General features: G+C 59.1%; 107 protein-coding genes, 3 tRNA genes, 3 pseudogenes and 1 riboswitch (1 of these 114 only partly in view). Of the genes and pseudogenes, 78 read left to right on the plus strand and 35 right to left on the minus strand.

The features are described 5' to 3' along the window. Positions 1-19: 19 nt before the first annotated feature. The 11 genes from O3S81_RS06590 to trmB all read left to right on the plus strand — a co-directional run bounded on the left by O3S81_RS06590 (position 20) and on the right by trmB (position 10,821). The gene (locus O3S81_RS06590; protein ID WP_269341705.1) at positions 20-514 is read left to right on the plus strand and encodes a GNAT family N-acetyltransferase; all 495 of its coding nucleotides are present in this window, start codon (positions 20-22) and stop codon (positions 512-514) included. Between the two features lie 64 nt (positions 515-578). Then, positions 579-1,007, plus strand: coding sequence for a Fur family transcriptional regulator (locus tag O3S81_RS06595; RefSeq protein WP_269341706.1), 429 nt, complete (start codon positions 579-581; stop codon positions 1,005-1,007). A gap of 30 nt (positions 1,008-1,037) precedes the next feature. Beyond that, positions 1,038-1,832, plus strand: coding sequence for a lysophospholipid acyltransferase family protein (locus O3S81_RS06600; RefSeq protein WP_269341707.1), 795 nt, complete (start codon positions 1,038-1,040; stop codon positions 1,830-1,832). Positions 1,833-1,982: 150 nt separating this feature from the next. Then, positions 1,983-3,386, plus strand: coding sequence for a tRNA (N6-isopentenyl adenosine(37)-C2)-methylthiotransferase MiaB (gene miaB / locus O3S81_RS06605; protein WP_269341709.1), 1,404 nt, complete (start codon positions 1,983-1,985; stop codon positions 3,384-3,386). 40 nt (positions 3,387-3,426) lie between these two features. Beyond that, positions 3,427-4,482 carry a PhoH family protein gene (locus O3S81_RS06610; RefSeq protein WP_269341711.1) on the plus strand — a complete coding sequence of 352 codons (1,056 nt, stop codon included), beginning with the start codon at positions 3,427-3,429 and terminating at the stop codon, positions 4,480-4,482. Between the two features lie 10 nt (positions 4,483-4,492). Then, positions 4,493-4,999 (plus strand): rRNA maturation RNase YbeY, encoded by a 507-nt coding sequence (gene ybeY, locus O3S81_RS06615; protein WP_269341712.1) that lies wholly within the window; start codon positions 4,493-4,495, stop codon positions 4,997-4,999. Between the two features lie 15 nt (positions 5,000-5,014). Next, a complete protein-coding gene (locus O3S81_RS06620) occupies positions 5,015-6,163 on the plus strand; it encodes a hemolysin family protein (RefSeq protein ID WP_269341714.1) in 1,149 nt (382 codons plus the stop codon). Between the two features lie 193 nt (positions 6,164-6,356). Then, on the plus strand, positions 6,357-7,946 hold the full coding sequence (gene lnt, locus O3S81_RS06625) for an apolipoprotein N-acyltransferase (protein ID WP_269341716.1): 1,590 nt from the start codon (positions 6,357-6,359) through the stop codon (positions 7,944-7,946). Between the two features lie 133 nt (positions 7,947-8,079). Further along, positions 8,080-8,499 (plus strand): helix-turn-helix domain-containing protein, encoded by a 420-nt coding sequence (locus O3S81_RS06630; RefSeq protein ID WP_269341718.1) that lies wholly within the window; start codon positions 8,080-8,082, stop codon positions 8,497-8,499. A 189-nt stretch (positions 8,500-8,688) separates the two neighbouring features. Then, a complete protein-coding gene (gene metK / locus O3S81_RS06635) occupies positions 8,689-9,951 on the plus strand; it encodes a methionine adenosyltransferase (RefSeq protein ID WP_269341720.1) in 1,263 nt (420 codons plus the stop codon). Between the two features lie 171 nt (positions 9,952-10,122). Then, the gene (gene trmB, locus O3S81_RS06640; protein ID WP_269341722.1) at positions 10,123-10,821 is read left to right on the plus strand and encodes a tRNA (guanosine(46)-N7)-methyltransferase TrmB; all 699 of its coding nucleotides are present in this window, start codon (positions 10,123-10,125) and stop codon (positions 10,819-10,821) included. Between the two features lie 63 nt (positions 10,822-10,884). On the opposite strand, the gene O3S81_RS06645 is transcribed toward trmB, so the two are convergent. Further along, positions 10,885-11,784: a ribokinase gene (locus tag O3S81_RS06645; RefSeq protein ID WP_269341723.1), complete on the minus strand. Its 900-nt coding sequence runs from the start codon at positions 11,782-11,784 to the stop codon at positions 10,885-10,887. A gap of 54 nt (positions 11,785-11,838) precedes the next feature. After that, entirely contained in the window at positions 11,839-13,032 is a 1,194-nt protein-coding gene (locus O3S81_RS06650) for a DNA recombination protein RmuC (RefSeq protein ID WP_269341725.1), read from the minus strand. Between the two features lie 148 nt (positions 13,033-13,180). On the opposite strand from O3S81_RS06650, the gene def reads away from it, so the two are divergent. From def to truA, 3 genes are read left to right on the plus strand one after another with little or no spacing between them, the layout of a single operon-like run. Then, complete coding sequence (gene def / locus O3S81_RS06655; RefSeq protein ID WP_269341727.1) at positions 13,181-13,693, plus strand: peptide deformylase; 513 nt, start codon at positions 13,181-13,183, stop codon at positions 13,691-13,693. A gap of 45 nt (positions 13,694-13,738) precedes the next feature. Further along, a complete protein-coding gene (gene fmt, locus O3S81_RS06660; protein WP_269341729.1) occupies positions 13,739-14,674 on the plus strand; it encodes a methionyl-tRNA formyltransferase in 936 nt (311 codons plus the stop codon). After that, positions 14,674-15,474, plus strand: coding sequence for a tRNA pseudouridine(38-40) synthase TruA (gene truA, locus O3S81_RS06665; RefSeq protein ID WP_269341731.1), 801 nt, complete (start codon positions 14,674-14,676; stop codon positions 15,472-15,474). The genes fmt and truA overlap by 1 nt, the downstream gene beginning before the upstream one ends. 15 nt (positions 15,475-15,489) lie before the next feature. Here truA and O3S81_RS06670 read toward each other — a convergent pair whose 3' ends face one another. The 3 genes from O3S81_RS06670 to dapD are packed head-to-tail and all read right to left on the minus strand — an operon-like array spanning position 15,490 to position 18,135. Next, on the minus strand, positions 15,490-16,086 hold the full coding sequence (locus O3S81_RS06670) for a hypothetical protein (protein ID WP_269341733.1): 597 nt from the start codon (positions 16,084-16,086) through the stop codon (positions 15,490-15,492). Next, positions 16,070-17,266 carry a succinyl-diaminopimelate desuccinylase gene (dapE, locus tag O3S81_RS06675; protein ID WP_269341735.1) on the minus strand — a complete coding sequence of 399 codons (1,197 nt, stop codon included), beginning with the start codon at positions 17,264-17,266 and terminating at the stop codon, positions 16,070-16,072. Before dapE ends, O3S81_RS06670 begins: the two co-directional genes overlap by 17 nt. Before the next feature lie 14 nt (positions 17,267-17,280). Then, positions 17,281-18,135 carry a 2,3,4,5-tetrahydropyridine-2,6-dicarboxylate N-succinyltransferase gene (dapD, locus tag O3S81_RS06680; protein WP_269341737.1) on the minus strand — a complete coding sequence of 285 codons (855 nt, stop codon included), beginning with the start codon at positions 18,133-18,135 and terminating at the stop codon, positions 17,281-17,283. Between the two features lie 137 nt (positions 18,136-18,272). On the opposite strand from dapD, the gene O3S81_RS06685 reads away from it, so the two are divergent. Both O3S81_RS06685 and O3S81_RS06690 read left to right on the plus strand, forming a co-directional pair. Further along, entirely contained in the window at positions 18,273-19,139 is an 867-nt protein-coding gene (locus tag O3S81_RS06685) for an LOG family protein (protein WP_442864881.1), read from the plus strand. Positions 19,140-19,306: 167 nt separating this feature from the next. After that, on the plus strand, positions 19,307-21,634 hold the full coding sequence (locus O3S81_RS06690; protein ID WP_269341739.1) for a methyl-accepting chemotaxis protein: 2,328 nt from the start codon (positions 19,307-19,309) through the stop codon (positions 21,632-21,634). Between the two features lie 69 nt (positions 21,635-21,703). Here the strand turns inward: O3S81_RS06690 and O3S81_RS06695 are convergent, their stop codons facing one another. Next, positions 21,704-22,648: a nucleoside hydrolase gene (locus tag O3S81_RS06695; RefSeq protein ID WP_269341741.1), complete on the minus strand. Its 945-nt coding sequence runs from the start codon at positions 22,646-22,648 to the stop codon at positions 21,704-21,706. Positions 22,649-22,855: 207 nt separating this feature from the next. Here O3S81_RS06695 and O3S81_RS06700 point away from each other — a divergent pair, with 207 nt between their 5' ends. Next, positions 22,856-23,281, plus strand: a complete 426-nt coding sequence (locus O3S81_RS06700; protein WP_060722839.1) for an Hsp20 family protein — start codon at positions 22,856-22,858, stop codon at positions 23,279-23,281. A 56-nt stretch (positions 23,282-23,337) separates the two neighbouring features. Then, positions 23,338-23,595, plus strand: a complete 258-nt coding sequence (locus tag O3S81_RS06705; RefSeq protein ID WP_269341744.1) for a DUF1150 family protein — start codon at positions 23,338-23,340, stop codon at positions 23,593-23,595. A 48-nt stretch (positions 23,596-23,643) separates the two neighbouring features. Here the strand turns inward: O3S81_RS06705 and O3S81_RS06710 are convergent, their stop codons facing one another. Next, a complete protein-coding gene (locus tag O3S81_RS06710; protein ID WP_269341745.1) occupies positions 23,644-24,240 on the minus strand; it encodes an EF-hand domain-containing protein in 597 nt (198 codons plus the stop codon). Positions 24,241-24,340: 100 nt separating this feature from the next. After that, positions 24,341-25,054 (minus strand): pyrimidine 5'-nucleotidase, encoded by a 714-nt coding sequence (locus O3S81_RS06715; RefSeq protein WP_269341746.1) that lies wholly within the window; start codon positions 25,052-25,054, stop codon positions 24,341-24,343. 105 nt (positions 25,055-25,159) lie between these two features. Here O3S81_RS06715 and O3S81_RS06720 point away from each other — a divergent pair, with 105 nt between their 5' ends. After that, complete coding sequence (locus O3S81_RS06720) at positions 25,160-26,077, plus strand: DMT family transporter (protein WP_269341747.1); 918 nt, start codon at positions 25,160-25,162, stop codon at positions 26,075-26,077. 45 nt (positions 26,078-26,122) lie between these two features. Here the strand turns inward: O3S81_RS06720 and argB are convergent, their stop codons facing one another. Then, positions 26,123-27,007 (minus strand): acetylglutamate kinase, encoded by an 885-nt coding sequence (gene argB, locus O3S81_RS06725; RefSeq protein ID WP_269341749.1) that lies wholly within the window; start codon positions 27,005-27,007, stop codon positions 26,123-26,125. Between the two features lie 268 nt (positions 27,008-27,275). Here argB and O3S81_RS06730 point away from each other — a divergent pair, with 268 nt between their 5' ends. Then, entirely contained in the window at positions 27,276-27,653 is a 378-nt protein-coding gene (locus O3S81_RS06730; RefSeq protein ID WP_269341751.1) for a hypothetical protein, read from the plus strand. Between the two features lie 66 nt (positions 27,654-27,719). On the opposite strand, the gene yihA is transcribed toward O3S81_RS06730, so the two are convergent. The 4 genes from yihA to rpmH are packed head-to-tail and all read right to left on the minus strand — an operon-like array spanning position 27,720 to position 30,724. Beyond that, the gene (gene yihA / locus O3S81_RS06735) at positions 27,720-28,373 is read right to left on the minus strand and encodes a ribosome biogenesis GTP-binding protein YihA/YsxC (RefSeq protein ID WP_269341753.1); all 654 of its coding nucleotides are present in this window, start codon (positions 28,371-28,373) and stop codon (positions 27,720-27,722) included. Further along, positions 28,370-30,166: a membrane protein insertase YidC gene (yidC, locus tag O3S81_RS06740; RefSeq protein ID WP_269341755.1), complete on the minus strand. Its 1,797-nt coding sequence runs from the start codon at positions 30,164-30,166 to the stop codon at positions 28,370-28,372. Before yidC ends, yihA begins: the two co-directional genes overlap by 4 nt. After that, positions 30,166-30,549: a ribonuclease P protein component gene (gene rnpA / locus O3S81_RS06745; RefSeq protein ID WP_269342419.1), complete on the minus strand. Its 384-nt coding sequence runs from the start codon at positions 30,547-30,549 to the stop codon at positions 30,166-30,168. Before rnpA ends, yidC begins: the two co-directional genes overlap by 1 nt. Before the next feature lie 37 nt (positions 30,550-30,586). Next, positions 30,587-30,724, minus strand: coding sequence for a 50S ribosomal protein L34 (rpmH, locus tag O3S81_RS06750; RefSeq protein WP_003493611.1), 138 nt, complete (start codon positions 30,722-30,724; stop codon positions 30,587-30,589). 352 nt (positions 30,725-31,076) lie between these two features. Between rpmH and O3S81_RS06755 the strand changes: the two genes are divergently transcribed. From O3S81_RS06755 to O3S81_RS06835, 17 genes are all read left to right on the plus strand, one after another. Then, positions 31,077-33,131: a methyl-accepting chemotaxis protein gene (locus O3S81_RS06755; RefSeq protein ID WP_269341758.1), complete on the plus strand. Its 2,055-nt coding sequence runs from the start codon at positions 31,077-31,079 to the stop codon at positions 33,129-33,131. Positions 33,132-33,385: 254 nt separating this feature from the next. Then, positions 33,386-34,804 carry a sensor histidine kinase gene (locus O3S81_RS06760; protein WP_269341759.1) on the plus strand — a complete coding sequence of 473 codons (1,419 nt, stop codon included), beginning with the start codon at positions 33,386-33,388 and terminating at the stop codon, positions 34,802-34,804. A 217-nt stretch (positions 34,805-35,021) separates the two neighbouring features. After that, positions 35,022-35,098 (plus strand) — tRNA-Arg (locus O3S81_RS06765). 184 nt (positions 35,099-35,282) lie between these two features. Beyond that, entirely contained in the window at positions 35,283-36,095 is an 813-nt protein-coding gene (locus O3S81_RS06770) for a class I SAM-dependent methyltransferase (RefSeq protein ID WP_269341760.1), read from the plus strand. A 229-nt stretch (positions 36,096-36,324) separates the two neighbouring features. Continuing rightward, positions 36,325-37,470, plus strand: coding sequence for an ABC transporter ATP-binding protein (locus O3S81_RS06775; protein WP_269341761.1), 1,146 nt, complete (start codon positions 36,325-36,327; stop codon positions 37,468-37,470). Then, positions 37,467-38,393, plus strand: coding sequence for a carbohydrate ABC transporter permease (locus tag O3S81_RS06780; RefSeq protein ID WP_269341762.1), 927 nt, complete (start codon positions 37,467-37,469; stop codon positions 38,391-38,393). The genes O3S81_RS06775 and O3S81_RS06780 overlap by 4 nt, the downstream gene beginning before the upstream one ends. Next, the gene (locus O3S81_RS06785; protein ID WP_269341763.1) at positions 38,393-39,214 is read left to right on the plus strand and encodes a carbohydrate ABC transporter permease; all 822 of its coding nucleotides are present in this window, start codon (positions 38,393-38,395) and stop codon (positions 39,212-39,214) included. Before O3S81_RS06780 ends, O3S81_RS06785 begins: the two co-directional genes overlap by 1 nt. A 43-nt stretch (positions 39,215-39,257) precedes the next feature. Next, the gene (locus tag O3S81_RS06790; RefSeq protein ID WP_269341764.1) at positions 39,258-40,550 is read left to right on the plus strand and encodes an ABC transporter substrate-binding protein; all 1,293 of its coding nucleotides are present in this window, start codon (positions 39,258-39,260) and stop codon (positions 40,548-40,550) included. Between the two features lie 65 nt (positions 40,551-40,615). Continuing rightward, the gene (locus O3S81_RS06795) at positions 40,616-41,416 is read left to right on the plus strand and encodes a phosphodiesterase (RefSeq protein WP_269341766.1); all 801 of its coding nucleotides are present in this window, start codon (positions 40,616-40,618) and stop codon (positions 41,414-41,416) included. 303 nt (positions 41,417-41,719) lie between these two features. After that, complete coding sequence (locus tag O3S81_RS06800; RefSeq protein WP_269341768.1) at positions 41,720-43,216, plus strand: acetyl-CoA hydrolase/transferase family protein; 1,497 nt, start codon at positions 41,720-41,722, stop codon at positions 43,214-43,216. A gap of 186 nt (positions 43,217-43,402) precedes the next feature. Further along, on the plus strand, positions 43,403-44,725 hold the full coding sequence (locus tag O3S81_RS06805) for an alpha/beta hydrolase (protein ID WP_269341769.1): 1,323 nt from the start codon (positions 43,403-43,405) through the stop codon (positions 44,723-44,725). Between the two features lie 108 nt (positions 44,726-44,833). Continuing rightward, positions 44,834-45,871, plus strand: a complete 1,038-nt coding sequence (locus tag O3S81_RS06810) for a 4-hydroxyproline epimerase (protein ID WP_269341770.1) — start codon at positions 44,834-44,836, stop codon at positions 45,869-45,871. Between the two features lie 113 nt (positions 45,872-45,984). Beyond that, positions 45,985-47,022, plus strand: coding sequence for a dihydroorotase (gene pyrC, locus O3S81_RS06815; protein WP_269341771.1), 1,038 nt, complete (start codon positions 45,985-45,987; stop codon positions 47,020-47,022). A gap of 166 nt (positions 47,023-47,188) precedes the next feature. Continuing rightward, entirely contained in the window at positions 47,189-47,887 is a 699-nt protein-coding gene (locus tag O3S81_RS06820; RefSeq protein WP_269341773.1) for an orotate phosphoribosyltransferase, read from the plus strand. Positions 47,888-47,987: 100 nt separating this feature from the next. After that, entirely contained in the window at positions 47,988-48,914 is a 927-nt protein-coding gene (locus O3S81_RS06825) for a carbohydrate kinase family protein (RefSeq protein ID WP_269341775.1), read from the plus strand. A 124-nt stretch (positions 48,915-49,038) separates the two neighbouring features. Continuing rightward, positions 49,039-50,004, plus strand: coding sequence for an acetylxylan esterase (locus tag O3S81_RS06830; protein ID WP_269341777.1), 966 nt, complete (start codon positions 49,039-49,041; stop codon positions 50,002-50,004). Then, a complete protein-coding gene (locus O3S81_RS06835) occupies positions 50,001-50,729 on the plus strand; it encodes an esterase family protein (RefSeq protein WP_269341779.1) in 729 nt (242 codons plus the stop codon). The genes O3S81_RS06830 and O3S81_RS06835 overlap by 4 nt, the downstream gene beginning before the upstream one ends. Positions 50,730-50,743: 14 nt before the next feature. Here the strand turns inward: O3S81_RS06835 and O3S81_RS06840 are convergent, their stop codons facing one another. The 3 genes from O3S81_RS06840 to O3S81_RS06850 form a co-directional block, all read right to left on the minus strand. Then, on the minus strand, positions 50,744-51,613 hold the full coding sequence (locus O3S81_RS06840; RefSeq protein ID WP_269341781.1) for an ornithine carbamoyltransferase: 870 nt from the start codon (positions 51,611-51,613) through the stop codon (positions 50,744-50,746). Between the two features lie 89 nt (positions 51,614-51,702). Further along, positions 51,703-53,328 (minus strand): glucose-6-phosphate isomerase, encoded by a 1,626-nt coding sequence (gene pgi, locus O3S81_RS06845; RefSeq protein WP_269341783.1) that lies wholly within the window; start codon positions 53,326-53,328, stop codon positions 51,703-51,705. A gap of 130 nt (positions 53,329-53,458) precedes the next feature. Then, positions 53,459-55,171, minus strand: coding sequence for a long-chain fatty acid--CoA ligase (locus tag O3S81_RS06850; RefSeq protein WP_269341784.1), 1,713 nt, complete (start codon positions 55,169-55,171; stop codon positions 53,459-53,461). Between the two features lie 356 nt (positions 55,172-55,527). Between O3S81_RS06850 and O3S81_RS06855 the strand changes: the two genes are divergently transcribed. The 6 genes from O3S81_RS06855 to O3S81_RS06880 all read left to right on the plus strand — a co-directional run bounded on the left by O3S81_RS06855 (position 55,528) and on the right by O3S81_RS06880 (position 63,376). Then, positions 55,528-56,577, plus strand: a complete 1,050-nt coding sequence (locus tag O3S81_RS06855; protein WP_269341786.1) for an ABC transporter ATP-binding protein — start codon at positions 55,528-55,530, stop codon at positions 56,575-56,577. Positions 56,578-56,730: 153 nt separating this feature from the next. Next, the gene (locus O3S81_RS06860; RefSeq protein ID WP_269341788.1) at positions 56,731-57,747 is read left to right on the plus strand and encodes an extracellular solute-binding protein; all 1,017 of its coding nucleotides are present in this window, start codon (positions 56,731-56,733) and stop codon (positions 57,745-57,747) included. 72 nt (positions 57,748-57,819) lie between these two features. Next, on the plus strand, positions 57,820-59,496 hold the full coding sequence (locus O3S81_RS06865; RefSeq protein ID WP_269341790.1) for an ABC transporter permease: 1,677 nt from the start codon (positions 57,820-57,822) through the stop codon (positions 59,494-59,496). 179 nt (positions 59,497-59,675) lie between these two features. Continuing rightward, on the plus strand, positions 59,676-61,865 hold the full coding sequence (locus O3S81_RS06870) for a TonB-dependent siderophore receptor (protein WP_269341792.1): 2,190 nt from the start codon (positions 59,676-59,678) through the stop codon (positions 61,863-61,865). Positions 61,866-61,974: 109 nt separating this feature from the next. After that, entirely contained in the window at positions 61,975-62,856 is an 882-nt protein-coding gene (locus O3S81_RS06875) for a helix-turn-helix transcriptional regulator (protein ID WP_269341794.1), read from the plus strand. Positions 62,857-62,983: 127 nt separating this feature from the next. Then, positions 62,984-63,376, plus strand: coding sequence for a PRC-barrel domain-containing protein (locus O3S81_RS06880; RefSeq protein WP_269341796.1), 393 nt, complete (start codon positions 62,984-62,986; stop codon positions 63,374-63,376). Positions 63,377-63,467: 91 nt separating this feature from the next. On the opposite strand, the gene O3S81_RS06885 is transcribed toward O3S81_RS06880, so the two are convergent. From O3S81_RS06885 to O3S81_RS06895, 3 genes are all read right to left on the minus strand, one after another. After that, positions 63,468-63,710, minus strand: a complete 243-nt coding sequence (locus O3S81_RS06885; RefSeq protein WP_269341798.1) for a DUF982 domain-containing protein — start codon at positions 63,708-63,710, stop codon at positions 63,468-63,470. A gap of 316 nt (positions 63,711-64,026) precedes the next feature. After that, positions 64,027-64,185, minus strand: a complete 159-nt coding sequence (locus tag O3S81_RS06890) for a YqaE/Pmp3 family membrane protein (protein ID WP_020811433.1) — start codon at positions 64,183-64,185, stop codon at positions 64,027-64,029. A gap of 60 nt (positions 64,186-64,245) precedes the next feature. Further along, complete coding sequence (locus O3S81_RS06895; RefSeq protein ID WP_269341799.1) at positions 64,246-64,551, minus strand: hypothetical protein; 306 nt, start codon at positions 64,549-64,551, stop codon at positions 64,246-64,248. Positions 64,552-64,641: 90 nt separating this feature from the next. Between O3S81_RS06895 and O3S81_RS06900 the strand changes: the two genes are divergently transcribed. Next, positions 64,642-64,851: a helix-turn-helix domain-containing protein gene (locus tag O3S81_RS06900; RefSeq protein WP_269341801.1), complete on the plus strand. Its 210-nt coding sequence runs from the start codon at positions 64,642-64,644 to the stop codon at positions 64,849-64,851. 89 nt (positions 64,852-64,940) lie between these two features. Here the strand turns inward: O3S81_RS06900 and O3S81_RS26565 are convergent. The 3 genes and pseudogenes from O3S81_RS26565 to O3S81_RS06910 form a co-directional block, all read right to left on the minus strand. After that, positions 64,941-65,030 (minus strand): annotated as a pseudogene (locus O3S81_RS26565) (type II toxin-antitoxin system HicB family antitoxin); the annotation flags it as partial. Positions 65,031-65,084: 54 nt separating this feature from the next. After that, positions 65,085-65,160: transfer RNA gene (locus tag O3S81_RS06905), tRNA-Thr, on the minus strand. Positions 65,161-65,296: 136 nt separating this feature from the next. Next, the gene (locus O3S81_RS06910; protein WP_269341803.1) at positions 65,297-66,259 is read right to left on the minus strand and encodes an NAD(P)H-dependent flavin oxidoreductase; all 963 of its coding nucleotides are present in this window, start codon (positions 66,257-66,259) and stop codon (positions 65,297-65,299) included. A gap of 254 nt (positions 66,260-66,513) precedes the next feature. Between O3S81_RS06910 and O3S81_RS06915 the strand changes: the two genes are divergently transcribed. Beyond that, complete coding sequence (locus O3S81_RS06915; protein ID WP_269341805.1) at positions 66,514-67,662, plus strand: hypothetical protein; 1,149 nt, start codon at positions 66,514-66,516, stop codon at positions 67,660-67,662. Between the two features lie 48 nt (positions 67,663-67,710). On the opposite strand, the gene ppk2 is transcribed toward O3S81_RS06915, so the two are convergent. Beyond that, the gene (ppk2, locus tag O3S81_RS06920) at positions 67,711-68,592 is read right to left on the minus strand and encodes a polyphosphate kinase 2 (protein ID WP_269341807.1); all 882 of its coding nucleotides are present in this window, start codon (positions 68,590-68,592) and stop codon (positions 67,711-67,713) included. A gap of 232 nt (positions 68,593-68,824) precedes the next feature. Here ppk2 and phoR point away from each other — a divergent pair, with 232 nt between their 5' ends. The 7 genes from phoR to phoB all read left to right on the plus strand — a co-directional run bounded on the left by phoR (position 68,825) and on the right by phoB (position 76,769). After that, positions 68,825-70,096 (plus strand): phosphate regulon sensor histidine kinase PhoR, encoded by a 1,272-nt coding sequence (phoR, locus tag O3S81_RS06925; protein WP_269341809.1) that lies wholly within the window; start codon positions 68,825-68,827, stop codon positions 70,094-70,096. A 195-nt stretch (positions 70,097-70,291) separates the two neighbouring features. Further along, the gene (locus O3S81_RS06930) at positions 70,292-71,326 is read left to right on the plus strand and encodes a substrate-binding domain-containing protein (protein WP_269341811.1); all 1,035 of its coding nucleotides are present in this window, start codon (positions 70,292-70,294) and stop codon (positions 71,324-71,326) included. Positions 71,327-71,599: 273 nt separating this feature from the next. Next, positions 71,600-73,084, plus strand: coding sequence for a phosphate ABC transporter permease subunit PstC (gene pstC / locus O3S81_RS06935; RefSeq protein ID WP_269341813.1), 1,485 nt, complete (start codon positions 71,600-71,602; stop codon positions 73,082-73,084). Further along, a complete protein-coding gene (gene pstA / locus O3S81_RS06940; RefSeq protein ID WP_269341815.1) occupies positions 73,081-74,403 on the plus strand; it encodes a phosphate ABC transporter permease PstA in 1,323 nt (440 codons plus the stop codon). The genes pstC and pstA overlap by 4 nt, the downstream gene beginning before the upstream one ends. A 14-nt stretch (positions 74,404-74,417) precedes the next feature. Beyond that, on the plus strand, positions 74,418-75,233 hold the full coding sequence (gene pstB, locus O3S81_RS06945) for a phosphate ABC transporter ATP-binding protein PstB (protein ID WP_269341816.1): 816 nt from the start codon (positions 74,418-74,420) through the stop codon (positions 75,231-75,233). A gap of 96 nt (positions 75,234-75,329) precedes the next feature. Then, on the plus strand, positions 75,330-76,055 hold the full coding sequence (phoU, locus tag O3S81_RS06950; protein WP_077985368.1) for a phosphate signaling complex protein PhoU: 726 nt from the start codon (positions 75,330-75,332) through the stop codon (positions 76,053-76,055). 30 nt (positions 76,056-76,085) lie between these two features. Beyond that, entirely contained in the window at positions 76,086-76,769 is a 684-nt protein-coding gene (gene phoB / locus O3S81_RS06955) for a phosphate regulon transcriptional regulator PhoB (RefSeq protein ID WP_003493692.1), read from the plus strand. Positions 76,770-77,333: 564 nt separating this feature from the next. Here phoB and O3S81_RS06960 read toward each other — a convergent pair. Next, positions 77,334-77,867, minus strand: coding sequence for a GcrA family cell cycle regulator (locus tag O3S81_RS06960; protein ID WP_269341819.1), 534 nt, complete (start codon positions 77,865-77,867; stop codon positions 77,334-77,336). 431 nt (positions 77,868-78,298) lie between these two features. Between O3S81_RS06960 and O3S81_RS06965 the strand changes: the two genes are divergently transcribed. From O3S81_RS06965 to O3S81_RS06975, 3 genes are all read left to right on the plus strand, one after another. Further along, positions 78,299-79,498 (plus strand): aspartate aminotransferase family protein, encoded by a 1,200-nt coding sequence (locus tag O3S81_RS06965; protein WP_269341820.1) that lies wholly within the window; start codon positions 78,299-78,301, stop codon positions 79,496-79,498. Positions 79,499-79,555: 57 nt separating this feature from the next. Beyond that, positions 79,556-80,473, plus strand: a complete 918-nt coding sequence (gene argF, locus O3S81_RS06970; protein WP_269341822.1) for an ornithine carbamoyltransferase — start codon at positions 79,556-79,558, stop codon at positions 80,471-80,473. Positions 80,474-80,712: 239 nt separating this feature from the next. Further along, positions 80,713-81,702: an Hsp33 family molecular chaperone gene (locus O3S81_RS06975; RefSeq protein WP_269341825.1), complete on the plus strand. Its 990-nt coding sequence runs from the start codon at positions 80,713-80,715 to the stop codon at positions 81,700-81,702. 72 nt (positions 81,703-81,774) lie between these two features. Here O3S81_RS06975 and apaG read toward each other — a convergent pair whose 3' ends face one another. Further along, positions 81,775-82,167, minus strand: coding sequence for a Co2+/Mg2+ efflux protein ApaG (apaG, locus tag O3S81_RS06980; RefSeq protein ID WP_010970890.1), 393 nt, complete (start codon positions 82,165-82,167; stop codon positions 81,775-81,777). A 233-nt stretch (positions 82,168-82,400) separates the two neighbouring features. Beyond that, positions 82,401-83,585, minus strand: a complete 1,185-nt coding sequence (locus O3S81_RS06985) for an O-succinylhomoserine sulfhydrylase (RefSeq protein WP_269341828.1) — start codon at positions 83,583-83,585, stop codon at positions 82,401-82,403. Positions 83,586-83,628: 43 nt separating this feature from the next. Continuing rightward, positions 83,629-83,707: riboswitch (SAM riboswitch) on the minus strand. Positions 83,708-83,780: 73 nt separating this feature from the next. Between O3S81_RS06985 and O3S81_RS06990 the strand changes: the two genes are divergently transcribed. From O3S81_RS06990 to O3S81_RS07040, 13 genes and pseudogenes are all read left to right on the plus strand, one after another. Then, positions 83,781-84,881 (plus strand): 2'-deoxycytidine 5'-triphosphate deaminase, encoded by a 1,101-nt coding sequence (locus tag O3S81_RS06990; RefSeq protein ID WP_269341830.1) that lies wholly within the window; start codon positions 83,781-83,783, stop codon positions 84,879-84,881. Positions 84,882-84,934: 53 nt separating this feature from the next. Continuing rightward, a tRNA-Gly gene (locus O3S81_RS06995) sits at positions 84,935-85,008 on the plus strand. Between the two features lie 163 nt (positions 85,009-85,171). Beyond that, on the plus strand, positions 85,172-85,324 hold the full coding sequence (locus O3S81_RS07000) for a hypothetical protein (protein WP_269341831.1): 153 nt from the start codon (positions 85,172-85,174) through the stop codon (positions 85,322-85,324). Further along, positions 85,306-85,377, plus strand: a pseudogene (locus O3S81_RS07005) (hypothetical protein); the annotation flags it as partial. The gene O3S81_RS07000 and the pseudogene O3S81_RS07005, both read left to right, overlap by 19 nt. 373 nt (positions 85,378-85,750) lie before the next feature. Further along, positions 85,751-86,497, plus strand: coding sequence for a POTRA domain-containing protein (locus tag O3S81_RS07010; protein ID WP_269341833.1), 747 nt, complete (start codon positions 85,751-85,753; stop codon positions 86,495-86,497). After that, positions 86,476-88,521, plus strand: a complete 2,046-nt coding sequence (locus O3S81_RS07015) for a hemagglutinin repeat-containing protein (RefSeq protein ID WP_269342420.1) — start codon at positions 86,476-86,478, stop codon at positions 88,519-88,521. Before O3S81_RS07010 ends, O3S81_RS07015 begins: the two co-directional genes overlap by 22 nt. Before the next feature lie 376 nt (positions 88,522-88,897). Next, positions 88,898-89,251 carry a hypothetical protein gene (locus O3S81_RS07020; RefSeq protein ID WP_269341834.1) on the plus strand — a complete coding sequence of 118 codons (354 nt, stop codon included), beginning with the start codon at positions 88,898-88,900 and terminating at the stop codon, positions 89,249-89,251. Between the two features lie 126 nt (positions 89,252-89,377). Then, positions 89,378-89,512, plus strand: coding sequence for an HNH/ENDO VII family nuclease (locus tag O3S81_RS26605; RefSeq protein WP_442864883.1), 135 nt, complete (start codon positions 89,378-89,380; stop codon positions 89,510-89,512). Between the two features lie 3 nt (positions 89,513-89,515). Beyond that, positions 89,516-89,947 carry an SMI1/KNR4 family protein gene (locus O3S81_RS07025; RefSeq protein ID WP_269341836.1) on the plus strand — a complete coding sequence of 144 codons (432 nt, stop codon included), beginning with the start codon at positions 89,516-89,518 and terminating at the stop codon, positions 89,945-89,947. A gap of 93 nt (positions 89,948-90,040) precedes the next feature. Next, positions 90,041-90,358, plus strand: a pseudogene (locus O3S81_RS26610) (colicin E5-related ribonuclease). 12 nt (positions 90,359-90,370) lie between these two features. Beyond that, positions 90,371-90,619, plus strand: a complete 249-nt coding sequence (locus O3S81_RS07030) for a hypothetical protein (protein ID WP_269341839.1) — start codon at positions 90,371-90,373, stop codon at positions 90,617-90,619. Between the two features lie 48 nt (positions 90,620-90,667). Beyond that, positions 90,668-90,907 (plus strand): hypothetical protein, encoded by a 240-nt coding sequence (locus O3S81_RS07035; RefSeq protein WP_269341841.1) that lies wholly within the window; start codon positions 90,668-90,670, stop codon positions 90,905-90,907. A 184-nt stretch (positions 90,908-91,091) separates the two neighbouring features. Further along, complete coding sequence (locus O3S81_RS07040) at positions 91,092-91,430, plus strand: hypothetical protein (protein WP_269341843.1); 339 nt, start codon at positions 91,092-91,094, stop codon at positions 91,428-91,430. 371 nt (positions 91,431-91,801) lie between these two features. On the opposite strand, the gene O3S81_RS07045 is transcribed toward O3S81_RS07040, so the two are convergent. Then, positions 91,802-96,676: a beta strand repeat-containing protein gene (locus O3S81_RS07045; protein WP_269341845.1), complete on the minus strand. Its 4,875-nt coding sequence runs from the start codon at positions 96,674-96,676 to the stop codon at positions 91,802-91,804. 338 nt (positions 96,677-97,014) lie between these two features. Here O3S81_RS07045 and aqpZ point away from each other — a divergent pair, with 338 nt between their 5' ends. Together aqpZ and O3S81_RS07055 are read left to right on the plus strand one after the other, a co-directional pair. After that, positions 97,015-97,740 carry an aquaporin Z gene (gene aqpZ, locus O3S81_RS07050; RefSeq protein WP_269341847.1) on the plus strand — a complete coding sequence of 242 codons (726 nt, stop codon included), beginning with the start codon at positions 97,015-97,017 and terminating at the stop codon, positions 97,738-97,740. A 52-nt stretch (positions 97,741-97,792) separates the two neighbouring features. Then, positions 97,793-98,086: a hypothetical protein gene (locus tag O3S81_RS07055; protein ID WP_269341849.1), complete on the plus strand. Its 294-nt coding sequence runs from the start codon at positions 97,793-97,795 to the stop codon at positions 98,084-98,086. Positions 98,087-98,299: 213 nt separating this feature from the next. On the opposite strand, the gene O3S81_RS07060 is transcribed toward O3S81_RS07055, so the two are convergent. Continuing rightward, entirely contained in the window at positions 98,300-100,237 is a 1,938-nt protein-coding gene (locus O3S81_RS07060) for a glycosyltransferase family 2 protein (protein WP_269341850.1), read from the minus strand. A 170-nt stretch (positions 100,238-100,407) separates the two neighbouring features. Between O3S81_RS07060 and O3S81_RS07065 the strand changes: the two genes are divergently transcribed. Further along, a complete protein-coding gene (locus O3S81_RS07065; RefSeq protein WP_269341851.1) occupies positions 100,408-101,169 on the plus strand; it encodes a transporter substrate-binding domain-containing protein in 762 nt (253 codons plus the stop codon). A gap of 39 nt (positions 101,170-101,208) precedes the next feature. Here O3S81_RS07065 and uppX read toward each other — a convergent pair whose 3' ends face one another. After that, positions 101,209-102,501: a Wzx-type polysaccharide biosynthesis protein UppX gene (uppX, locus tag O3S81_RS07070; protein WP_269341853.1), complete on the minus strand. Its 1,293-nt coding sequence runs from the start codon at positions 102,499-102,501 to the stop codon at positions 101,209-101,211. A 285-nt stretch (positions 102,502-102,786) separates the two neighbouring features. Between uppX and uppY the strand changes: the two genes are divergently transcribed. After that, positions 102,787-104,082 (plus strand): Wzy-type polysaccharide biosynthesis protein UppY, encoded by a 1,296-nt coding sequence (uppY, locus tag O3S81_RS07075; protein ID WP_269341855.1) that lies wholly within the window; start codon positions 102,787-102,789, stop codon positions 104,080-104,082. A gap of 26 nt (positions 104,083-104,108) precedes the next feature. Beyond that, complete coding sequence (locus tag O3S81_RS07080) at positions 104,109-104,861, plus strand: polysaccharide deacetylase family protein (protein ID WP_269341857.1); 753 nt, start codon at positions 104,109-104,111, stop codon at positions 104,859-104,861. 52 nt (positions 104,862-104,913) lie between these two features. On the opposite strand, the gene O3S81_RS07085 is transcribed toward O3S81_RS07080, so the two are convergent. Together O3S81_RS07085 and O3S81_RS07090 are read right to left on the minus strand one after the other, a co-directional pair. Beyond that, positions 104,914-105,564: a S24 family peptidase gene (locus O3S81_RS07085; RefSeq protein ID WP_269341858.1), complete on the minus strand. Its 651-nt coding sequence runs from the start codon at positions 105,562-105,564 to the stop codon at positions 104,914-104,916. A 112-nt stretch (positions 105,565-105,676) separates the two neighbouring features. Then, positions 105,677-106,327: a response regulator gene (locus tag O3S81_RS07090; protein WP_269341859.1), complete on the minus strand. Its 651-nt coding sequence runs from the start codon at positions 106,325-106,327 to the stop codon at positions 105,677-105,679. Between the two features lie 251 nt (positions 106,328-106,578). Here O3S81_RS07090 and O3S81_RS07095 point away from each other — a divergent pair, with 251 nt between their 5' ends. Then, positions 106,579-106,932, plus strand: a complete 354-nt coding sequence (locus O3S81_RS07095) for a DUF952 domain-containing protein (protein WP_269341860.1) — start codon at positions 106,579-106,581, stop codon at positions 106,930-106,932. Beyond that, the gene (locus tag O3S81_RS07100; RefSeq protein WP_269341861.1) at positions 106,932-108,023 is read left to right on the plus strand and encodes a quinone-dependent dihydroorotate dehydrogenase; all 1,092 of its coding nucleotides are present in this window, start codon (positions 106,932-106,934) and stop codon (positions 108,021-108,023) included. Before O3S81_RS07095 ends, O3S81_RS07100 begins: the two co-directional genes overlap by 1 nt. Positions 108,024-108,127: 104 nt before the next feature. Here O3S81_RS07100 and O3S81_RS07105 read toward each other — a convergent pair whose 3' ends face one another. Continuing rightward, the gene (locus O3S81_RS07105) at positions 108,128-108,625 is read right to left on the minus strand and encodes a CAP domain-containing protein (protein ID WP_269341864.1); all 498 of its coding nucleotides are present in this window, start codon (positions 108,623-108,625) and stop codon (positions 108,128-108,130) included. Between the two features lies 1 nt (position 108,626). Then, the gene (locus O3S81_RS07110) at positions 108,627-108,893 is read right to left on the minus strand and encodes a DUF6460 domain-containing protein (RefSeq protein ID WP_269341865.1); all 267 of its coding nucleotides are present in this window, start codon (positions 108,891-108,893) and stop codon (positions 108,627-108,629) included. 169 nt (positions 108,894-109,062) lie between these two features. Between O3S81_RS07110 and O3S81_RS07115 the strand changes: the two genes are divergently transcribed. The 3 genes from O3S81_RS07115 to O3S81_RS07125 all read left to right on the plus strand — a co-directional run bounded on the left by O3S81_RS07115 (position 109,063) and on the right by O3S81_RS07125 (position 111,462). After that, on the plus strand, positions 109,063-110,004 hold the full coding sequence (locus tag O3S81_RS07115) for a class I SAM-dependent DNA methyltransferase (RefSeq protein ID WP_269341867.1): 942 nt from the start codon (positions 109,063-109,065) through the stop codon (positions 110,002-110,004). Positions 110,005-110,139: 135 nt separating this feature from the next. Further along, positions 110,140-110,751 carry a YitT family protein gene (locus tag O3S81_RS07120; RefSeq protein ID WP_269342421.1) on the plus strand — a complete coding sequence of 204 codons (612 nt, stop codon included), beginning with the start codon at positions 110,140-110,142 and terminating at the stop codon, positions 110,749-110,751. A gap of 69 nt (positions 110,752-110,820) precedes the next feature. After that, a complete protein-coding gene (locus O3S81_RS07125; RefSeq protein ID WP_269341869.1) occupies positions 110,821-111,462 on the plus strand; it encodes a YitT family protein in 642 nt (213 codons plus the stop codon). Positions 111,463-111,488: 26 nt separating this feature from the next. Here O3S81_RS07125 and O3S81_RS07130 read toward each other — a convergent pair whose 3' ends face one another. Then, positions 111,489-111,950 (minus strand): carboxymuconolactone decarboxylase family protein, encoded by a 462-nt coding sequence (locus O3S81_RS07130; RefSeq protein ID WP_269341872.1) that lies wholly within the window; start codon positions 111,948-111,950, stop codon positions 111,489-111,491. A 96-nt stretch (positions 111,951-112,046) separates the two neighbouring features. Then, positions 112,047-112,367: the 3' portion of an RrF2 family transcriptional regulator gene (locus O3S81_RS07135; protein ID WP_269341873.1), read on the minus strand. Its footprint extends 183 nt past the window's final position; 321 of the gene's 504 nt are visible here — the last part of the coding sequence; its start codon lies off the right edge, out of view — the gene reads right to left on this strand; the stop codon is at positions 112,047-112,049.

A 112,367-nucleotide genomic window follows, 5' to 3' on the forward strand; every position in this document is an offset into this window, starting at 1 on the left:
GCGATACCCGATACCTGCGATGTTTGACGATTACCTGAGCTGGAAACCCTATTTCGAGATCGTTCCGATGCAGCATGAAGATTGCGCCGCGGTGGCGGACTTGCATGCCTTGCGCTTTCCACGCCCGTGGAATGACGGGGAGTTTTCGGGCCTGCTCACTCAAGGGGCGGTTTTTGGTGCCGTCGCCCGCCAGACCAACGCATTTTTCAGCAAGCCGCTCGGCGGTTTCGTGCTGGCGCGGGAAGTGGCCGGCGAAGCGGAAATCCTCACCGTTGCCGTGGCCGACAAATTCTCACGCGCCGGTCTCGGCTGGCGCCTGATGCAGTCGGCCATTCGCGAGGCGATGATGCGCGGCGCCGAAACCATGTTCCTCGAGGTGGACAATAACAACGCCTCTGCGCTGGGACTTTACAGGAAGCTCGGCTTCAAGACGGTTGCGGAGCGCAAGGCCTATTACACCGCCAAGGATGGAACCAAGTCGACGGCGCTTGTCATGCGCCGCGATCTTCGCTAGTTCCCTGCGATAGGCATTTTTTCGGCGAAAGCCGCAAACCGGAATTCTCAAAAGGCCAGAAGACGTGACAGACCTTTCGAAAACGCTGGAGGAGCTTTGTGCCGAGCGCGGCATGCGGATGACCGACCAACGCCGTGTCATCGCCCGCGTCCTTCAGGAATCAGCCGATCATCCCGATGTCGAGGAGCTTTATCGCCGTTCCTCCGTCGTGGATCCGCGCATCTCGATTTCCACCGTCTACAGGACGGTGAAGCTGTTCGAGGACGCCGGTATCATCGAACGGCACGATTTTCGCGATGGCCGCTCGCGGTATGAGACCGTGCCCGAGGAACATCACGATCACCTGATCGATCTGAAGAACGGCGTGGTCATCGAGTTCCATTCGGCCGAGATCGAGGCGCTTCAGGAAAAGATCGCCCGCGAACATGGCTTCAAGCTCGTGGATCACCGGCTGGAACTTTACGGCGTGCCGTTGAAACCCGACGAGCGCTGAGACACCGGTGAACAAGCGGGTGTTTCTCCCATGATGTGGCTCCGGACAGCCTATATTGCGATCGTTCTTCTGATCGTGACGCTCATATTGCTGCCGCTGCAACTCCTGGGTCTCGCCTTCGACTGGCGGCTGCGCCGCCGCATTCCGCGCATCTGGCATCGTATCGCCTGTCACGTTCTCGGCATCCGCGTGCATGTGCATGGGGATGTGGAGCGGGCAAAACCGCTGATGCTGGCGGTCAACCACGCCTCGTGGAAAGATATCCTCGTTTTGGGCAGCATTGCCGACGTGGTGTTCATCGCCAAGACCGAGGTGCGCGACTGGCCGGTTTTCGGCTGGCTCGCCCGGCTGCAGAAAAGCATCTTCGTTCAGCGCGAACAGAAGCGCAGCACGGGCGCGCAGGTAAGCGAAATCGCCAGCCGCATGGCCGACGGCGAGATCGTCGTCCTTTTCCCGGAAGGCACCACTTCGGACGGCAACCGCATGCTGGCCGTCAAATCCTCCCTGTTCGGTGCCGCCTCCACCGCCGCTGAGCAGGTTCCGGGCAAGCTGGTTTACGTGCAGCCGGTCGCCGTCGCCTATACGCGGGTGCAGGGCATGGCGATGGGGCGTTACCACCGGATCATTGCCGCTTGGCCGGGCAGCATCACGCTGGTGCCGCATCTGCTGGGCGTCATCAAGGCGGGCGCCATCGACGTCGACGTCACGTTTGGCGAAAGCGTTCCGTTTCACAGCGCCGATAACCGCAAACGCCTCGCGACCGATATTGCCGCTGCCATACGCTCGATGCTGGCCTTCAGCCTGCGCGGCGGCTGGCGGAAATAGAGCATCGGACCGAAAAGTGTGCGCGGTTTTCGGGAAATCCGATGCGTAAGCTAAACTCAAGAGCAACGGAATTACTCCGTTGCTCTGGCATCCTCGCTTTTCCGGCATTTTTCTGTTTAATCTGGCGGTGAAAAACACTAGATAGCCGCCATGACCCAGGAAACGCTTGGCCTCGACGCCCCACCCGTGATCGCCCGTGAGGGCGCAAACAGCCGCAAGGTTTTTATCAAGACCTACGGCTGTCAGATGAACGTTTACGATTCCGTCCGCATGAGCGATGCGCTGGCGAAGGATGGTTACGTTCAGACTGAGGACATGGGCGAGGCGGATCTGGTTCTCTTGAACACCTGTCACATCCGCGAAAAGGCAGCGGAGAAGGTTTATTCCGCGCTCGGCCGCCTGCGTGACATGAAAAAGTCGCGCGAAGAGCAGGGCCGTGAATTCATGATCGGCGTTGCCGGCTGTGTGGCGCAGGCGGAAGGCGAGGAAATCCTGCGCCGTGCTCCTGCCGTCGATGTCGTCATCGGCCCGCAGACCTATCACCGCCTGCCGGATGCGCTGAAGCGCGTGCGCGGCGGTGAGCGCGTCATCGAGACCGAATATGCGGTCGAGGACAAGTTCGAGCACCTGCCGGTCGCGGAGAAATCCACATTGCGGACACGCGGCGTCACCGCGTTCCTGACGGTGCAGGAGGGCTGCGACAAGTTCTGCACCTTCTGTGTCGTGCCCTATACGCGCGGTTCTGAAGTGTCGCGCCCCGTGCGCCAGATCGTCGATGAAGCGATGAAATTGGTGGATGCCGGCGTGCGCGAGATCACGCTGCTTGGCCAGAACGTCAATGCCTGGCAGGGCGAAGGCCCGAAGGGCGAAAAATGGGGCCTTGCCGAACTGCTTTATCGGCTTGCCGAAATTCCGGGTCTCGCCCGGCTTCGCTACACCACCAGCCACCCGCGTGACATGGATGATCGCCTGATCGGCGCCCATCGTGATCTGCGCATCCTGATGCCCTATCTGCACCTGCCGGTGCAGTCCGGCTCGGATCGTATTCTGAAAGCGATGAACCGTCGCCATACGGGTGAGGAATATATCCAGCTCATTGAAAAAATCCGCAGCGCCCGCCCTGATATTGCCATGTCGGGGGATTTTATTGTCGGCTTCCCCGGTGAGACAGATCGCGATTTCGAAGATACGATGGCGATGGTCGAGACGGTGAAATACGCGCAGGCCTTTTCCTTCAAATATTCCACCCGCCCCGGCACGCCGGGCGCCGACCTGACCGATCAGGTGGAGGAAGATGTAAAGGCCGAGCGATTGGAACGATTGCAGGCCCTGTTGCTGCGGCAGCAGAAGGAATTTGCGGAATCACTGGTCGGAAAAACCATGGATGTGTTGCTGGAAAAGCCCGGCCGCATGCCTGAGCAGTTGATAGGTCGCTCTCCATGGCTGCAATCCGTGAATCTTGATGCAAAGACGTTGAAAATCGGTGACATTGTTAATGTACGAATCACCGCAACGGGTCCAAACAGCTTGTTTGCCGAGGTGGCAGGGAGTTAGAGTGAGGAGCCGACACTGATTGGGACAGGAGCCTGACCGCTTGAACGCACACGAATTGGTATCAAATTCATCGCGCCAGCCACGCCAAGCCGCGACCGACGCCAATCACTTCGTCCTCACGTTCGAGAATAACAGGATAGCGGGAGAGCTATTCGGTCAGTTCGATCAGAACCTGAAGCTCCTGGAGCAGCGCCTCAATATCGACGCCCGCCCGCGTGGCAACTCCGTCGCCATCACCGGCGATGTCGTCGCCACCAATCAGGCCCGCCGTGCGCTGGATTTCCTCTACGAACGTCTGCTCAAGGGCGGAACCGCCGAGGTCTCTGACGTGGAAGGTGCGATCCGCATGGCGGTGGCCGCTGACGACCAACTGACCTTGCCGACGATGGAGCGCAAGGCGAAGATTTCCATGGCGCAGATTTCCACCCGCAAGAAGACCATCGCTGCCCGCACGCCGACGCAGGATGTCTACATGCGGGCGCTGGAGCAGTCCGAACTGGTTTTTGGCGTCGGTCCCGCCGGCACCGGCAAGACCTATCTGGCTGTGGCCCATGCCGCACAGCTTCTGGAACGCGGCGCGGTCGACCGCATCATCCTCTCACGCCCCGCCGTCGAAGCGGGCGAGCGTCTGGGCTTCCTGCCCGGCGACATGAAGGAAAAGGTCGATCCTTATCTCCGTCCGCTCTACGACGCGCTGTATGACATGATGCCGGGCGACAAGGTGGAGCGCGCCATTCAGGCGGGTGTCATCGAAATCGCGCCGCTGGCCTTCATGCGTGGTCGTACCCTTGCCAACGCTGCCGTCATTCTGGACGAAGCCCAGAACACCACGACCATGCAGATGAAGATGTTCCTGACCCGTCTTGGTGAGAACGGCCGCATGATCGTGACCGGTGACCCGAGCCAGGTGGATTTGCCGCGCGGCGTGAAATCCGGTCTGGTCGAGGCCCTGCAAATCCTCACCGATGTCGAGGGCGTGTCCGTCGTGCGCTTCAAGGATGTCGATGTCGTCCGTCACCCGATGGTGGCGCGCATCGTCCGGGCTTACGAATCCCACACTGCCGTGCCGGATGAAAGCCTCGTGAAGGGCGACTGACGTAAAGACAATGACAGTTCTGGATATTCAAATCAGCGTCGAGGCTGAAGGCTGGTCCTCGGATGAGGACTTGGCTGCCTTTGCCACCAAGGCGCTCGATGCGGCGGTCGATTTTCTGAAGCGGGAAGAGGAGCAACCCTTTCCGAAAATGCCGGTCGAGCTGTCGCTGGTCTTTACCGACGATGAAAATATCCGGGAAATCAATGCCGAATGGCGCGACAAGGACAAGGCGACCAATGTCTTGTCTTTCCCCGCTTTTCCGCTGGAACCGGGCGGAATGCCCGGCCCGATGCTGGGCGATATCGTCATCGCCCGCGAGACGGTTGAACGCGAGGCCCTTGAACTTGAGAAGAGTTTCGAGGATCATCTGACCCATCTTCTCGTTCATGGGTTCCTGCATTTGTTTGGTTATGACCACATGGACGAGGAAGAAGCGGAAGAAATGGAGTCGCTTGAGACTCGCATTTTGGCGGTGCTTGGCCTATCTGATCCCTACGCGGGTCAGGAACCGCTTTAAATATTGTCTGGAGCCATGAACGAACATTCTGCACGACCTGCCAATGAGGGCAGAGAAAACGGCGAGCAGTCCTCCTCGGAGGAGGGCAGTAGTCACTTACGTCAGGACTACAATGCCAAGCCGAGATCGACCATCTGGTCGCGCATCGCACGGTTGCTGAAACCATCCCAGGGTGAGCGCCTGCGTGAGGATTTGACCGATGCGCTGATGGACGACACCGAAATCGGTGCGGCCTTTTCGCCTGAAGAACGGGCGATGCTCAATAATATCCTCCGTTTCCGTGAGATCCGGGTCGAAGACATCATGATCCCCCGTGTGGACATTGACGGTCTCGACCAGAACATGACGATCGGCGATGCGCTGATCCTGTTCGAGGAAACCGGACGTTCCCGCATGCCGGTCTATGACGAGACGCTGGATGACCCAAAGGGTATGATCCACATTCGCGATCTGCTGGCCTATGTCGCCAAGCAGGCCCGCAACAAGCGCCGGGCCGGATCGCGCAGCGTCGCTTATGGTGAGGTAAAGGCGCCGCGTTCGCCACGGCCGAATTTTGACCTCGCGCGGGTCGATCTCGAACAGACGGTTGCCGATGCCGGTCTCGTGCGCAAGATTCTTTTTGCGCCGCCCTCGATGCTCGCTTCCGATCTGTTGAAGACGATGCAGGCGCAGAGAACGCAGCTGGCCCTCGTCATCGACGAATATGGCGGTACGGACGGCCTCGTCAGCCACGAGGATATCGTCGAGATGGTCGTGGGTGATATTGATGACGAGCACGACAAGGATGAGGCGATGTTTTCGCGCCTCTCCGCCGATGTGCTTGTTGCTGATGCTCGCGCGGAACTTATAGAACTTGCCGAGGCGATCGGCCCGGAGTTCGACGTGCGCGAACATCTGGAAGAAATCGACACGCTCGGCGGGCTCATCTTTTTCGCGCTCGGCCGCATTCCGGCCAAGGGCGAAGTGGTTCGGGCCGTGCCCGGTTTCGAGTTCCAGATTCTCGATGCGGATAGTCGGCGGATCAAGGGCGTGCGTATCGTCCGTGATCGTGGTTCGCAGGGGCAGGACGACCGGGCTCCGGGTGAAGCCAACGGCGTTATCGCGCTGCCCGCGCCGGATGTTCGCCTGATCACGCACCAGCAGAACGCCGATCAGGAAGGGTGACGGGAAGCCCCGTCACCTCACCTGGCGGCATCAATCCAGCAGGCCGCAGCCGCCAAAAGGCCGCAGGAGGCTTCCGCCGCCATCCCTCCTGTGGACTGCGAATCTTTTTTCCTTTACGTCGGGTTGAGGGGAAATTCCGTGGCGCGGCCTTGCCGGCAGCGGGCTTTTCCGGACGCGCGTAAACGGAGATGGCATGGAGCGTCTTGCAGGCAGGGTAATGCTGGCCGGCGGCATGAGCCGAGCAGTGATGGCGATTGCTGCAGGTGCGGTCGGGGCGCTCGCCCTGCCTCCATTCGGCTTTTTTGCGGCGCTTTTTTTCTCTTTCACGTTGCTCGTCTGGCTCGTGGACGGCTGCACCGGCAAGCCGGGCGGAGGTCTCTTCAGCCGTATCCTGCCGGCTTTCGGCATCGGCTGGTGTTTCGGGCTCGGTTATTTCGTGGCCGGCCTGTGGTGGCTGGGCAATGCTTTGTTGCTGGAAGCGGATGAATTTGCCTGGGCGCTGCCGCTTGCCATCCTCGGTCTGCCTGCGCTTCTGGCGCTGTTTTACGGTTTTGCCGTCGCCGCGGCCAATATCCTCTGGTCGGATGGTATCGGCCGCATCGCAGCGCTTGCCGCCGCCTTCGGCCTTTCGGAGTGGCTGCGCAGTTTCCTCGCGACCGGTTTTCCCTGGAACGCCATCGGTTACGGCATCATGCCCATCCCGATCATGATGCAGTCGGCGCATCTGCTCGGGCTTTTCAGCATTACGACGCTTGCGGTTTTCATCTTCGCTTCACCGGCGCTGATCGGCACGAAAAAGGGTATGGGACCGGGGCTGGTGCTGGCGGGCCTGCTGCTGGCGGCCCATTTCGGTTATGGTTTTTACCGCTTGCAGACACCGGCGGAGACGCCTGCGGACGCCCTGACCGTCCGTATCGTGCAGCCCTCCATCGATCAGTCGCGCAAGATGCTGAATACCGACAGGGCCGAGATTTTTGCAGAGCATCTGCGGTTGTCGGCCTTGCCGCCGGGCGAAGGGAAAAAACGCCCCGACATCATCGTCTGGCCGGAAACCTCCGTGCCGTTCATCCTGACGCAAAACCCGGACGCGCTCGCGGAAATCGCCAGAACACTCGAAGATGGCCAGGTGCTGTTCACCGGCGCCGTCAGGATGGAAGATCAGGGGGCGGGCCGGCCGCCGCGTTACTACAATTCGGTCTATGCGATCGACAGCCAGGGAGAGATCATCGGTGCGACCGACAAGGTGCATCTGACCCCCTTTGGCGAATATGTTCCCTTTGAAGGCATTCTGCGGGAATTCGGCATCGACAATGTCATTGCCCTGCCGGGCGGTTTTTCCGCCGCCTCATCACGCACGCCGCTCACGCTTCCTTCGGGCAAGACCTTCTATCCCCTGATCTGTTACGAGATCATTTTCCCGGGTGAGATGACGCCGGGTCTCCAGGGGGCGGCGGCAATCCTCAATGTGACGAATGACGGCTGGTTTGGTGACACGCCCGGTCCCTATCAGCATTTTCTGCAGGCGAGGGTGCGCGCCGTTGAGACGGGTGTGCCGGTGATTCGCGGTGCCAATACCGGAATTTCCGCCGTCATCGACCCCTATGGCCGCATTATTGCCGGGCTGGACTACGGTCGGGTGGGGATTGTTGACGCCACTTTGAGTGGTGGGTCTAATGACGCATTTACTTACGACACACATCGGACGTATTTCTGGTTGATTTTTTCAATCTGGATGATTGTTGCGGTATTTCCCGCCTTGAGTTTCGCTCGGCGCCAGAATTGACCGGGACCCCCTGTAATTGCATAGTGAATACGTCAGTCGTAAAACAAGTTTAGACGCTGTCGAATTGCCGACTCATTTCTTCGAATAGTAATGAAGCGAGATATCAACCCTTTCCGAGTGTCAGGACCGCATGATGACCGAGAATAAGAAAAAGCCTAACCCCATCGACATTCATGTCGGAAGCCGAATTCGCCTTCGTAGAACCATGCTCGGAATGAGCCAGGAGAAGCTGGGTGAAAGTCTCGGAATTACCTTTCAGCAAATCCAGAAATATGAAAAAGGCACGAACCGTGTCGGCGCCAGTCGCCTCCAGAATATTTCCGCGATCCTCAATGTGCCCGTTTCCTTTTTCTTCGAAGATGCGCCCGGTGATCAAGCCGGCGGCGCGCCGGGCATGGCCGAAGCTTCGAGCTCCAACTACGTGGTCGATTTTCTGTCCTCGGCCGAAGGTTTGCAGCTGAACCGGGCTTTCGTGAAGATCGCCGACCCGAAGGTTCGCCGCCGTCTCGTCGATCTCGTCAAGGCGCTTGCCGCTGAAGGCGACGCCGAGTAAGCGCAGCCCGCGTGGCGCAAAAATTTCCGGCACGGGATGCCGGGCACTCAACGGTCCGCAAGGACCGTTTTTTTGTGCCCAATTGGAAAGGAATTCTCACATAAAGATATATTTATGTGGTTGTGTCCTTGTTTTTCGCGGCCGAAATGACTAACAAACTCCAAGACCGTTCTTTGAGGGGAATCCCGCATGCGTGCCAATTACCTGTTCACCAGCGAGTCCGTGGCCGAGGGTCATCCGGACAAGGTTTGTGATCGTATTTCTGATGAAATCGTGGATCTTATTTACCGTGAAGCGGCCAAGACGGGCGTTGACCCGTGGACCGTGCGCATCGCATGCGAAACGCTTGCGACGACCAACCGCGTGGTTATCGCCGGTGAGGTTCGGGTTCCCGATACGCTTCTGAAGAGGGACAAGGACGGCAAGGTCCTCAAGGACGGTGCCGGCCACCCGGTCATCAATCCTTCCAAGTTCAAGTCCGCCGCCCGCAAGGCGATCCGCGACATCGGTTACGAGCAGGATGGTTTCCACTGGAAGACCGCCAAGATCGACGTTCTCCTGCATCCGCAGTCCGCGGACATCGCGCAGGGCGTGGACAGCGCTTCCGACAAGCAGGGCGACGAGGGTGCCGGCGACCAGGGCATCATGTTCGGTTACGCCTGCAAGGAAACGCCGGACCTCATGCCGGCGCCGATTTATTATTCCCACCGCATCCTGCAGCTTCTCGCCACCGCCCGTAAGAGCGGTGAAGGCGAAGCAGCGAAACTCGGCCCCGATGCGAAGAGCCAGGTGACCGTTCGTTACGTCGACGGCAAGGCTTCTGAAGCCGTGTCCATCGTCCTGTCCACGCAGCACCTTGATGCAAGCTGGGATTCGAAGAAGGTTCGCGCCGTTGTCGAACCCTATATCCGCGAAGCTCTGGGTGACTTGAAGATCGCTGACGATTGCCAGTGGTATATCAACCCGACGGGCAAGTTCGTCATCGGCGGTCCCGATGGTGATGCTGGTCTGACCGGCCGCAAGATCATCGTCGACACCTATGGTGGTGCCGCTCCCCATGGTGGTGGCGCATTCTCCGGCAAGGACACGACCAAGGTCGACCGTTCCGCAGCCTATGCCGCCCGCTACCTCGCCAAGAACGTCGTGGCTGCCGGCCTCGCCGAGCGCTGCACGATCCAGATCTCCTACGCGATCGGTATCGCACAGCCGCTGTCGATCTATGTCGATCTGCACGGCACGGGCAAGGTCAGCGAAGATCAGGTTGAAGCCGCGATCCGCAAGGTCATGGACCTGTCTCCGTCGGGCATTCGCCGCCATCTCGATCTCAACAAGCCGATCTACGCCAAGACGTCTTCCTACGGCCATTTCGGCCGCAAGGCTGGCCGTGACGGCTCCTTCTCCTGGGAGAAGCTCGATCTGGTGAAGCCGCTCAAGGAAGCTTTGAGCGCCTGAAGCATTTCCAGTAAAACTGCGTAGCGGTTTTACGTCCGGAAAATGCGGGGATTCTTTCTAAGCCTTGTCATTCGACGGCGATTGAGAGATACCGTCTGCACCTTTTGTAACCCGCACAGTGCCTCATGTGGCGCTGTGCGGGTTAAGTCTATTTGTTCTTGAGAGTATGAGATGACGGAAGAACGGCGTTCGCGCGCAACGGAAGCGTTTTTTGGCAGACGCAAGGGCAAGCCCCTGCGCAATCAGCAGGTCGATACGATCGAAAACCTGCTGCCTTTGCTGAAAATCGATCTGGAAAGCGCCCCGCCGCAAAATCTCGTCGCTCTCTTTCCGGCGGATGTGCGATCGATCCGTCTGGAGATCGGTTTCGGCGGCGGCGAGCATCTCGCCCACCGGGCGGTCGAAAATCCCGAGACGGGTTTCATCGGCGTCGAGCCCTTCGTCAATTCCATGGCCAAGTTGCTTGCCACCGTGCGCGAACGCGAGCTGATGAATATTCGCCTTTACGACGATGATGCCACACAGCTGCTCGACTGGCTGCCCGAGGGATCGATCGATCATATCGATCTGCTTTATCCCGATCCGTGGCCGAAGAAAAAGCACTGGAAGCGCCGTTTCGTTTCCGACGTCAATCTCGCCCGTTTCCATCGTGTGTTGAAGCCCGGCGGCAAATTCTGCTTTGCGTCGGATATCGATACATACGTCAACTGGACACTACAGCATTGCGCCCGGCATGGCGGTTTTGAATGGACGGCGACGAGCGCTGACGACTGGCGCACGCCCTATGCCAATTGGCCAGGCACGCGTTACGAGAACAAGGCGAAAAGAGAAGGCCGCAGCTCGGCCTATCTCACCTTCATCCGTCGCTAAAGCATTTCCAACAAAAGTGCACAGCGGTTTTACGTCCGGAAAATGCGCTAACGGCCCGATCCCTCAGAGTGCCGCATCCACTTCCGCTGCGAGCGGAATGGAAGGCTGCGCGCCGGCGCGCGTGCAGGCGAGTGAACCTGCAACGGCGGCACGCTTCAGTGCCTTTTCAAAATCCATTCCCTGATCGAGGCTGGCGGCGAGATATCCGCAGAAGGTATCGCCCGCACCGACCGTGTCCACCGGCTCGATCTTGAGGCCGGAAGCCCTATAGACCTTGCCATTGCGAATGGCGATCACGCCATCTGCACCCAGTGTGACGATCAAAGTCTGGCCGGTCCTCTCGTGAAGGGCCTTGAGTTCGCTTTCCCGCTCGGTGCTGGAAAGTCCGTTCTTGCCGATCAGCAGTTCGAACTCGGTTTCGTTGGCAATGACGATATCGGCGAGGCCGGCAAGCCGAGGGCCGTCTGCGGTCAGCGGTGCGGTGTTGATGACGGTGGTGATGCGCTTTGCCTTTGCAGTCGTCAGTGCCGCTTCGATGGCGGGCGCCGGTATCTCGAACTGCAACATCAGAATATCGCCCGCAGCCATCTCGGATATGGTCTTTGCAGCGTCGGATGCGGAGACTTCGCCGTTGGCGGCGGGAATGACCGAGATCATGTTCTCTCCGCCTTCACCAATCAGGATCACGGCCGTGCCCGTCGGGCCGGGTGCTGTCTTGACGAGAGAAAGATCGGTGCCGGCATCGCGCAGCAAGGTCAACGCCGGTGCGGCAAAGGTGTCATCGCCCGCGGCGCCCGCCATCTTCACCGTAGCGCCTGCACGCCGTGCGGCCAGTGCCTGATTGGCTCCCTTGCCGCCCGCGGCCGTGGAGAAGGTCTCGCCGGTCACGGTTTCACCGGGCTTGGGCAGGCGTTTGGCGGTCGCGACGAGGTCCATGTTGATGGAGCCGAAAACAGTAATCATGGGGCGCTGGGTCCATATGAAATTTGAGCAAGGCGGCGACTTTGCCCGAGACGATCACTCGTCGTCAACTACCCGCAATTTGGCAGCACCGGCCCGGTTTTCCGCAAAGCGACGGGCCTGCTCGATTTCGCCGTGCGAAGCTTCCTTTTCCGTCGGTGAAAAATCGAGACCCTCGATTTTCTGGCCGCGTGCCAGCACCTTGTCGGAGGAGATCAGCATCATGTCGACGTCCTTCTGAGCCAGCCCGAAATGGGCCTGCAGCTTGCGCGTCCGGTCATCCAGTCGCCGCACATCGTCCATGAGCAGCGCCACTTCGCCCTGGATGAGATGCGCTTGCTCGCGCATGCGCTGGTCTTTCAAAACAGACTGGATGACCTGCACAGACAGCATCAGCAGCGAGGGCGATACGATGACGACGCGGGCGCGGTGGGCGCGCTGCACCAGATATTCGAAATGCTGGTGAATGTCGGCGAAGATCGATTCGGACGGCACGAAGATGAAGGCTGTATCCTGCGTCTCGCCGCGAATGAGGTATTTCTCGGCCACGTCGCGAATATGTACCTCCATATCGCGGCGGAACTGCTGCACGGCGGCGCGTTTGGTCTCGGGTGTCTCATCCGCCTTGATCGCGTTCCAGGCCTCCAGCGGAAACTTGGCATCGATGACGAGTGGCGGGGCATTGTTCGGCATCTTGATGGTGCAGTCCGGCCGGTAACCGTTGGAAAGCGTCGGCTGAAGCTGGAAGGCCCCGGCAGGAAGCGCATCGGCGATCAGCGTTTCCATGCGCGCCTGTCCGAAGGCACCGCGCGTCTGTTTGTTGGAGAGGATCGCCTGAAGCCCGACGACGTCTTTCGCGAGATCCTGAATATTGCCCTGCGCGGCATCGATGACAGCCAGACGCTCCTGCAGGCGGCTCAGGTTCTCATGGGTTGACCGGGTCTGCTCCGTCAGCGTTTCGCCAAGGCGCTGCGACATGCCGTCAAGGCGCTGGTTCAGCGTCTGGCTCATCTCTGTCTGGCGCGTGCCAAGCGTTTCCGCCATGGCCGCGATCCGGCCATGCAATTCGGACTGCGTTTTCAGGAGATCGGAGATTTCGCCATCGGCTCCCGCTTTTTTGGCACGGTTTGTCGTAACCAGCCATGTGATGACCAGGCCGAAAACCAGAGCCGCAAGCAGCGCGCCGAAGCTGATATCGACGGAGCCGGCCCGTAGTGCGGGATTGAGGAGAACGGAGAAATCTATGCTCATGATTAAATCTAGCAGGTTTCTTGTGATTCGGAAGATCAAAACAAGAACATTCCTGCGGCGGAAATGAGTCGGGCAGGGCGGGTGCCGCAGGCGGTTTCACCTTCGTGTTTTTTATTTCCTCGGCGCGAGAGATACGTTATGGGAAGCCATGACCATCAAACCGCTTATCATTTTGCCCGATCCCGTGCTGCGCCAGCAATCCAAGCCCATCGAACAGGTGGATGCCGAGGTGCTGCGCCTTGCCGACGACATGCTGGAAACCATGTATGATGCGCCGGGTATCGGCCTCGCCGCCATTCAGATCGGCGTGCCGCGCCGCATGCTGGTGATCGACGTTGCGCGTGAGGGCGAGGAAAAGACCCCGATCGTCTTCATCAATCCGGAAATCCTCAAGGTGTCGGACGATATCTCGACCTATGAGGAAGGCTGCCTCTCCATCCCTGACTATTATGCCGAGGTGGAGCGTCCCGCGTCGCTCACGGTGCAATATGTCGGCCGTGACGGCAAGCAGCAGACGGTCGAGGCGGATGGTCTGCTCGCGACCTGCCTGCAGCATGAGATCGACCACCTGAACGGCGTTCTCTTCATCGACCATATTTCGCGGTTGAAGCGCGACATGGTCATCAAGAAATTCACGAAAGCGGCCCGCGCAAAGATCTGATCCGTCCTCTTTGGGTCGGAATGGACGACAGGGCAGGGGGCGACGATGGCTCTTCGCATCATTTTTATGGGCACGCCGGATTTTTCCGTTCCCACATTGCGTGCATTGGTGGAAGCGGGCCACGAAATCGTTGCCGTCTACACCCAGCCGCCGCGTCCCGGCGGCCGCCGTGGTCTTGATCTGCAGAAGTCCCCGGTCCATCAGGCGGCCGAATTGCTGGGCCTGCCGGTGCTGACGCCGGTGAATTTCAAGGCTGAGGAAGATCGTCAGCAATTCCGGGATTTCAACGCCGATGTGGCGGTCGTCGTGGCTTACGGGCTCCTGTTGCCCGAGGCGATCCTCTCCGGCACGCGTCTTGGCTGCTACAATGGTCATGCTTCCCTGCTGCCGCGCTGGCGCGGCGCTGCCCCCATCCAGCGGGCGATCATGGCAGGTGATGCCGAAACCGGCATGATGGTCATGAAAATGGAAAAGGGGCTGGATACCGGCCCTGTCGCGTTGACCGCGAAGATCGCGATCGGCGACAACATGACGGCCGGTGAATTGCATGACAGCCTGATGCTGGCGGGTGCGCGGCTGATGCGGCAGGCGATGGACAAGCTTGAGGCCGGCGACCTGCCCCTCGTCGTGCAGGCGGAAGAGGGTGTGCTTTACGCCGCGAAGATCGACAAGGGCGAAACCCGCATCGATTTCTCGAGACCGGCGCTGGACGTGCACAATCACATTCGCGGCCTTTCGCCGTTTCCTGGCGCATGGCTGGAAATGGAAATCGGCGGCAGGGCGGAGCGCGTGAAGGTTCTTGCCTCCGAACTGGCAAGCGGCATGGGCGAAGCCGGTGCTGCGCTGGATGACGCCCTCACCATTGCCTGCGGCAGCGGGGCCGTGCGCCTCATCCGCTTGCAGAAGGCGGGTGGAAAACCCATGTCGGCGGCCGATTTCGTGCGCGGCACGCCGGTTCCGCCCACAACGAGGCTCGGCTGATGCCACGCTTCCGCATGACCATCGAATATGACGGCACGCCCTATTACGGCTGGCAGAGACAGGAAAACGGCCCTTCCGTTCAGGGCGCGCTGGAGGCTGCCGTCCGGTCGCTGACCGGGGAAAGCGTTTCCATTCGTGGCGCGGGCCGTACCGATTCCGGTGTGCATGCGGTTGGGCAGGTCATCCACGTCGATCTTTCCCGCGATTGGGAACCCTACAAACTCCGCAATGCCGTGAATGCACATCTGGCCATGGCGGGTGAGGCCGTGGCTGTTCTCGATGCTGCCGCCGTGAGCGAGGATTTCGACGCACGTTTTTCGGCGCTGCGCCGCCATTATCTCTACCGCATCATTTGCCGCAAATCCCGGCTGGCGCTGGAGCACAAGCGGGCATGGTGGGTATCGAAGGACATGGACCACGAGCGTATGCATGAAGCTGCGCAGATGCTTGTCGGCCGGCATGATTTCACCACCTTCCGCTCTGTCCATTGTCAGGCGAACAGCCCGGTCCGCACGCTCGACCGGCTGGATGTGACGCGCAACGGCGACCTCATCGAGATTCGTGCGACGGCGCAGAGTTTCCTGCACAATCAGATACGCTCTTTCGCCGGCACGTTGAAACTGGCGGGCGAAGGCACGATGACCCCGGACGATGTGCGCGCCGCACTGGAGGCGCGGGATCGCAAGGCCTGTGGCCCCGTGGCGCCGCCGGACGGTCTTTATTTCATGCAGGTCGATTATCCCGACGTCATTCCGCCGCGTCGCCGTGCCGAAGCCGAAATGACGGAAGACGAGGACTGATCTCCGCGCCGTCTGTCAGGCGGGGTAAACGCCGAGAAAACGCTGCAATGCTTCCGATAGCAGGATGGCAGGCACCAGAAGTGTCATGACGATCGCCGAGACCAGCAGCGACTGGTCGCGGATGAAGAACCGCACGATCCGCGAAAAGGCGAAGACCAGCGACAAAAGCAGTGCCAGCCAGAGAATGGCGACCAGCCCCTGCAACGGCGGCAGGAAGAATGCGATCAGGATCAGGACCGCATTGGCGTAGGAAAAGGGCAACGACAGCCAGTTCATGGTGGTGACGAGCGGCGCGAATTTTTCCCTTGCTCCGAAGGCGTAGAGCAACATGCCGATCAAAAGCAGCGGCACGATCCAGCAGATGGCCTCGACCATGGCAAGGCGGAAGAAGAAGATGAATCCGGTTCCCGTTCCGGGCGGATAGCCGGCGAGAAAGGCGGCGCGCAGCCAAAGCCAGGAAACCAGCATGGCCGGCAGGCACCACAGAGCGGAATAGAAGGATCGCGCCATGCCGCGCTCGGTCAGGTCAAGATAACGTGCGCCATTATGGTCGCCGAGCAGCAGAAGCCACAGGCCGGCCAGATAAAGCCTTACTTCACTTGCCGTCGGCATGGGCGAACCAGCGTTCGATAAAGGTCTCGTAAATGCGCGTCAGCGTCTCGAGATCGGCAACGGCCACGCGTTCGTCGACCATATGCATGGTCTGCCCGACCAGGCCGAACTCCACCACCGGGCAATAATCCTTGATGAAGCGTGCATCCGAGGTGCCGCCGGTGGTAGAAAGCTTCGGCTCCTTGCCGGTCACGGCTTCAACCGCGCCGGAGAGCGACGAGATGAGCGCGTTGTTGCGGGTCAGGAATACATGGCTCGGGCGGTCCGCCCAGACGAGTTCATATTTCACCGGTGCCCGGTCCGGGCGAAGCTCACCTTCAGCCGCAGCGGCATCAAGGCGGCGGATGATTTCCGCCCGCAGGCTTTCTGCCGTCCAGGTGTCGTTGAAACGAATGTTGAAGGCCGCGGTCGCCCGCGCCGGAATGACATTGGTCGCGGCATTGCCGGTGTCGACGGTCGTTACTTCCAGATTGGATGGCTGGAAATCATCCGTGCCGTGATCGAATGCCGGATGCATCAGCGCATGGGTGAGCTGCAACAACCCGCGAACGGGGTTGTCGGCGAGATGCGGATAAGCGGCATGGCCCTGGACACCATGAACGGTGATGCGGCCCGAGAGCGAGCCCCGGCGGCCGATCTTGATCATGTCGCCCAGCTGGTCGGGATTGGTCGGCTCGCCCACCACGCAGGCGTCCCACGTCTCTCCCTTTGCAGCAGCCCATTCCAGAAGCTTGGAGGTGCCGTTGATCGACGGGCCTTCCTCATCGCCGGTGATCAGGAAGGAGACGGAGCCCTGCGGTTTGCCATGTTTTTCGATATGGCGGGCAATGGCGGCCACGAAACAGGCAATCCCGCCCTTCATGTCCACCGCGCCGCGGCCATACATCTCGCCACCGGCGATGTCAGCCGCAAAGGGCGGATGGCTCCATGCGGCCTCGTCGCCCACGGGAACGACATCCGTATGGCCCGCAAACATCAGATGCGGACCTTCGGTGCCGAGCCGGGCATAGAGGTTTTCCACGTCAGGCGTTCCCGCCTCTGTCGCCATCACACGCTCTACCGCAAAGCCGAGCGGCGAAAGCAGGGTATCAAGCAGGGAAAGCGCGCCGCCTTCCGCAGGCGTCACCGAAGGGCAACGGATGAGGGCGGCGAGATTGGCAACGGGATCGGTCGTGGTCATGGCAGTCGCTTTTATCAGTCGCGCAGAAGCTCGTTGATGCCGGTCTTGGAGCGGGTCTTTTCATCGACGCGCTTGACGATCACGGCGCAATAGAGGCTCGGACCCGGTTCGCCGTTCGGGAAAGGCTTGCCCGGCATGGTGCCGGCAACGACGACGGAATAGGGCGGCACTTCGCCATAGGTGATCTCGCCGGTGGCGCGATCGACGATCTTGGTCGACTTGCCGATGAAGACGCCCATGCCGAGAACCGCACCTTCACGCACGATGCAGCCTTCCACGACTTCCGAACGGGCGCCGATGAAGCAATTATCCTCGATGATGGTTGGGCCGGCCTGCAGCGGCTCCAGAACGCCGCCGATGCCAACGCCGCCGGAAAGGTGCACATTCTTGCCGATCTGCGCGCAGGAGCCGACGGTTGCCCAGGTATCAACCATCGTGCCTTCATCGACATAGGCGCCGAGATTGACGAAGGAGGGCATCAGCACGACGTTCTTGGCGACATAGGCGGAACGGCGCACAACGGCATTCGGCACGGCGCGGAAGCCGGCGGCGCGGAACTGGTTTTCACCCCAGTTCTCGAACTTCGACGGCACCTTGTCCCACCAGGTGGATTCGCCCGGTCCGCCGGTAACGATCTCCATATCGTTCAGGCGGAAGGACAGAAGCACGGCCTTTTTCAGCCACTGGTTCACCTTCCAGCTTCCGTCCGCCTGCTTTTCGGCCACGCGTGCCTTGCCGCTATCGAGAAGTTGAAGAGATGTGTCCACGGCGTCGCGAACCTCGCCCTTCGTCGATACGTTCACACCGTCACGGTTGTCAAAGGCGGTTTCGATGATGGTTTCGAGGGAAGAGAGATCCGTAAGGCTCATGGAAAATTCCTTAAAGTCGCGTGTGGTCTTGGTCACGGAAGGTCCCGCGCCGCTGGAAGGCTTTGGCCATTTGATCTAAGGGAGTGTTGGAAAGGCGTCAATGTGATTTGGGTGATTTGGCGCGTCAGACGAAAGGCATGGAAATGACACGACTGAAAAACGGCAAGTTGCGGCGCAAGGACGGAGTATGGGACCCGTTGAAGCGCAGTGCTGTGGACAAGCAGCAGGCCGAGGTCGTGCCGAAAACGCCGCAGTCGGCTTCCCCGTCCTACCGGCTGGCCTATGTGGACATGGATTTCCTCTGCCGTGAGGAATTGCGCCCCGTCAGGCTGCAGCTCGAGCTTCTGAAGACGGAAATGGCGCTCACCGAACGCGGCATCAAATCCACTGTCGTCATGTTCGGCGGCGCCCGCATTCCCGAACCCGGCGGCGAGGCCTGGGCGGCGCGCAACGAAACGCAGAAGCGCAATCTGGAGCAATCCTCCGTCTATTATGACGAGGCGCGCAAGTTCGCCCGGCTCTGCACGGATTATGCCGCAAAATCCGCCCACCTCGAATATGTCGTTGTCACCGGCGGCGGTCCCGGCGTCATGGAAGCGGGCAATCGCGGTGCGGCCGATGTCGGTGGCCCTTCGATCGGCCTCAACATCGTCCTGCCGCATGAGCAGGCGCCGAACGCCTATGTCACGCCGGAGCTGAGCTTCAACTTCCACTATTTCGCCATCCGCAAGATGCATTTCCTGATGCGGGCGAAGGCCGTTGTGATTTTCCCCGGCGGTTTCGGTACGCTGGACGAACTGTTCGAGGCGCTAACCCTGATCCAGACGAAGCGCATGGAACCCATTCCGCTCATCCTCTTCGGTGAGAAATTCTGGCGATCGGTCGTCAATTTCGAATTCCTTGCGGATTTCGGAACCATCGCGCCCGAGGACATGGATTTGTTGCATTTCGCCGAGACGGCGGATGACGCCTGGAAAATCATTTCCGACTACTACGAACACTGATTTCTTGCTTACGCGACGAAGTAATTTTAGGGCTTAATTAGCAATCTTACTCTAATTTTGCCTCGTCGCGATGCAGCACACTGTCCCATTCTGGACGGGCCTCCATGACGGAGATTTTCATCCGTTGACGCCAGCCTTTTCGAGTTGGCGATTTGATCGAGGCCAAAATGTTCAATTTCAAAGTGAAGTCGCTTGCGACGAAACTGATCCTTGTGACCGGTTGCGCCATCACCACGGTTCTCATCGCATCGAATTCCTTCCTTATTTCCCAGACCAGCGAGCGTGTCCATGCGCTGACCATGGAGCAGGCCAATACCGAGGCGCGCGCCATCGCCAACGTCATTGCCGCCGATGTCGGCGAACTCGGCAGTGCTGCACGCTCCATGGCTGGCGTCATTGGTCGCGCCCATCAGGCAAAATCGATGGACCGTCCCGGCATCGTCAATATCCTGAAGGCCAATGTCGAGCAGAATGCCTTCGCTTTCGGAAGCTGGTTCTGCGAACAGCTTGGCCTCTTCGACGGACAGAGCAAGGAGATCGCCGACCGGCTCGATCTCGGTACCAATAAAAACGGTGCTTTCGCTCCCTACTGGTCGAAGACCCAGAAGGGCGATATCCAGTTCTCGACCTTCGACAACGACTATGCGGCTGAATGGTATGCGCTGGCCTCCAAATCCGGCAAGGGCGCCATCACCCAGCCCTATCTCGCCCAGGGCACGGAAGTGCCCACCACCATGACCTCGCTTGCCTATCCCGTCATGTCGGACGGCAAGATGATCGGTGTGGCGGGTGTCGATATTTCGCTGGCCTCGCTGTCGCAGAAGCTGCAGGCGCTGCATCCTTTCGAGACCGGCCGCGTTACGCTCGTTTCCCAGGGCGGCCAGTGGCTGGTGCCGCCCACGCCTGAGCAGAACATGAAAGCCTATGACGGAGATGGCGCAAGCACCGTTCAGGCGGCGATTACCTCCGGCAAGCAGGGCCTTATCGAAAATCTCGGCCTCGATACGGACGCACCCTATAACCGTCTCGTCTATCCCTTCGCCGTTCCGGGCCTCAATGCGACCTGGGTGGTGCTGGTGGATATTCCGCATCAGGCGCTGAATGCACCGGTTCAGGAGCAGACCTATCTGATGATCATCGGCGCGATCGTCATCCTCGCCGCCGTCATCGCCGCGCTTTATTTCGCTGTCCGGTATTTTGTCGGTAACCCGCTCGCCTCGCTGGTCTCCGACGTCCGCACGCTCAGTGATGGCCGCTACGACGTGCCGGTATCGGGCCAAGACCGTCGGGACGAAACCGGCGCCGTTGCAACGGCTCTCGAAGGTTTCCGCGCCAAGCTTGCCGGTATCCGCGAGATGGAAGCCGAAGCCGAAACCCAGCGGGGTCACGCGGAGACGGAGCGCCAGCGGTCTGAATTCGAGCGTAATGAAAACAGTCGCATGCAGCAGCACATCGTCGGCGTACTTGGTGCCGGCCTTAACGCGCTCTCGCAGGGCAATCTGACCTACCGTATCGAGGACGAATTCCCGGGCGAATATGCGAAGCTGCGCGCCGACTTCAACTCGGCGCTCGCCAGCCTCGAGGAAACGGTGTCCACCGTCAACGCAACCGTCGTCAGCATCGGCAATGGCACCGGCGAGATCACCCGTGCCGCCAGCGATCTCTCGCATCGCACGGAGCAGCAGGCTGCAAGCCTCGAAGAAACCGCCGCGGCCCTCAACGAGTTGACCGCTCAGGTCAATTCCAGCGCGGAAAACGCCGCAGAGGCGGCCGGCGCCGTCAGCCATGCCTGCGATGACGCCGGCAAGTCGGGCGAGGTCGTGCAGCAGGCCGTGAACTCCATGCAGGGCATTGCGCAGTCCTCGGCGGAAATCTCCCGTATCATCGGGGTGATCGACGAGATCGCCTTCCAGACCAATCTTCTGGCGCTGAATGCCGGCGTCGAAGCGGCCCGCGCGGGCGATGCGGGCAAGGGCTTTGCGGTCGTCGCACAGGAAGTGCGCGAACTCGCGCAACGCTCCGCCACCGCCGCCAAGGAGATCAAGGGTCTAATCAACACGTCGGCCACGCAGGTGGGCGAGGGCGTCCAGCTGGTCGGCAAGGCCGGTGAGACGATGAAAAAGATCGCCGATCAGGTTCTGCAGATCAACCAGCTCATCCGCCAGATATCGGCCTCGGCCAGCGAGCAGGCGGTTGGCCTGAAGGAAATCAACTCCGCCGTTACCCAGATGGATCAGGTCACCCAGCAGAATGCGGCGATGGTGGAGGAAACGACGGCGGCCAGCGTGACGCTGAACAGCGAAGCCGAAACCCTGAAATCGCTCGTTGCCGGTTTCGCGGTCTCCGGCGGCCATTCCAGCCAGCAATTGCGCGCCACGGCGGCGGCAATGCGTGCGCCGGTTGCTCCGGCAAAGGCCCACGCTGCGGCATCCCGTGCCCGCCCGAGAACCAGCGGTGCAAACGCGCTGGCGCAGGATGACTGGACGGAATTCTGATCCGCCATTCTCGCCGAAAATAAAAAGGGCCGCTGGTTTTTCCAGCGGCCCTTTTTGTCCCTGTCCGGATCAGAGCCGGGCGAAACGTTCGGTCAGCAACTCAAAGAAACCGTCCGAATCCACGTTGCGCATGACGCGGGCATTGGCGGGGCGGTCCGTCACCCCCCACCAGTCCACCACCGTCATGCCCATGGTCAGCTCGGAATGGACCTCGATCTCGACATTGCACTCACGGCCCTGAAACAGTTCGGGCTTGAGGAGATAGGCAATGACGCTCGGATCATGCAGCGGGCCGCCATCCGAACCGTATTTCTCGATGTCGAAACGCTCGAAGAATTCCAGCATTTCCGCCATGGCGATGGCCGGGCGCGTGCCGATGTCACGAATGCGGCTGACGCGCGCCTTGGTGGTCAGCAGTTTGTGGGTGACGTCAAGCGGCATCATGACAACAGGCATGCCGGAGCGGAAAACGATATCGGCGGCCTGCGGATCCACATAGATGTTGAATTCCGCCGCCGGCGTGATGTTGCCACCTTCGAAGAAGCCACCGCCCATCATCACCAGTTCCTTGACGCGGTCGGCGATTTCCGGCGCCTTCAGGAGCGCCAGCGCCACATTGGTCAGCGCACCGAGCGTGCAGAGCGTGACCGTGCCGGCGGGTTCCCGCATCAGGGTTTCGATGATGAAATCGACCGCGTGCTGCTTTTGCGCCTCCATGGTCGGCTCGTCGAGAACCGGGCCGTCTAGGCCGGTGCTGCCGTGAACGTGTTCGGCCGTGACGGGCTTGCGCACCAGCGGCTTCTCCGCGCCCTCATAGACCGGAATATCGGTGCGGCCGCACAATTCGCAGATGATGCGGATGTTGCGGCTGGTCAGTTTCAGCGGAACGTTGCCGGCGACGGCGCATAGTCCGAGAATGTCGATTTCCTCCGGGCTTCCAAAAGCGAGCATGATTGCCGCCGCGTCGTCCTGGCCCGGATCGGTGTCGATGATGATTTTTCTGCGTTCTGCCATGTCTTGCCCGCCGTTGAGATGAGCGCTTTTTTCGAGCGGCGGGTGCTCACTTGTCAAGCCTCATTCCCAAGTGTTCCCCTTTGCCCGTTGCACAGCCTTGCGTATTCCGGTTGTGCTTCCCATATTGCCTTTGCCGGTGCGATTGACCGGCGAGGTTGCCGGAAGCGGGACCGCGAAACGTCGCTTGGTTGCAAGGACAAAAGAGATATGAGCCGCATGACGCCATTCACCCACCCGCTTTTGCTGGGTTTTGATGCCATGGAAAAAACGCTGGAGCGCATGGCGAAGGCCAATGACGGCTATCCTCCCTACAATATCGAGCGCCTGCCCGGCAGCGAAGATGTGCCGGAGCGGCTGCGCATCACCATCGCGGTTGCCGGTTTTTCGCAGGATGATCTGGATGTGACGACGGCTGACAACCAGCTCGTCATCCGCGGCCGCCAGCAGGAACAGGAAAAGCGCGATTTTCTCTATCGGGGCATCGCGGCGCGGCAATTCCAGCGGGTCTTCGTGCTGGCTGATGGCATGCAGGTCAGGGAAGCGCGCCTGCGCAACGGCCTTCTTTCCATCGATCTGGTCCGGCCGGAAATTTCGAACGTGGTAAAGAAAATTAATATTTCCGTCTCAGAGTAGAACGTGAACGCCGGAATCGGACATGAATCGCTCGGCGTGAAGAAGGAGGCTGAAATATGCTTTTAAAAGAAGCGCATGCGCGTCTCACCCGGTCCCAGCTCGCCCATATCGGCGAAGGAGAAGTGGGATATATCCGCAAGATCCGTGCGGAAGACGTAAGCCGCTGTTTCCCGGAAGCGCCTGATCTCGATCCGCAGCTGGATCTGTGGGCACTGTTCGGTGCGGATGGTACGCCAATCCTCCTGACAGACAATCGTTCCAGCACCTTCTTCAAGGCGGCGGAAGACGATCTGAGAACCGTCAGCCTGCATTAGAACATTCCAGAAAAAGCCCGCTTAAAAGCGGGCTTTATGCTTGGAGGATCAGAGGAACGGGCGGTCCGGCATGTCGTCGATGGAGATGACGCCGTCCTTGTTCCTGTCCAGTCGCTCGAACATCTTTTCGCCGGCGGCAGTGAATTCAGCCTTGCTGACCTGACCGTTCTCGTCGGTATCGGCCCAGCGGATCAGCGCAAAGCCCGCGCCCTTGCCGCCATGCTTACCCCAGCCCTGATGGCCGAAACGACCGCCATGTTCACGCTCGGCCCGCTTGCCATCCGTGCCCTTGCCTTCATCCGCCTTGGCTTCCTCACGCTCGGGGCGCGGATGCGCGGCGCGGAAGGCTTCTATCTTCGCCTGGCGATATTCGCGCATTTCCTTCGGCGTGATCGAGCCGTCCTTGTCCTTGTCGATCTCGGTGAAGAGCGCGTCCTGGCGAGTGGTGAATTCCTCCTTGGAAATCTTGCCGTCCTTGTTGGTGTCGGCCACCTTCAGCAGATGAACAAAAGCCGCTTCCGGGCGCATCGGCATGCGATCCTTTTGGCCTTTGCCGGGCGCGGCAAAACTGGCCGTTGCGGCCGTGCTGAGCACAAGGGCTGCGCCAAGAGCAGAGAGGGCGATTTTGCGTGTGGTCATCGTCATTACCTTTCTTTGGTGTCCCTGAAGAAAAGATAGTGACGTCCACTCAGCCCCACCACTTAAACATCCGTAAGGTGCATGAAGCTTCGGTAATGTTTACGGCTCAGCGGTCGATGGTTTTGGTGAGGAAACCGGCCAGATCGTCGGTGATGTAGTCGATATGCTCATCCGTCACGGCCGGGATTTCCCAGCGTTCCATGATCACGCCCTCAAGGTTTGAAGGCACGAGCAGCACGGTCTTCATGCCAAGCGCCTTGGGCGCCGCGAGATTGCGCGGCAGATCCTCGAACATGGCGGCTTTTTTCATATCGAGTTTGGCAAGCGCTGCGAATTTCTCATAGGTCGCGCTCGCCGGCTTCGGCAGGTAACCGGCGGCGACGATATCGAAAATATCCTCGAAATGATCGAGAATGCCGAGTGCGCCGGCGGCGGCCTGCGCATGTTTGACGCTGCCATTGGTCAGGATGAACTTGCGGCCCGGCAAAGCCCTGATCGCGTCGCCGAGTTCCGGGTGGGGTTTCAGCGCCGAATAGTCGATGGCATGGGCCCGTTCCAGAAACTCGTCGGGGCTGATGCCGTAATGGATCATCAGGCCCTGAAGCGTGGTGCCGTGGTCGTGATAATAGCGCTTCTGCAATGCGCGGGCTTCATCGGGGTCGAGCTTTAGAAGCTCCGCCACATAGGCCGTCATGTTACGGTCGATCTGGGAAAACAGATTGACGTGATGCGGGTAGAGCGTGTTGTCGAGATCGAAGACCCATTCGCTGACATGGGCGAAATCGGCGGCGTCGGGCAGGTTTTTCGGCTTTGTGTCCATAGGCTGCTTTATGCCCGTTTCGAACGGCGAAGAAAATCGAAAAGACGACGATTGACCAGAAAATCGGGCTTGGCTGTGGCCTCCGGCGCATGATACCGCCAAGCCATGGAACTCTGGATAGGCATAACCTTCGCAAGCGCGTTCTTGCAGAACCTGCGCTCGACTTTGCAGAAGCATCTCAAGGGCATGATGGGCACCACGGGTGCAACCTTCGTGCGCTTCGTGTTCGGCATGCCTTTCGCTCTCGCCTATCTCGCTTTTCTGCATTTCGGGCTCGGTCGCCCGCTGCCGGTGCCGAACATGTCCTTCGCCGTGTGGGCAACGGTCGGGGCCATGGCGCAGATTGCTGCCACTTTCCTGCTGGTGCACCTGTTCTCTTTCCGCAATTTCGCGGTCGGCACGGCCTATTCCCGCACCGAGCCGGCGCAGGCGGCCCTGTTTGCCCTTATCTTCATCGGTGAAAGCGTCAATGGCGGCACATTGGCAGCCATCGCGATCTCGGTCGCCGGCGTCATGCTGATTTCGGTGGCGCGCACGGAAGTGACGCCCGCTTCCTTCCTCACCTCGATCTTCAGCCGGACGGCAGGGATCGGCCTTGCCTCGGGGGCATTCTTCGGCTTGTCCTCGGTTGCCTATCGTTCGGCCTCGCTGGCGCTTGCGCCGAGCCTACCGGCCCCGGATGCGATGATGCAGGCGGGCTTTACCCTCGTCGTCGTCATCGTCATGCAGACGGTGTCGATGTTCCTCTGGATCATCTGGCGCGAGAGGGAAGAATTGCGGCGCATCGCCAGGGTCTGGAAACCGTCGCTCGCGGTCGGTTTCGTGGGCGCCACGGCCTCGTTCGGCTGGTTCACGGCGATGACCCTGCAGCAGGCCGCCGTGGTGAAGGCGTTGGCGCAGGTGGAAATGCTGTTCGCCTTCGCCTCGACCGTTCTTTTCTTCAAGGAGAAGATCAACCGGCTCGAGCTGTCCGGCTGCCTGCTGATTGTCGTTGGCGTGCTGTCGCTTCTGGCATTCGGCTGAATGCCAGATATGGCGGACAGGCTTGCCATCCGCCATTGACATGCATCAGGGCACGATGAGCGTGCCGGCGCCTTCGGTGAAGATTTCCAGAAGGACGGAATGCGGCGTCTTGCCGTTGAGGATCACCACGCCCTGCACACCGGCCTTGATGGCATCGATGCAGGTCTCGACCTTCGGGATCATGCCGCCGGAAATCGTGCCGTCCTTGATGAGCGCGCGCGCCTGGGAGACCGTCAGTTCCTTGATGAGCTCCTTGTTCTTGTCGAGAACACCCGGCACGTCAGTCAGGAACAGAAGGCGCGTGGCGTTGAGCGCACCGGCAATGGCGCCGGCGAAGGTGTCGGCATTGATATTGTAGGTGGCGCCATCACGACCGGGCGCGACGGGGGCGATGACCGGGATCATCTCCGATTTTGCAAGCAGATCGAGCAGGGTGCGATCGACTTCCACGACTTCACCGACGAAGCCGAGATCGAGCACGCGCTCTATATTGCTGTCGGGATCGATGACGGTCTTTTTCGCCTTTTCGGCGAAGACCATGTTGCCATCCTTGCCGCACAGACCGATGGCCCATTCGCCCGTCTGGTTGATGAGGGCGACGATTTCCTTGTTGATCGAGCCGGCCAGAACCATTTCAACAATTTCGACGGTCTTGGCATCGGTGACGCGCAGGCCGCCCTCGAATTTCGATTCAATGCCCATCTTCGACAGCATCGCGCCGATCTGCGGGCCGCCGCCATGCACGACGATGGGGTTTATGCCGGACTGCTTCAACAGGGCGATGTCTTCCGCGAAAGCCTTGCCGAGCGTGGAATCCCCCATGGCGTGACCACCATATTTCACCACGATGGTCTTGTTCTCATATTTCTGCATGAAGGGCAGAGCCTGTGCGAGCAGCCGCGCCTGAGTTTCGCTTTCGGAAGCAGTCATCTAAAAACCTCGGTCTGTGGTTGCGGCTGCTGAGAGCCTGTCATCGCTCTAAAGCAAGTTTTCGACGGATGAAATAACCTCCTGGCCTTATTGTGTCGGCAGCGATCAAATTTCTTTTTTTGCCGGTTTCAGCTCTGTAATGAGATTGACATAAAGGCCCAATGGGACCAGCCTTGCTGGGGAAAGGGGAGGGGTTAATTCAGGGCGATGTGAGACGTCGCGCGCCGGGAAATGGCGCGGCCTGAACGACCGAGGAGTGAGAGTCCACATGACGGCACCCGATCGAGACAAGCAAAGCGGTTTGCGGGACGAAGTGCTCGCGGGCGAATATGTGCTGGGTGCCCTGCCGCCGGAAAGCATGGCTGAGCTTGCAAAGCGCGTCAAACGCGATCGCCAGTTTGCCGCCATGGTCAGGCGCTGGCGGGATAATCTGGCGGAAACCGAATATCGCGAAAACGCGACGGTTGCTGCGCTGCTAGAGCGGGACCCAAACCGTCCCGGCCTGCCTTTCAGAAGCCAGCCGCTGCGCAATGGCAGCATGTTCACCGCCATGCTTTCGGAAGTCTGGCATTCCGTACGCTTCTGGCGGCTTCTGGCACTGACGGCGATGCTGTGGACCGCCGTTCTGCTTTTCACCATCGCCTGAGCGCCTGGAGCATTTCCAGGAAAAGTGGATTCCGGTTTTCCGTCCGGAAATACGGAAAACAAGGACCTAGAGCGAGACCGTCCTGATGATCTCGGCGCGCAACTCGTCCAGCCCGAAGGATTTTTCCGACGAGGTGGCGAGAACTTCCGGATACGCAGCGGGACGCTTGCGGATTTTCTCCAGCGTTTCACTGATGAGGCGGGGAACGCCGGCATCCTTGATCTTGTCCGTCTTCGTCAGCACGATCTGGTAGGACACGGCCGCCTTGTCGAGCAGGCTCAGAACCTCTTCGTCGTTCTTCTTTAGGCCATGGCGGGAATCGATCAGCACGTAAACGCGCTTCAGCGTCGCGCGGCCACGCAGATAATCGAAGACGAGCTTGGTCCAGGCATCGACCTGATCCTTGGGGGCCTGCGCATAACCGTAACCGGGCATGTCGACCAGGGCCATCGGCGGCAGGTCACCCGCTTCGCCTGAATAGCCTTCCGGAACGAAGTAGTTCAGTTCCTGCGTGCGGCCGGGCGTATTGGAGGTGCGGGCAAGCCCCTTGTGACCCACCAGTGCATTGATGAGCGAGGACTTGCCGACATTCGAGCGACCGGCAAACGCAATCTCCGGCGGGCCCTCGGGCGGCAGGAATTTCATCGCGGGGACACCGCGAATGAAAATCCAGGGTCGCCCGAACAGGGGCTTTTCGGTTGCCGTACCGGTGTCACTCATTTCGATTGCACCGGCTTTCGCTTGAACAGCCCTTTGAGATTATCGAACAGTTCGATCTTGGCGCCGTGACGCTTCATGATGACGGCCTGCTGGCTGATGGAGAGCGTGTTGTTCCACGCCCAGTAGATGACCAGACCAGCCGGGAAGGAGGCCAGCATGAAGGTGAAGATCAGCGGCATCCAGGTGAAGATCATTGCCTGCGTCGGATCGGGCGGCGTCGGGTTCATGCGCATCTGCAGGAACATGGTGATGCCCATGACCAGCGGCCAGACGCCGATCATCAGGAAATGCGGAACGTCGTAGGGCAGAAGGCCGAACAGGTTGAACAGCGATGTCGGATCGGGCGCGGAAAGGTCGTGGATCCAGCCGAAGAACGGTGCATGCCGCATTTCGATGGTGACATAGATGACCTTGTAGAGCGCGAAGAAGACCGGGATCTGCAGAAGCATCGGCCAGCAGCCGGCAACCGGGTTGATCTTCTCTTCCTTGTAGAGCTGCATCATCGCCTGCTGCATGGCCATGCGGTCATCGCCATGCTTGGCCTTCAGCTCCTCCATCTTCGGCTGCACGCGCTTCATGTTCGCCATGGAAGCATATTGCTTGCTGGCGAGCGGGAAGAAGAGGGCCTTGACGACGATGGTGGTGAGCAGGATGGCCACGCCGAAATTGCCAAAATAACGGAAGAAGAAATCCATCATTTTGAACATCGGCTTGGTGATGAAGTAGAACCAGCCCCAGTCGATCAGGAGGTCGAACTTCGGAATGGAATATTCGGTTTCATAACGGTCGACCAGCGGTACTTCCTTGGCACCGGCGAAGACGAGGCTCTTCAGCTCGATGGACTGGCCGGGTTCGACCGTCATCGTATCGCTCTTGAAATCGGCCTGATAGCTCGGCTGATTGCCGGTAATATGCGAATAGCGGGTTTCGAACGGCGTGGTCTGCGGCGGAACAATGGCCGCGGCCCAATATTTGTCGGTGATGCCGAGCCAGCCGCCGGTTGCCTTGGCCACCGTGACCGGTGCTTCCTCGACATCCTTGTATTTTTCTTCCGTCAGGCTGCCGTCCTTGCCGGAGACGCCGAGGAAACCTTCATGGATGACGAAGACCGGGGGAATCGCCGGCTTGTTGTTGCGCGTCACCCGGCCATAGGTGGCGAGCGAGATCGCAGCCTGTCCGGGGTTCTCGACCTTGTCGGTGACCGAGATCATGTAGTGTTCGTCGATCGACACGGTACGCGAGAAAACCACGCCTTTGGAATTGGTGTAGGTGAGCGTGACCGGGGTGGTTTCCGTCAGCTTGTCGCCGCTTGCGAGCGTCCAGACGGTCGTCGGGCCAGGAACGCCGCCGACTTCCTGCGCGGCAACGTAACCAAGTTCGGTGAAGTAGCCGTCCTTGGTGTCGGAGGGCGAAAACAGCGTGATGATCGGGCTCGAGTCATCGACGGTCTCATGGTAGCCCTTGAGCCGGATGTCATCGAAGCGCGCGCCGGTCAGATTGATCGAGCCGGCGATGGCATTGGTGTCGATGGCGACACGCTGGGTTTTTGCAATCGACTCTTCGCGGGTCGCCGTGGCGGCGGTCTGCGGTGAGGAGGCGGGCGGTGCGCCTTCAACGGCAGCACCTGGTGCCGCAGCCGGTGCCTGCTGCTGCGTCGTCTGCTGCTGCGCCTGGCGGGCCTCTTCGGCGCGGCGCTGCTGCTCGATACGCGGATTCATATAAAGGAATTGCCAGGCGAGGACGATGACAACCGAAAGGGCTATCGCGATGAAGTAATTACGGTTCTTTTCCATCATTCTTTCCTGGAGCGGGTCTCCTGGGACCGTTTCGGTTTCGCCGTTCCTTCAATTCGCTCGATGAGGAGAGACTGAATTTTCGGGAAGGCCGTATCGAGCACGTCCCTGCGGGCGACAATCACATAGTCATGACCGGGCTTCATTGCGACCCCGGCAGAAAGCCTGACGGCTTCCTTGAGACGGCGGCGCATGCGATTTCGCTCGACCGCGTTGCCTTGTCTTTTCGTTACGGTAAAACCGACGCGAGGCTCGGTTTCCGGGGCTTTCCGGTCAAGCACTTCCACAAGAAAGGTGCTTCCCCGCCGTTTTTCCCCCGCCTGAACGGCAAGAAACTCCGACCGGTTTTTAAGCCGGCCGGGTCGTTTTTTAGTCTCACTCATGTGTCCACGACTTTCATCGGGCCACAGATGTCGGCAATTAAGCCGACAGACGTGCGCGGCCGCGCGCACGGCGGGCTGCGAGAACCTTGCGGCCGCCGGCGGTAGCCATGCGGGCACGGAAACCATGACGACGCTTGCGAACAAGCTTGGACGGTTGGTAGGTACGCTTCGACATTTATTTAATACCGCGGTGTGCGGCCCTTCTTGAATTTGCAACTATTTGCAAGAGCGTTTCGTTTTTTGCACGGCTAACCCCGCCTGGGCGAGCTTTCAATGGCCGAGCGTGCGCGGCTTATAAGGGCATAGGCCGAGCAAAGTCAATTGCCGAAGGGGTTTTCGCACTTCACCTTTTGCGGAAAACGCACCGCTCTCTCCCTCGCCGATGGCCTGCAGAGGCCGATTCCCGCGTGCAATTGCTAAAATGCGAAATTCTTTCTTAACGCAGCATTGATAAATCTTGTGATGCGAAAAGTTATGCCAGCTTCCCATTTTCCGTCGCGCGGCTGGCCTTTGTTGGGGGAACGAAATTGAGAATTCGCGGTCGTATCAATCTTCTTGTCGGGCTGATGAGCCTTGTCGCCTGTACCATCGGTGGCCTGTCCATCTATGCGGTCAGCGAGTTCCGGGTGCGCACCGTCGAATATGAGAAAGCGGCAGAGCGCGCCTATAAGGGTGAGGCGCTCAACCGCCTTGTCACCGCGGTTGTGATGGAAGCGCGTGGGGTCTATGCCGCCGCCGACATCGAAAAAGCGGCACCCTTTGCGGACGGCATCGTCAAGAACCTCGACGCCATGGAGAAGCTGATCGCGACATGGACCCCTCTCGTTCCGGCGGAGCAGAAGGCGAGCTTCGATAATCTTGCCAACCGCTTCAAGGAGTTCAAGGCCTTCCGGTTGGAAACCGCGCGGCTTGCCCGTGAAACCGGCCCGCAGGCCGCCAATCAGCAGGGCAACAACGAGGCGAACCGTGCCAACCGCAAGGCATACCAGGCCGAAATCGATGCGGTGGTGAAGAACGACATTGCCGAACTCCAGGCCGTCAAGGTCGGCATAGACGGTTTTGTGACGGCGTCCTTCTGGCTGGTCATCATCGTCACCGGCAGCGGCATATTGGCCGGCGCTGCATTCGGCCTTTATATCGGGGCCCGGCAGCTGAGCGCGCCCATTCGCAGGGTTTCGGAAGTGATGAACGCGGTGGCCGATGGCAATCTGGAGGCGGAAGTCCCCTATCTCGGCCGCAACGACGAAATCGGCGAAATGGCGGCGGCCGTCGAGGTCTTCAAGAAGAACGGCAGCGAAGTGCGCCGCATGAATGCGCAGGAATCCGCCATGCGCGCCAAGAGCGACGACCTGCAGGCCGGCATGGCCATTGTCGTCGACGCCGCGGCCGCGGGCGATTTCAGCCGCCGCATCAACAAGAATTATGGCGACGACAACCTCAATCGTTTCGCCGCGACGATCAATGCCCTGCTCACGGGCGTGCATAATGGCGTCTCCGAGACCAGCCGTGTCATCGAAGGCCTGGCGCGCGGCGATCTGACGGAGAGGATGGAAGGCGATTTCCGCGGCGTGTTCGCCGAACTGAAGGAAAACGTCAACCAGACGCTGACCAAGCTGCGCGAGACGATGCGCGAGGTGCGCGGCAGCACGGAAGGCATCAGCGGCAACGCGAGCGAATTGCGTTCAGCGGCCGACGACCTGTCGAAGCGGACGGAGCAGCAGGCCGCAGCGCTGGAGGAAACCTCCGCCGCGCTGGACGAGATCACCGCCGTTGTCCGCAACTCCACCGATCGTGCGCAGGAAGCCAGCACCATGGTTGCTGAAACGAAGCAGAAGACGGAAGAATCCGCCAATGTCGTGCGCGATGCCGTCTCCGCCATGGATCGCATCGAGCATGCCTCGCGCGAAATCAGCCAGATCATCAATGTCATTGACGAGATTGCCTTCCAGACCAACCTGCTGGCGCTGAACGCCGGCGTGGAAGCGGCGCGTGCGGGTGAGGCGGGCAAGGGCTTCGCCGTCGTCGCCCAGGAAGTGCGCGAACTGGCGCAGCGTTCCGCAACGGCCGCGAAGGACATCAAGGCGCTGATTACCAAATCCGGCGAAGAGGTCGGGCGCGGCGTATCGCTGGTGCAGAAAACCGGCAGCGCACTGGGTGAGATCGAGACCCGCGTCCTGGCGATCAACGAACACATCCATTCGATCGCCACTGCCGCCAGGGAACAGTCCACCGGCCTGCATGAGGTGAATACCGCCATCAACCAGATGGATCAGGTGACGCAGCGCAACGCCGCCATGGTGGAGGAGACCTCGGCCGCGACCCACAAGCTGAGCAGCGAGGCGGACCACCTCGTGACGCTGGTGGCGCGCTTCAATGTCGGTGCCGAGACTGCGCAGCACAATCTGCGCACGGAGAATGTGAAGCGCACGCCCCGCGTCGAGCAGCCGGTGCGGCCGGTGGCCGTTTCCGACAGGGCGGTGGCGGTGGCTTCCCCGGCCCGCAGGTTGATGAACAGCGTCAGCCGGGCACTCAATGCCCAGCCGGCTGCTGCCCCGGCTCAGGGGGACTGGCAGGAATTCTGACGGGCGCCGTTGCTGCTCACGCTTGAACCCCTTTACCTGAAGCGCCGCCCCTGCCGGGCGGCGTTTGTTTTTGCGGCGATGAAGACGTTTGTTTTGCAACGCATTGGAAAAATATCCATTCGGTCCTATTATTATTGCTGCATATAAACCGAGCCGTTTCACGCAAAGCAGCGGCGCGCATACAGGATCATGGCCCGGTGTTTTCTAAAGGCGCAGACAGCTTGGACCGCACGCAAGACGATCCGGTGCATTGCATGCCGGGATTGACCGCCGGTCTTTCGGGGCGGCTGCTGTTGCTGACCGTCATTTTCGTGATGATCGCCGAAGTGCTGATCTTCGTGCCTTCGGTTGCCAATATGCGTCTTTCCTGGCTGCGGGACCGCCTGAACACCGCCGCCGCCGCCGGTGCCGTGATTGACGGTCTGCAGGCGGAATTGCCGCGAAGCGTGCAGAACGACACGCTGATGGCGACGGGCGCGAAGCTTATTGCGCTGCGCAAGGACGGTACATCGCGGCTGCTCGCCGTGGCGGAAACGCCGCCCGGCGTCGACGAGCAATATGATCTTTCCGATGTTTCGCAAGTGGAGGCGGTGCGGGATGCCTTTTCCACATTGTTGTTCGGCGGCAACCGCGTGATCCGCGTTTTCGATGTTGTGGGCGACAGCGATACCATCATCGAACTGGTGCTGGGCGAAAACAAGCTGCGGGCGGCAATGCTCGCTTATGCCCGCAACGTTTTCCTGATCTCGATCATCCTGTCGCTGGTCACCGCCGGCCTGATCTTCATCTCCATCAACCGCATCATGATCCGGCCGATACGGCGCCTGACACTCGGCATGCAGGATTTCTCGGAGGATCCGGGCAATCCCGAGCGGATTTTCGTGCCCGAGGAGGGGGCGGACGAGCTGGCGGTTGCGGGTCGTCACCTCGCGGACATGCAGACCGAACTGCAGAAAACCCTGCGACAGCAGAAAAATCTCGTTGATCTCGGCCTGGCCGTGTCGAAGATCAACCATGACATGCGCAATATCCTGTCTTCCGCGCAGCTCATGTCAGACCGGCTGGTGGATGCAAAGGACCCCATGGTCCGCAGTTTTGCGCCGAAACTGCTGCGCACCATCGACCGTGCGGTGGCCTATACCGGTGAGGTTCTGGCCTATGGCCAGGCGACCGAGGGCGCGCCGAAACGCAAGACGGTGCATTTGAGCCTTCTGGTGCGGGATGTGCGCGATATTCTGGCGCTCGATCCGGAAAGCGGCATCGAGTTTCAGGACAGCGTTCCGCCGGATCTGACGGTGGATGCGGATTCCGAACAGCTTTTCCGGGTGATCCACAATCTCTGTCGCAATGCCGTTCAGGCGCTGCAATCCGACCCGGCGAATACCGCACAGCGTTATCTTTCCATCTCGGCCCAGCGAGCCGGCAGCGTCGTCAGCATCGTCATCGACGACAATGGGCCGGGAATGCCGCGCAAGGCCAAGGAGAACCTGTTTTCCGCGTTCCGGGGATCGGCCCGCTCCGGCGGCACGGGCCTCGGTCTCGTCATTGCGCGCGAACTTGTGCTGGCCCATGGCGGCACGATCGCGCTCGTTGAAAAGCCCGGCCCCGGCACTCAGTTCCGCATCGAGATCGCCGACCGCGCCGCTTCCATACATGCGGCCAGAACCGCATAAAAAACCTGCTTCGCACCGGCCCACCGCAATCATTATTCCTGCCGGAAAGGACACGGCAAAGGGTGTGTGGAAAATGGCCTTTATGGAATATATATTGAAATCAATGATATACATGAATTACTGCGGAAAAATGACAATTTCGAAGCGAAATCGCTTGCATTCGGAATGAGGACGTTTTAGAGGATCGCCACGCCACCGGAAACGACCGGAACGGCACGCACCCGTAGCTCAGCTGGATAGAGCACCAGACTACGAATCTGGGGGTCAGGAGTTCGAATCTCTTCGGGTGCGCCATTTCTCTTCCCATAAAAGTAGTCCTGAGAAAGTCGCTGTTTCTCACGCGTCGCATGGCTGGTATCGGTGAGCCCGTTCCGGCAGATGCCTTGTCTGCTTCTCGCCCTGCAAGACCGAACGAATTCCGAACTTTGCGAATATGTGTTAAAATCCTCCGGTCATCAGATGGCCTGGGGTGAAAGCCATGTTGGAAGCGGACAAGGTGTTTGCGGGTTCGATTCCGGAAAATTACGACCGCTATATGGTGCCGTTGATTTTTGCGCCATTCGCTGCCGATCTGGCGCGGCGGGCGGCGGCCTTGATGCCGATCGATGTTCTGGAAATCGCCGCCGGCACCGGGGCGGTCACGCGGGAGCTGGCGCCGCGTTTGTCGCCTGCCGCCAATTATGTCGTCACCGATCTCAACCAGCCGATGCTGGATTTTGCGGCGTCGCGGCAGATACCGGACATCCGGATGAAATGGCAGCAGGCGGATGCCCAGGAGCTGCCTTTCGAAGACGCGGCTTTCGATCTCGTTTTCTGTCAGTTCGGTGCGATGTTTTTTAGTGACCGCCCGGCGGCCTATCGCGAGGCAAAGCGGGTGTTAAAGCCCGGCGGACATTATCTGTTCAATGTGTGGGATCGTATCGAGGAAAATCACTTCGCGGATGATGTGACAAACGCCCTTGCACAACTGTTCCCAAATGACCCGCCACGCTTCATGGCCCGCACGCCGCATGGCTATCACGATACGGCGTTGATCCGCCGCGAGCTGGCCGATGCCGGTTTTTCCCGCGTGACGATGGAGACGGTGGCGGCGCAAAGCCGTGCCTCTTCGCCGCGCATTCCGGCAATAGCCTATTGTCAGGGAACCCTTCTTCGCACGGAAATAGAGGCCAGAGCGCCCGGAAAGCTGGACGCCGCGACCGATTACGCCGCGGCCGCCATTGAGGCGCGCCATGGCGGTGGTGAAGTTGCCGCGAAAATTCAGGCACATGTGATTCTCGCTGTCGTTTAAAATGACGGGGAAATCGGAACAGCCAACCCGGTTTTTCGACCCATCCATTCGGGCTCGGAATATTCCGATATGAACCCCTTTATATTAGGGGGTTTCGGTGAAGGCCTGTATCGTAAGGTCTTGCGATGAGCCGGGATTGCCGGGGTTTCGAGTGTCATCGAAGTTTCCGCAAACCTTCGTCATATTGTCATACAATATAAGCATATGCGCTTCAGAAAAGGAGCGCAGAATGACGCCACAATCACTTGAGCTTTCGGGCATCGGCAAAGGCTTTGGCGCCGACGATGTTCTGAAAGAAATCGATCTCTCCATCCGTCCTGGAGAGTTTTTGTCCCTCGTTGGCATGTCGGGTTGTGGCAAGTCCACGCTTCTGCGCATCATCGCGGGGCTGGAAACGCCGGATCGCGGTTCGGTCTCCATCGGTGGGCAGGATGTGACGGAGATTGATCCGAGCGACCGCAATCTGGCGATGGTGTTCCAGTCCTACGCGCTTTATCCGCATATGAGCGTGCGTCAGAATATCGCGACGCCGCTACGCATGCGGCGCCTGCCTTTCGCCGCACGCCTGCCGCTGGTCGGACGGTTTGCTGCTCCTGCGGAAACATTGAAGCAGATCGATGCCGCCGTCGAGCAGGCGGCCGAAACGCTGCAGATCGCGCATCTGCTGGATCGTAAGCCGGCTCAGCTTTCCGGCGGCCAGCGCCAGCGTGTTGCGCTGGCCCGGGCACTGGTGCGCTCGCCTGCCGCCTTCCTGATGGACGAGCCGCTTTCCAACCTCGATGCCAAGCTTCGCGCCCATATGCGCGAGGAACTGGCAGGCCTGCACCGCCGGCTGGGGGCGACTTTCATCTATGTGACCCACGACCAGATCGAAGCCATGACCATGTCCGACCGCATCGCGCTGATGTCGGAAGGTCGCATCGAGCAGCTCGGCACGCCGGATGAACTTTACCGGAAACCGGCGACATTGACGGTCGCGCGTTTTATCGGCACGCCTTCGATCAACCTGCTGCCGGTCGAAATCGATACCACCGGCAGCGTGACGGCCTTCGGTCGCGATCTTGGTCTCGAGGCTGCCGGCCGCGATGCCGGCCCGGCGACGCTCGGCCTGCGCGCAGAAGATCTGCGTCCGGGCGAAGAAGGTCTCGCCGTGCGGGTGGTGCGCAGCGAAACCCACGGCGCGGACCGTTTCGTCAGCTGCCGTCTTTTGAACGACGAGACGGTTGCCATCACCCTGCGTCAGGGCGCGGGCGAGGTACTCGGCGCCGATGGCAATGGTGTGATGACCCTCGGTTTTGCACCCGAGCGCGCGCATCTTTTCGCAGCCGACGGCCTGCGTCGCAAGGTCACGGTGCGTGAACGGGTGCCGGCATGACGGCGGTCGATTTTTCCACCGCCGGCCGTGCAAAAGCCCGTCCGCGCCTGTCGAAGGCGGACAGGCGCATGGTCTGGCGCGGCCTGATGTTTGCTGCGCCGGCAAGCCTGCTGCTCCTGGCGACCTATATCGTTCCGATGTTCGTTCTCGCCGTTTTCTCCCTCACCGATTATCAGCTCGGCGCGCTCTCCACCCGCTTTGTCGGTCTCGGCAATTTCATCAAGGCGTTTCAGGATCCGGTCTTCCTGCGGGCGCTCATGAATACGGCCATTTATGCGGTCATCGTCATTCCATTCGGTGTGTTTCTGGCGCTCGGCGTGGCCCTGCTCGTTTATAACCGCAAGCGAAGCCGCGGCTTCTGGGAAGTGGCCTATTTCCTTCCCGTCACCGCAACGCTCGTCGCCATGGCGACCGTGTGGCAATTCCTGCTGCACCCCTCGCTCGGCCCGGTGAATGCGGCGATCAAATGGCTGGGTTTCGAGCCCGTCGCGTTTCTCTCCAACCCCGTCCTGCTCATTCCCACCATGGCGATAATGGGCATCTGGCAGGTTCTCGGCTTCAACATGGTGCTGTTCCTCGCCGGCCTCACGGCCATTTCGAAGGACCTGCACGAGGCCGCGCGGCTCGATGGCGCCAAGAACCCGGTCGACCGTTTCCTGACGGTTACATGGCCGATGCTCGGGCCGACGACGATGTTCGTGGTGGTGACGACCTCCATCTCTGCCTTCAAGGTGTTTGAGACGGTGGCCGTGCTGACCAAGGGCCGCTTCGGTTCGGAAACCCTGTTGTTCGATCTTTATCTGGAAGGGTTCGAATATTCCAACACCGGTTATGCCGCCGCGTTGACGATGATCTTCCTTGCAATCGTACTGGTTCTTTCGATCGGCCAGACGCTGCATATGGACCGGAAGGTGCACTACTGATGGCCGCGCTTCGCAAATATCTCCCGCATCTCGTGCTCGCGCTCGGCGCTTTCGTGATGCTGCTGCCGTTCTACTGGATGTTCCTGACGTCCATCCGCTCACCGGCCGAAATATTCAACGTTTCGCTCTGGCCGATCCCTGAAAAATTCGATGCGCTGGAAAATTATTCCCGTGCTGCGGGGCAGGTGCCCATGGCGCGGTTCATGCTCAACGGCGTGATCGTCTGCTTCGGTATCCTCATCATTCAGGTCCTGACGTCGGTTCCGGCCGCCTATGCACTGGCGAAACTCCGGTTTCCGGGGCGCAAGCTGCTGCTGGCGCTGGTGATCGCAGCGCTCTGCGTACCCATTCAGGCACTGGCCCTGCCGCTTTTTGTGGGTCTGACGACAACACAGCTGCTGAACACCTATTTCGCGATGATGATGCCGTTCTTCCTTTCGGTCTTCGCCATCTTCCTGTTCAACCAGTCCTTCCGCAGCTACCCGGATGAAATCATCGAGGCGGCGCGCATGGACGGTTTCTCGGAAATGGAGATTTGCTGGGGGCTCGTCCTGCGCGGCTCGCTTCCCTCGCTCGCCGCCTTCTCGGTCTTCTCGCTCGTTGCCCACTGGAACGATCTCTACTGGCCGATGATCGTGATCTCCGACACCAATCTCGCCCCACCACCGCTTGGCATGATGTTCTTCGCCGATGTCGAATCCGGCGCGAATTACGGTGCACTGATGGCGGGCGCCACACTGATTACCGCGCCGATGGTGCTGTGCTTCCTCCTCGCACGGCGGCATTTCATCGCCGGTATTACGATGACCGGCGTCAAGTAACGCCGTTCGGACCTCTTCCTCTCAAACCTCTCTGGAGACTGACATGAAACTCAACCGACGCGCTGTAATGGGCGGTCTGGCCCTTGGCATGGCTTTTGCGGGCCTCGCACAGCCGGTTCTGGCCAACGAAATCACGCTCAACGTTCTTTACAACCTGCCGGGCTTCACGAAATTCCATCAGCCGCTGGCCGATGAATTCATGAAGCGGAACCCGGATGTAAAGATCAACTTCCTCGCTCCGGCCGCCGGTTATAATGAAGGCCAGCAGCAGGTTCTGCGCTCGGCTGTCACTGGCAATCTGCCGGACGTTTATTTCTCGGGTTACAACCTGACGGCGGAACTTGTTCACACGCTCGCTCCCCGCAACCAGATCACCGATCTCGGCCCGTTCATCCAGGCTGAAGGCGGCCAGGCTTTCCTCGACAAGAACTACAGCCCGAAGATGGCCGCTCTCGGCCAGATCGACGGAAAGCAGTACGGCCTGCCGGTCAATGCTTCCTCGCCGATCATCTACATCAACTCCGATCTCGTTTCCAAGGCTGGCGGCGACCCGGACAAGATGCCGACGACCTTCCCGGAGCTCATCGCTCTCGCCAAGAAGATCAAGGCTCTTGACCCGAAGTTTGCCGGCATGAGCTACGACATCAATGGCTGGCCGGATGACTGGTTGTGGCAGGCGCTCGTCTTCGAACAGGGCGGCAAGCTCGTTGATGAAAAGACCAAGACCGTCGCTTTCGACAATGAAATCGGCCTCAACGCCCTGAAGATGGCCCGTCAGTTCGTGACCGAAGGCGGCCAGAACCTGCTCGACTGGGATCAGTCCCGCCAGCAGTTCGGCGCAGGCCTCACCGGCTTCATCTTCTCGACGCCTGCTCACGTGCAGACAATCCAGGGTCTGGTTGGCGACCGCTTCAAGCTGAAGACGGCAACCTTCCCGCTCGACAACAAGGAAAAGGGCGGCGTGCCGACCGGCGGCAACTCTGCCGTTATCCTGACGCAGGAGAAGGCCAAGCAGGACGCTGCCTGGAAATATCTGAAGTGGGTCACCGGTCCGGAAGCGCAGAACACCATCGTTCGCATTACCGGCTATCTGCCGACCAACAAGCAGGCAACCGGCCCGGACTTCCTCGCTCCCTATTATGCCGAGAACCCGAATGTGAAAACCGCCTCGCTCCAGGCTGACCGTTCTCTGCCCTGGGCCGGTTATCCGGGCGGCGATTCCGTCCGCATCTGGCGTACGCAGCGCGACATTATCGGCACCGTCATGCGCGGTGAAGTAACGCCGGAAGCCGGTCTCAAGCAGATCGTCGAGCAGACCAACGGCCTGATGAAATAAGTCAAGCATCGAAAAGGCTGCGGGGAAATCCGTTCCCGCAGCCATTTTACGCAGAAAGACCGACAATGAAGATCATCCAGATCACCGACACCCATCTTCTGCCGCCGGGCATCGCGATAAACGGCGTCGACCCGGAAAAACAACTGCGTGCCGCTGTCGCCGATATTATCGAAAAGCACGCCGACGCCGATCTTCTGGTGATGACGGGCGATCTTTGCAATTACGGCGAGCCGGAAGCCTACGAGCTGCTGCGCGATATTCTCACACACGTTTCCATCCCCACACGGTTGATGCTCGGCAATCACGACCGCCGGCCGGAGTTCGTGGCGGCGTTCCCGGAACAGCCGCGTGACGGCAATGGTTATATCCAGTCCTTTATCGATACCGAATTCGGCCGGCTGCTGTTCCTTGACAGCCACGAAGCCGATGTCATCGGCGGCATGTACGGTGCGGACCGCTTGGTATGGCTGGAGAGCGCTCTGGAAAGTGCAGGCGATCTGCCGGCGACGGTTTTCATTCATCACCCGCCGATGGAATGCGGTATCCGGCATTTCGAACATATCGGCATGCATGATGACGGCGCTGTCATACGCCGCCTCGCCGCCCATCCCGCCGGTATACGCCATATCATTTTCGGTCATATCCATGTGCCGATGGCCGGCACGACGGCCGAAGGCATTGCCTATAGTTCCGGCCAGGCCTGCGCCCACCGTTTCATCACCGATATCGATGTTGTCGATCCGCTATGGACGGGCGGTAGTCCCTGTTACCGGGTCATTACTCTCGGTACATTCGGGCTGCGTGCTTATGATGCCGAAGTAGGGCAGATCGTGCTCGGTCAGGCACCCGTCTGCGAAGGTCCCTGACCGCGCTCATTCTTCGTGATGCGACGGGGCGAGGTTCGCCCCATTGCCTTTCCCGGAGCGGACGGTCAGGCGCGGTGAAACCCGTTTCCCGTTCGGTAAGGCTGCGATGGGATGAAGACCTCGCAGCCTGTCGCGCCGATGCGCCACTTATGCTTGGTTGAACGGGATTTGATGCGTAGAAGGCTTGGTTCCGTTCGCACCCTTGATCTATGTCAGTTTCATCGATGAAACTGCGCGCCATAGTCGCCGCGAGGTGGCCACCCGAATGCCGTGCCATCGTGATGACAGATCATGGAGAAGTGCATGCTTGAAAAGCGTATCCGCAACGCGTCCCTCTTGAACAGGATCGTTAGTGCCGAAGAGGCCGCCAGTCTCATTCAGGACGGCATGACCGTCGGCATGAGCGGCTTTACGCGCGCAGGAGAAGCGAAGGCCGTGCCGCTGGCGCTGGCCGAACGCGCCAAGACGAATCCCATGAAAATCACCCTGATGACCGGCGCCTCCCTCGGCAACGATCTCGACAAGACCATGGTGGAGGCCGGCATGCTGGCGCGGCGCATGCCGTTCCAGTCCGATCCGGCTCTGCGCAAGGCGATCAATGACGGCAGGGTGATGTTCATCGATCAGCATCTTTCCGAAACGGTCGAGCAATTGCGCAGCGGCCAGATCCACGGGGTCGATATCGCCATTGTCGAGGCGGTGGCGATCACCGCGGAAGGCGGCATCGTGCCCACCACCTCGGTCGGTAATTCAGCGAGTTTTGCCATTCTGGCCGATAAGGTCATCGTCGAGATCAATCTGTCGCAGCCCGAGGTGCTGGAGGGGCTGCACGACATCTTCATTCCCGCCAAGCGCCCGACCCGCATGCCCATTCCCGTTGTGGCGACGGATAGCCGTGTGGGCCTACCCTTCATTCCGGTGCCGCCGGAAAAGATCGCCGCCATCGTTCTGAGCGACAAGAGCGACAGTTTTTCGACGGTGCTGCCGCCTGATGATGAGACAAAGGCGATTGCCGGGCATCTCACGGAGTTCCTGCTGAACGAGGTCCGTCACGGCCGCATGACCCACGAACTCCAGCCGTTGCAGGCAGGCATCGGCACCATCGCCAATGCCGTTATGCATGGCTTCATCGATACGCCGTTTCATGATCTGAAAATGTATTCGGAGGTTCTTCAGGATTCGACCTTCGAACTGTTCGATGCGGGCAAGCTCACCTTCGCCTCGGGTTCGTCGATCACGCTCTCTTCCGCCATGAACGAAAAGGTCATGCCGCGGCTTGCGGATTACAAAAGCAGGCTGATCCTGCGTCCGCAGGAGGTCAGCAACCACCCGGAAGTCATCCGTCGCCTCGGTATCATCGGCATCAATACGGCGCTGGAATTTGATATTTACGGAAACGTCAATTCCACCCATGTCGGCGGAACCCATATGATGAACGGTATTGGCGGCTCCGGCGATTTCGCCCGCAACGCCTATATGTCGATCTTCGTCACCAAGTCGATCGCCAAGGGTGGCGCCATTTCCAGCGTCGTGCCCATGGTCAGCCATGTCGACCATACGGAACATGATGTCGATATTCTCGTCACTGAAACGGGCCTTGCCGATCTGCGCGGTCTTGCTCCCCGCGAGCGTGCGGCGGTCATCATCGCCAATTGTGTACATCCCGATTATCGCGATGCCCTGACGGATTATTACCAGCGCGCGGCGGCGCGGGGCGGGCACACGCCGCATCTCATCGAAGAGGCTCTGTCCTGGCATAGTGCGCTGCGCGAAAGGGGCACGATGCTGCCGCAGCGATAGGCCGCTATTTGACGAGCTGTCCGATTGCCGGTTCAAACGCGCGGCAATTGGGTCCGTTTGGACACACCGCGGCGGAAAGTGCTCACCGTTCCGCTGTGGTTGCTGGCGCGGCAGTTCCGCCTCCGGTAGAAAATCCTCTCCCCCGGCTGCTATCTGGCTGCCTCTGGGTTGTAGGAGAGTGATGTGATGCCCATTCGCTTCGTGGCCGTAATCGCGATTGTCGCCCTGCTCGCCGGTTGCGGTGGGCGGCCCATCGGGGTCATGACGCCGACGGGGCAGACCGTGGCGGGTACGACGCCGGTCAATCTTCTCGTCGCTACCACCCGTGCGCCATCGGAAAATCCTGCCGTGCTTTTTGGCGGCGAGCGGGGAACGGGGCTCAAGGTCGATGCGGTGACGGTTTCCATTCCGCCCAACGCCAACCGCAAGGTCGGCCAGGTGCAATGGCCGAAGAAGCTGCCGCCGAACCCGCTGAAGGATTTCACCACGGTGGCGCTGGAGCCTATTCGCTCTGAAGCAGAGACCAGAAGCTGGATCAACCAGCATATCAAGAAGGACCGCCGTGTGCTGGTCTTCGTGCATGGTTTCAACAACCGTTACGAGGAATCGGTCTATCGCTTCGCCCAGATCGTCCATGATTCCGGTACGGATGTCGTGCCGGTGGTTTTCACCTGGCCGTCGCGTGCCAGTATTTTCGACTATAATTACGACAAGGAAAGCACCAACTACTCGCGCGATGCGCTGGAGGAGATGCTGACGCGTCTTGCCAGGGACAAGTCCATCGGTGAGGTTACGGTCATGGCCCATTCCATGGGCACCTGGCTTGCGGTGGAGGCCCTGCGCCAGATGGCGATCCGCAATGGCCGCGTCGATCCGAAGATCGGCAATGTCATTCTGGCTGCGCCGGATCTGGATGTGGATGTGTTCAGCCGGCAATTTGCAAGCCTTGGCAAGGCGCCACCGAAATTCACTCTGTTCGTTTCGCAGGATGACCGTGCGCTCAGCCTGTCCCGCCGCATTTCCGGTAATGTCGATCGTCTCGGCCAGATCGACCCATCCGTCGAGCCCTATCGCAGCGAGCTGGAAAAAGCCGGCATCACCGTTCTCGATCTCACCAAGCTGCAATCCGGCGACCGCCTGAACCACGGCAAATTTGCCGAAAGCCCCGAGGTCGTCCGCCTTATCGGCGACCGCCTCATTGCCGGCCAGACGGTGACGGATTCCGATGTCGGGCTGGGTGAGGCTCTGGGCGCGGTCAGCATCGGTGCTGCGCAAACTGTTGGAACGGCCGCCAGTGTGGTGGTCAGCGCACCGATTGCGGTTTTTGATCCGCGCACGCGGGAAAATTATGGCCGGCAGGTGGAACGGCTCGGCCGCTCCGTTGAAAATACCGTCGGATCGGTGGGGGATACGGCGGGTTCCGTGGTGGACGATCAGGCATTGCAACAGTCACAACTGAATTGCGAGGCAGCCGCCAATCGCAAGCGGGCGGAATGCCGTAATCGCTAGATGACGAAAACCCTCAGCGTTTTCGTCATCCCTAGTTGAGATTTGTATACAGCTTGTATTTTTATCTGTATGGTCGGGGCGATAACCCACCTTCCGGAGTAAGACCCCATGCGTTGGAAACGCACTCTCCAGCTTCTCGATGTCCATTGCGAAGGCGAAATCGGCCGTGTCGTCACGGGCGGGGCGCCCAAAATTCCCGGTAACACGGTGGCCGAGCAGCTTCACTGGATGAATACGGATCCGCAGGGAGAGGCGCTGCGCCGCTTCCTGACGCTGGAGCCGCGTGGCACGCCCATGGGCTCGGTCAATCTTCTCCTGCCGCCGAAACATCCGGATGCCCACGCCGCCTTCGTCATTCTGCAGCCGGATCAGGCCCATGCGAGCTCGGGCTCGAATTCCATCTGCGCCACGACTGCGCTTCTGGAAAGCGGCATGGTGGAGATGCAGGAGCCGGAAACCGTCATCATTCTGGAAACGGCGGCCGGCCTCGTGAAAGCCACGGCCACCTGCCGCGACGGGCGCTGCGAAAAGGTCAAGCTGACCATGGTTCCCTCCTTCGTGCATGAGCTGGATGTCAGCATCGACACGCCTGAATGGGGCAAGGTAACGATGGACATTTCCTACGGTGGCATTTTTTACGCGCTGGTCGATGTGCGCCAGATCGGTCTCACCATCGAGAAGGCCAATGCGGCAAAACTCGTTGCCGCGGGTATGACTCTGAAGGACCTCGTCAACCGTGAAATGACCGTCGTTCATCCGGAAATCCCCGCAATATCGGGTGTCGCTTACGTCATGTTCCGTGATGTGGATGCCGATGGCTCCATCCGCACCTGCACCACCATGTGGCCGGGCCGCGCGGATCGTTCGCCCTGCGGCACGGGCAATTCCGCCAATCTCGCCACGCTTTATGCGCGCGGCAAGGTGAAGGTGGGAGACGAATATAAATCCCGTTCGATCATCGGTTCGGAATTCGATGTCGGCCTTTCCGCCGTCACCGAGGTGGCGGGCCGTCCGGCCGTCATTCCCACCATTGCCGGGCGTGGCTTCACCTTTGGTCTACATCAGGTCGGTCTCGATCCCTTCGACCCCCTGGCCGACGGTTTCGCCATGACCGATGTCTGGGGTCCGGAAGCGGGCAACATCTGAGGCGGGCTTCAAAAAAATGAAATTTACAGCCGCCCGATGGTCTTTGGCGGCTGTTTTCCCGCGGCAAAAGATGCTAAGCGGGCGCCAATTCCATCATGCTCCGAGGTAAACCGATGAAGTCGCTCACCCTGCGCCGCCCTGATGACTGGCACCTGCACCTTCGCGATGGCGCCATGCTGGAAGGCGTGATCGGGGATACGAGCCGCCATTTCGCTCGCGCCATCATCATGCCGAACCTGGTGCCGCCGGTCGTTACCACCGCCGATGCCCGCGCCTATCGCGAACGCATCGTCAAGGCGATCCCGGCAGGCGATCGTTTCGAGCCGCTGATGACCCTCTATCTCACCGAGGATACTGAAGCCGACGACGTGGAGGAGGGCAAGAAGAGCGGCCTCATCACCGCCGTGAAGCTCTATCCTGCGGGTGCGACGACCAATTCCCATGGCGGTGTGCGTGATTTCAACAGGGCCATGCCGGTTCTGGAGCGCATGGCGAAGATCGGCCTGCCGCTCTGCGTGCATGGTGAAGTGACGACACCGGAAGTCGATATTTTCGACCGGGAGAAAGCCTTCATCGATACGGTTCTGGAGCCACTGCGCCAGCGCCTGCCGGAACTGAAGGTGACGATGGAGCACATTACCACCCGCGACGGCGTGGATTATATCAAGTCATCCAAGGCCAATCTGGCAGGCTCCATCACCACCCATCACCTCATCATCAACCGCAACGCCATTCTCGTCGGCGGTATCAAGCCGCATTATTATTGCCTGCCCGTCGCCAAGCGCGAGGAGCACCGGCTCGCGCTGCGGGCTGCCGCAACCTCGGGCGATGCGCGCTTCTTCCTCGGCACGGATTCCGCTCCGCATGTGGACCCGTTGAAGGAATGCGCCTGCGGTTGCGCCGGCATCTATACTTCCATCAACACCATGAGCTGCCTTGCCCATGTCTTCGAGGATGAAAACGCCCTCGATCAACTGGAAGCCTTCGCTTCGCTCAACGGTCCCGCCTGGTATGGGCTGGCGCCGAATGAGGAGACGATCACGCTGGTCAAGCGCGAGGAAGCGGTGGCCTTTCCCGCCAAGATCGAAACGGGCGCCGGGCCGGTGACCGTATTCGATCCGATGTTCCCGCTTCATTGGGATGTAAGCTGATTTTTATGACCGCCGGCACTGCCGGCGGTTTTGTTATGGTCCACAGGCATTCGCCAACCGGCGCCGCCTGCGGATACCTGCAATGCTGAACAGAGACGTTGTGCTTTCCGAAAACCGATCCGGGTTCTCGGAAGCGATAAACCAGGGCCGAAAAAGGAGAACGCCTATGAACCATTTCACATTCACCGACCGCACCGTCGTCGCGGAACTGGTTGCAAAGATGTTGTGGGAAATCAAGGCGGTCCATTTCAACTCCGAAAGCCCCTATACCTTCGCTTCGGGCATGAAGAGCCCGGTCTATATCGATATGCGCAAGCTCATCTCCTTCCCGCGCATCCGCTCGGCGGCGATGGATTTCGCAGCTGCGGCGGTGATGCGCGAAGCGGGTTTCGAGAAATTCGACTGTGTCGCGGGCGGTGAAACGGCGGGCATTCCCTTTGCGGCTTTCCTTGCCGAGCGCCTTGGCCTGCCGATGATCTATTGCCGCAAGAAGCCGAAAGGCCATGGCCGCAACGCCCAGATCGAAGGTCATATGCCGGAAGGTGCCCGCGTTCTCGTCATCGAGGATCTGACGACGGCCGGCGGCTCGATGTTCACTTTCATCGATGCCATCCGCGCGGCGGGTGGTATTGTCGATCATGGCATCGCGCTGTTTTATTACGGCATCTTTGAAGAGGCCGAAGCACGTTTCGCCAATGGCAATGTCAAGCTGCATTACCTGACGACCTGGCGCGACGTTCTGGCGGTTGCCCGGGCTGAAAAACTGTTCGATGAAAAGACCCTGTCCGAGGTCGAGGCCTTCCTTGATAATCCGCTGCCCTGGTCTGCAAAGCGTGGCGGTGTCAGCGAATTGCCGCAATCTTAATTTCGGATGCGGCCAGCCAGGCTTTGTGGCTGGCCTTCCGATCGATCTTCGTCTAAATCGATTTAAGTCCATTTGATTTGCTGTTTTGAGGAGGACCGTAATGATCCTGTGTTGTGGTGAAGCCCTGATCGACATGCTGCCCCGGCAGACGACGCTGGGCGAGGCGGGTTTTGCCCCCTATGCCGGCGGAGCGGTCTTCAACACGGCAATTGCACTGGGGCGTCTCGGCGTTCCGGCTGCTTTCTTCACCGGCCTTTCCGATGACATGATGGGTGATATCCTGCGCGAGACCCTGCGCGCCAGCAAGGTGGATTTCAGCTATTGCGCCACCCTTTCGCGCCCCACCACCATCGCCTTCGTCAAGCTGGTGGATGGCCACGCGACCTATGCCTTTTACGACGAGAACACCGCCGGCCGGATGATCACCGAAGCCGAACTTCCGGCGTTGGGCGCCGACTGCGAAGCGCTGCATTTCGGTGCCATCAGCCTCATCCCGGAACCCTGCGGCAGCACCTATGAGGCGCTGATGACGCGCGAGCACGAGACCCGCGTCATCTCGCTCGATCCGAATATCCGCCCCGGTTTCATCAAGGACAAACAGTCCCATATGGCCCGTATCCGCCGCATGGCGGCCATGTCGGATATCGTCAAATTCTCGGATGAGGACCTGGCGTGGTTCGGCCTTGAAGGCGACGAGGATACGCTTGCCCGCCACTGGCTGCACCATGGCGCAAAACTGGTCGTCGTCACCCGTGGCGCCAAGGGTGCCGTCGGTTACAGTGCCAATCTCAAGGTGGAAGTTGCCTCCGAACGGGTAGAGGTGGTCGATACGGTCGGCGCCGGAGATACGTTCGATGCCGGCATTCTCGCTTCGCTGAAAATGCAGGGGCTGCTGACCAAGGCGCAGGTGGCGTCGCTGAGCGAAGAACAGATCAGGAAGGCTTTGGCGCTGGGCGCGAAAGCCGCAGCGGTCACCGTTTCGCGCGCAGGCGCAAATCCGCCCTTCGCGCATGAAATCGGTTTGTGAAGGGCACGGTTGAACCATTTTGAAAAGGTGGTTCAACGCTCTTCCCGGCGCCAAAGCCGTAAAAAACCGTTATTTCGCGATTATCAAGCTTGTGTCCGCTGTTTTTTCACGAAACAAGCATCGCATGAGCGTTCCCAAAACCCATCCTTTCGATTTCGACCCCAGCTATGGCATGCAGCGCGAGCAATTGCTCGCCATTACCCCACCGGAAGCGCCGCCGGGTTTTGATGATTTCTGGAAGAAGCGCTATCGCCGTGCGCTCGCAACAGATCCGCGGCCGGTGCTGCGCAGGAGCAAGTTAACCCACCCCCGCTGGCAGGTCCTCGATCTTTCCTACACATCCACCGACGGCTTCCGTATCGGCGGATGGCTGCTTTTGCCGCGCGAGGGACAGGTGCGGCGCGGCCTCGTCGTCGGGCACGGTTATGGCGGCCGTGAGGCTCCGGATTTCGATGTGCCGGTGGAGGAAACGGCTGTGTTGTTTCCCTGTTTTCGCGGGCTTTCGCTCAGTGCATGTCCGCCGATTTCGTCCGATCCGGCCCTTCATGTCCTCTACAATATCGACAGGAAGGATGATTATATCATCGGCGGTTGCGTCGATGATCTGTGGGTCGCCGTTTCGACGCTTGTCAGCCTTTATCCCTGGCTGGAAGGGCAGGTGGGGTATAGCGGCATCAGCTTCGGCGGCGGCATCGGCGCCCTGGCCATCCCTTTCGACGCGCGTATAGATCGGGGCCATCTGGTGGTGCCGACCTTTGGCCACCGACCGTTCTGGCTGACGCTGCCTACCGTCGGCAGCGCGGATGCGGTCCAGACCTATCAGAAGACCCACGCCAATGTGCTCGAAACCCTGCGCCTGTTCGATGCTGCCTGTGCCGCAGCCCGAATAAAGGTGCCGATGCTGGTCGCGCCCGCGCTTTTTGATCCGGCAGTCGCACCGCCCTGCCAGTTCGCGGTGGCCAATGCTTTGCCGCAATCAAAATTTAATGAAATCTTCATCCTAGACGCAGGCCATTTCGATTACCCTGACAGCGCATCGCAAGATGCGGTCCATAAGGACAAGGTCAGACGGTTTTTCAAGGTGCCATGAAACGCGAATATCTCCGCTGGTATAGTCACAGGCTCCATCGCGACATGGAGCTCCTGATATTCGGTCATGCCGGCGCGAAGGTGCTGATGTTCCCGACACGCGACGGGCGCTTCTTCGAATATGAGGAATTGGGCATCGTCGATAGCCTTTCCGACAAGCTGGAGGCCGGCCACCTCCAGCTTTATTGTATCGAGGGTCTGGCACGGGAAAGTTTTTACGCGGGCCATAACCATCCCGCCGACCGTGTGCGCCGTCACGCGGCACTTGAGGCCTATATTCTCAATGAAGTGCTGCCGCTGATGGCGGAGAAAAACCCGGACGGCGACACGATCGTGCAGGGTTGCAGCCTCGGTGCCTTTCAGGCGGCGAGCCTCGTTTTCCGCCACCCACATCTCTTCACCAAGCTCGTCGCCTTTTCCGGCCGTTACGACCTGACGATGAAGGTGGAATCCTTCGGTGATCTGTTCGACGGCTATTATGACGACGACGTCTATTTCCACATGCCGAGCCACTTCCTGCCCGGCCTTGCCTGCCCCCTCCGGCTGGAACAGCTGCGCCGCATCGACATGGTCTTCACCATCGGCGATGCCGACCCGTTTCTCGACAACAACCATCATCTGAGCCGTTTGCTTTCAGACAAGCAGGTGGGGCATCAGATGCATGTCTGGGAGGGGCGCGCCCATCGTGCGGGTGCCTGGCGGAAGATGGCGGCGCTTTATATTTGAAGACGCAGCGCCTCTCAGGTCAAAAGAAATTCCATCAGGGCGTTCTGCGCATGCAGAAGATAGGCCTTGGCAGCCCGGCTTTGGCAGGCCGGGTGCAGCATGGCGTCTGCAGTTACTTCCTGTCCACGGGCGACCGGCGGGCAGGGCAAAAAGATCGTGTCAGGCCTCATCCTGTCTAGAAGAGATGCGGATATGCTAAAATCGGCAAGATCGTGATCCGATCCGGCAGGCCAGGAATCGGTAATGATCACATCCGCGTCGAGCAACTCCGTGATGTCGGAGCTTGTCCTGAAGTTTGAATTGGTGAGCGCGGGATCGATGACATGCCATTGATCGGGATAGACCTGTGTGACCTGAATCGGCAGGGATATCGAGGCCTCTACCCATGAGCGTAGAATATTGGCATCCGGTGCCACACCCACAATTTTGAGGCCGTCTATACGGCCCCTCACACTTTTGACGTAGGCCAAATCGCCAAGCGTTTCGCATGGATGATTGGATCTGGTCCGCGCGTTGATGACGGGTGCACTCATTTCGGCTGCAAGTGCTCGCAGGGTCGAGAGTTCTTTCGTGCGGACAGTCAGCAGGTCGAACCAATTGTCGAGATAGCCCGCCAGATCGACAATTTCTTCGCGGCCATTAAAGCTGATTGGAATGGTGACGCAAATACCGCCCATCGCCTGAATACCAAGATCGAAGGCTGCGGTATTGCGCCAGCCGCTGTCATCAACGATCAGCCCGACGCGCTTTCCCTTGAGAGTTTGTGGCATGGTGGCCGTCGACCAGTGCCCGGCCAGACTGCCGGCACGGTCCATGATCGACAGGACCGCATCCGCGGGCAGATCATGAAACTCCAGGAAATCCTTTCCCGGCCGGAACGGCATAGGCACCTCCAAAACGACATCCCATCCATGCTGTATTAAAAAAGCCGGAAGTTTCCTTCCGGCTCTCGCAAGATCGTGGCGGCTGCGTCTTATCCAGCCAGCCCGGCAAGCGTCTTCACCAGCCCCTGTGTAGAGCTGTCATGGCCGGCGGCACTTTCTTTGCCTTCGACGACGGGAAGCAGGCCCGTTGCCAGTTCCTTGCCAAGCTCCACGCCCCACTGGTCGAAGGAGTTGATGCGGAACAGCACGCCTTCCACGAAAACGCGGTGTTCGTAAAGCGCGATGAGGCGGCCGAGTGCGAAAGGCGTCAGCCTGTCGTAAACGAAGGTGATGGAGGGGCGGTTGCCGGTGAAGACGCGGTGCGGCGCGATGAAATCGGCCAGTTTGTCTTCCATGCCCTTGGAGGTGAGCTGGGCTTTGGCCTCGGCAAGCGTGCGTCCCTTCATCAGCGCTTCCGACTGCGCCAGGCAATTGGCGATGAGAAGCTGGTGCTGGTGGCGCAGTTCCGGCTCGAAACCATTGGCGGCGATCATGAATTCCGCCGGAATGACGCTCGTGCCCTGGTGGATCAGCTGGTAGAAGGCGTGCTGGCCGTTGGTGCCGGGCTCGCCCCAGACGACCGGGCCGGACTGGCCTTCGACCGGCGTGCCGTCAATGGTCACACCCTTGCCGTTCGATTCCATGTCCAGCTGCTGAAGATAGGCCGGGAAACGCGACAGGCGCTGATCATAGGGCAGGATCGCGCGTGTCGGATAGTTCAGTACGTTGCGGTTATAAAAACCGATGAGGCCGAGCAGCATCGGCAGGTTTTCGCGGATCGGCGCCTCGCGGAAGTGGCGATCCATGGCATGTGCGCCATCCAGGAACTTGCCGAAATTGTCCGGCCCGATGGCGATCATCAGCGGCAGGCCGATGGCCGACCAGATCGAATAACGTCCGCCAACCCAGTCCCAGAAACCGAAGATGCGATCGCTTTCGATACCGAAGGCGGCGACCTTTTCCAGCGCGGTGGAAACGGCGGCGAAGTGGTGCTTGACCGCGTTTTCACCCAGCTTTTCGGCGATGAAGCGGCGCGCGGTGGCGGCATTCGTCATCGTTTCGATGGTGGTGAAGGTCTTCGACGCCACGATGAAGAGCGAGGTTTCCGGGTCGATGAGCTTCAGCGTATCGGCAATATGTGCGCCATCGATATTGGAAACGAAATGCGCGCGCGGGCCGTCATGGAAAGGTGCGAGCGCGAGCGTCGCCATCACCGGGCCGAGGTCGGAGCCGCCAATGCCGATATTGATGACGTCGGTGATTTTTTTGCCCGTCGCGCCCTTGAGCGAACCGGAACGAATGGCATCGGCAAACTTGCCCATGGCGGCGAGAACGCCGTTCACATCCGGCATCACATCCTTGCCGTCCACGAGAACCGGCGTGTTGGAGCGGTTGCGCAGTGCGGTATGCAGTACGGCGCGGTCTTCGGTGAAGTTGATGGCCTTGCCGGAGAACATTTCCTCACGCTTGGCCTCGACACCACCCTCGCGCGCGAGCTGTTCGAGAAGGGTTATGATCTCCTCGTTCACTGCGCATTTGGAGTAGTCCATCAGCAGGTCATCGAATTGCGCGCTGAAACGGCTGAATCTCTTGTCGTCGGCCGCAAAGGCGGCGCGAAGATCGGTTGCGGCTGTGCTGCTTGCCGTTGCTTTCAGTTTTTCGATGGTGGCCTGCATCTTGTGCTCCTCGGCTTCCGTGGAAGGATGAGGAAACTATTCTTTTTCCAGCGGCCAAATCAAGGCGACTTCGATAAAAGAAAAGGGCCGGGAGAAAAGAAAAGAGCCGGTCGCCCGGCTCTCCCTTCGTTCAGTTCAGGTTGCGCAATTCGCGCCGCAAAATCTTGCCGACGTTCGATTTCGGCAGCTCGGTGCGGAACTCGATGATCTTCGGCCGCTTGTAGTTCGTCAGGTTCTTGGCGCAGAAGGCCTTGAGTTCGGCTTCCGTGAGCGCCTGGTCCTTCTTGACGACGAAAAGCTTGACGGTTTCGCCGGAATGTTCGTCCGGAACGCCGATCGCGGCGCATTCCAGCACGCCCGGATGGCTGGCGGCCACTTCCTCGACCTCGTTCGGATAGACGTTGAAACCGGAGACGAGGATCATGTCCTTCTTGCGGTCGACGATCTTGGTGTAACCGCGTTCATCCATGAACCCCATGTCGCCCGAGCGGAAGAAACCGTCCGCCGTCATGGCTTTTGCCGTCTCATCGGGCCGCTGCCAATAACCGGCCATGACCTGCGGTCCGCGAATGCAGATTTCACCGACTTCGCCGGTCGGCAGGCTGTTGCCGTCCTCGTCGCGAATGTCGATTTCGGTCGAGGAGATGGGCAGGCCGATGGTGCCGCTGAATTCCCGGGAATCGAGGCGATTGACCGTTGCCACCGGCGATGTCTCGGAAAGACCGTAACCTTCGGCAATCGGGCAGCCGACGATGGAAAGCCAGCGTTCCGCGACGGGTCTCTGCACGGCCATGCCGCCGCCGAGAACCAGAATGAGCGTCGACAGGTCGAGCTTGCGGAAATCCTCATTGTTCATCAGCGCATTGAAAAGCGTATTGATGCCGGGAAAAACATGCGGACGAAAATGCGACAGCTCCTTCACGAAGCCGGGAATATCGCGCGGATTGGCGATCAGCAGGTTGTGGCCGCCAAGTGCAATGCCCATCAGCGAATTCACCGTCAGCGCGAAGATGTGGCACAGCGGCAGCGCACAGATGAAGTTCAGAACCTCCGGGCGGTCCTTGTGGCCGTTGAAGGCGGCGTCCAGCCACAGGCTGATCTGCGCCTTGTTGGCGAGAAGATTGGCATGGGTGAGAACCGCGCCCTTGGATACGCCCGTCGTTCCACCGGTATATTGCAGGAAGGCGATGTCCTGCGCCGTAAGGCTGACCGGTTTCAGGGAGGATCCCTGGCCTTCCTTCAGCATCGCCTTGAAGCTGATGGAGCCGGGGATGGCATAAGCAGGTACCAGTTTCTTGACCTTGCGAACCACCAGATTGACGATATGTCCCTTGAGGCCGAGAAGATCACCCATCGCCGCGACGACCACATGCCGGACGGCGGTTTTTGGCACCGCCTGCTGCGCCACATGGGCGAAGTTCTCCAGCACGAACAGGGCTTTTGCGCCGGAATCCTTGAGCTGATGTTCCAGTTCGCGCGGCGTGTAGAGCGGATTGACATTGACCACGACCATGCCCGCCCGCAAAATTCCATAAACCGCGACGGGATTTTGCAGGATGTTCGGCATCATCACCGCAACCCGGTCGCCTTTTTCCAGTCCCCTGGATTGCAGCCACGCGGCGACCGCGCGGGTGTCGACGTCGAGCTCCCGGTAGGTCAGGGATTTTCCCATGCTGGAAAAGGCCTTGCGGTCGGCAAATTGCTTGCAGCTCTTTTCGAGAAGGTCGACGAGGGAGGCATTTGCCGAGGCGGGAATCTCTGAAGGCACGCCCGGCGGATAGGATGCCAGCCAGCGCTTGGCAACACCGACATTTTCCGGATGTCCCAGGGACAATTCACTCATGCTGCTCCTCCCAGAGTCTTTGTCGCGCCGTGCGTTCCATGAAACACGAGGGGGCGCTTTGTGCTGCCTGATAGTCACGAGGCTCCCGCATCAACCGACCTAACCTGCCGGGCTGAGGGAACCTCATGTGGCGTCACCGGATCGACCGCTCCTCTCGCTCCCCGGTAACGAATGATAGACGCGTAATCCCTTGGCGTCCATCACATCGGTAAAGCCTATTTAACTCTAACGTAAACGTCAATATTGCTGCCGCATATCTCGCCAACTCGTGAAGGGAAACACATTTTCCCGACTTTTTTGACTTTAATCCTGATTTGAGCGATCAACATAATTCGCAAAGCAGGGCAGGATTGGAAATGGCAGGCAGCGCAGCGCTTGAACTGAAATCGGTGGGAAAAAGATTTGGCGATACGGATGTTCTGTCCGATATCGATCTTGCCGTTGAACGTGGCGAAATTATTTGTCTGGTGGGACGCTCCGGCTGTGGAAAATCGACTTTGCTGCGTATTGTGGCCGGCGTGGAAACACCGGATCGCGGCAGCGTTTCCTTAAATGGCAATGTTGTTGCCGGGTCTGCTGCCTTTGTCGAACCGGAAAAGCGCAATATTGGTTTCGTCTTTCAGGATTACGCGCTGTTCCCGCACCTGACGGTGGAGCAGAACGTCATGTTTGGTCTCCGGTCGCTGCCGAAGGCCGAGGCGCGCCGCCGTGCTGCGGAAATGATCGATCATGTTCATCTGCAGGATCTGGCTAAACGTTATCCGCACACGCTTTCGGGTGGCGAGCAGCAGCGCGTGGCGCTTGCCCGTGCACTTGCCCCGCAGCCCGGCCTGCTGCTGATGGATGAGCCCTTTTCCAATCTGGACCGTGGATTGCGCGACAGCGTGCGTGAGGAAACGCTCGGCCTTCTGCGGCAACTGGGCACCACGGCGATCATGGTCACCCATGATCCGGAGGAGGCGTTATCGGCAGGTGACCGTGTGGTGCTGATGCAGCGCGGGCGCATCGTCCAGAGTGGTACGGGTTACGAAATCCACGACAATCCCAAAACCCGCTATGCCGCTGATTTTTTCTGCGCCTTCAACAAGATCGAAGGCCGGGTGAAACAGGGCCGCGTCGAGACGCCGCTCGGGCTGCTGGGCGATGCTTCCGATCTGCCGGATGGTCTTGCCGCAGTCGCCTATGTTCGCCCCAATGCGATTTCGATCATCGAGGATGGCGCTGCCAAAGAGGGCATTGCTGGCGAAATATCGAGCCGCGTCTTCCTCGGCGAGATCGAGCAGCTTGGCATAGCCGTGCCTGGACTGCCCGCCGATCTGCGGGTCAGGACGATGCAGCGCACGCCCGCCAGAACCAAGGCCGTACGCTTTGGCATCGATCCCAAGGGGGTCCTCATATTTACCTGAAGTTGAATGAGCGGATTGGCCTTTTTATTCCCCGCCCTGTTTTCAACTCTTGGTGATCAAGGACGTGCGAAAAACCGAGAAATAAAACTTGATTTGCACCGTCATGTATGATGTTTGCTCCCCTATTGCCGCTATCGGAGAGGGAGACACCATATGACAAAATTTACTCGATTTGCCCTGCTTGCCAGCACGGTTGCCTTTGCCGCCGGAACGGTGAACGCCGCTGAGCTCAACATCTACACAACCCGCGAGCCGGGCCTGATCCAGCCCCTGCTGGAATCCTTCACCGCGTCGAGCGGCGTCAAGGTCAACACCGTGTTCCTGAAGGACGGTCTTGCTGAGCGCGTTCTGAGCGAGGGTGCCAGCTCGCCTGCCGACGTTCTGATGACGGTGGATGCCGGAAATCTCGTTGATCTCGCCGAAAAGGGTGTCACCCAGGCGGTCGAATCCGAGACGCTGACCAAGGCTGTTCCGGCTGAGCTTCGCGATACCAAGGGTCACTGGTTCGCGCTTTCCATGCGCGCCCGCGTCCTTTATGCGGCGAAGGATCTCGATCTCGCCTCCTTCAATTATGAAGATCTGGCGGATGCGAAGTGGAAGGGCAAGGTCTGCATCCGCGCCGGCCAGCATCCCTATAACACGGCGCTGTTTGCCGACTACATCGCCCATTACGGCGCGGCGGACACCGAAAAGTGGCTTGCCGGTGTCAAGGATAACCTTGCCCGCAAGGCTGGCGGCGGCGACCGTGACGTTGCCAAGGACATTCTCGGTGGCATTTGCGATATCGGCATTGCCAACTCCTATTATGTCGGCCTGATGCGCTCGGGCAAGGGCGGCGAGGAGCAGGTGAAGTGGGGCGATGCCATCAAGGTGGTTCTGCCGACCTTCAAGAATGGCGGCACGCAGGTCAACATTTCGGGCGCGGCCGTGGCCAAGAACGCTCCGAACAAGGCGGAAGCCGTCAAGCTCCTGGAATATCTTGTCTCTGACGAAGCCCAGAAGATCTATGCCGAAGCCAACTACGAATATCCGGTCAAGCAGGGTGCAGCTCTCAACGAGATCATCGCTTCCTTCGGAACGCTGAAGATCGACAACAAGCCGCTCACGGAAATCGTCTCGCACCGCAAGCAGGCGAGCGAGCTGGTCGACAAGGTTGGTTTCGACAAGTAAGTCCAGTCGACGATAACAAGGTGGAAGGCGTTCGCACCCGCGAGCGCCTTTCCGCGTATTTTCCAGAAGCACATGAACGCAGACGCCACCCAGCCATTGACACCCCGGGCGAGAGCCAGGTTTTCCTCCACCTTCTGGTGGCTGGGCCTTTCGTTGCTGGCGGTCTGTGGCGCCATGGTGCCGGTTCTGGCGCTTGTTTCGCAGGCGGTGCAGGGCTCGGAAGGCCTTTGGGACCATCTCGGCTCGACCGTGCTGTGGACGGCCCTGCCGGATACGGCCATCCTTCTTGCCGGTGTCGGGCTGCTGGCCGGTGTGGTGGGAACCTCTGCCGCCTGGCTGGTCACCGCCTATGATTTTCCCGGCCGCAGAGTGCTGGAATGGGCGCTGCTGCTGCCGCTGGCAATGCCCACCTATATTGTCGCTTACGCCTATCTCGATATTCTGCATCCGATCGGGCCGGTGCAGGGCGCGATACGGTGGCTGCTCGGTTATTCCAGCCCGCGCGAATTCCGGCTGCCGGACATAAGGTCGACGGTGGGCTGCATTGTCCTTCTCGGCTTCGTGCTGTTTCCCTATGTCTATATTCCCGTGCGCGCCATGTTCCTGACGCAGGCGGGTAACCTGCTGGAAGTGGCCCGCACGCTCGGCGTTTCCCGGCGTGCGGCCTTTTTCAAGGTCGCGGTTCCGCTGGCGCGCCCGGCAATCGCGGTGGGTGTCAGTCTCGCGCTGATGGAGGCGTTGAACGATATCGGCGCTTCGGAATTTTTGGGCGTCCGCACTCTCACGGTTTCGGTCTACACCACCTGGGTCACGAAATCGGACCTGCCGGGTGCGGCGCAGATCGCGCTTTCCATGCTGTTCATCGTTGTCGCCCTCGTGGCGCTGGAGCGCTGGGCGCGGCGCAAGCAGCGTTATGCGGTTTCCGCGCAGAAAAGCCGGGAGCTGGAGCCGCTGCGGCTGACCGGCCCGAAGGGCTGGGCGGCCTTTACGCTCGGCAGCCTGCCGGTCCTGATCGGCTTCGTGGCGCCGGCGAGTTATCTCGTCATCGAGGCATGGAAGCGGTTCCGTTTCAGTGGTCTGTCGGCCCGTTTTGCCGATGAGGCCGTGAACACCATCGTCTTTGCCGGGCTGGCGACGTTGATCACCCTGATCCTCGGCCTCGCGGTCGCTTATGCCATGCGCCTTGCTCCGGGGCGCCTGTCGCTCTGGTCCTACCGCCTCTCGACGGTCGGTTATGCGGCCCCCGGCACGGTCATCGCCATCGGCGTGCTGATCGCGCTTGGCGGTTTCGACCGTTTTGTAGACCAGACCATGCGTGACTGGTTCGGCATTTCCACCGGCCTGATTTTCATCGGCAGTGGCGCGGCCCTCATCTATGCCTATTCCGCTCGTTTCCTCACCATTGCGGCGGGCGGTGTCGATGCGGGCTTGAGCCGCATCCCACAATCCTTCGATCACGCCTCGCGCACGCTTGGGCGATCCGCGACCCAGACCTTCCGCCAGATTCATCTGCCGCTTTCCAAAGCCTCGCTGGCGGCGGCGGCACTGCTGATCTTCGTCGATTGCGTCAAGGAACTTCCCGCCACGCTTCTCCTTCGACCGCTCAATTTTGAAACCTTCGCCACCCATCTTTATGGCGAAGCGGCGCGCGGCACCTATGAGGAGGCATCTATCGCAGCACTGGCGATTGTCGTCATCGGCATGCTTCCCGTAGTGCTGCTTGCGCGGATCGGCCGGCGCAAGGGCTGACATCCACGCCTTGCCTTATAAATGACGGGTCTGAAGCTGTGCGAGAAGCCAATAAGCTTCAAATCCGCCCCGAAAACGACAAGCATCCCGTCTTAATCCTGATGTAAACACTCATCTTAATTGAGGTGTTGCGGCCTGTCGGATATGGACATCGGCCGCTATCTGTTTCGGGGCATATCGTGAAAAATTTGCATGGGAAGTTTTTGAGCCGTCTGGCTTTGGGAACGGCTGCCGTTGTTCTGATGGGGCCTGTGATGGGCCACGCACAGGAAACGACCGTCCTGAAACAGATTACCGTTGAAGGACAGGGCGCGGAAAACGCGACAGGACCGGTCCGAGGGTATGTCGCGAAGAAAAGCGCGACGGGTTCGAAAACCGAGACGGAAACGAAAGACATTCCCCAGTCCGTATCGGTCGTCGGCCGTCAGGAAATGAACGACCGCGGCGCCGTGACCAAAATTGACGAGGTGCTGCGTTATACGCCCGGCGTGACGGCGGAGCCTTTTGGCACGGACCCGGATACGGACTGGTTTTACATCCGCGGTTTCCAGGCAACCCAGACCGGTGTGTTCCTCGATGGGCTGAACCTGTTCAGCTATGGTTTCGGCGGTTTCCAGATGGATGCCTACGGTCTGGAGCGGGTGGAGATTCTCAAAGGGCCTGCTTCGGTGCTTTATGGTGGCGCCAATCCCGGCGGTATCGTGCAGCTGGTCCGCAAGCGCACCCAGGACGAGCCGATCCGCGAAACGGAAATCGGCATCAACAATTTCGGCAATGCCTTCTTCGGTTTCGATCTCGGCGACAAGGTTGATGAGCAGGGCGTGTGGAAATATCGCGTCACCGGCAAGGTCTCGGGCGGCGACAATTACACCGACTATTCCGAGGATCTGCGCGGTTTCATCATGCCGCAGATCACCTTCGAGCCGGATGCCCAGACGAGCGCCACGCTCTACGGTTATTTCTCGGCACTCGATCAGGTCCATGTCGGCAACGGCTTCCTGCCCTATGTCGGCACCGTGGTCGATGCGCCGTTCGGCAAGCTTGACCGCAAGGCCTTTTATGGCGAACCGGATATCGATAATGGCCGTGTCTATCAGTCGATGGTGGGCTACGAAGTCAGCCACGAATTCGACAATGGCTGGAAGATCAGCCAGAACGCCCGTTACGGCCACCTCTACAAGCACGAGACCGGACCCTATGCGGGCGGCTGGGCCAATGCCGATGCCAACGGCCAGCCGATCCTCGATCCCGCCACCAACGACTATATGCTGACCCGCTTCGGTTATGACGGCGTGTCGAAGGTTGACAGTTTCGGCATCGATAACCGCCTCGAAGGCCAGTTCGATACCGGCGCGATCAGCCATTCGCTGCTGGTCGGCCTCGACTACAAATATTACCGGCTGGATCAGGTGCAGGCCTGCTGCGGATCGAACGCGATCGGTGCGCTCAATCCTGTTTATGGCTCGACGCAGGGAACGAACTTCGTTTATGCCGACAATATTGTCACCCAACAGCAGATCGGCATCTATGCCCAGGATCAGCTGCGTTTTGGCGATGGCTGGCTGGTCACGCTGAATGGCCGTTATGACTATGTCGATACCGAGCTGGACAACAGGCTGCCGGCGGGTGTTTCCCGCCGCTCCAATGATGACGCGCTGAGCGGCCGTGCCGGTCTGGCCTATGAATTCGACAATGGCCTGACCCCCTATGTTTCGGCAGCCACCTTCTTCAATCCGCTGATCGATACGCTCGCCGACGGCACCCCGGCTTCTCCAGAAGAAGGGCACCAGTTTGAGGCCGGCATCAAATACGAGCCGAGCTTCTTCGACGGCAGCATCACGGCTTCCGTCTTCAAACTGGTCAAGGACAATGCCATCGTTTCCTATACGGCTGGCGGCATAACCACGAGCGGCCAGTTCGGGCAGGTGGAATCCACCGGCTTCGAGTTGGAAGCCAAGGCCAATCTCGACGATAACTGGAAGGCGCTCGCCTCCTATTCCTATACCGATCTCGATATCACCAAGGATGCCAATCCCAACCTGATCGGCAAATCGCCGTGGATCGTGCCCGCTCACACCGCGTCGCTATGGGTAGACTACGCCTTCACCGATGAGACGTTTGAAGGCCTCAGCATTGGCGGCGGCGTGCGTTATCAGGGCAAATCCTGGGCGGATGCGGCAAACACGCTGCGTGTACCAGACGCTGCGGTCTTCGATGCCGCCATCCGCTATGAGAAGAACGACTGGACCGCATCGGTCAACGTCGCCAATCTTTTCGACAAGGAATATGTGAAAAGCTGCGCCGGCGTCTCCGTCTGCGGCTGGGGCGATAGCCGTACCATCACCTTCAAGCTTTCCAAGAAGTGGTGATAGCGGGCCTATGGCCGGCAGTTGCGGGAAATATAGTTTGCCACTATAAACATGAATAGATTTATCATGTTTATAGTGGCGCCATGGCGCCTTGCGGGATCAAGAGGCCATGGCTTTCCGCGTGCGGATGGAAAATGAGATCGAGGGCTTTGCCGTTATCGGCGGTCCGCGTTCGAGGGTGTGGAACGGCATCGTCGCCGATCTCTGGGATGTGCGCTGCGCGCCGAAGGCGGGTGGCCGTTATGTCGGCAAGGATCCGCGTTTCGTTTTCCTGCTCGATATGGATGGGACGGATGACGGCCGGTTCATGATGAACCGCTGCCGCCGCGACACTTACGGATCGTCCAGGGCGAACCGGATTTCCTTCGTGCCCGCCGATCTGGATGTGCATGCCGAACTCAGCAATGTCTCCTTCGTGCGCCATCTCGATCTGCATTTCGATGCGGGTTTGCTGGGTGCACGGCTGGTGCAGGGCTTTGATCCGCACGCTCTTCTCGATCCGCATCTGATGTTCGAGGATGAACGCCTGCTGGCGCTCGCGCGGCTGATCGCTGCCGAATGCGATAATCCCGATCCGCTGCATGATCTCTATGGCGAAAGCCTCGTACTCGCGCTCCTGACGGATTTCCTCAAGGTGAAGCGGGAGCCGGTCAGGAAGCGCAGCAAACTTGCCGCCTGGCAATTAAGGGCGGCGACCGATTATATCCGTGAACATTGCCTGCGGTCGATCCGGCTGGAGGAACTGGCGGAACTCACCAACCTTTCGCAATCCCATTTCAGCCACGCCTTCAAGGCGTCTACCGGTGTGCCGCCGCATCAGTGGCAGATGCAGGCGCGCATCGATCACGTCAAGGAACTGATGATGAGGCCCGACATGGCGCTGACCGATATCGCCATCGCCGCCGGTTTTTCCGATCAGGCGCATTTCTCCCGCGTTTTCCGCAAGATGGTCGGCGTTTCCCCGTCCGTCTGGCAAAAAATCCGCCAGTAGACGCCTTTTCATTTCGTCCTTCTTCAGGGGAATTCCGGTCGCAGCGCCGGGAAGCTTTCGGAACGATTTGCCGGTGCCGGGGTTTACCAGACGTGACACCAACGCGGAAAATCAAGGAGGAAACAAGATGTCTTATCAGGAACCCCACACCGGACAGGACCCCTATGTCAAGGACACGCCGAACCTTATCGCCAGCGACAAGGTGGAAGGCACCCGCGTTTATGGCGCTGACGGCAAGCATATCGGTTCGATCCAGCGCATCATTCTGGAAAAACGCGGCGGGCGGGTCGCTTATGCCGTGCTGAGCTTTGGTGGCTTCCTCGGCATCGGTGATGATTATTACCCGCTTCCCTGGGAGAAGCTTCACTATGACGAGGAAGTGGATGGTTATCGTATCGATCTGACCAAGGAACAGATTGAAAACGCGCCGCACTTCACCAATCTTGACGATGACGACCTGCTCTATGCAAAGGACCGCAAGGTCTATGATTATTACGGCGTATCGCCATACTGGATGTAAGCTTCAAAAAGGCGCCACGGCCTGTTTGCCAGCGGAAGTGCACCCCATAAAGAAACGGCTCCCTTGCGGGAGCCGTTTTCATCCGGGCCTGTCAGTGCGGGTTTTTCTGTATCTCGGAAACCGCATCGGTAAAGCACTTGCGCGCTTCCTCCGGCGATTTGCGTCCGTCCAGGGCGGCGCGGCACGCGCTTCTGGCTCTCACGAAGCTCAATCCGCCAATTTGGGGCCAGCCTTCGGTCAATAATGTCAGCGCTTCGAAGGGGCCGGCGATGACACTCTTGCCATTCGCCTCAAGATTGACCTCGACAGGTTCTGTCCATCTCTCGTTCTTCATCGTGCACCTCCCAGAGCAACGCGATCCCGAAATACACCCGACAAGCGAAGCAACCCATGAACGCAGTCGTGTGTCACTGCTGCCTAGGATATGCGCAAGCCGGCGAATTGACAACGGGGATCAGCGGAAGCCGAAAAACGACAGGATCGCCAGGACGATGACGACGAGGCCGACGATGTAGATGATCTGGTTCATGATATTCTCCTTGGCAGTTGTCATCACCATAACGTGAAGGAGAAGGTGAGGTTCCAACCGCTCTTGAGAATTTAATCACGTACTAAAATGTTGCGAGCGTCCCATCGCCGCAGGCAGGATTTCACCTGCGCAGGATCACCCAGATGGCGTGAATAATGCCGGGAACATAACCGCACAGCGTCAAAAGAATATTCAGCCAGAAATGCAGGCCAAGCCCGACCTGAAGAAACACGCCGACGGGTGGAAGGATGATGGCGATGAGAATACGAATGACGTCCACGATGAAGGGCTTTCCGGTTGCTTGTGATCTGCCGGAGAACGTGTGGTGGGCGGTTTGGTTTCAAAGGTTTTGGTGATCGCGGGAACTGGTGGACGTTTCATCAAGCAGTAGCCCTGGTGACCTTCGGGTTATCTCTGGCCGACGGTTGGCAATCTGCATATGGCCATCGGACTGACGGTCGATAGGCAAAATGATTTCCTCGACAAGCCTCGCCTTGATCTGCTTGCTGACGAGGCGATAACGCGTCAGGATTTTTATCAAGGCCAGCAGGAAGCAGGGAGGAATCAATAGCCATAGCGCCTTGATCCAGTCCGGTGAGGATTGGAATGTATCCAGCAAATCCGCCAAAAAATTGTAATCATTCATGATCTTACGCCATAGGTGGCAGGTGGTTCGAAATCAAATATGTATTAAAATACATGGAGAAATTTTTCACGCAACGGCCTTGTGCCGTTCATGGAGATCAAGAAACGCTTCGGATTGGCTGTAAAGGAAAAGCGGGTTGCGCTGGGCATTTCGCAGGAAGAACTTGCGATGCGCATTGAAGCCGATCAGGCCTATGTAAGCCGGGTTGAAGCAGGGCAGATAAATGCCACCCTTGAAACCGTGGAGCAGATCGCTTCTGCTCTAAACGCAGATGTGGCAGAACTTCTGAAGTTGCCCTAATTTAAATCCAATCCATTCATGCAGTTCTAGCCGGCCGCTATTGGGGTCGAAGATCGAAATGCGGATAAGGCGATACATTCGGCTGGGCATCATTTGCCGTTTGCGTTCGACATCTCGTGTTTAGCCGCACGTGCAAGAAACCCGGATCGTGTCAGCCCTCTCGCTTCAGCGAAGGCATCAGAGAAACTAGGTTCAGGAACCAGCGCTTTGATTTGGATTTCTTTGTTTGAAAATGGTGCCGCTTACGTGACTCGAACACGTGACCCCGTCATTACGAATGACGTGCTCTACCAACTGAGCTAAAGCGGCCCGAGCATGATCCGTTTGTTGCGGATCAGCTTCATGGCGGGCTGATACAGGCAATGCCGACGGATTTCAAGCCTTGAATGCATGGCTTTTGAAATTTCCGCAAAAAGCTTTGCCTGTCCGTTGTTTACAGGTGGCGTCAGGCTTTTGCGCAGATGCGGTTTCTTGCCGCTTCATATTCGCTCGCCAGCCGATCGACCAGTGTCGCCACCGGTTCCACCGCCTTGACGGCGCCGATGCCTTGGCCAGCGCCCCATATGTCCTTCCACGCCTTGGCACCGCCGGTGGCGGTTTCAAAATCCATTTTTGAAGGGTCGGCTTCGGGCAGCTTGTCGGGGTCCATGCCGGAGGCGAGGATAGAGCTTTTCAGATAGTTGCCGTGCACGCCGGTGAAGTAGTTCGAATAAACGATGTCCTTCGCCTGTGCGTCGACGATCGCCTGTTTATAGCCTTCGGAGGCGCGTGCCTCTTCGGTGGCGATGAAGGGGGAGCCGATATAGGCCATATCCGCACCCATCGCCTGCGCCGCGAGGATGGAACCGCCATTGGCGATGGCGCCGGCCAGAAGCAGCGGGCCGTCGAACCATTCGCGGATTTCCTGAACGAGGGCGAAGGGTGAAAACGTGCCCGCATGTCCGCCGGCACCCGCCGCCACCGCGATCAGCCCATCCGCACCCTTGCGAATGGCGGAGCGGGCATGGCGATCGTTGATGATGTCGTGCAGCACGATGCCGCCATAGGAATGCACGGCGGCGTTGACTTCCGGCACCGCACCCAGCGAAGAAATCACCACCGGCACCTTGTATTTCACGCAAAGGCCGAGATCGTGCTCCAGTCGCCGGTTGGACATGTGCACGATCTGGTTGACCGCGAAGGGTGCCGCCGGGCGGTCGGGATTGGCGCGATTATGCGCGGCCAGTTCCTCGGTGATCATCGCCAGCCATTCGTCGAGCTGGCTTTCAGGCCGCGCGTTCAACGCCGGAAAAGCGCCGATGACGCCGGCCTTGCACTGCGCCAGCGTCAGTTGCGGATGCGAAATGATGAATAGCGGTGACGCTATGACCGGAAGACGCAGATTGTCTTTCAGCACGGACGGTAGCATGTCTCCTCCCACGAATTACGTTTACGCGCACGTAAGTCAATATCGTGTTCGGCGACGGATTGAAAGCGAAAACAGCACGGTGCAGACCTCTCGAACCTGCGTTCGTAACGCCACAATGGATCGATTTTCCTCAAGGCAATCCGGTCTTTATCATAAACGACGCTTGCGGAGGGGCGGCATAGCCGTTACCGAATCGTGAAGACATGGCGCAGCGCGGCATATTTTTGCACAGCGCAACAGAACAAGGATCGGTCGTGAGCGGACTGGAAACGGCAATCAGAAATGCTCTGGAAAAATCGGACAGATCGAACGCCGAAGTTCGTGCACGCATTTACCAATCCTCCCGTCAGGCACTGGAAGCGGGCCTGCGCAAGCAGGGCATAGACGATCCGCAGGTCGTCTCCCAGCAGCGCCAGCGGCTCGAAAGCCTGATCCATCTCATCGAAAACGAAGAGCGCAACCGTCTCCTGGACAGGGTGGAGCAGCAATTGCGCCCGCCTGTGCCGGAAAGTCCGGCGCAGGACGATCACTCGGTTGATCCGGTTTCGCAGGGCCCCCATCACGACAATATGGCCGTCGAGCCGGAACTGCGCGGAGAAACGCGCGAGGTGCGGCCGGGTGCCGCTGCCGCTGCTCCGGAGCCGCTTAATGCGGCGCGGCGCAATGGAAAGCCGCCGAAGCGGGGCTCCAGCGCGGCCGATGCGTCGCTTGCTTTCCGTCCGGAAGGCGCGGTTGGCCGCCGCAAGCGCCGTGGCCTGTTTGCCCGGCTTTTCATCTATGTGACGCTTCTGGCCTTTATCGGTTTCGGCGCCTGGTGGGTTTATTCTTCCGGCCTGCTGCTGTCGCCGGAACAGCGCGATACCAGCGTGCCCAATCCGCCGGCGCAGGTGCAGGCGGAGGATTTCAACGGCACGGAGCCCGCGCCGGGCCTTTCGGCAGGCCGGGGCTTTTCCGATGACTGGGTCGAGGTCTTCAATGCCGAGCGGGGCAGTTCCGGCGTTTCGGCCGGCCCGCGCGCCAATGTCGAAAACATCGCCACGCCCGCCGGCAAGGCAATACGGGTGACTTCGAGAAGCGTGGCACAGGATGGCGCCGTCAGCGTCGAGGTTCCGGTGGAGGTGATGCGCGATATGGCAGGCAAGTCCTCGACCATCTCGATCACGCTGCAATCCTCCAGCGATCGCCAGACGCAGGTATCCGTCTCCTGTAATTTCGCTACGCTGGGTGATTGCGCCCGCCACCGCTTCACCGCCACGGCCGAGCGTGCCGACATGCTGCTCAACGCAACATTCGAGCGTTCGCTGTCGCCGAATGCGCCGGGCAAGATTTTCATCAACAGCGATATCGACGGCAGCGGCCGCCCGATCAATCTTTATTCCGTGCGCATCCTGCCGGGCCAGTAAGGGAAGGGACAGGCGCCTCGAATAGGGCGCCCGTCGTGGTTTCCGCTTCTATTTGAGAAAATTCGGTCCCGATCCGACAATCTTGTCGTCGATTTTACCGATTGCCTCCTTGTCCTTGCCCTCATAATCGAGCGCCAGGAGAATATGGCGAATGAGGTTCACCCGCGCCCGGCGCTTGTCATTGGCGCGCACCACCGTCCAGGGGGCGGCATCGGTGTGGGTCTTTTCCAGCATCTCGTCGCGTTTTTGCGTGTAGTCGTCCCATTTCGTCAGCGCGGCAATATCCATGTCCGAAAGCTTCCAGCATTTCAGCGGGCTGTGGCGGCGGTCATGGAAACGGTCGATCTGCGTTTCGCGGCCGATGTCGAGCCAGAACTTGAAAAGATGGATGTCTTCATGGACCAGCATCTTTTCCAGACGCGGGGTTTCCTTGAGGAAGCGCCTGTGTTCATCCGGGGTGCAGAAACCCATGACGGGCTCCACGCCGGCGCGGTTATACCAGGAACGGTCGAAGAGGACGAATTCGCCGGCGGTCGGAAAATGCGAGATATAGCGCTGGAAATACAATTGGCCGCGCTCGGTTTCCGTTGGTTTGGTCAGCGCCACCACGCGGGCATAGCGGGGGTTGAGATAGGCCCGGGTCGCGAAGATCGCGCCGCCCTTGCCCGCCGCATCGCGACCCTCGAAAACCGCCATGACCTTCTTGCCGGTGGCCTGCAGCCAGAACTGCACCTTGACCAGCTCCACCTGCAGCGCCTCCAGGGTGGCGTCGTAATCCTCCCGCTTCATCTTCTTGTCGTAGGGAAAATCGCCGGCGGAAAGTTTCTTTTCCTCCACCCAGTCTGGAAGAACCGGATCGTCGATGTCGAAGCTGCGCAGCTTGCCGCCAATGGTGATTTCGACCGTCCGCTTCTTCGTTTCTTCGGCCATGGTTTCCTCCGGCTGTTGTTGTGTAAAGGCAACTCGCCGCCAATGAGTTCACATCCATTGCCGGAATTCAAGTGAAAGAGGACCGGTTGGCGGGGCTGTGGCGGCGGTGACGATTGCGGCTGCGATTTTGCGCATATACGTTGTGGAAAATGCGCGATGATGAATCTCTGTCATAAAGCTGGCCTATGAGATTTCGATGCGCTGTCAGACAGAGAATGGAAAGCAGGCTGAAATGGCAGTCACGGAAGGCGATGGTGGACTAAGGCTCCTGGGAAGAAAGCTCGGGCGGAACTGGTTGCCCCTTCTCATCGTCAGCATGCTTGCCGTCGTGGCGGTTGCGGAGCTCAACACGCCCTATATGCCCGCCGCCCTGTGGTTCTGCGCCATCATTGCCATTCTCACCGTTCGGGACCGGCCAGCCACGGTTTCCGAAAAGAACGGAAATAGGGGCGAGGAAACGGACGAGCCGGAAGCGCCGAGTGAAAGCGTCGTTTCCGGTGTGAGGGCAGGCCTCGCAGTGCTGGACACGCCCGTTTTCATCCTCGACAAGAATGCCAGCGTCCTGTTTCAGAACGGTGCGGCCGAACGCGCTTTCGGCCAGCTGCCCGCCGGCGCGCATATTTCCGCAAGGCTGCGCTCGCCCGGCCTGCTGGATGTCATCCGCGAAACCATCACCACCGGCCAGCCCAACCAGGTCGAACATTCGGAGCGTTTTCCCTCCGAACGGGTCTTCATCGTTCGCATCGCCCGCGCGGATGTGGGTGAGGGGGCAGGCCCGCCATTCTACATCCTGTCGTTCCGTGACGTCTCGGAGCTTCGCCGCATCGACCGTATGCGCAGCGACTTCGTCGCCAATGCGAGCCACGAATTGCGCACGCCGCTCGCCTCCCTGCGCGGTTTCATCGAAACCATGCAGGGGCCGGCCCGCAGCGACCCAAAGGCGCAGGAGCGCTTCCTTGCCATCATGCTGGACCAGGCAACCCGCATGAGCCGGCTGGTGGACGATCTCATGTCCCTTTCGCGGCTGGAATTGCGGGCAAACATCGCGCCGGACCAGAAGGTCGATCTCGTGCCCGTCATCGGCCATGTGCGCGATGCGCTGCTGCCGCTTGCCGACGAGCTGGATGTGACCATCACGCTGCATCTGCCCGACCGCCCGGCAGAAGTGCAGGGGGACCGCGACGAACTGGTGCAGGTCTTCCAGAATCTCGTTGAAAATGCTTGTAAATATGGCCAGGAAGGCAAGGTCGTGGATGTCTGGCTGCGGGCCGAACCCGGCAAGCCGGTTGAGGTCAGCGTCATCGACAAGGGACCGGGCATTCCCGCCGAACATGTGCCGCGCCTGACCGAGCGTTTTTATCGCGTCAGCGTCGCCGACAGCCGCTCGAAAAAGGGAACGGGGCTGGGGCTTGCCATCGTCAAGCACATCCTCACCCGCCACCGCGCCCGCCTCATTATTAAATCGGAACTGGGCAATGGCACGGACTTCACCGTCAGATTTTGACATAAAGGACGTTGCGGCTTTTAATATCGCAAAACTTTATAAATTAAATCAATAATTTAGGTTGTCACAAATCTTTCACTGAAGTGACATAAAAGGATGTGGCTACGGTGGTTAAGAAAAGGTCGCCGAGCGCAAGCTAAGAGCGAGTGTCGCTATCGGCTGCGTCCACAACAAAGCCCACGACGGGAGAGACAAATGAACTTCGCTAAATTTTCCGCAGCAGCCCTGGTGGCTTCTGTCGCCTTCGCTGGCGCCGCCGCTGCTCGCGACCAGATCCAGGTTGCTGGTTCCTCCACGGTTCTGCCCTACGCCAAGATCGTTGCCGAAACCTTTGCCGAGACCTTCCCGAACTTCAAGGCTCCGGTCGTTGAATCCGGCGGCACGGGCGGTGGTCTGAAGGCATTCTGCTCCGGCGTCGGTGAAGGCACGATCGACGTTGCCAACGCTTCGCGCAAGATCAAGAGCGACGAACTGGCTGCTTGTAAGGCTGCTGGCGTTGCCGACGTTCAGGAAGTGAAGATCGGTTACGACGGTATCGTCTTTGCGATGGACTCCTCCAACAAGGACATCAAGCTTGAGCCGAAGGACCTTTACCTCGCTCTCGCCGCTGAAATCGTCAAGGACGACAAGCTCATTGCCAACCCTTACAAGAAGTGGTCCGAAATCAACAAGGAACTGCCGGACGTAGCGATCGCTGCTTACATCCCGGGTTCCAAGCACGGCACGCGCGAAGTCTTCGAAGAGAAGATCATGGCTGACGGCTGCAAGGAAGCTGGCGCCACCGACGCCATCAAGAAGCTGATCACCGATGCCAAGCAGGCTGCTGCCAAGTGCGTTGCAGTCCGTAAGGACGGCGCTGCAGTCGACATCGACGGCGACTACACCGAAACGCTGGCCCGTATCGACGCCAACAAGACCGGCCTCGGCGTTTTCGGCCTCGCTTTCTATGAAAACAACGCTGACCGCCTGAAGGTTGCGACTGTTTCCGGCGTCGTTCCGTCCACGGAAACCGTTGCCAGCGGCAAGTACCCGGTTTCCCGCCCGCTGTTCTTCTACGTGAAGAAGGCTCACCTGGGCGTTATCCCGGGCCTCAAGGAATATGTCGAGTTCTTCGTTTCTGACGAAATGATCGGCCCCGACTCCCCGCTCGCAAACTACGGCCTCGTTGCCGCTCCGGACAAAGAGCGTGAAGAAATCCGCGCCAAGTTCGCGGCCGGCGCTTCGATGTAATAAAGAAAGAGGGGTGCTGCCTGCCGCACCCCTCGTTCCGCTTCGGTGCCATTCCGCCTCGGCGATTGTCTCCGGTTGACAGTTCCCATCCATCGCCATCCACATGATTATTAATGGATTACAGATGGATAGGATGTATCAACCTTGACGCTTGCCAGACTTTATTACAGTCAGGCGGCAAGCATCTCCGGATGGTCCAGCGGTCTCGTTTTGATGACTTTTTGATTTGCCCGATATCGCACCGTGCTCTTGAGGCACGCCGAGGGAACTCTAATGAACACATCGATCCTTTTGCTGATACTGGCGCTCATCGGCATCGGCAGCTATCTGCTCGGCAGCCGCCGCGCTGTTGTCCTGTCTGGTGGTCGCCCCTCCAGCATGCATTCCCGTGCCGGTTATCACGGCTCTTACGCGGTCGTCTGGGCTGTCTTGCCCGCGGCGTTCATTCTCTGTGCCTGGCTGGTCGTCAGCCCGTTGCTCGTCACCTCTGCGGTGCGCGGCAATTTCCCGGAGGATATCCGGGCGCAATCCGAGGCACAGCAGAGCCTGACCTATGGCATGGTGACCTCCATCGCCCGCGGCCTTCAGCGGCTGACGCCGGAGGAAACCGCGCAGGTTGAGGCGGACACGGCAGCGGTCCGGCCGCTTCTGGCATCAAAGGGTGTCGCGATCGCCGGTGATCCCGAGCGGTTCATGGTCGATGCCGCCAAAACGCTCAACGCCATGACTTCCACCAGCCGCATCGCGATGATTGCGACGGTGCTGCTGGTCGCGCTTGGCGGTGCAGCCTATGCGCTGCGGGCGATCGCCCCGCGCTTCAGGGCGCGCAACCAGGTGGAGAAGGTCATTCTCGCGGCGCTGCTCGTCGCCTCGTCCATCGCCATCCTCACCACCATCGGTATCGTCCTGTCGATGCTGACGGAGGCGATCCAGTTCTTCACCATGGTCCCTGCGCACCAGTTCTTCTTCGGAACCGTGTGGGATCCGCGGTTTGCGGCAGCCGGTGCGACGGACTCCTCCGGTCAGTTCGGCCTGATCCCGCTGCTCGCCGGCACGCTCTATATCGGCCTCGTCGCCATGCTGGTCGCAGTTCCCGTCGGCCTGTTCTCGGCGATCTACATGTCGGAATATGCCTCGCCGCGCTTTCGCGCGGTGGCAAAGCCGCTGCTCGAAGTGCTCGCAGGCATCCCCACCATCGTCTACGGCTTCTTCGCGCTGACGACGGTCGGTCCTTTCCTCAGAGACATCTCCGCGCAGATCAACGGTCTGGCGACGGGTGACTACGCCAATTTCATCCAGGCGCAGAGCGTCATCACCGCCGGCTTCGTCATGGGCATCATGCTGATCCCCTATGTCTCGTCGCTGTCGGATGACATCATCACCGCCGTGCCGCGCTCGCTGCGCGACGGCTCGCTCGGCCTCGGCGCCACCCGGTCCGAAACCATCAAGAAGGTCATCGTTCCCGCCGCTCTTCCCGGCATCGTCGGCGCCGTATTGATGACGGCCTCGCGCGCCATCGGCGAGACCATGATCGTGGTTCTCGCGGCGGGTGTCGCGGCGCGCCTGCAGCTCAATCCTTTCGAGCCCATGACCACCGTCACGGTCAAGATCGTCAGCCAGCTTACCGGCGACCTTGAATTCACCTCGCCGCAGACGCTGGTCGCTTTCGCGCTCGGCATCACGCTTTTCGCCATCACGCTTTGCCTGAATATCTACGCGCTTTACATCGTGCGCAAATACCGGGAGCAATATGAATGACCGACATCGTCTCTCCCGCAGCCGGCGCCAGCGCCGTGAACAAGGCCACGCGCCGTGATATCGGCATCAAGCGCCGCTATGCCGCCGAACGTCGCTTCCGTGCCTACGGAATGGCAGCGATTTCGTTCGGCCTCATCTTCCTCTTCCTGCTGCTCTGGTCGGTCGTATCCAAGGGCCACACCGCCTTCCAGCAGACGATGATCACCGTTCCGGTCGAATTCTCGGAACAGATCATCGATCCGAAGAATGAGCGTGCCACAAATCCCGCAAAGCTGATGACGGCCAATTACCCCGTCATCGCCCGCGATGCGGTTGCCAAGGTTCTCGGCGTTGCGCCGACCGACCGCGCCGGCCTTCGCGCCGTCAACGTCATGATCTCGGACAGCGTGCGCACGCAGTTGCGTGACATCGTCGTCGCCGATCCTGCCGTCATCGGCACCACGCGTACCGTTACGCTTCTGGCGTCGGGTGATGTCGACAGTGCCTTCAAGGGCCAGGTCGATCTGACCGCGGATGAAGCGAACCGCCGCATCTCGAACCAGCAGCTCGGCTGGATGAACCAGCTCGCCGAAAGCGGCCAGCTTGGCAAGCATTTCAACACCGGCATCTTCGTTAACGGCGCATCGAGCCGTCCGGAAGCGGCGGGTGTCGGCGTGGCGCTCATCGGCTCCTTCTATATGATGATGATCGTCCTGGTGCTGTCCTTGCCGATCGGTGTCGCAGCCTCCATCTATCTTGAGGAATTTGCCCCGAAGAACCGTCTGACGGATCTCATCGAGGTGAATATCAACAATCTCGCGGCCGTTCCCTCGATCGTTTACGGTCTGCTCGGTCTCTCGGTCTTCATCAACTTCATGGGCTTTCCGCGCTCGGCTTCGCTGGTCGGCGGTCTTGTCCTGACGCTGATGACGCTGCCGACGATCATCATCGCGACCCGTGCCGCATTGAAGGCCGTGCCGCCGTCGATCCGCGCCGCCGCACTCGGTCTCGGCGCTTCCAAGATGCAGACGATCTTCCACCATGTGCTGCCGCTCGCCATGCCTGGCATCCTGACCGGCACCATCATCGGCCTCGCCCACGCACTGGGCGAAACGGCGCCGCTGCTGCTGATCGGCATGGTGGCATTCGTCGCGAATTACCCGACAACGCCGATGGATCCGTCCACGGCCCTGCCGGTGCAGATTTACATGTGGGCGAACGAAGCCGAACGCGCCTTTGTCGAAAGGACATCCGGCGCTATCATCATCCTGCTTTTGTTCCTCATCGTCATGAATGTTGGCGCAATCCTGTTGCGTCGCCGCTTCGAGCGGCGCTGGTAGAGGGAGATTGAGCAATGAACATGTTGTCGGAAGCAGCAGTTGAAAAGGCGCTGGACAAGAAAATGAATGAAGTTTCATACAAGATGATTGGCAAGGACGTTTCGGTTTATTACGGCGAAAAGCGCGCGCTTTACGACGTGAACCTCAACGTTCGGGAAAATACGGTGACCGCGCTGATCGGCCCGTCCGGCTGCGGCAAGTCCACCTTCCTGCGTACCCTGAACCGTATGAACGATACGATCGACGGCTGCCGGGTCACCGGCAAGATCACGCTCGACACCGACGATATCTATGATCAGCAGATCGACGTCGTGGAATTGCGTGCCCGCGTCGGCATGGTGTTCCAGAAGCCGAACCCCTTCCCGAAGTCGATCTACGAAAACATTTCCTACGGTCCGCGCATCCACGGGCTTGCCCGCAACAAGGCGGATATGGACCAGATCGTCGAACAGAGCCTGCAGAAGGCGGGTCTCTGGAACGAGGTGAAGGATCGTCTGCACGAATCCGGCACGGGTCTTTCCGGTGGCCAGCAGCAGCGTCTGTGCATCGCACGCGCGGTTGCCGTCAGCCCGGAAGTGATCCTGATGGACGAACCCTGTTCGGCGCTTGACCCGATCGCGACTGCAAAGGTCGAGGAGCTGATCCACGAACTGCGGACAAATTACACGATTGTCATCGTCACGCACTCCATGCAGCAGGCGGCACGTGTTTCCCAGCGCACGGCCATGTTCCACCTTGGTCATCTCGTCGAAGAAAACGAAACTGACAAGATGTTCACCAATCCGGACGACCAGCGCACGCAGGATTACATCATGGGCCGCTTCGGCTGATCCTGGCCGGCGCTTTCTCGAAACCGAACAAGACTGGTGCCTCTGCCGTGCCCGCTTCCGGGCACGCGCATGCAGGCCAAGCCGGAGGACTAGACCATGACACAGACAACGACCCATTCGCATATTCTGTCGGCCTATGACGACGAACTGAAATTCCTCACACGTCGCATCGCCGAAATGGGCGGTCTTGCGGAACAGATGTGCGCCGACGCCGTGCGTGCGCTCGTTAATTCCGATGCCGCACTTGCCCAGAAGGTCATTTCCGACGACGCGATCCTCGACCACTCCGAGCGCGAGATCGGCGACAAGGCCATCGTCACCATCGCCAGACGCCAGCCGATGGCGGCCGACCTTCGCGAGATCATCGGCACCCTGCGTATTGCAGCTGACCTGGAGCGCGTTGGCGATCTTGGCAAGAACACCGCCAAGCGCGTGATCGCTGTTGCCGGAACCGGCGTGCCGCGCAAGCTCGCCCGTGGCATCGAGCACCTGTCGGAGCTGGCGCTGGTACAGCTCAAGGAAGTGCTTGACGTCTATTCCACCCGCTCCGCCGAGAAGGCCAATGCCATCCGCGAGCGCGACGAGGAAATCGACGCCATGTATACGTCGCTCTTCCGTGAGCTTCTGACCTACATGATGGAAGATCCGCGCAACATCACCACCTGCACGCATCTTCTCTTCTGCGCCAAGAACATCGAGCGTATCGGCGACCACGCCACCAATATCGCCGAGACGATCTATTACATGACCACCGGCAGCCAGCCGGAGGGCGAGCGTCCGAAGGACGACAGTTCCAACACGCTCGGTTCGGTGACCGAGTAACAGACAGGCGAAGGCTTGCGGAGTTAGCATATGGTGCCCAAGATTGCAGTTGTGGAAGACGAGGAGGCGTTGAGCGTCCTGCTTCGTTACAATCTCGAGGCTGAGGGATATGACGTCGACACGATACCCCGTGGCGACGAGGCGGAAATCAGGCTGCAGGAGCGTATTCCGGACCTTCTCATTCTGGATTGGATGTTGCCCGGTGTTTCCGGCATCGAGCTGTGCCGGCGTTTGAGAATGCGGCCGGAAACCGAACGCCTGCCCATCATCATGCTGACCGCGCGCGGCGAGGAAAGCGAGAGGGTTCGCGGCCTCGCTACCGGCGCTGACGATTATGTCGTCAAGCCGTTCTCGACGCCGGAACTCATGGCCCGCGTCAAGGCCATGCTGCGCCGGGCGCGTCCCGAGGTCCTGTCTTCGGTGTTGAAATGCGGTGACATCGAGCTGGATCGCGAAACCCATCGCGTTCACCGCAAAAGCCGCGAAGTGCGCCTCGGCCCGACGGAGTTCCGCCTGCTGGAGTTCCTGATGACCTCTCCGGGCCGGGTGTTTTCCCGTTCGCAATTGCTGGATGGCGTCTGGGGCCACGATATCTATGTCGACGAGCGCACCGTCGACGTTCATGTCGGACGCCTGCGCAAGGCGCTCAATTTTTCGCATATGCAGGATGTCATCCGCACTGTGCGTGGTGCCGGATATTCGATGGAAGCCTGAGCCAGGCCAAACAGTACAGTTTCGCCAAGGCCGATAGTGCAACCAAAAATTTAGAAAGCCCGAAACCAGAAACGGTTTTGGGCTTTTTGACAATGAATCTTTTCAAAAGCAGGCCCCGTAGTCAGGGGCGACCTCAAATTCGGGCCAGTCCGGATTGTCGGATCACACCGCTGCCGTCAGGTTTCCATACCGCCTGCAGTTGATGGCGAACGCCTCCCGGAGGATATGCGCGTCAAAAAATCAAAGGTTGCGGATCCTCGCGACACGCCCAGGGATGACGCCGGAGTGTCTGGTGCAATCCGTCGCCGCAAGGACGACATTACGCCTCGTTTGGGCACACTACGTCGCGATGTGGCTGAAACTCGGTAAGAACAAAAGTCGTGGACCCTGTCCAGAAATTCAAACCGGTGGACAGAGGAACATGCCCGGTTTTCAGGAAGGCGAGGTGCGGGATATCTGCCCTTGGGTTGATTCCGAGACCGCAAAGAACCTCTGACTTTATGTCATAAAAAAAACGGGCCCGAAGGCCCGTAGTTTTTGAGTGTCAAATGCGTGCCGCAACACTCAAGCTTTGCGACGCTCGCTCACCGGCTGGTAGGCGAGCTTTGCATGGAACTTGCAATAGGGCGAAGATTCCAGTGCTTCACAACCGCAGAAATGAAAATCGTCCTTGAGCGGATCGCCGACCGGCCACTTGCAGGTGCGTTCCGTCAGTTCCGTCAGTGTCAGGCGACGGGAAATCGGCGTTACGACGTTTCTGGAGGGAACATAGTCGAGAACTTCGGCGGTCTCGATATCGATTTCCTCATGCAGCGCCGTTGCCGCGTTGGAGCGGCTCAAGACCCGTGCGGGCGTCGCGTTGACGCGGGTCGCGAAATTTGTCGCGCGGGGAGCAGGGGCGGCTGTGCGCTTGGGCGCGGAACGCGCCGAAGTGACCGGGCCGCCGGCCTTGACGCGTCCCGGCAGATTGAGACGGTGGACCTTGCCGATCACGGCATTACGGCTGACACCGCCCAGCTGTGCTGCTATCTGGCTGGCGCTAAGCCCCTCGGACCACAATTTCTTGAGTTTCTCGACTCGCTCGTCTGTCCAGTTCATGCCGCTTCTCCGCTTTTCGCGTGTATTTTCGGCAGAATCCCTCTCCGCCCCGCGGGCGTGCCGCAAGCGTGGTTTCCGCCAGATTTTCGGTGACTAGTTCCGCCGCAATGCAGTCTAGTAATTAGCGATTAACCTAGTGCCAGCCCGACTCCGTGGCAAGAGTCGGGGGAATCATCTGGAATCGATTTTCCGGTTTTCCCCAACTTGCTGGCGAGTTGAGTCTGAAAGGCAACACCTTGGGGCTCATTCGCCACCGTCTACTAGTGCTTGAGACGCCCGGGAAATGCGGACTTTTGTTGACATCGGCAGGCGAAGTGACAATAGTGCCGGTGCCGCCGCAAGGCGGCATTTTTGATTTTCAGGCGGGGGATAACCTCGCCAGCCTATTGACAACCGTCTGACAGCGCATCCGCGCAAGGAGTGATACAGCCATGGCCGAAGCCGCCGCGCCATTGTTCGATACGTTTGCAAGAGCCCCCCTGCGCTTCGAGCGAGGCGAGGGTGTCTGGCTGTTCACGGAAAGCGGCGAGCGATATCTGGATTTTGCGGCCGGCGTCGCGGTCAATTCGCTGGGCCACGCCCATCCGCACCTCGTGGAAGCGATCAAGACCCAGGCTGAGAAGGTCTGGCACGTCTCCAACCTTTATGAAGTGCCCGGACAGGAAAAACTCGCAAAGCGCCTGACGGAAGCGACATTCGCGGACAAGGTCTTCTTCACCAATTCCGGCGCGGAAGCGCTGGAATGCGCGATCAAGACCGCGCGCCGTTATCATTATTCCAAGGGTCACCCGGAAAAGTTTCGCATCGTCACCTTCGAAGGCGCCTTCCATGGCCGCACGCTGGCGACGATCGCCGCCGGTGGCCAGCAGAAATATCTCGAAGGTTTCGGTCCCAAGGTCGAAGGCTTCGACCAGGTGCCGTTCGGCGATGTCGACGCGCTGAAGGCCGCCATCACGCAGGAGACGGCCGCACTTCTGATCGAGCCCATTCAGGGTGAGGGCGGTATCCGCGCGCCCAGCAAGGAATTCCTCCAGCTGCTGCGTTCGCTTTGCGACGAGCATGGCATGCTGCTGATTTTCGATGAGGTCCAGACCGGCGTCGGCCGCACGGGCAAACTCTTCGCCTATGAGCAGACCGGTGTTGCGCCCGACATCATGGCGGTTGCCAAGGGTATCGGTGGCGGTTTCCCGCTTGGTGCCTGCCTTGCCACGGCGGATGCCGCTTCCGGCATGACGGCCGGCGTGCATGGCACCACCTATGGCGGCAATCCGCTGGCCATGGCGGTCGGCAATGCTGTTCTCGACGTCGTTCTCTCCGAAGGCTTTCTCGAAAAGGTCCGTGATGTCGCGCTGGTCTTCCGCCAGGGTCTTGCCTCGCTGAAGGATCGTTATCCGGATGTGATCGAGGAAATTCGCGGCGAAGGCTTGCTTCTCGGCATCAAGGCCCGGGTTCCCTCGGGCGAATTGCTGCAGGCCATGCGTGCGGAACATCTGCTCGGCGTACCGGCGGGAGACAACGTCATCCGCCTGCTGCCGCCGCTCGTCACCACGGCGGAAGAGGCCCGCGAAGGTCTGGCACGCGTGGAAGCGGCAGCCGCATCCCTGACCGCGAAGCAGGCGAAAATCGCCTGAGGAAACAATAAAGGGCGGGCCTCTTCCCGGAGGCTCGCGAGCATGGGACAGTTTGAAATGGCTTCACCTAAACATTTTCTCGACCTGTCGGCCGTCGGCTCGCAGGATCTGCGGGCAATTCTTGACGATGCGCGCGCACGCAAGGTCGCCACGAAGGCCGGAACGGCGGAAAAGCCGCTTGCCGGCAAGATGCTGGCAATGATCTTTGAAAAGCCCTCCACCCGCACCCGCGTTTCCTTCGATGTCGGCATGCGCCAGCTCGGCGGCGAGACCCTTTTTCTCTCTGGTACGGAAATGCAGCTCGGTCGTGCGGAAACGATCGGCGATACCGCGAAGGTGCTGTCGCGTTACGTGGATGCCATCATGATCCGCACCACGGACCATTCACGCCTGCTCGAGCTTGCCGAACACGCAACGGTTCCGGTCATCAATGGCCTGACGGATGATACCCATCCCTGCCAGATCATGGCGGATATCATGACGTTCGAAGAACATCGCGGTCCGGTCAAAGGCAAGACCATCGCCTGGACGGGTGACGGCAACAACGTGCTGCACTCCTTTGTCGAGGGCTCGGCACGCTTCGGTTACCGCATGACGATGGCGGTGCCGATGGGATCCGAACCGCATGACAAGTTCCTGAACTGGGCTCGCAACAATGGCGGCGAGATCGCGCTGTATCATGACGCGGAAAAGGCGGTTGCGGGTGCGGATTGCGTTGTCACCGATACCTGGGTGTCCATGAACCAGGAGCACAAGGCGCGCGGCCACAACATCTTCCAGCCCTATCAGGTCAACGAGGCGCTGATGGCCAAGGCGGAAAAGGACGCATTGTTCATGCACTGCCTGCCGGCGCATCGCGGTGAAGAAGTGACGGATGCCGTGATCGACGGCCCGCAATCGGTGGTCTTCGATGAGGCGGAAAACCGTCTCCACGCGCAGAAGTCCGTCATCGCCTGGTGCATGGGCGTGATCTGAGGAATTCACCCGGTCTTGATCGTCGTCGGGCCGGGTGCTTGAACTTATACGCACCGATTACCATCTGTGGGACTTCGAAAAGGCTCGTCGGTTTGCTGGCGGGCCGTCATCACGATTTGCACGTTTTTCTCCGGAGGCGGTTTCGCTTCCCGGGTCTCTGTGCGACAAGCGAAAAAACCACATTTAAAAGCCGGACTTTTGGACGGTAGCGGCGCCACGGCTGCGCCAAGGAGTATCACATGGCAGATGTAACGGTTGAACTGGACGATCTCGATTTTGCTGGCGACGACAAGGTTGTGCCCTTTCAGGTCGAAGGTCTGGATGTGCGCGGCCGCGCCGTACAGGTCGGGCCGCTGCTGAACGCCATCCTCGAACGGCACGATTATCCCGCCGCGGTTGCCCGCCTTCTGGCGGAAGCGACGGTTCTGACGGCGCTGATCGGCACCTCGCTGAAGTTTTCCGGCAAGCTGACCGTCCAGACCAAGGGCGACGGCCCGGTTGACCTGCTGGTTGCCGATTTCTCCGCGCCGGACAGCATGCGCGCTTATGCCCGTTTTGATGAGGAGCGGCTGGCGGAAGCGGTTGCGGCCGGTGCAACCTCGCCGGAGCAATTGCTGGGCAACGGTATTCTCGCCTTCACCATCGATCAGGGTATGGGCATGCAGCCCTATCAGGGCATCGTGCCGCTGGATGGCTCTTCGCTGGAAGACATTGCCGGGGTCTATTTCCGCCAGTCGGAACAGCTTCCCACCCGCGTGCACCTTGGCGTCGCCGAGTTCTTCGACCGCGACGGTGAAGGCAAGCCGCGCCACGGCTGGCGTGCAGGTGGCTTGATCGCGCAGTTCCTGCCACAGGCCCCCGAGCGGTTGCGCATGCGCGACCTGCACGGTGGCGATGGTGACGAGGGCGGCCACGAGGTGCAGGAGGACGATGCCTGGACTGAAGCCGTAACCCTGCTGAACACGGTGGATACTGACGAACTGACCGATCCGCAGGTGCCGGTGGAACGCCTGCTCTACAGGCTTTTCCATGAAAGCGGCGTGCGCATCTATGATCCGCAGGCCATTTTCGACCGCTGCAGCTGCTCGCGGGACAAGATCAAAGGTGTGCTCTCCGGCTTCACCGCCGAGGAGATCAAGGCGAGCGAGGAAGACGGCGCCATTGCCGTAACCTGCGAGTTCTGCTCCACCACCTATCGCTATGATGTCAGCGAATTCGAGAACGCCTGAATCTTTTGAGAATGCCTGAATCGAAAGCCGCGCTCTAAGAGGCGCGGCTTTTCCTTTGGCGGGTGGATGTCGTCAGTTCAGAACGCGCATCAGGCCGGGTGAATCCAGCGAAAAGGCGGGTATGGTGACGTTGAACACCTCGCCATTTTCCGTTTCCATTTCATAATGGCCAAACATCAGGCCTGACGGCGTATCCAGCGGGCAGCCGGAAGAGTATTCATAGCTGTCGCCGGGTTTGAGCTGCGGCTGTTCGCCCACGACGCCCGGCCCGTAGACCTCGTCCACCTGTCCGTTCTGATCGGTAATATGCCAATAACGGTTCACGAGTTTCACCGGGACATCGGAATTGTTCGCGATCACGACTTTGTAGCCCCAGACGTAACGATCGTCATCCGGGTCGGATTGTTCCTCGAGATAATACGGATCGACCGTTACCTCGATATCCCTTGTCAGAGCACGATACATACGCGCCACACCTCGATATTATGCCTGCCGCCGCATCCTACACTATAGGCTCTGGCTATCGTCAAGAAAATGAATGACTTGACGGGCAGGGGGCGTCTCCTGTTGCGCTGTTTTCCACCGTTAGGGATAACGATAAAGGTAAATATTGGTTGCCTGATGCGGGCTTTTCCGGCCGCTTGGGCAAACCATGGCCCGACACGCGGTCAGGCCATGGCGATTTGCGGATTGAATTTTCAGCCGGAAACGGCCGCAAGACCCTTTGCCAGATCTTCCAGCAGATCGTCGGTATCCTCGATGCCGCAGGAAAGGCGGAGCGTGCCGCCGGAAATGCCGAGTTCGGCACGCGCCTCGTCGGAGAGGTTCTTGTGCGTCGTCGTGCCGGGATGGGTGATGAGGCTCTTGGCATCGCCGAGATTGTTGGAAATCTTCACGATCTCAAGCGCGTTCTGCAGCTTGAAGGCCGCTTCCTTGCCGCCCTTCAGTTCGAAGGCCACCAGGGTGGAGCCGCCGGACATCTGCCGGGCGATGATATCAGCCTGCGGGTGATCGGCGCGGCCGGGATAGATGACCTTGGCGACCTTGCCGTTATCGGCGAGGAAATCGGCGATCTTCGAGGCATTGGCCGTCTGCTGTTTCACGCGCAACGGCAGGGTCTCGATGCCCTTCAGAAGCGTCCAGGCGTTGAAGGGCGACATGGCCGGGCCCGTATGGCGGAAATAATCCTGCAGCTCTTCTTCGATCCACTTCTTGTCGGAAAGGATCACGCCGCCGAGGCAGCGGCCCTGGCCGTCAATGTGCTTGGTGGCCGAATAAACGACGATATGGGCGCCGAGTTCGAGCGGCTTCTGGAAGAGCGGCGTCGCGAAGACGTTGTCGACCACCACCTTGGCGCCGATCTGGTTGGCGAGCTTCGCCACACCGGCAATATCCACGACTTCGAGCGTCGGATTGGTCGGGCTTTCGAGGAAGAACAGCTTGGTGTTCGGCTGGATTGCCTTTTCCCAATTGCCGAGATCACGTCCGTCGATCAGCGTGCATTCGATGCCATATTTCGGCGCAAGTGTTTCAACCACCCAGCGGCAGGAGCCAAAAAGGGCGCGTGCAGCGACGATATGGTCGCCGGCGCGCAACTGGCACATGATGGCGGCGGTGACGGCGGCCATGCCCGACGCAAGTGCGCGGGCGTCTTCGGCGCCTTCCAGCAGGCACATGCGCTTTTCGAACATGTCATTGGTGGGGCTGGCGTAGCGGGCGTAGATGAAGCCGTCCGTTTCACCCTTGAAACGCGCTTCGGCGGCTTCGGAGTTCTCGTAAACGAAACCCTGGGTCAGATAGATCGCTTCCGACGTTTCACCATAGGGTGAGCGTAGCGTACCGCCGTGAACGAGCTGGGTTGCCGGGCGCCATTTATTGCTCATGTGATCACCTTCAAAACAAAAAAACCGGCCGCAAAAGCAGACCGGTTCCTAGCACCCGGTCTTTTTAGCCACTTGTTTAACGTGGCTGCAAGCCGACCGGCCAAATCACCACGGGATAAGCTTGCCATACTGCCGTTACCGGCTTGCGTCAATGCTTTCCTTTTGGTTTTGTCGCCGTAAAAAGGAATGATGACCATGACGAGAACCACGGGCATTTTGGCGGATGGCGCAATCCGGGCGCTGTTTGCGGGCGGCAAGCTGAAAAGCGAGGCCGATCTCGATGTCGACCAGGTGCAGCCCGCCAGCCTCGATCTCAGGCTTGGCTCGAAGGCCTATCGCGTCCGCGCAAGCTTCATGCCCGGCCCCGGAACCCGTGTCATCAACAAGCTCAATCGTCTCAGCCTGCACGAGGTCGATCTCAGCCAGGGCGCGGTGCTGGAAACCGGTTGTGTCTATATCGTTCCCCTGATGGAAAGCCTTGATCTGCCGGCGGACATGTCGGCCTCGGCCAATCCGAAAAGCTCGACCGGCCGTCTCGACATCTTCACCCGCGTGATGACCGACAATGCACAGGAATTCGACAAGATCCCGGCTGGTTATACGGGCCCGCTTTATCTGGAAATCAGCCCGCGCACTTTCCCCATCGTCGTGCGTCGCGGCTCCCGCCTGTCACAGATCCGCTTCCGCATCGGCCACGCACTTCTCAATGAAAGTGAACTGCTGAAGCTGCACGAGACAGAAACGCTGGTGGCGAGTGAAAACCCGAACGTGACGGGCGGCGGCATTGCGCTGTCGATCGATCTCAAGGGTTTCGGTGAGAACGGGCTGATCGGCTATCGCGGCAAACATCACACGGCGGTGGTGGATGTCGACAAGAAGGCCCAGCACGACGTCCTCGATTTCTGGGAGCCGCTCTTTGCCCGCGGCCGTGCGGAACTGATCCTCGATCCCGATGAATTCTATATCCTCGTTTCACGCGAAGCCGTGCATGTGCCGCCGCTTTATGCCGCCGAAATGACCCCTTTCGATCCGCTGGTGGGCGAATTCCGCGTGCACTATGCCGGCTTCTTCGATCCCGGCTTCGGCCATGCGCAAGCCGGCGGTACCGGCAGCCGCGCCGTGCTTGAGGTCCGCAGCCACGAAGTGCCCTTCATCCTCGAACACGGCCAGATCGTCGGCCGTCTGGTTTACGAGCACATGTTTGAGAAACCGGAGGGTCTCTATGGCACTGGCCTCGGCTCCAATTATCAGGCCCAGGGGCTGAAGCTCTCCAAGCATTTTCGCGCCGAACAATGAACCCGGCGGGTGCTTGACACCCGCTCGGAACTATCCGATGTCTTAGTCCGCACGCGGGTGTAGCTCAATGGTAGAGCAGCAGCTTCCCAAGCTGAATACGAGGGTTCGATTCCCTTCACCCGCTCCAGCGACTTTTCCAACAAGAACGATGACGTCCAAGAAACGCTGATTTTACAGCGTTTTTGCCTCGCGCGCGCGTAAGGTCGTGCAACGGTATGCAGTGACATCCAGCAATTTTGTCGGTGAAAATTACGGCATTCGTCATCGTCGTGGGAAGCCGATACCGTAAAATGGCACTGACAGGCATTCAGGTTAAGAACGCCAAAGCCGACAGCAAGCCGCGCAAACTCTCTGATGAGAAGGGGCTTACCTTTACCTATCGGTTGCAGGCGGCAAGTCTTGGCGCTTCGATTATGACTTTTTCGGGAAGCGAAAAACGCTGACTATCGGGGCTTACCCAACGGTAGGGCTGGCGGATGCCCGTAAGCAATTTTAGTTTCCTCTTAACTTTGGTCTTTATCAGTGTCTTGCATGGAGATGTGTATTGCAGTAACTTCTGGTTGTTGTTTGACTCGAAGAACCGAAGGGCTTGAAATTGGCGGATCGCGCTTAAAATTCACGGATGAAAAGCGATATCCATGCCATAGCGTTGGCAGGATTGATTATTATGTGAATTTTTAACGTGCGCGGTTCTTTGAGTAAATGACTTGCGACTATCGTTTCGCAAAGAAAGTTACTACTTTAACGCTTCTTGGATCAGATGAACTGATCTATGCACCCGGTATGGGATCGACAGCAAGGACAGCTGAAGAGTGAAGCATGGGCGGCATTGCCGCGACAAACTTCATTCAAATGCAGGCCTCCGAAATATGTCATTTGCTGCTTTTATTCCTGGTTTCCGACGGCTAGTCCCTCCTGACTTTTGTCTCGCAATTGTGCCGGTTGCTCGAATCTCAGCCAATTCCCCGAGGAGCGCGCCCAACAGTTTCAAGCGAACCTTTGTCATTTCGCTTTTTGCAAGCCTGCTCGCGTCAGGGCACGCAACTGCACAGTCGCCCGCCGATGATTTTTCCCGCCGGCAGGATCAGCAACAGCAGTTGCAGCGGCTTGAGAACCTGAAACAGGTCACGCCTGATAGCGTCGTCAGCCATGGGAACCCGGCATCACGAGGCAACGCCAAGTCCACTGGCCCATGCTTCGATATCTCGCGTGTAGAGATCGAAGGTGCGACGAGGCTGTCTGCCATTGATCTCGGAAAAATGACGCAGCGTTACAATAATCGCTGTATCGGCGTTGCGGATATCACCACCCTGCTCAAGGCCATTACTGACATCTATCTGGACAAAGGATTCGTGACTTCACGCGCCTATGTTCCCCTACAGGATGTTGCCGGAACAGCGCTTTTGCGGCTGGTCGTCGTCGAGGGCACGATCTCGGATACTCCGCCGCCAATGCTGCCTTTGCATCGCTCAAGGCCTATGATGCGCTCGACACCGTCGTCAACGGCAATGTCGCTTCGGCCTCGCTCACCGCCGGCTTCACCTATACAAAAGACAAGGCGGCGGGGACGGGCTCTGTTCCCGTCATCACCGAAATCAATGCCGGCCGCTCGGTGACGATCGAAGCCGCATCCGGCGATATCACCGGCCATGGCGTGCAAATCTCGGCCGGCTATGATGCTTATGGCCTGCCGGTCGACAGCGCCGACGACAAGGCCGGCGATATCACGCTTTCGGCCGGCAATGATATTACCCTTAAAAGCGCCGAGGCGACGCAGAGTTCGTCGTCCAGCAGCACGTCCGCCGGCGCCAGTATCGGCATTGGCGGCGGCGTCAGCCTGTCGGGTGGCGTCGGTGTCGGGCTGACAGGCGGCGCCAGTGCGTCCACGGCCAAGGCCAACGCCAACGGAACTACCCAGGTCAACAGCCACGTCAGCGGTACCGGCGACATCGTCATCCAGTCGGGCAACAACACGACACTCGCCGGCGCGCTCGTTGCCGGTGAGACAGTGACGGCCGACATCGGCGGCGATCTCACCATCGTCTCCGTTCCCGATACCGGCGAGACCACGAACAAATCCACCTCCGGCGGCTTTAGTCTCGGCGGCGGGAAGAGCCTCATCTCCGGTATTCAGATCGGTGGCGGTGCGGGCTCCGGGTCGACGAACTGGGTTTCCGAACAGTCGGGTCTCGTTTCCGCGGACACGATGAATGTCACCGTCGGCGGCAATACCCATCTCGGTGCCGGCAAGATCGTCTCCGGTTCGGGCGATCTCACTCTCGACACAGGCACGCTTACCCATGAGAATTTCGAGGGCCAGAAGCAGTATGAGGGCTTCAGTGCCAATCTCGGCCTCGATCTCACCGGCGGCAAGGGAACCGATGCCAATCCGGTCGGCAACAGCACGCTCGAAGGCAGCTATCAGCTCGATGATACCCGCCAGAGCGTCCGCGCCACCGTCGGCCCTGGGGACATCGTCGTTCGCAATCCCGATCAGCAGGCAGCGCTTGAGCACGACGGTGCAACAAATCCCCTCTCCGAACTCAACCGTGATCCGGGCAAGGCTCATGAGATCACAAAGGACAAACATGTCGGCATCGATTTCTATCTTTCAACCAACAGCCTGAAGGCTGCGGCAGAGGGGATCGACGTCGTCGGCAAGGCTCTTGGCGACGCCTTCGAGGCACTGGGGGCAAAGCTTGCGGCTTCCGGTGATCTGACACCGGATGAATTGGCGACAGCCCGTAAAGTCGCCAAAGCGCTGGATTCCGGCACACTCGATATCGCAGCGCTTGCGACCTGCGCGGGCCGGCAAGGCTTCAATCTCCTCGATCTTTTGTTCACGCCGGCCTATGCATCTGGATGCGTCCTGTTCGACAAAAACGGCAAGGAGATCGCTGAACTGACGGCGAATGAGCGTGAAGCCTGCATACAGATGCTGGCGACGCTGATGGAGACCTATACCGAGAAATATGTGACCGGTGCGGCTGGCAAGGGTGAACTGCCGGGCAGCGTCAAAACACTTGCGGCACAGTTACGCAAGGTGGGTTCGGACGAACAGCTGGTCGCGGGTTTCCAGGTGATCGGTATGTCGGCCTCGTTCATCCGGGATGTCACGATAAGGCTGACGCTCGGTGAGGAAGGCTACAAGGAATACAAGGCAGCGTTCGAGCCGCTTGCGGCAGCCGGCACGTTGGGCAAGGAGGCCAGCGAGCGGGCGATTGCCGACATTGCTGCCAAACACGGTCTTTCCTTTGAGGATACCAAAGACCTCAAACTCCTCGTCGGGGTCACTACCGCAGCAATCATTGGAGTCGTGGGTATCAAGGCAGGCGGCTCGCTCAGCAGCAAAGAAATCGAAATTGTTTCGAAACAAATTGCTGATGGTCACGCATTCCAAAAGCATATACTTGAAAAAGGCGAACTGGCCGGTATGGGCATACGAACTAGAGCGCAACTTGCCGACTTTATCGGCGAAACAATGAGGAAACCTTCAGATGTAAAGGCATTGGGTGGTGGTAGAACTGCATACTGGAACGACGAGTATCAATCGGTAATTATACACAACCCCAAAGCAGGAGACGGTGGGACTATTTTCCAACCAAAGAACGGAAAATTGTATTTTGACAACATGAGGTAAGGACAATGAACCCTTCGGAAACGCCAATTAAGAACGCTAAAATCAGCATCGAATTTAGTAAAAAAGAATTAACTATTCTATCATCATCCTTAAATGAAGTGCTGAATGGCATAGATATATTTGAATTCGAGACAAGAATTGGAGGCGAAAATTCTGAAGTAATAAAGCTTCTGGAGATGCTCAATTTTTACATAGATAATTTTAATAAGTCTGAACAGCCTCCATTTTCGACCGGACATTAAAACTTATCCACGCTAGGGCGTTTGGTACGATCTCCCAAGCGGAGGACGGGTGGTGTCCGAACCTCCAACAATTCCGGGATAACGTTGGATATTGATATTCCCGGATATCCCAAAGGTTTTAAGGTACACCAGCAATGACCCAAGAGCCTGTTGAAAAGTATTTTGGAACACCGATCAGCGAGTGGATCGCCCGTGTTGCGAATGAATTGGAGGTGGATGCCGTCGGGTTATGGCAGATTATTCCGGTGGGCATTGATAGCTTTGGTTTATCGGACGAGCAACTCGAAGATTTTGGATATCGTTGCGTGGTGGCTCTTCTTAAACGAGGAGCGGTTCCTGTCAAAAGCTCATCAGACCTTCCAGGTTGGGTTCCTGAAATGAAATATCACGGATCTCATGAAGAAATGGCGATGAGAATCATTAGTGATTGGAAGGCTGGTAAGCTTGTGCCCGATCATGATGGGTTATGGTTTGCGCTTCTTCCCTGATCTTGGGCGTCTCCGGAAAATCCGCTGATATCGATACACATTCAACTGGAAGGCCGAAACCTATCGCGGCTCGATCAGTACGGTCGACCATCGGCAGGAATGCCTCAGACTTACTGATACGCTGAAATGACCCCAACCTTTCATAAGACAAATTCCAAGGTTATTCATGTCAGTACCAATGAAATTCCATCTGGCATCAACCGTACCCAATTTAATTCCTGGCGGCGGACTTATTGGATAAACCGAGCAAACGATTTCTAGGAAATGTATCTGGTGACTGAACATATTGACGCGATTATTAGTGAAGTGAATCGACTAGATGATCCGCGAAAACGTAAAACTCCGCTTCCAGATGATGCTCTAATAGCGAGATACGAAGCCGCCACGGGTTTCGAATTCTCGGAAGACTATAAAGAATTTCTCAAGAGCATATCTAACGCTTTCATCGGTTACCTGTCGCCACTTACTCTAAATGAAGAGATGGGTGGCGTTTATGGGGAATTGAGATCGGCTATTGAACAAGGCCGTAGCGCTGGCCTACCCCACGATTGGCTTCCAATATGTGAAGACAACGGTGACTACTACTGCATCGCGCCCGATGGCAAAATACATTTCTGGGACCACAACGGTCCAACGACCGAGACTTGGCCCAACCTCGCAACGTGGGCAAACGATGTCTGGTTGGGTGGAGCATAAGACTTTCGGCTATGCAATACGCGCCACCGTTGAGACAATTTGAGCCGCCCCGGCATTGCTGAAAAGCTCGGACAGACCAGGCTCGGAAGCGCTGTGTCGAACGGCATTGCTGCACAGGTTACCGAAGGCGCGGCAAATACTATAGCAACCAAAATAGCGCCCAAGATTGAGCGGCAAATCGGCCGGCGAGGCTGGGATAGAGACTCAATCAACGAGACAATTGCGCAACCTCAGCGAACCGTCACAACCCGTGACACTCGGCATAATCCCAAAACCGGTGCGCGAAATGATGGTCCGGCAACTGCGTTCATTAACTGAGATGGTTCCTACGTTGTGAGAAACAACCGAACTGGAGACATCGTTCAAGTCTCAGATCGCACGGATCCCAACTGGGAGTCTCCCTTTGAATGAGGTCTAAGCAAGATGGAAACGGAATATTTGACTGCGGAGCAAGCGCTTCAGTTCATTCATTTATGTGAACAAAATGGTATATTCATTTTTGGAATTGAGCGATTTCTCTTTATCGACGGGATGAGCACGCCCGACTTAGATGGAATCGCTGATTTCTCATCACTTTCTCGCGAGAATATAAATGGTGCAGTCTTATCAGCCCGTAGATTTTTGTCGCTATTCGGTGATGTAAATGAGGAACGCTTCAAACTTGTCTACTGATGGCCGCTAGTCCAAATCCTGAAATCCATAAACGGCAGAACTCGAGGGATGGAAATGACACTGGCACCTGACGAATTAGCCGTAATGTTTGAGAGGGGTCTGGTTGGTGGTTTCGATCCAACTCAAGTTTCGAGAATAGCAACCCGCATTTATCTGCAGCACGGCTTGGAGCTTACGCCGAAAACGGACGGCCTAATCCTCACTTTAATGGCAATGGAGGAGGGGCCAGAGTTTGAACTAAGTGAAACCGAATTTGTAAGTTTAATGGAGGAGGTCAAAACATCGTAGTATAACCATCGGAGATTTCGCCTCGTTGAAACCAATATGGAAACACTTGAACCGAGGAGCCGAAAGAAAAGAGCGAGTCGTCCTTCAAGTTGATCTCGTGTTGTCGGCGCGTGCTGGCGTCAATAGGACGCCACGCGAAAACGGTGTCAAGCGTTTCTAGAAACCCAATTTGAAAACTGAGCGAATGAAATTGATCGGCAGTGCAGTTGAAGAACAATATAAGACTGAACTTCAGGAGGGGGCTCGTTATCTTCTGGAAGAAGGAGGCGATCCGGGAGTGCTGGATTCACTTCGTCGGGAAATTGGAGCCGTTAAAAGCGCTTATTATTTGAGTGGTTACGAGCTTCAAGACTATCGCACCTGTAATTTGCTGGTGAATGGCATGATTGTTTGCCACATAGAAATTTCTGGAAAACAGATCGAAGTATTTGATAAAATCAGTATCCATAAATACAAAATGGGTCTGAAAAGGCAAGGGCAAATTAAATTGCAAGTCGCTCTAGATATGTCTGTGTCACGATGAGTTTTTATCGTCTAAATTAGCTAATAACATACGGTATGGCATTAAAATTTTCTTGGTAATCCTGGCAGCGAGGCGATTAAGGGCGGTCAGCCTGTAAGTACCAAAATAAAGCACATGTGGTCGCGGACGTTGCCGCCGGCAGCTTCGTAAGCTGCAAAGGGTCATTCTCTTTTTGAGCCGGCGCTCGTGCAGCCCCTATCTGCAGAGTCTTGGAGTATTCGGTAGACTTGCATTCGAGAGCGACCGCTTGAAGCAGGTGTAGCGGATGGCCCCATTCCTTGATTGGCTAGGCGCTTAACGAGATCTCGATCCTCGCGCAGTGATCTTCCAACAAGAATATCAGTCTCCACCGCGCGTCTCATGCGCGAAAATCAGACGTCCAGATAGGACAAAATGGCTGCAGCGACGCTCGGCTCATCGGTTGAAGTGGAGGTCGCGATATTCTGGGCGGGGCTGTCTGCCAGTTCGTCGCTATTCAGTGCCGCCACCTGCGTCGGCGTCATGGCGGCGATCTGGCCTGGAGTGAAGGCGGCCGCCTGGGAGGCCGTCAAGGCGGCGAGCGCACTGGTGCTCAGTCCGGAGATCGCGTTTGAACTCAAGCTGATGATCTGCTCGGTGGAAAATGCGGCGAGGTCGTCTCCGCCAAGCGCCGCTGCCTGCATTGATTTAAGGGCGGCGACCTGTGAAATTGACAGCGCGCCGATTTGCGCAGAACCCATTGCTGCCACCTGGCCGTAACCCAGAGAAGCGACCTGGCTTGTCGTCAAAGCGGCTATCTCCTCAGACGACAGGGACGCTACAACGGTGGCGGACAGGCCCCTGATCGCCGTCGAACTGATCGCGGCGAGTTCTTCGGTCGAGAATGTTTTCAGACCCTCTATCGTCAGCCCGGAAAGTGCGGACGAACTCAGCGCGGCGATCTGGCCGGTGGAAAGCGCCTGGATCTGGCCCTTGCCGAGAGCGCTGATCTGGTCGCCTGTCAATCCGGCGACGCCCGCTGTACTCAAGGCTGCAACCTCGGAGGACGAAAGGGTGGCGATGAAGGTCGTAGACAATCCCTTTATCGCGCTCGGGCCGATTGCGGCGAGCTCCTCCGGCGAGAAGGTGTCCAGCATGGCCGCAGACAGGCCCTTAAGCGCATCCGAGCTCAATGATGCTATGTGACCGGCGGAGAATGCTTCGACCTGCCCAACACTCATTGCGCTGGTCTGTGCGCTGCCAAGGCCTGCCACAGCCTTGGCGTCCAGAGCGGCGATCTGGCTTGTTGAAAACGAGGCGATGTCGGCGGTATTCAGTGCCGCAATCTGTCTGGCGGTAAGCGCGCCGACTTGGGCGTTGGTCAGGGCACCCACTTGACCGCTGGTCAAGGCGTCGACCTGTCCGGTGCTCAGGCCCGCTATTGCTGCGGTGCTGAGTGCCGCGGTCTGCGCCGCCGTCAGCGACGCGATAGTCTCTGCCGACAAGCCCGCGATCGCACTCATGCCGATTGCAGCCAGTTCTGTGGTGGTGAAGGTGTTCAGATCATCGGTGCTCAGCGCCGCCAGCTGTGTTGAGTTGAGCGCGCCAATCTGGGCGCTTGTCAGAGCGCTCACCTGATGGGTGCTGAGGGCTGCGATCTGATCGGTGGTCAGGCCAGCTATGCCTGCCGTCCCGAGGGCAGCAATCTGGGTTGCTGAGAGCAAGCCTATATCTGCTGTGCTCAGCGCCGCAATCTGTTTGGAGGTGAGGGCGCCGACCTGGGCGCTGCTCAGGGCATCCACCTGATCGGTGCTAAGTGCGTCAATCTGGCCTGCGGTCAGGCTTGCTATTGCAGCCGTTCCCAAGGCCGCGATCTGACCCGTCGTCAGCGAGGCAATCGCTGCTGTCGACAAGCCCGGGATTGCATTCGAGCTAATTGCGGTCAGCTCAGCGGTTGTGAACGTGCTTAGAGCATCGGGGCCAAGGGCGGCAATCTGTTTCGAGCTGAGAGCGCCGATCTGGGCACTTGTCAGAGCTTCCACCTGATCGATGTTGAGGGCCGCGATCTGATCCACCGTCAGGCCCGTTATGCCCGCAGTGCCGAGGGCGGCGATCTGGGTCGACGAGAGCGAGGCGATGTCGTCCGTGCTCAGCGCCGCGATCTGTTTGGAGGTGAGGGCGCCGACCTGGGTGTTGGTCAGGGCGGCCATTTGATCGGGCTCGAGTGCTGCGATCTGATCATTGGTCATGCCCGATACCGCTGTCGCGCTTAGTGCTGCAATCTGCGCAGTCGTCAGCGAGGCGATTGTAGCTGTCGACAGGCCCGGGATCGCATTCGAGCTGATTGCAGCCAGCTCGGCAGTGGTGAAGGTACTCAACTCACCGGTATCGAAAATTGCAATCTGTTTCGAGCTGAGCGCACCGATCTGGGCGCTGGTCAGAGCCTCGACCTGATCGCTGGTGAGGGCCGCAATCTGATCGGTGGTCAGACCTGACATGCCCGCAGCACTGAGCGCGGCGATCTGGGTTGCCGAGAGCGAGGCGATGTCATCCGTGCTCAGCACTCCGATCTGCCTAGAGGTGAGGGCACTGATCTGGACACTGGTGAGGGCCTCCATCTGACCGCTGGTGAGGGCGGCGACCTGTCCGGTGCTCAGTCCAGCAATGGCAGACTTACTCAGCGCTGCGATCTGGGCTGCTGTTAGCGAAGCGATCGTTGCTGTCGATAGGCCCTGGATCGTGCTGGGGCTGATCGCCGCAATGTCCTTGGTGGAGAAGGTTGCAATGTCGTCCGCGCTGAGTGCCGCGATCTGTTTTGCGCTAAGAGCGCCCACCTGGGCGGTGGTTAAGGCCTCGACCTGAGCGGTACTCAAGGCGGCGATCTGTGCAGTACTCAGGACACTGATGCTTTGCGTGTTCAGAGCCGATATCTGACTTGCTGCCATGGAGGCTATTGTCTCAGCGGACAAACCCTGGATCGCACTGGAACTGATCGCCGCAATGTCCTTGGTCGAGAAGGTTGCAATGTCGTCCGCGCTCAGGGCCGCGATCTGTTTTGCGCTGAGAGCGCTGACCTGTGCATTGGTCAACGCTGCTACCTGGGCGGTACTCAAAGCGGCGATCTGCGCGGTGCTCAGCGCATTGATGCTTTCCATATTCAGGGCCGCAATCTGAGCTGTCGTCAGGGAGGCTATGGTCTCTGCCGACAATCCCGGGATAGCCTTCGAACTGATGGCGGCAATCTCCCTAAGTGTGAATTTCGCCAGACCGTCCGGTCCCAGCGCCGAAACCTGCGTGGCGTCGAGATTGAGGACCTGTGCGCTCGTCAGCGCTTCTGCCTGACTGGCGCTGAAAGCCGCCAGTTGCCGGGAGCTCAGTCCCGCAATGCCCGCGGCGCTCAGGGAGGCGATCTGGGCTTTTGACAGAGCCGCTATGTCATCTGTGCTCAGGGCGGCAATTTGCGCCGAGCTCAGGCTTGCTATCTGCTTGGTCGACAGGCGCGAAATCTGATCAGTGCTCAAAGCGCCGATCTGGTTGCTCGAAAGTCCCGAGACGCTGGAGGCGCTGATTGCCGCAATCTGGATTGCGGAAAGCGACGCTATGGTGTCCGTGCTCATTGCCGCAATCTGTCCCGAGCTGAGAATCCCGATCTGGACGGTGGTCAAGGCCGAAAACTGACCGGCGTTCAAGGCTGCAATCTGATCGGTGGTTAGACCCTTGATGCCCGCTACGCTTAACATGGCGGTTTGGCTGGTTGACAGAACCGTAATATCGTTGTCCAGGGCTGCAACTTGTGCCGCACTCAATGTCTTAAGCTGCGCGGCGGAGAGAAGGCCGACCTGGTTACCGCTCAGGGCTTCAATCTGATCGGTCGTCAGGCCTGTTATCGCATTGGTGCTGAGGGCCGCGATCTGGCCATTTGTAAGTGCTGCGATGACATCCGTGCTCAAGCCCGGCACGGCTTTATTTGTGATTGCTGCTATATCGGCGGTCGAGAATGTCGCCAGGTCCTCCACACTCAAGGCTGCGAGTTGTGTCGAAGTCAGTGCTCTCACCTGTGCCGAGGACAGAGCCTCGGCCTGATCGGTGCTCAAGGCTTCGATCTGATCGACTGTCAGGCTTGCGATTGCGCTGATACTCAGGGCGGCAATCTGAGCAGTCGACAGGGTGTCTATCTGGTCAGCGAAGGCCTGGAACTGTGCTGCGCCGAGGGCACTCAACTGGGCGGTCGTCAATACAGCGATCTGATCTGAGCTAAGCGCGGCGATCGCCGCAGTGCTCAAGCGGAGTATCGCTTTAGCCGTAATTGCGGTGATATCGGCGGTGGAGAATGTTGCTATATCTTCGGCGCCAAGGGCCGCAAGTTGCGTCGCACTCAGCGACGTCACCTGCGCCGGCGAGAGGGCTTCGATCTGGCGCGTGCTCAAGGCCGCGATCTGCGTCGTTTTGAGTGCGGCAATCTGAGCCGTCGTCAACGCGGCGATCTGATCGGGGCTCAAGACTTCGATCTGGCTGGTCGTCAGGGTCGCAACCGCGCCCGTGTTCAGGGCAGCGGTCTGATCTGAGCTAAGCCCTGCGATCACCTCCGTGCTCAGGCCCAATACGGCTCTGCCCGTAATTGCCGCGATATCGGCGGTGGAGAAGGTTGCTATGTCCTCCGCACTCAAGGCCGCGAGTTGCATCGAATTCAACACCTTGACCTGTATCGGAGACAGGGCTTCGACCTGATCCGGTCTCAAGGCCGCGATTTGAGTGGTCGTCAGACTTGCTATTGCGCTCGTGCTGAGGGCAGCGATCTGTTCTGGGGTAAGCTCCGTTATCGCTTCCGTGCTCAAGCCTGGCATGGCTTTAGCCTTGATCGCTGCAATGTCTGCGGTCGAGAAGGTTGCGATATCCTGCGCGCTCAGAGCGGCAAGTTGGGTCGCGTTGAGGGCACCCACCTGGGATGAGGTCAAAGCCTCGACCTGATCTGCGGTCAGGGCATCAAGCTGCGTGGCGGTGAGTGCAGAAATCTGCCCCGTATTGAGACTGGTGATGGCGTATTGATCGAGGATGTTCAGTTGATCCAGCGTCAAACCAACTATGGCGCCTTGCGAAATGGCGCTCAACTGTCGGGAATCGAGAACTTTGACATCCTCTGTATCCAATGCTGCAAGCTGAGCCGAGGAGAGGGATCTGATCTGAGCCGTGGAAAGCGATGCCACGTCTTCGGTCGTCCAGGCTGCGACCGCCGCTGTCGAAAGATATTTGATCTGATTGACATTCAGGGAAGAAATAATCGACGTCATGTCTGAAAAATCCTAAAGGTTGAGTCCAACCTCTCAACAGCCAACGGATGATTTCCTTGCCCAAGCCCCGAAGCGCATCGGCTCAAGTCCACCAATTTGTAAAGGTTGAGTACGCAATCGGGCTTGCCTGAACCTGAAGTTGTTAAGTTCTGCCGATCTCGGTTGCGATATATTCTCGAAACGTTTCAGGGCGCCGACGAGCGAACGGAGGCCGAGGAAAGCCGCGCCATATCAGGACGGATTCGCTCTTGGCAGCCGCGTAAATATGCAATTTTGCTTGACTACGATTAAATTGCACGTAATAGTTGATGCAGACGTAGCATTTTGGGATGGGTGTTATGAGTCGCAAGCTTCTTTCGGAATTTCTGGGTACTTTCTGGCTCGTGTTCGGGGGCTGCGGCAGTGCGGTTTTTGCCGCCGCTTTTCCTGAGCTCGGCATTGGTTTCCTTGGTGTCGCTTTCGCTTTTGGCCTGACGGTTCTGACCATGGCCTATGCGGTTGGCGGTATTTCAGGCGGCCATTTCAATCCGGCGGTTTCCGTCGGTCTCACCGTTGCCGGCAAATTCCCGGCAGCGAGCCTCGTGCCCTATATTGTGGCGCAGGTTCTGGGCGCGGTCGTCGCGGCCGCGGCGCTTTATGTCATCCTCACCGGCAAGGCGGGGGCTGAAATCGGCGGTTTTGCCGCCAATGGTTATGGCGAACATTCTCCGGGTGGATATTCGCTCGTATCGGCGTTGCTGATCGAGGTTATCCTGACGGCGTTTTTCCTGATCGTCATTCTGGGGTCGACGCATGGCAGGGTTCCGGCCGGCTTCGCGCCGATCGCCATCGGTCTTGCCCTTACCCTTATTCATCTGATTTCCATTCCGGTCACCAACACATCGGTCAATCCGGCCCGCTCGACGGGGCAGGCCTTGTTCGTGGGCGGGTGGGCGCTGCAGCAGCTCTGGCTGTTCTGGCTCGCTCCGATCCTTGGCGGCGCCATTGGCGCTGTGGTCTGGAAAATTTTCGGCGAGGAAGAAAAGACCGGCCATGCCGGTTCTGTCCAGCCCGCGCAGACCTGAATAAGAGGCTTTGTTTTCCCGAATGGTCGGGGAAACGACTGAGGAGGATGACATGGATCTTGCTTCGATATTGGCCCAGATCGTCGGTGGCGCGGTTGGCGGCACGGCCGGCGGAAAGATAGTGAAGGATTCCGATCTTGGTTCGCTCGGTAACCTGATTGCCGGCGCCATTGGCGGCGTCGGTGGCGGAACCGTACTTGGATCGCTGCTTGGGGCGGCCGGAGATGCGGCAGCAGGCGGTGTGGATATCGGCGCTATTGCCGGTCAGCTCGTTGGCGGCGGTGTCGGTGGTCTGATCGTCCAGATCATCGTCGGCCTGATCAAGAACAAGCTCGTCGCCAGATAAAGCCGTTCGGTCGCTTGATCATGGAATGACGGACCTTGCCGGAGGAGGAGCTTCGTTCGGCAAGGCGTTTTGATATTGCATATATCGATGGTTGCGGCATGCAAGGTCTGAAGCGCCCTGCAAATGGTCGTCCCGTGCGCCGCAAGTGCAAAGAGGCTCGCGAGGCTTGCCGCAAAAGGCATCGGGACCGCCTGGTTGCTATTGTGTGCCGGGTCAGGCGCTATTCCTGGCAGACGGCACATGTGGCGTCTTGTTCCAGACGAAGGGGCTGGTTTTTAGCTCCACCACCGCGCGCCAGGCCGCGACGGACAGCATCAGCCAATATAAGGGTATGGCCAGCCAGCGCCTTCCGACCTGTCGCCTTTCATAACCGATCATTCTGCTCCGCCCCATCAGCACGAAGATCGTGTAGCTTCCGGCAATATTCAGCACATCGATGGCAAACAGAAGGCCCTGCGAAGAGAGCAGCATATCCGCGCCATTTTCCCGGATGGCCATGGCCATGAAAGCCAGGGCAACGAAGAGCAAGGGATGGGCCAGCGACGACAGAAGCATGCCGCCGATCAGCAGCTGAAAGACCATATAGGCAATCCACCCCATGTGGCGCGCGGTCGCAAAAGGCGCACGAGTCATCACCAGCCAGCTTTGCAGCCAGCCTTTGTACCAGCGCGTGCGCTGGTTCAGCCAGACGGGCAGCGCAGTCGGCGCATCCTCCAGCGTCTGCCGCCGGATGACACCGCAGCGATAACCGAGCCGGTGCAGCCTGAGGCCCAGATCGGCATCTTCCGTCACATTGTAGGGGTCCCAGGCGCCGACCCGCCGCAACGCGGCGGTGCGGAAATGATTGGAGGTACCGCCAAGCGGCAGCGGTAGTCCACGGGCGGCGAGGGCGGGTAACATGCAGCGGAAGAGCCCCGAATATTCCAACGCGAAACAGGCACTGAGCCAGGAGGAAGAGGCATTGGTGATGATAAGCGGCGCCTGCAGGCAGGCGATATCGTCCGGTTGATCCCGGAAGACGACATGGGCTTCACGCAATTGCTGCGGGTGTGGCCGGTCCTCCGCGTCATAGACGACAACGAAGGTGCCGCGCGCGCCGGAGAGGGCATAGGTCAGGGCCTTTGGTTTGGTGCGCGGCAGGGAGGAAGGCACCCTGACGAGTTCCATATGCGGGCCGGGATTTATCCGCTCGATCGCCTCGATGGTTGCGCCGTCGTCGGCCTCGCATATCAGCTTGATGTCGAGCCGGGATCGGGGCCAGTCCAGGCGCTCCAATGCCCCGATGAGCTGCCCGATGACAGCCTCTTCGCGGTAAAGCGCCACCAGAACGGTATAGATCGGCAATTCGCTCTCCTGCGGTAGAGGCAAGACGGTTGCCACGTCGTTTTCGGCAGGGCTATGCAGGAGTGCAAGCAGCCGGAAAAGCAGGGTGCAGAGGTAAAGCATCGTCAGGGTGACGTGGAGATAGAGCAATGCCGCCTGCGTGTAAAACAGCAGCGACAGGATGAGCAGGGTGGCGAGAACGCCGCCCACAAAACCCTGCTGGCCGTGCAGCGTGATCCTGGCGGAATGTTGTGGCGCAGTGTTGAAAAGCCGCTGCCGGGTTTCCGCCGAGCGGCGAGCCTCGCCCGCTTTCCAGATTGCGCTGCGCATGGCCTGCGGTGTGGTCACGGCAAGTTCGTCTGAAAGATGCGGATATTGTTCCAGCATGTTTTTCAGCAGTTCCATCCGGGCAAGTTCCGGCACGATCAGCAGCACTGTTTTACCGTTCAGTGGCGTCAGCCGCAAAAACCTCGGTTCGGTGAGTTGAGTGTCCAGATCATTCAGATCCGCCACCCGTTCCGGGCCGATTGCCGGGGTGAATGGCAAGCGCAGAAATCTGGCGAAAGCACCGTAATAGGCTTCCGTCGTGACGAGGCCGCTTGCCAGCAATTCGTCTTCCACGGTCGAGCCGTTTTCCAGCGCCCGCTGCCTGAAGGCGTCGACATAGGGTTTGCCGAATCCCAGTGAGAAGAGAAAACGGGTCTGCCTCGCCTCGTCCTGTTCGGGGGCACTCCAGAGTGGATTTTCGTCGGTGCCCGAAAATGCAATTTTTCGTCCGGCCGGCGTCGTGCGAAATGATTCTCGTGTATAGTGCCTAAAATAATCCATGCATCGCCGCCGCCCTCATGGCGACGCCCCACTTCCTTTCACGGATAGTATAGATGAGAATAACGAATGTAACGCGGAATATAGGTCTTGGATTTACTTTAGCTTTCGCTTTGCAATTTGTTGGTTATTTTAGTGAAGCCCATGCGGAAGGCCTGTCGGATGGAAATCGCATGCCGGTGCTGTTCGACGCGCAGGAGCGGTTTCCGGGAGGTGATCTTTCCTCCGTTCCCCGCATCAGGTTTCTGATGTCGGTTGATTTCCCGCCTTTCAATTTTACCGATCAGGAGGGCCGGCTTGCGGGTTTTCATGTCGATCTGGTGCGGGAAATCTGCGCCCAGCTGAAGGTGGAAAGCAAATGCCAGGTGCAGGCGCTGCCGTTTGACGAGCTGGAAGCGGCTCTTGAAATGGGAGAGGGCGAAGCAGTGATTTCCGGCCTCGCCACCACTGCCGATCTGCGCAAGAGCTTTACCTTCTCGCGGCCCTATCTGCTGTTGCCCGCCCGTCTTGCCGTGAACAAGACGGCAAAATTCACCGGCTCCGGCGCGGATGCGCTTTCGGGAAAGAAGGTGGGCGTGGTTGGCAGCTCCCGGCACGAACAGATGCTGAAAGCGTTTTTTCCAAAAGCCACGGCCGAGAGTTTCGATGGCTACGAACCCATGTATGAGGCGTTGAAGGCAGGCAAGGTGGACGCGATCTTCGCCGACGGTCTGCGCCTGTCTTTCTGGGTTTCGGGAAGTGCGTCCGAAGGCTGCTGCGCGCTCTTCGGTGGTCCTTACATGTCTGACCGGTTTCTCGGCGAAGGCCTGTCCATCATGACGGTCGATCCGGATAACGTACTGGTGCCGGCTTTCGATCAGGCGCTGGCCGCCCTTTCGCGAAACGGCCGGCTGGAAGAAATCTACCGGCGTTATTTCCCCTATGGGCTCTATTAGAGGGAGCCGGCCTGTCCGGACCGGCCCTGACACCGGCCTTTATTTGGCTGGCGCGAAAACCTCTTCGTTGCGTCGCAGGCGCAGAAGCGCAATCCACACGGCGGCGGCGATGGCGGTTTCCACCATGAAATAGCTGCCGATCGTTCCCGAAATGCTGAAGGACCAGGTGAAGAAGGCGACGACGACGGAGCCGATGAGATTGCCGCTGTTCCAAATCTTGGCGCGAATATCCTGCCGCCCGGAAGCGCCGAGCGCCTCGAGCGCGGTGGCCGCAACGGCCATGGGCAGGACGGCCCAGCAAAGCACGCGGGTGATGATGGGCAGCGAGACATATTCGTCGCCGAACAAAAGCGGCAGGAAGGGTGCGATGATGAAAATGACGAGCGCGCTGCCCGTTGCGATGAAAAGCGCCGCCTTCAGCACGTTATAGGCGCGCTCTATGGTCTTGGTAATGCCCTGCAGGGCAGCGGAGGCCGAGCCCGGATAGATCAGCCGGTTGAGAGCCTCGACGGAGAGATAGGAACTATCGAGAATGCGCCGGGCGATGGAATAGCTGCCCAGCACCTCGGCGCTGGCAATGGCGCCGAGAACGAGAATATCGGCATTGCCGCGCACGGCCTTGAACAGGAACTGGGTGGAAAACAGGATGCCGATGCGGATTTCCTCACGGACGATCCGGAATACCGGCCTGCCGAGTTTCACGATCGCCTTGACGGAAATCATGGCCGCAATGGTGTGGGCGGCAAGGTTCCACAGCGCCCAGGCCTCAACCGTTTCCACCTTGAAGATGAGGCAGGCCACCACGGCGGCAATGGTGCGGGCGACGGCGAACATCACTTCCAGCTTGTTGGCCGAGCCGAAGTCGGAATGGGCGATGAAGCTCTGCGTGGAAAGCGAGATGACCTTCAGGAGAACGAGGTTGGTGAACAGGATCAGGAAGGTGGTGATCAGCGTGTGCAGCAATGTTTCCGAGGTCGGGAAAAAAACCGGGATCGTCACCATGCCGATGATCGTCAGTACCACGCCGGTCGCAGCGCTCAGGAGATAGCTGTGGCCGAGCATGACGGGAAACATGCTGCGATCCTGCGCAACACGGCGGATCAGCGATTCCTGCGAACCGATGCCGCAGATCTGGACGCCGAGATTGGTGACGGCGGTAATGGAGGCGTAAAGCGCGAATTGTTCGACACCGAGATGGCGGGCAAGCAGTGCAAAGGTCAGAAGCTGGGCGGCGCTGGACATGAGGAGCGCCCCGCCGGATGCCATATAGGTCAATCCCAATCTGACTAGATGGCCGAGCCGCGGCGTATTGAACGACACCTCATTCTCCATTTTTTCCGGCATTGCCGGGCGAATTCAAAAAGGAACTGTCCTGTTTTGAAATGTGACGAACTGAAAGGCCGGCGACCGGGCAATAATCCGACACCGATAACCCGAATGAATGACAGTTTCTCCTATCTTAGCCTTCTTGAGGTAAGAGAGGGTTAAAGCAATTGCACAATAATGATGATAATGACTGTTTATGGTTATTTGGACATGGCCCTGTTTTAGAAGGGTTTCGTTGTTCGTCACAAGGCAGGCCCATGATCCGATTGTCCAGTTCCGGTGCACGCGACCATGCCGCGTTTGGCTGATACGCGGTCCATTGCTTCCGAGAGCAGCGCCATCTCCCTGTCGGGTGGCCGTCGCGACGCGATTTTTTTCGTCGTCACCATGCTCTATATCTGGATTTCCGTAGCCCCTTTCGAAAATCTTGCCGCTCCCCCTGTGCCCCACGCTGCAGCAAACCAGCTGACCGGGCTGATGATTGCGGGCATGCTGGGGGTTTTTGCGCTGCGCCACCGGCTGACTGGCCTTCTCCTGCGGCCCCGCTTGCCCATTCTCCTGCTGTTTTTCTGGCTGGTCATCTGCTCGGTGCTGGGTGCTGAACCCGGCACGTCGCTGCAACGCCTGATCTTCACCGCGCTTTTATGTTTCATCACCAGCGTTCTGGTCGTCATGCCGCGCGACCGGCGGCAGTTCGACCGGATGATGGCCATCTTCGCCCTCATTTTGCTGGCGCTTTGTTATCTCGGCGTGATCTTCCTGAGTTCGCGCTCGATCCACCAGCCCTATGACCTTGATGAAAAGGCGCTCGCCGGCGATTGGCGCGGCATCTTCAATCACAAGAACGCCGCCGCTCCGGCCATGATCATTCTTTTCATGATCGGACTTTACCTGCGCAACGCCTGGTCGGTGCTGGGCGGCATTGCGATTACGCTGCTGGCCGGGTTCTTTCTCTGGAAGACTAACGGAAAAACGGCGGCCATGCTTTTGCCCGTCACCCTGGCGCTGGTCTGGATCATGGAACGGCATGCCCACCGCACCTTGCTGATGATCGGTGGTCTTCTGGCCTTCCTCAACATCGTCGCGGTTGGCTCCACCTATTTTCCGAGCATACAGAATTTTGTCGAAAGCCTGGGCATCGATTCCACCTTCACCGGGCGGACGGACATATGGCGCCTGTCCTTCGACACCTTCGCGCAATCGCCGATCTTCGGGCAGGGGTTTCAGGCTTTCTGGACGAGCGACCGTTTGCTGTCGCAGGCCGATATTGCCGGCACCTGGGCGGTCACCGCTTTCCATGCCCATAATGGCTATGTCGAAAGCCTGCTGAATGGCGGCTTGCCGGCCTTCATTCTTACCGTTCTGTGGTTGGTCATCATACCGGCAAATGATTTCCGTACGGCGGTGGTCAAGGGCACGGATCCGGGGCTGACCCGACTTTTTGCACGAATTTGGGTGTATGCGCTGCTTTCTTCGTGTCTTGAGAGTAATTTCTTTACCGGAACCGGGCCTATTTGGTCTTCTCTGCTGATCGCAGTCTATTGTTTGAGGCATCAGGCCTACGACATACTTGAACAGGGGCAGTAATTTGCAGACAGGCCGGGGGGCTTTGTATGACACAAAAAATCGGGACTTTTGCAGACCGGATCAATAACCGGCTGGTGCGGTATTTTCCGGGACCGCAGGCGCGGGTCGAAACGTCCGAACCGATCGTGTCCTTCACATTCGACGATGTGCCGGCAACCGCCTGGACAGAGGGTGCGCGCATTCTGGAAAAGGAGGGCGTTTGCGGGACGTTTTACATCGCCGGCGTGTTCATCGACAAATATGATGAACAGCAGGAGATGATTTCCGCGAAAGGTTGCTCGGAACTGGCGGCGGCCGGTCATGAGCTTGCCTGCCACACCTTTTCCCATCGCAAACTCTCGAGTTTTTCACGACGGGGGCTTGAGGCGGATCTCGATCGTAATGACAGCGTGCTGGGATCCTTTGATGGAAGCCGTCACGGGCGGAATTTCTCCGTTCCCTTCGGCATGGCCTCACCGCTCATGCAGCCGCTCTTGCGGCGCCGGTTCAGAACCGCGCGCGGCATCATGCCGGGCATCAATCGCGGCAGCGTCGATCCGTATAATCTTGCCGCCGTCGAGTTGCGTGCGGATCAAAACTACCTCGACGCCGCCGACCACTGGCTTGAGGATGTTTTGCAAAAGGGCGGCTGGCTCATCATCTTCACCCACGATGTTTCGCAGACACCAAGCTTCTACGGTTGCCCGGAAGGCCGATTTGAGGGCCTCGTCCGCAAAGCGGTGTCCGGCGGTGCGAAGATCATGACGGTCGATGCCGCCGCAAGGACATTCGGCCTTTAAAGCAATGGTCTCGGCGCGCCGGTGCCGGGAAACCCATGCCCGCGATTGCGGGCTACTGGCTGGCCCAGATGATGCGGGCGATCCATTCCACATCGGCCATGTCGAAGCTACGATTGGGATGTTCGGGGTTGAGCGAAAGAAGCTCGATGTTTTTGGGGCTTTGCCGCGCCAGCACCTTGGCCATCACTTCGCCATCGCGGCTTTTCAGCACCACGCGGTCGCCGCGCCGCACCTGCGCACCGGGCTCCACGATGAGGATGTCGCCATCGCGGTAAAGCGGCATCATGCTCTCACCCTGCACTTCCAGCGCGTAGACGCCCTGCTTGCGTTCGGGAGAAGAGGGAAACTCCACCACATCCCAGCCTTGACCCGCCGGAAAACCGCCATCATCGAAAAAGCCGCCGGAACCGGCCTGCGCAAAACCGAGCAGGGGAATGGCGTTGTCCACACCGGAAGGCTGCATCGTCTGCGCCCTGCCGAAAGCATAACCGAAAAACTGGTCGACACTGGCTCCCGTCGCCTCCAGCACCTTGGAGACGGATTCCGTCGAGGGCCAGCGTTTGCGGCCATCCGGCCCGAAGCGTTTCGATTTATTGAACGAGGTGGGATCGAGGCCGGCGCGCTTCGCCAATGCCGAAGGCGTCAGCTGATGGCGTTCGGCAAGCGTATCGATGGCGCTCCAGATCGTCTCGTGTGACAGCATGATAGAAAGCCCGCAAATGGAGCCGATAGCGGAAAGCTCCTGTCGTTTACTGACCGGAATCTAGCCCAAATCCGGTCAGGAGTAAAGGAATGAAAGGAATAAAATCCTTGCCCTAAGCCACCATGGCCGATGTATTTATCTTGGCGAGCTGGATGACCGCCTGCGTGCGGCTGTCGACCTTGAGCTTCAGCAGGATAGCCGAGACATGTGCCTTGATGGTGGCCTCGGAAACATTGAGTTCATAGGCGATTTGCTTGTTCAGCAGCCCTTCGGCCAGCATGCCGAGCACCCGGCTCTGCTGCGGTGTCAGCGTTCTGAGCCGGCCGATGAGATCGGCCACGTCGGGATCCTGTTCCTTCTCGCCCTGGTGGCCCGCCGGTATCCAGACATCACCTTCCATAACCGCACGAATGCCGTCGCGAATATCGTCAATGCCCGATGATTTCGAGATGAAACCGGAAGCGCCGAGTTCGATCGACCGGCGCACGGTGGTGGCATCATCCGTGGCCGAAACGATGACGATCGGCAGGCTGGAAAATTCCGCTCTCAGCGCCATCAGGCCTGAAAATCCGCTGACCCCCGGCATGGCGAGGTCGAGAAGCATGAGATCGGCGTCGTTGCGCGCTGCGGCTGCACGTCGGGCAGCCTCGAAATCCCCGGCCTCGATGATGGTCTGTTGCCCGTCGAGACCGGATACGGCCTGTTTCAGGGCACCGCGAAAAAGCGGGTGGTCATCTGCGATGATAATGACAAGTTCCGACATTCTGGCCCCCTCCCAAGGGCGTTATGCGGTTCTTTTTCAGCGATTGGCTCACTCCCTTGCCGGTGGTCGAAACACGGCCGGCTCCTCCGCGGAAGGTTGCGCCAATCGTTCCGGCATTACAAGGAAAAGCTTGTGGACAGGCGGCCTTTCAGGACTTCCGCAATAAAAATGCCGTGGAAACTGTGGACAATCTTCAAGCTTTGCGGCAAACCGCCCGGACAGGAAAGCGCTGGAAAGCCTTGGAGAACGCCATGCAGGAAACGCCCGCGATCATCTATAAAATCGTGCCGGAGACGTTGTGGAGTGCCGCCAGGGCAAAGGGTGTCTTCGAAGGCGCCGCCATCGATCTGACCGACGGTTTCATTCATTTCTCGACGGCAAAACAGGTGGCAGAGACCGCCGCGCGGCATTTTTCCGGCCAGGTCGATCTGCTTCTGATCGCCGTCGACGGCGCAGCGCTCGGCGACAAGCTGGTCTATGAACCATCCAGGGGCGGCGATCTTTTTCCGCATCTCTACGCCCCGCTTCCCTTAAGCGCCGTGCTTTGGGAAACGCCGCTCTCACTCGATCATGATGGCCAGCACCAGTTTCCGGAGATTTTGTGATGAACGGATTATTTTCCTCTGTCGGCCGCAAGGGCCTGTTTCTCATCGATCCGGAAAAGGCGCATGGGCTCTCCGTCGCGGCGCTGAAAAGCGGCTTCCTGTCCACCTGCATGGTGCCGCACGATCCGCGCCTGCAGCAGACGGTGGCGGGCCTTGTCTTCCCCAATCCGCTCGGCATGGCGGCGGGGTATGACAAGAATGCGGAAGTGCCGGGCCCGCTTCTGAGGCTTGGTTTCGGCTTTACCGAAATCGGCACCGTCACGCCGCGGGCGCAATCCGGCAATCCCAAGCCGCGCATCTTCCGCCTGGTTGAGGATGAGGGCGTCATCAACCGCCTCGGTTTCAACAATGAAGGCCATGCCGCGGCGCTGGAGCGTCTGAAACAGGCGCGTCTGCGCGGCATCGTCGGCGTCAATATCGGCGCCAACAAGGATAGCGAAGACCGCATCGCCGATTATGTGCAGGGCATCGAGGCGTTTTATTCGGTGGCATCCTATTTCACCGTCAATATTTCATCGCCCAATACGCCCGGCCTCCGTGACCTGCAGGCACGTGAAAGCCTTGCCGCACTCCTGTCGGCCGTGCTGGAACGCCGCAAGGCGGAAGCGGAGCGCCTCGGCAAACGCATCCCCGTCTTCCTCAAGATTGCGCCCGATCTGACGGAAGAAGGGCTGGACGATGTTGCCGAAGAAGCGCTCGCCCACGATCTCGATGGTCTGATCGTCTCCAACACCACGCTTTCGCGCGAGGGTCTGCGGCCCGGTCCGCACAAAGGTGAGGCCGGCGGGCTGTCGGGCAAGCCGCTCTTCGAGCTTTCCACCACGGTTCTCGCCAAGATGCGCCGTCGCGTCGGCGCCAATTTGCCGATCATCGGCGTTGGTGGCGTTTCATCTGCGGAAACGGCTTTGGAAAAGGTGAGGGCAGGGGCCGATCTCGTGCAGCTTTATTCCTGCATGGTCTATGAAGGCCCCGGCCTGCCATCGGCCATCGTCAAGGGCCTGTCGAAGCTGGTCGCCCGCGAGGGTGCCGACTCCATCCGTGACCTGCGTGACAGTACAGTGGACCGCTGGGCGGATCGCGCGCTCGGCTGAGTGCGACCCGGAGGTCTAGGCAGCGTGCCCGTCAGGGCTCTCTATCCTCATCCCGTGCTCGTCACAGGAATGAGGGAGGCGGGTGGTTTCCCACCCCTTCTATCTCAGGCGCAGAGCACCATCGCCCAATAGGGCCGGTTGCGGCTGGCGGCATCGTAGGCGACAGCGACGCCAAGGCCGTTATAAGGCCCGAGCATGTTTTCGAGATGGTGCTGCGAGCCGATCCAGGCCTTGACGACACGCTCCACGCTGTCCTGCCCGGCCGCCACGTTTTCCGCTGCCGGAAGCGGCACATTGCCATCCTTCATGCGGATGAGGAAACTATCGGTCAAACCTATCAGATGCGCCATCTTCTGCGCCTTGACCATGCGGCCGGCCTGATAGGCGGCGGCACCGCTTGCCGCCCCATTGATGGAAAGCGGCGAAAGCCCCTTTGAGCGGCGCAGATCGTTGACCATCGGAAGCGCCGCTGTCGTCTCGTCTCGGGTGCCTGAAGGCAGACCCTTGTTGGTGGGCATGGAAACGCAGGCGGAAAGGACGGAACCGGCGGAAATCAGCACGAAGCCGCGCCGGGTAAGCGTCTGAAGTGAAGTGTCGGTCATGTCAGCGGCGATAGCTCAGGAGGCGCAGGATGATGAAAACGGGAATGACGATCGTGGCGCCCAGGATCAGATAGTCACCGATGGCGCCCAGCGCATGGAAACCGCTGCGCCACAGATCGACGATGAAATCGCGTGCGCCATAGATGATGTTCCACGGCGTCAGCCCGAAGATCGCCATCAGAAAGCCGACGAGCAATGAAACGACGAGCAGCTTCACCACGGTGCGGGCCACCGTATCACCCAGCATTTTATTGACCTCACCGGCCATCAGCAAGTCTCCTGTTTTGTCCTGACATATGGGGCGCACCGCCGTGATGCAAGTTTTCACGCACTATATCGCGCCATATTCGCCAATTCCACGCAGGGGCCATGAAATAGGACTTGAGTTTTTTTATGGCTTGATAAATGACAGCCAGCATCTTCTCAGGAAATCATGAATGGCCCCAAACCAGTTTTCTTCCGGTGACGTCATTGCCGACCGCCGGGCGGACTATGCCCGCATGTTGGCGGAAGGCGGTGACTATCCCGCCGCCGCCGAACTCATGGAGCAGGCGCTTGAACTTGCGCCACGGTGGACGGCGGGCTGGTTTCGCTTCGGAGAATACCACGAAAAGGCGGGGGAGACCGCAAAGGCAGTGGCGGCTTACGAGAAAGTCGCCGAGCTGGATGCGGAAGGACTGTTTGCAGCCGAACTGAAGCTCGCGGTTCTCGGTGCCGCGGAAACACCTGAACAGCCGCCGAGCCGCTACGTGGAAGGGCTGTTCGACGATTATGCCGATCGTTTCGAAACCTCGCTTGTCGAGAAGCTGGATTACAGCGTGCCGCAAAAGCTGGCGGAGCTGATCGCCAAGGCGGCTACAGGCGGCGCCTTCGACACCATCGTCGATATTGGCTGCGGCACCGGTCTCCTTGGCATCGAAATCCGCTCTCTGGCAAAACGGCTCGAGGGTTTCGATATCTCCCAGAACATGCTGGCCAAGGCCGACGAAAAGGGTCTTTACGACCATCTCGGCCAGGCCGATCTTTCGCTGGAGGCGGAGGTCTCGGGACTGTTCACCCCGGCGCTGGCGGAACACCGTGCCGATCTCGTCGCCGCTGCCGATGTGATGATGTATCTCGGCAGCCTTGAAACCGTCATGCCGCTTGTTTCTGCCCTGCTCGCGCCATCAGGCTTCTTTGCCTTTTCGGTGGAGGATGCGGGGGACGAGGAAGGTTTCGTGTTGCGGGAATCCCTTCGTTACGCACATTCCAAAAGCTACGTGATCGATCTTCTTGAGCGGGCGGGCTTTTCCCCCATCGAAATCCGCAAAACCACCATTCGCAAGGATGCCGGAAAACCCCTTTCCGGCATTCTCTTTCTTGCCCGCGCCAAAGCCTGAACATTCCGTTTCTTGCCTTTTTCACGATAGGTCAGGCTTGCTTACGTATCCATCTTGATCGGCTGTTTTTTGCAGTGCAAAATATGCCGGAAACCTGAGGGAAAAAGCGTGAGCACAACGAGAAGCGTTTACGGCATGTGGAGTTCCGATCCGGCCAGGCATGCGCCGGTGGAAGACGTGCAGGGCATCGTCACCGGTGCCATCGTCTCGGCGCTCGGCTTTTATCTTCTGAACAAGGTCGGCCTTTTGACCGGCGGCACGGCCGGTGTCGCCTTTCTCCTTCATTATGCCTTCGGCATCAGCTTTGGCCTGCTGTTCTTCCTCGTCAATCTGCCCTTCTATTATCTGTCGTTCCGTCGCCTCGGTCTCGCCTTTTCCTTCAAGACCTTCATCGCCATCGGCCTCGTGTCAGTGCTGACGGAAGTGGAGGCGCGCTGGATGGTCATCGACAGCATCAATCCGCTCTGGGCGGCGCTGCTCGGTGGTCTGCTTCTGGGTTATGGGTTGCTGGCGCTTTATCGCCACCGCGCCAGCCTTGGCGGCATCGGTATTCTCGCCATCTATATTCAGGATCGTTTCGGCATTCGCGCCGGCCTTATCCAGCTGGCTTTCGACGCCTTTGTCATGCTCTGTGCCTTCCTCGTCATCGATCCCGCCACGGTCGTCTATTCGATTGTCGGCACTTTTGTCCTCAACATGTTCCTCGCCATCAACCACCGCTCGGACAGATACATCGTCCTGCGTTAAGTTTGAGCGCTTGAAATTCGTCGGGCTTCGGCGCAATAGCTGGGCAGATCGAAAGTCAGGGGAAAATGCATGGACGACACCACTGCGCGCAGGCGATTGAACCTTTGGACGTCCGCGCCAGATCGCCATTCGCTACTGGAAGATGCGCAGGCCATTCTGGCGGGCAGCATGCTGATTTCACTCGGTGTCACGCTGTTTTCCGCAGCAGGCCTTCTCACCGGCGGTGTGGTGGGGCTCGCGTTTCTGGCGCATTACGCCACTGGCTTCAGCTTCGGCGCGGTGTTTTTTCTCACCAACCTGCCGTTTTATTATCTCGCCTTCCGCCGTCTGGGCCTCGCCTTTACGGTGAAGACCTTCTGCGCCATCGCCATGACGGCCCTGCTGTCGGAATATATGCCGGGCTTTTTCGCCTTTGAGAGCATCAACCCGATTGCCGCTGCACTCTTCGGCGGATTGACGGTCGCCGCCGGCATGCTGGCGCTGTTTCGCCATCGTACCAGCCTCGGCGGCTTCGGCATATTGGCGCTTTATCTTCAGGATCGTTTCGGCTGGCGCGCCGGCCTCGTGCAGCTTGCCTTTGATGGCATGGTGCTGGCCTGCTCCTTCTTCGTCGCGACGCCTTTCATTATCCTCTGCTCCATTCTTGGCGCGCTGGTCATGAACCTCACGCTCGCCGTCAATCATAGAAACGACCGCTACATCGCCATGTAGCGGTCGTTCGATGCGGTCAAGCTGGTTCAGGCTGCCTTTGCGGCGGCTTCGACCGGATGCTGCGAACGGAAACCAACGGCGATGCGGTTCCAGGTGTTGATCGTGCCGATCGCAACCGTGATCTTCACGATGTCTTCCTCGGAAAAATGCGCCTTCAGGGTCTCGAAGGCATCATCCGGCGCGCCGGTTTCGGCAATTTTCGTCACCGCATCCACCCAGCCGAGCAGCGCCCGTTCCTGCTCGGTATAAACGGGGGATTCGCGCCACACACTCATCAGGTTGATCCACTGTTCAGAAAGCCCGTCATGACGGCTTTCTTTCACATGCATGTCCACGCAGAAAGCGCAGCCGTTGATGATCGAGGCGCGCAGCTTGATGAGGTGAATGAAGCGTCGGTCAAGGCCGCTGCCCTGAACATAGTTTTCAAGCGCCATGACGGCCTTGAAGGCTTCGGGGGATGCCTTGGCATAGTTGAGACGGGTTTTCATGGGTTTCTCCTTCGGTCAGGTCTGTTTCAAGTCCCGGGTGGTCGCTCCGGAAAGCTGTCCTGCTTTCCGGTGTTTCGATAGGTCGTTCTGCGGTCTTTAGCGCGCCGTCGTCTTGCGCTCGTTCATCTCCAGAAAGGCGCAGCCGCGCGCGGCAATTCCGCCATCGTCGTTGGCGGCAAGATCGCTCAGAATGTCGGCGATGGTGGCTTTGGCAAGTTCGGCGCGATAGGCCTTTTCCGCCTTCAGCATCGCGGCATTGATGCCGCAGGGCTTGGTGAAATAACGCCCCGGCAAGGGGTTCGGCCCGCGCTGGCGGATTTCGGCGCAGCGGAAGGCAGGTTGCGGTCCTTCCACAGCCAGCACGATATCAAGCAGGGTGATCCTGTCGGTCGCCCGGGCCAGACGGTAACCGCCCTT

Source organism: Agrobacterium sp. SOY23 (assembly GCF_027212525.1).
Lineage (GTDB): Bacteria > Pseudomonadota > Alphaproteobacteria > Rhizobiales > Rhizobiaceae > Agrobacterium > Agrobacterium tumefaciens_I.

Excerpts from the sequence above, each read along its gene's own strand:
- O3S81_RS07060 (WP_269341850.1), bottom strand. The coding sequence starts at position 100,237 with ATGGATTATTTTAGGCACTATACACGAGAATCATTTCGCACGACGCCG.
- O3S81_RS06620 (WP_269341714.1), top strand. The coding sequence starts at position 5,015 with ATGAACGAACATTCTGCACGACCTGCCAATGAGGGCAGAGAAAACGGC.
- O3S81_RS06700 (WP_060722839.1), top strand. The coding sequence starts at position 22,856 with ATGAGCCGCATGACGCCATTCACCCACCCGCTTTTGCTGGGTTTTGAT.
- O3S81_RS06670 (WP_269341733.1), bottom strand. The coding sequence starts at position 16,086 with ATGCCGACGGCAAGTGAAGTAAGGCTTTATCTGGCCGGCCTGTGGCTT.
- O3S81_RS07095 (WP_269341860.1), top strand. The coding sequence starts at position 106,579 with ATGCAGGAAACGCCCGCGATCATCTATAAAATCGTGCCGGAGACGTTG.
- fmt (WP_269341729.1), top strand. The coding sequence starts at position 13,739 with ATGGCTCTTCGCATCATTTTTATGGGCACGCCGGATTTTTCCGTTCCC.
- O3S81_RS06785 (WP_269341763.1), top strand. The coding sequence starts at position 38,393 with ATGGCCGCGCTTCGCAAATATCTCCCGCATCTCGTGCTCGCGCTCGGC.
- apaG (WP_010970890.1), bottom strand. The coding sequence starts at position 82,167 with ATGTATCGTGCTCTGACAAGGGATATCGAGGTAACGGTCGATCCGTAT.
- O3S81_RS06705 (WP_269341744.1), top strand. The coding sequence starts at position 23,338 with ATGCTTTTAAAAGAAGCGCATGCGCGTCTCACCCGGTCCCAGCTCGCC.
- O3S81_RS06760 (WP_269341759.1), top strand. The coding sequence starts at position 33,386 with ATGCCGGGATTGACCGCCGGTCTTTCGGGGCGGCTGCTGTTGCTGACC.
- O3S81_RS07120 (WP_269342421.1), top strand. The coding sequence starts at position 110,140 with ATGTGGAGTTCCGATCCGGCCAGGCATGCGCCGGTGGAAGACGTGCAG.
- O3S81_RS06770 (WP_269341760.1), top strand. The coding sequence starts at position 35,283 with ATGTTGGAAGCGGACAAGGTGTTTGCGGGTTCGATTCCGGAAAATTAC.
- O3S81_RS07010 (WP_269341833.1), top strand. The coding sequence starts at position 85,751 with ATGTCATTTGCTGCTTTTATTCCTGGTTTCCGACGGCTAGTCCCTCCT.
- lnt (WP_269341716.1), top strand. The coding sequence starts at position 6,357 with ATGGAGCGTCTTGCAGGCAGGGTAATGCTGGCCGGCGGCATGAGCCGA.
- O3S81_RS06965 (WP_269341820.1), top strand. The coding sequence starts at position 78,299 with ATGGCCGAAGCCGCCGCGCCATTGTTCGATACGTTTGCAAGAGCCCCC.
- O3S81_RS06690 (WP_269341739.1), top strand. The coding sequence starts at position 19,307 with ATGTTCAATTTCAAAGTGAAGTCGCTTGCGACGAAACTGATCCTTGTG.
- aqpZ (WP_269341847.1), top strand. The coding sequence starts at position 97,015 with ATGAGTCGCAAGCTTCTTTCGGAATTTCTGGGTACTTTCTGGCTCGTG.
- O3S81_RS06865 (WP_269341790.1), top strand. The coding sequence starts at position 57,820 with ATGAACGCAGACGCCACCCAGCCATTGACACCCCGGGCGAGAGCCAGG.
- yihA (WP_269341753.1), bottom strand. The coding sequence starts at position 28,373 with ATGAGTGACACCGGTACGGCAACCGAAAAGCCCCTGTTCGGGCGACCC.
- O3S81_RS06850 (WP_269341784.1), bottom strand. The coding sequence starts at position 55,171 with ATGAGTGAATTGTCCCTGGGACATCCGGAAAATGTCGGTGTTGCCAAG.
- O3S81_RS06645 (WP_269341723.1), bottom strand. The coding sequence starts at position 11,784 with ATGATTACTGTTTTCGGCTCCATCAACATGGACCTCGTCGCGACCGCC.
- O3S81_RS07130 (WP_269341872.1), bottom strand. The coding sequence starts at position 111,950 with ATGAAAACCCGTCTCAACTATGCCAAGGCATCCCCCGAAGCCTTCAAG.
- O3S81_RS06790 (WP_269341764.1), top strand. The coding sequence starts at position 39,258 with ATGAAACTCAACCGACGCGCTGTAATGGGCGGTCTGGCCCTTGGCATG.
- O3S81_RS06775 (WP_269341761.1), top strand. The coding sequence starts at position 36,325 with ATGACGCCACAATCACTTGAGCTTTCGGGCATCGGCAAAGGCTTTGGC.
- O3S81_RS07055 (WP_269341849.1), top strand. The coding sequence starts at position 97,793 with ATGGATCTTGCTTCGATATTGGCCCAGATCGTCGGTGGCGCGGTTGGC.
- O3S81_RS06900 (WP_269341801.1), top strand. The coding sequence starts at position 64,642 with ATGGAGATCAAGAAACGCTTCGGATTGGCTGTAAAGGAAAAGCGGGTT.
- def (WP_269341727.1), top strand. The coding sequence starts at position 13,181 with ATGACCATCAAACCGCTTATCATTTTGCCCGATCCCGTGCTGCGCCAG.
- O3S81_RS06840 (WP_269341781.1), bottom strand. The coding sequence starts at position 51,613 with ATGCCGTTCCGGCCGGGAAAGGATTTCCTGGAGTTTCATGATCTGCCC.
- ppk2 (WP_269341807.1), bottom strand. The coding sequence starts at position 68,592 with ATGGCCGAAGAAACGAAGAAGCGGACGGTCGAAATCACCATTGGCGGC.
- O3S81_RS07045 (WP_269341845.1), bottom strand. The coding sequence starts at position 96,676 with ATGACGTCGATTATTTCTTCCCTGAATGTCAATCAGATCAAATATCTT.
- O3S81_RS07025 (WP_269341836.1), top strand. The coding sequence starts at position 89,516 with ATGTATCTGGTGACTGAACATATTGACGCGATTATTAGTGAAGTGAAT.
- O3S81_RS06990 (WP_269341830.1), top strand. The coding sequence starts at position 83,781 with ATGACGAGAACCACGGGCATTTTGGCGGATGGCGCAATCCGGGCGCTG.
- O3S81_RS07000 (WP_269341831.1), top strand. The coding sequence starts at position 85,172 with ATGGCACTGACAGGCATTCAGGTTAAGAACGCCAAAGCCGACAGCAAG.
- pstC (WP_269341813.1), top strand. The coding sequence starts at position 71,600 with ATGAACACATCGATCCTTTTGCTGATACTGGCGCTCATCGGCATCGGC.
- O3S81_RS06960 (WP_269341819.1), bottom strand. The coding sequence starts at position 77,867 with ATGAACTGGACAGACGAGCGAGTCGAGAAACTCAAGAAATTGTGGTCC.
- O3S81_RS07090 (WP_269341859.1), bottom strand. The coding sequence starts at position 106,327 with ATGTCGGAACTTGTCATTATCATCGCAGATGACCACCCGCTTTTTCGC.
- O3S81_RS06930 (WP_269341811.1), top strand. The coding sequence starts at position 70,292 with ATGAACTTCGCTAAATTTTCCGCAGCAGCCCTGGTGGCTTCTGTCGCC.
- O3S81_RS06860 (WP_269341788.1), top strand. The coding sequence starts at position 56,731 with ATGACAAAATTTACTCGATTTGCCCTGCTTGCCAGCACGGTTGCCTTT.
- O3S81_RS06600 (WP_269341707.1), top strand. The coding sequence starts at position 1,038 with ATGATGTGGCTCCGGACAGCCTATATTGCGATCGTTCTTCTGATCGTG.
- pyrC (WP_269341771.1), top strand. The coding sequence starts at position 45,985 with ATGAAGTCGCTCACCCTGCGCCGCCCTGATGACTGGCACCTGCACCTT.
- ybeY (WP_269341712.1), top strand. The coding sequence starts at position 4,493 with ATGACAGTTCTGGATATTCAAATCAGCGTCGAGGCTGAAGGCTGGTCC.
- pstB (WP_269341816.1), top strand. The coding sequence starts at position 74,418 with ATGAACATGTTGTCGGAAGCAGCAGTTGAAAAGGCGCTGGACAAGAAA.
- O3S81_RS06590 (WP_269341705.1), top strand. The coding sequence starts at position 20 with ATGTTTGACGATTACCTGAGCTGGAAACCCTATTTCGAGATCGTTCCG.
- O3S81_RS07080 (WP_269341857.1), top strand. The coding sequence starts at position 104,109 with ATGACACAAAAAATCGGGACTTTTGCAGACCGGATCAATAACCGGCTG.
- O3S81_RS06875 (WP_269341794.1), top strand. The coding sequence starts at position 61,975 with ATGGCTTTCCGCGTGCGGATGGAAAATGAGATCGAGGGCTTTGCCGTT.
- O3S81_RS06985 (WP_269341828.1), bottom strand. The coding sequence starts at position 83,585 with ATGAGCAATAAATGGCGCCCGGCAACCCAGCTCGTTCACGGCGGTACG.
- O3S81_RS06855 (WP_269341786.1), top strand. The coding sequence starts at position 55,528 with ATGGCAGGCAGCGCAGCGCTTGAACTGAAATCGGTGGGAAAAAGATTT.
- O3S81_RS07105 (WP_269341864.1), bottom strand. The coding sequence starts at position 108,625 with ATGACCGACACTTCACTTCAGACGCTTACCCGGCGCGGCTTCGTGCTG.
- O3S81_RS06805 (WP_269341769.1), top strand. The coding sequence starts at position 43,403 with ATGCCCATTCGCTTCGTGGCCGTAATCGCGATTGTCGCCCTGCTCGCC.
- O3S81_RS06730 (WP_269341751.1), top strand. The coding sequence starts at position 27,276 with ATGACGGCACCCGATCGAGACAAGCAAAGCGGTTTGCGGGACGAAGTG.
- O3S81_RS07040 (WP_269341843.1), top strand. The coding sequence starts at position 91,092 with ATGAAATTGATCGGCAGTGCAGTTGAAGAACAATATAAGACTGAACTT.
- O3S81_RS07115 (WP_269341867.1), top strand. The coding sequence starts at position 109,063 with ATGGCCCCAAACCAGTTTTCTTCCGGTGACGTCATTGCCGACCGCCGG.
- truA (WP_269341731.1), top strand. The coding sequence starts at position 14,674 with ATGCCACGCTTCCGCATGACCATCGAATATGACGGCACGCCCTATTAC.
- dapE (WP_269341735.1), bottom strand. The coding sequence starts at position 17,266 with ATGACCACGACCGATCCCGTTGCCAATCTCGCCGCCCTCATCCGTTGC.
- O3S81_RS06715 (WP_269341746.1), bottom strand. The coding sequence starts at position 25,054 with ATGGACACAAAGCCGAAAAACCTGCCCGACGCCGCCGATTTCGCCCAT.
- O3S81_RS07125 (WP_269341869.1), top strand. The coding sequence starts at position 110,821 with ATGGACGACACCACTGCGCGCAGGCGATTGAACCTTTGGACGTCCGCG.
- O3S81_RS07085 (WP_269341858.1), bottom strand. The coding sequence starts at position 105,564 with ATGCTGTCACACGAGACGATCTGGAGCGCCATCGATACGCTTGCCGAA.
- dapD (WP_269341737.1), bottom strand. The coding sequence starts at position 18,135 with ATGAGCCTTACGGATCTCTCTTCCCTCGAAACCATCATCGAAACCGCC.
- rnpA (WP_269342419.1), bottom strand. The coding sequence starts at position 30,549 with ATGAGTGAGACTAAAAAACGACCCGGCCGGCTTAAAAACCGGTCGGAG.
- phoU (WP_077985368.1), top strand. The coding sequence starts at position 75,330 with ATGACACAGACAACGACCCATTCGCATATTCTGTCGGCCTATGACGAC.
- O3S81_RS07035 (WP_269341841.1), top strand. The coding sequence starts at position 90,668 with ATGGAAATGACACTGGCACCTGACGAATTAGCCGTAATGTTTGAGAGG.
- O3S81_RS06650 (WP_269341725.1), bottom strand. The coding sequence starts at position 13,032 with ATGAGCATAGATTTCTCCGTTCTCCTCAATCCCGCACTACGGGCCGGC.
- O3S81_RS06910 (WP_269341803.1), bottom strand. The coding sequence starts at position 66,259 with ATGCTACCGTCCGTGCTGAAAGACAATCTGCGTCTTCCGGTCATAGCG.
- trmB (WP_269341722.1), top strand. The coding sequence starts at position 10,123 with ATGACGGAAGAACGGCGTTCGCGCGCAACGGAAGCGTTTTTTGGCAGA.
- O3S81_RS07100 (WP_269341861.1), top strand. The coding sequence starts at position 106,932 with ATGAACGGATTATTTTCCTCTGTCGGCCGCAAGGGCCTGTTTCTCATC.
- miaB (WP_269341709.1), top strand. The coding sequence starts at position 1,983 with ATGACCCAGGAAACGCTTGGCCTCGACGCCCCACCCGTGATCGCCCGT.
- uppY (WP_269341855.1), top strand. The coding sequence starts at position 102,787 with ATGCCGCGTTTGGCTGATACGCGGTCCATTGCTTCCGAGAGCAGCGCC.
- uppX (WP_269341853.1), bottom strand. The coding sequence starts at position 102,501 with ATGGAGAATGAGGTGTCGTTCAATACGCCGCGGCTCGGCCATCTAGTC.
- O3S81_RS06710 (WP_269341745.1), bottom strand. The coding sequence starts at position 24,240 with ATGACGATGACCACACGCAAAATCGCCCTCTCTGCTCTTGGCGCAGCC.
- O3S81_RS07030 (WP_269341839.1), top strand. The coding sequence starts at position 90,371 with ATGGAAACGGAATATTTGACTGCGGAGCAAGCGCTTCAGTTCATTCAT.
- O3S81_RS06975 (WP_269341825.1), top strand. The coding sequence starts at position 80,713 with ATGGCAGATGTAACGGTTGAACTGGACGATCTCGATTTTGCTGGCGAC.
- O3S81_RS07020 (WP_269341834.1), top strand. The coding sequence starts at position 88,898 with ATGACCCAAGAGCCTGTTGAAAAGTATTTTGGAACACCGATCAGCGAG.
- O3S81_RS06720 (WP_269341747.1), top strand. The coding sequence starts at position 25,160 with ATGGAACTCTGGATAGGCATAACCTTCGCAAGCGCGTTCTTGCAGAAC.
- O3S81_RS06695 (WP_269341741.1), bottom strand. The coding sequence starts at position 22,648 with ATGGCAGAACGCAGAAAAATCATCATCGACACCGATCCGGGCCAGGAC.
- rpmH (WP_003493611.1), bottom strand. The coding sequence starts at position 30,724 with ATGTCGAAGCGTACCTACCAACCGTCCAAGCTTGTTCGCAAGCGTCGT.
- metK (WP_269341720.1), top strand. The coding sequence starts at position 8,689 with ATGCGTGCCAATTACCTGTTCACCAGCGAGTCCGTGGCCGAGGGTCAT.
- O3S81_RS06895 (WP_269341799.1), bottom strand. The coding sequence starts at position 64,551 with ATGAATGATTACAATTTTTTGGCGGATTTGCTGGATACATTCCAATCC.
- O3S81_RS06630 (WP_269341718.1), top strand. The coding sequence starts at position 8,080 with ATGACCGAGAATAAGAAAAAGCCTAACCCCATCGACATTCATGTCGGA.
- O3S81_RS06835 (WP_269341779.1), top strand. The coding sequence starts at position 50,001 with ATGAAACGCGAATATCTCCGCTGGTATAGTCACAGGCTCCATCGCGAC.
- argF (WP_269341822.1), top strand. The coding sequence starts at position 79,556 with ATGGCTTCACCTAAACATTTTCTCGACCTGTCGGCCGTCGGCTCGCAG.
- phoB (WP_003493692.1), top strand. The coding sequence starts at position 76,086 with ATGGTGCCCAAGATTGCAGTTGTGGAAGACGAGGAGGCGTTGAGCGTC.
- O3S81_RS06795 (WP_269341766.1), top strand. The coding sequence starts at position 40,616 with ATGAAGATCATCCAGATCACCGACACCCATCTTCTGCCGCCGGGCATC.
- pstA (WP_269341815.1), top strand. The coding sequence starts at position 73,081 with ATGACCGACATCGTCTCTCCCGCAGCCGGCGCCAGCGCCGTGAACAAG.
- pgi (WP_269341783.1), bottom strand. The coding sequence starts at position 53,328 with ATGCAGGCCACCATCGAAAAACTGAAAGCAACGGCAAGCAGCACAGCC.
- O3S81_RS06830 (WP_269341777.1), top strand. The coding sequence starts at position 49,039 with ATGAGCGTTCCCAAAACCCATCCTTTCGATTTCGACCCCAGCTATGGC.
- O3S81_RS06885 (WP_269341798.1), bottom strand. The coding sequence starts at position 63,710 with ATGAAGAACGAGAGATGGACAGAACCTGTCGAGGTCAATCTTGAGGCG.
- O3S81_RS06820 (WP_269341773.1), top strand. The coding sequence starts at position 47,189 with ATGAACCATTTCACATTCACCGACCGCACCGTCGTCGCGGAACTGGTT.
- O3S81_RS06810 (WP_269341770.1), top strand. The coding sequence starts at position 44,834 with ATGCGTTGGAAACGCACTCTCCAGCTTCTCGATGTCCATTGCGAAGGC.
- O3S81_RS06780 (WP_269341762.1), top strand. The coding sequence starts at position 37,467 with ATGACGGCGGTCGATTTTTCCACCGCCGGCCGTGCAAAAGCCCGTCCG.
- O3S81_RS07065 (WP_269341851.1), top strand. The coding sequence starts at position 100,408 with ATGCCGGTGCTGTTCGACGCGCAGGAGCGGTTTCCGGGAGGTGATCTT.
- yidC (WP_269341755.1), bottom strand. The coding sequence starts at position 30,166 with ATGGAAAAGAACCGTAATTACTTCATCGCGATAGCCCTTTCGGTTGTC.
- O3S81_RS06685 (WP_442864881.1), top strand. The coding sequence starts at position 18,273 with ATGGAAATGACACGACTGAAAAACGGCAAGTTGCGGCGCAAGGACGGA.
- O3S81_RS07110 (WP_269341865.1), bottom strand. The coding sequence starts at position 108,893 with ATGGCCGGTGAGGTCAATAAAATGCTGGGTGATACGGTGGCCCGCACC.
- argB (WP_269341749.1), bottom strand. The coding sequence starts at position 27,007 with ATGACTGCTTCCGAAAGCGAAACTCAGGCGCGGCTGCTCGCACAGGCT.
- O3S81_RS06800 (WP_269341768.1), top strand. The coding sequence starts at position 41,720 with ATGCTTGAAAAGCGTATCCGCAACGCGTCCCTCTTGAACAGGATCGTT.
- phoR (WP_269341809.1), top strand. The coding sequence starts at position 68,825 with ATGGCAGTCACGGAAGGCGATGGTGGACTAAGGCTCCTGGGAAGAAAG.
- O3S81_RS06825 (WP_269341775.1), top strand. The coding sequence starts at position 47,988 with ATGATCCTGTGTTGTGGTGAAGCCCTGATCGACATGCTGCCCCGGCAG.
- O3S81_RS06880 (WP_269341796.1), top strand. The coding sequence starts at position 62,984 with ATGTCTTATCAGGAACCCCACACCGGACAGGACCCCTATGTCAAGGAC.
- O3S81_RS26605 (WP_442864883.1), top strand. The coding sequence starts at position 89,378 with ATGACCCCAACCTTTCATAAGACAAATTCCAAGGTTATTCATGTCAGT.